Source organism: Pseudomonas putida (genome assembly GCF_028682395.1).
GTDB classification, from domain to species: Bacteria; Pseudomonadota; Gammaproteobacteria; order Pseudomonadales; family Pseudomonadaceae; genus Aquipseudomonas; species Aquipseudomonas putida_AB.
In genome coordinates this window covers 565,700-646,684 of record NZ_JANHLC010000002.1, presented here as the reverse complement: position 1 = coordinate 646,684, position 80,985 = coordinate 565,700, and the positions used below count along the sequence as shown (strand labels likewise).

General features: G+C 60.7%; 62 protein-coding genes, 1 tRNA gene and 3 pseudogenes. 19 read left to right on the top strand and 47 right to left on the bottom strand.

Going from position 1 to position 80,985, the window contains the following annotated elements:
* Positions 1–185: 185 nt before the first annotated feature.
* From NPS46_RS08285 to NPS46_RS08245, 9 genes are all read right to left on the bottom strand, one after another.
* On the bottom strand, positions 186–1,073 hold the full coding sequence (locus NPS46_RS08285) for a SphA family protein (RefSeq protein ID WP_274106007.1): 888 nt from the start codon (positions 1,071–1,073) through the stop codon (positions 186–188).
* 92 nt (positions 1,074–1,165) lie between these two features.
* The gene (locus NPS46_RS08280) at positions 1,166–2,290 is read right to left on the bottom strand and encodes a hypothetical protein (RefSeq protein ID WP_274106005.1); all 1,125 of its coding nucleotides are present in this window, start codon (positions 2,288–2,290) and stop codon (positions 1,166–1,168) included.
* Positions 2,291–2,311: 21 nt separating this feature from the next.
* A complete protein-coding gene (dmpG, locus tag NPS46_RS08275; RefSeq protein ID WP_274106003.1) occupies positions 2,312–3,325 on the bottom strand; it encodes a 4-hydroxy-2-oxovalerate aldolase in 1,014 nt (337 codons plus the stop codon).
* 31 nt (positions 3,326–3,356) lie between these two features.
* On the bottom strand, positions 3,357–4,280 hold the full coding sequence (locus NPS46_RS08270; protein WP_274106001.1) for a catechol 2,3-dioxygenase: 924 nt from the start codon (positions 4,278–4,280) through the stop codon (positions 3,357–3,359).
* 49 nt (positions 4,281–4,329) lie between these two features.
* A complete protein-coding gene (locus NPS46_RS08265) occupies positions 4,330–4,626 on the bottom strand; it encodes a 2Fe-2S iron-sulfur cluster-binding protein (RefSeq protein ID WP_274105999.1) in 297 nt (98 codons plus the stop codon).
* Positions 4,626–5,573: an acetaldehyde dehydrogenase (acetylating) gene (locus NPS46_RS08260; protein WP_274105997.1), complete on the bottom strand. Its 948-nt coding sequence runs from the start codon at positions 5,571–5,573 to the stop codon at positions 4,626–4,628. The genes NPS46_RS08265 and NPS46_RS08260 overlap by 1 nt, the downstream gene beginning before the upstream one ends.
* 45 nt (positions 5,574–5,618) lie before the next feature.
* Positions 5,619–5,810, bottom strand: coding sequence for a tautomerase family protein (locus NPS46_RS08255; protein ID WP_010562995.1), 192 nt, complete (start codon positions 5,808–5,810; stop codon positions 5,619–5,621).
* A gap of 18 nt (positions 5,811–5,828) precedes the next feature.
* Entirely contained in the window at positions 5,829–6,617 is a 789-nt protein-coding gene (gene dmpH / locus NPS46_RS08250; protein WP_274105992.1) for a 2-oxo-3-hexenedioate decarboxylase, read from the bottom strand.
* Between the two features lie 13 nt (positions 6,618–6,630).
* A complete protein-coding gene (locus NPS46_RS08245) occupies positions 6,631–7,416 on the bottom strand; it encodes a fumarylacetoacetate hydrolase family protein (RefSeq protein ID WP_274105991.1) in 786 nt (261 codons plus the stop codon).
* A 148-nt stretch (positions 7,417–7,564) separates the two neighbouring features.
* Here NPS46_RS08245 and NPS46_RS08240 point away from each other — a divergent pair, with 148 nt between their 5' ends.
* The gene (locus NPS46_RS08240) at positions 7,565–8,467 is read left to right on the top strand and encodes a LysR family transcriptional regulator (protein ID WP_274105990.1); all 903 of its coding nucleotides are present in this window, start codon (positions 7,565–7,567) and stop codon (positions 8,465–8,467) included.
* 143 nt (positions 8,468–8,610) lie between these two features.
* Here the strand turns inward: NPS46_RS08240 and NPS46_RS08235 are convergent.
* Positions 8,611–9,191 (bottom strand): annotated as a pseudogene (locus NPS46_RS08235) (SphA family protein).
* A gap of 263 nt (positions 9,192–9,454) precedes the next feature.
* Between NPS46_RS08235 and NPS46_RS08230 the strand changes: the two are divergent.
* Together NPS46_RS08230 and NPS46_RS08225 are read left to right on the top strand one after the other, a co-directional pair.
* Positions 9,455–9,979: a hypothetical protein gene (locus NPS46_RS08230; protein ID WP_274105989.1), complete on the top strand. Its 525-nt coding sequence runs from the start codon at positions 9,455–9,457 to the stop codon at positions 9,977–9,979.
* Between the two features lie 122 nt (positions 9,980–10,101).
* Positions 10,102–10,953 (top strand): hypothetical protein, encoded by an 852-nt coding sequence (locus tag NPS46_RS08225; RefSeq protein WP_274105987.1) that lies wholly within the window; start codon positions 10,102–10,104, stop codon positions 10,951–10,953.
* A 530-nt stretch (positions 10,954–11,483) separates the two neighbouring features.
* Here NPS46_RS08225 and NPS46_RS08220 read toward each other — a convergent pair.
* The 3 genes from NPS46_RS08220 to NPS46_RS08210 all read right to left on the bottom strand — a co-directional run bounded on the left by NPS46_RS08220 (position 11,484) and on the right by NPS46_RS08210 (position 14,790).
* Positions 11,484–11,702: a hypothetical protein gene (locus NPS46_RS08220; protein ID WP_274105985.1), complete on the bottom strand. Its 219-nt coding sequence runs from the start codon at positions 11,700–11,702 to the stop codon at positions 11,484–11,486.
* 351 nt (positions 11,703–12,053) lie between these two features.
* On the bottom strand, positions 12,054–13,244 hold the full coding sequence (locus NPS46_RS08215; RefSeq protein ID WP_274105983.1) for a hypothetical protein: 1,191 nt from the start codon (positions 13,242–13,244) through the stop codon (positions 12,054–12,056).
* A gap of 91 nt (positions 13,245–13,335) precedes the next feature.
* Positions 13,336–14,790 carry a tyrosine-type recombinase/integrase gene (locus NPS46_RS08210; RefSeq protein WP_274105981.1) on the bottom strand — a complete coding sequence of 485 codons (1,455 nt, stop codon included), beginning with the start codon at positions 14,788–14,790 and terminating at the stop codon, positions 13,336–13,338.
* A 78-nt stretch (positions 14,791–14,868) separates the two neighbouring features.
* On the opposite strand from NPS46_RS08210, the gene NPS46_RS08205 reads away from it, so the two are divergent.
* Positions 14,869–15,008 (top strand) — tRNA-Ser (locus NPS46_RS08205).
* 426 nt (positions 15,009–15,434) lie between these two features.
* On the opposite strand, the gene NPS46_RS08200 is transcribed toward NPS46_RS08205, so the two are convergent.
* The 12 genes from NPS46_RS08200 to NPS46_RS08145 all read right to left on the bottom strand — a co-directional run bounded on the left by NPS46_RS08200 (position 15,435) and on the right by NPS46_RS08145 (position 27,713).
* A complete protein-coding gene (locus tag NPS46_RS08200; protein WP_274105979.1) occupies positions 15,435–16,328 on the bottom strand; it encodes a LysR family transcriptional regulator in 894 nt (297 codons plus the stop codon).
* 82 nt (positions 16,329–16,410) lie between these two features.
* A complete protein-coding gene (locus tag NPS46_RS08195) occupies positions 16,411–17,466 on the bottom strand; it encodes an alpha/beta hydrolase (RefSeq protein WP_274105977.1) in 1,056 nt (351 codons plus the stop codon).
* Positions 17,467–17,500: 34 nt separating this feature from the next.
* A complete protein-coding gene (locus NPS46_RS08190) occupies positions 17,501–18,460 on the bottom strand; it encodes an alpha/beta hydrolase (protein ID WP_274106051.1) in 960 nt (319 codons plus the stop codon).
* Between the two features lie 127 nt (positions 18,461–18,587).
* Positions 18,588–19,361 (bottom strand): carboxymuconolactone decarboxylase family protein, encoded by a 774-nt coding sequence (locus tag NPS46_RS08185; RefSeq protein ID WP_274105975.1) that lies wholly within the window; start codon positions 19,359–19,361, stop codon positions 18,588–18,590.
* Between the two features lie 231 nt (positions 19,362–19,592).
* The gene (locus tag NPS46_RS08180) at positions 19,593–20,066 is read right to left on the bottom strand and encodes a (R)-mandelonitrile lyase (protein WP_274105974.1); all 474 of its coding nucleotides are present in this window, start codon (positions 20,064–20,066) and stop codon (positions 19,593–19,595) included.
* Between the two features lie 59 nt (positions 20,067–20,125).
* Positions 20,126–21,118 carry an aldo/keto reductase gene (locus NPS46_RS08175; protein ID WP_274105973.1) on the bottom strand — a complete coding sequence of 331 codons (993 nt, stop codon included), beginning with the start codon at positions 21,116–21,118 and terminating at the stop codon, positions 20,126–20,128.
* Between the two features lie 25 nt (positions 21,119–21,143).
* Positions 21,144–21,734 (bottom strand): flavodoxin, encoded by a 591-nt coding sequence (locus tag NPS46_RS08170; protein ID WP_274105971.1) that lies wholly within the window; start codon positions 21,732–21,734, stop codon positions 21,144–21,146.
* Positions 21,731–22,720 (bottom strand): aldo/keto reductase, encoded by a 990-nt coding sequence (locus tag NPS46_RS08165; RefSeq protein WP_274105969.1) that lies wholly within the window; start codon positions 22,718–22,720, stop codon positions 21,731–21,733. The genes NPS46_RS08170 and NPS46_RS08165 overlap by 4 nt, the downstream gene beginning before the upstream one ends.
* A gap of 518 nt (positions 22,721–23,238) precedes the next feature.
* Positions 23,239–23,721 (bottom strand): hypothetical protein, encoded by a 483-nt coding sequence (locus NPS46_RS08160; protein ID WP_274105967.1) that lies wholly within the window; start codon positions 23,719–23,721, stop codon positions 23,239–23,241.
* 448 nt (positions 23,722–24,169) lie between these two features.
* On the bottom strand, positions 24,170–24,982 hold the full coding sequence (locus tag NPS46_RS08155; RefSeq protein WP_274105965.1) for an outer membrane protein: 813 nt from the start codon (positions 24,980–24,982) through the stop codon (positions 24,170–24,172).
* Between the two features lie 274 nt (positions 24,983–25,256).
* The gene (locus NPS46_RS08150; RefSeq protein WP_274105963.1) at positions 25,257–26,042 is read right to left on the bottom strand and encodes a hypothetical protein; all 786 of its coding nucleotides are present in this window, start codon (positions 26,040–26,042) and stop codon (positions 25,257–25,259) included.
* A 291-nt stretch (positions 26,043–26,333) separates the two neighbouring features.
* Positions 26,334–27,713, bottom strand: a complete 1,380-nt coding sequence (locus NPS46_RS08145) for a serine hydrolase domain-containing protein (protein WP_274105961.1) — start codon at positions 27,711–27,713, stop codon at positions 26,334–26,336.
* A gap of 353 nt (positions 27,714–28,066) precedes the next feature.
* On the opposite strand from NPS46_RS08145, the gene NPS46_RS08140 reads away from it, so the two are divergent.
* The 7 genes and pseudogenes from NPS46_RS08140 (at position 28,067) to NPS46_RS25280 (ending at position 36,599) form a co-directional block, all read left to right on the top strand.
* On the top strand, positions 28,067–28,546 hold the full coding sequence (locus tag NPS46_RS08140) for a VOC family protein (protein WP_274105959.1): 480 nt from the start codon (positions 28,067–28,069) through the stop codon (positions 28,544–28,546).
* A gap of 168 nt (positions 28,547–28,714) precedes the next feature.
* The gene (locus NPS46_RS08135) at positions 28,715–30,376 is read left to right on the top strand and encodes a mechanosensitive ion channel family protein (RefSeq protein WP_274105957.1); all 1,662 of its coding nucleotides are present in this window, start codon (positions 28,715–28,717) and stop codon (positions 30,374–30,376) included.
* Positions 30,377–30,464: 88 nt separating this feature from the next.
* Positions 30,465–32,150, top strand: coding sequence for an aspartate-alanine antiporter (gene aspT, locus NPS46_RS08130; protein ID WP_274105955.1), 1,686 nt, complete (start codon positions 30,465–30,467; stop codon positions 32,148–32,150).
* 328 nt (positions 32,151–32,478) lie between these two features.
* A pseudogene (locus NPS46_RS25295) lies at positions 32,479–33,291 on the top strand (HAMP domain-containing protein); the annotation flags it as partial.
* Positions 33,274–34,146: a methyl-accepting chemotaxis protein gene (locus tag NPS46_RS25290; protein ID WP_425312713.1), complete on the top strand. Its 873-nt coding sequence runs from the start codon at positions 33,274–33,276 to the stop codon at positions 34,144–34,146. The pseudogene NPS46_RS25295 and the gene NPS46_RS25290, both read left to right, overlap by 18 nt.
* A 425-nt stretch (positions 34,147–34,571) precedes the next feature.
* Positions 34,572–35,726 (top strand): annotated as a pseudogene (locus tag NPS46_RS25285) (FIST signal transduction protein); the annotation flags it as partial.
* Positions 35,727–35,921: 195 nt separating this feature from the next.
* On the top strand, positions 35,922–36,599 hold the full coding sequence (locus NPS46_RS25280; protein WP_425312712.1) for a methyl-accepting chemotaxis protein: 678 nt from the start codon (positions 35,922–35,924) through the stop codon (positions 36,597–36,599).
* Positions 36,600–36,634: 35 nt separating this feature from the next.
* Here NPS46_RS25280 and NPS46_RS08115 read toward each other — a convergent pair whose 3' ends face one another.
* Entirely contained in the window at positions 36,635–37,549 is a 915-nt protein-coding gene (locus NPS46_RS08115) for a LysR family transcriptional regulator (protein ID WP_274105949.1), read from the bottom strand.
* A gap of 175 nt (positions 37,550–37,724) precedes the next feature.
* On the opposite strand from NPS46_RS08115, the gene NPS46_RS08110 reads away from it, so the two are divergent.
* Together NPS46_RS08110 and NPS46_RS08105 are read left to right on the top strand one after the other, a co-directional pair.
* The gene (locus tag NPS46_RS08110) at positions 37,725–38,930 is read left to right on the top strand and encodes an MFS transporter (protein WP_274105947.1); all 1,206 of its coding nucleotides are present in this window, start codon (positions 37,725–37,727) and stop codon (positions 38,928–38,930) included.
* Positions 38,931–39,095: 165 nt separating this feature from the next.
* On the top strand, positions 39,096–40,718 hold the full coding sequence (locus NPS46_RS08105; protein ID WP_274105945.1) for a methyl-accepting chemotaxis protein: 1,623 nt from the start codon (positions 39,096–39,098) through the stop codon (positions 40,716–40,718).
* Between the two features lie 208 nt (positions 40,719–40,926).
* Here the strand turns inward: NPS46_RS08105 and NPS46_RS08100 are convergent, their stop codons facing one another.
* The 3 genes from NPS46_RS08100 to NPS46_RS08090 form a co-directional block, all read right to left on the bottom strand.
* Positions 40,927–41,871, bottom strand: coding sequence for an ABC transporter substrate-binding protein (locus tag NPS46_RS08100; protein WP_274105944.1), 945 nt, complete (start codon positions 41,869–41,871; stop codon positions 40,927–40,929).
* The gene (locus tag NPS46_RS08095) at positions 41,868–42,947 is read right to left on the bottom strand and encodes an LLM class flavin-dependent oxidoreductase (protein ID WP_274106049.1); all 1,080 of its coding nucleotides are present in this window, start codon (positions 42,945–42,947) and stop codon (positions 41,868–41,870) included. Before NPS46_RS08095 ends, NPS46_RS08100 begins: the two co-directional genes overlap by 4 nt.
* A gap of 199 nt (positions 42,948–43,146) precedes the next feature.
* Positions 43,147–44,055, bottom strand: a complete 909-nt coding sequence (locus tag NPS46_RS08090) for a LysR family transcriptional regulator (RefSeq protein WP_274105943.1) — start codon at positions 44,053–44,055, stop codon at positions 43,147–43,149.
* Positions 44,056–44,344: 289 nt separating this feature from the next.
* On the opposite strand from NPS46_RS08090, the gene NPS46_RS08085 reads away from it, so the two are divergent.
* The 5 genes from NPS46_RS08085 to NPS46_RS08065 all read left to right on the top strand — a co-directional run bounded on the left by NPS46_RS08085 (position 44,345) and on the right by NPS46_RS08065 (position 49,655).
* Positions 44,345–45,424 (top strand): LLM class flavin-dependent oxidoreductase, encoded by a 1,080-nt coding sequence (locus NPS46_RS08085; RefSeq protein WP_274105942.1) that lies wholly within the window; start codon positions 44,345–44,347, stop codon positions 45,422–45,424.
* 39 nt (positions 45,425–45,463) lie between these two features.
* Entirely contained in the window at positions 45,464–46,009 is a 546-nt protein-coding gene (locus NPS46_RS08080) for a tripartite tricarboxylate transporter TctB family protein (protein ID WP_274105940.1), read from the top strand.
* Entirely contained in the window at positions 46,009–47,511 is a 1,503-nt protein-coding gene (locus NPS46_RS08075; protein WP_274105938.1) for a tripartite tricarboxylate transporter permease, read from the top strand. The genes NPS46_RS08080 and NPS46_RS08075 overlap by 1 nt, the downstream gene beginning before the upstream one ends.
* A gap of 114 nt (positions 47,512–47,625) precedes the next feature.
* Positions 47,626–48,633 (top strand): Bug family tripartite tricarboxylate transporter substrate binding protein, encoded by a 1,008-nt coding sequence (locus NPS46_RS08070; protein WP_274105936.1) that lies wholly within the window; start codon positions 47,626–47,628, stop codon positions 48,631–48,633.
* Positions 48,634–48,659: 26 nt separating this feature from the next.
* Positions 48,660–49,655 carry a Bug family tripartite tricarboxylate transporter substrate binding protein gene (locus NPS46_RS08065; RefSeq protein ID WP_274105934.1) on the top strand — a complete coding sequence of 332 codons (996 nt, stop codon included), beginning with the start codon at positions 48,660–48,662 and terminating at the stop codon, positions 49,653–49,655.
* A 120-nt stretch (positions 49,656–49,775) separates the two neighbouring features.
* On the opposite strand, the gene NPS46_RS08060 is transcribed toward NPS46_RS08065, so the two are convergent.
* From NPS46_RS08060 to NPS46_RS08050, 3 genes are all read right to left on the bottom strand, one after another.
* Positions 49,776–51,359 carry a rhodanese-related sulfurtransferase gene (locus NPS46_RS08060; protein WP_274105932.1) on the bottom strand — a complete coding sequence of 528 codons (1,584 nt, stop codon included), beginning with the start codon at positions 51,357–51,359 and terminating at the stop codon, positions 49,776–49,778.
* Positions 51,356–51,964 carry a cysteine dioxygenase gene (locus NPS46_RS08055; RefSeq protein WP_274105930.1) on the bottom strand — a complete coding sequence of 203 codons (609 nt, stop codon included), beginning with the start codon at positions 51,962–51,964 and terminating at the stop codon, positions 51,356–51,358. The genes NPS46_RS08060 and NPS46_RS08055 overlap by 4 nt, the downstream gene beginning before the upstream one ends.
* A 188-nt stretch (positions 51,965–52,152) precedes the next feature.
* A complete protein-coding gene (locus NPS46_RS08050; protein ID WP_274105928.1) occupies positions 52,153–52,500 on the bottom strand; it encodes a hypothetical protein in 348 nt (115 codons plus the stop codon).
* Between the two features lie 276 nt (positions 52,501–52,776).
* Here NPS46_RS08050 and NPS46_RS08045 point away from each other — a divergent pair, with 276 nt between their 5' ends.
* Positions 52,777–53,259 (top strand): hypothetical protein, encoded by a 483-nt coding sequence (locus NPS46_RS08045; RefSeq protein WP_274105927.1) that lies wholly within the window; start codon positions 52,777–52,779, stop codon positions 53,257–53,259.
* Positions 53,260–53,265: 6 nt separating this feature from the next.
* On the opposite strand, the gene NPS46_RS08040 is transcribed toward NPS46_RS08045, so the two are convergent.
* The 15 genes from NPS46_RS08040 to NPS46_RS07970 form a co-directional block, all read right to left on the bottom strand.
* On the bottom strand, positions 53,266–53,952 hold the full coding sequence (locus tag NPS46_RS08040; protein WP_274105925.1) for a 4'-phosphopantetheinyl transferase family protein: 687 nt from the start codon (positions 53,950–53,952) through the stop codon (positions 53,266–53,268).
* On the bottom strand, positions 53,949–54,710 hold the full coding sequence (locus NPS46_RS08035) for a thioesterase II family protein (RefSeq protein WP_274105923.1): 762 nt from the start codon (positions 54,708–54,710) through the stop codon (positions 53,949–53,951). The genes NPS46_RS08040 and NPS46_RS08035 overlap by 4 nt, the downstream gene beginning before the upstream one ends.
* On the bottom strand, positions 54,697–56,466 hold the full coding sequence (locus NPS46_RS08030) for a fatty acyl-AMP ligase (RefSeq protein WP_274105921.1): 1,770 nt from the start codon (positions 56,464–56,466) through the stop codon (positions 54,697–54,699). The genes NPS46_RS08035 and NPS46_RS08030 overlap by 14 nt, the downstream gene beginning before the upstream one ends.
* Entirely contained in the window at positions 56,459–56,722 is a 264-nt protein-coding gene (locus tag NPS46_RS08025) for an acyl carrier protein (RefSeq protein ID WP_274105919.1), read from the bottom strand. Before NPS46_RS08025 ends, NPS46_RS08030 begins: the two co-directional genes overlap by 8 nt.
* The gene (locus NPS46_RS08020; RefSeq protein ID WP_274105917.1) at positions 56,719–58,620 is read right to left on the bottom strand and encodes an acyltransferase domain-containing protein; all 1,902 of its coding nucleotides are present in this window, start codon (positions 58,618–58,620) and stop codon (positions 56,719–56,721) included. The genes NPS46_RS08025 and NPS46_RS08020 overlap by 4 nt, the downstream gene beginning before the upstream one ends.
* Positions 58,617–61,448, bottom strand: coding sequence for a beta-ketoacyl synthase N-terminal-like domain-containing protein (locus NPS46_RS08015; protein WP_274105915.1), 2,832 nt, complete (start codon positions 61,446–61,448; stop codon positions 58,617–58,619). Before NPS46_RS08015 ends, NPS46_RS08020 begins: the two co-directional genes overlap by 4 nt.
* A complete protein-coding gene (locus NPS46_RS08010) occupies positions 61,436–62,935 on the bottom strand; it encodes a flavin-containing monooxygenase (protein ID WP_274105913.1) in 1,500 nt (499 codons plus the stop codon). The genes NPS46_RS08015 and NPS46_RS08010 overlap by 13 nt, the downstream gene beginning before the upstream one ends.
* Positions 62,932–66,507 carry an alpha/beta fold hydrolase gene (locus tag NPS46_RS08005; protein WP_274105911.1) on the bottom strand — a complete coding sequence of 1,192 codons (3,576 nt, stop codon included), beginning with the start codon at positions 66,505–66,507 and terminating at the stop codon, positions 62,932–62,934. Before NPS46_RS08005 ends, NPS46_RS08010 begins: the two co-directional genes overlap by 4 nt.
* Positions 66,508–66,534: 27 nt before the next feature.
* On the bottom strand, positions 66,535–67,854 hold the full coding sequence (locus NPS46_RS08000) for a flavin-containing monooxygenase (RefSeq protein ID WP_274105909.1): 1,320 nt from the start codon (positions 67,852–67,854) through the stop codon (positions 66,535–66,537).
* Between the two features lie 42 nt (positions 67,855–67,896).
* The gene (locus NPS46_RS07995) at positions 67,897–74,556 is read right to left on the bottom strand and encodes an SDR family NAD(P)-dependent oxidoreductase (RefSeq protein WP_274105907.1); all 6,660 of its coding nucleotides are present in this window, start codon (positions 74,554–74,556) and stop codon (positions 67,897–67,899) included.
* Positions 74,557–74,712: 156 nt separating this feature from the next.
* Complete coding sequence (locus NPS46_RS07990; RefSeq protein ID WP_274105905.1) at positions 74,713–75,117, bottom strand: hypothetical protein; 405 nt, start codon at positions 75,115–75,117, stop codon at positions 74,713–74,715.
* Between the two features lie 270 nt (positions 75,118–75,387).
* Positions 75,388–76,314 (bottom strand): fimbrial protein, encoded by a 927-nt coding sequence (locus NPS46_RS07985; RefSeq protein WP_274105904.1) that lies wholly within the window; start codon positions 76,312–76,314, stop codon positions 75,388–75,390.
* 195 nt (positions 76,315–76,509) lie between these two features.
* Entirely contained in the window at positions 76,510–78,954 is a 2,445-nt protein-coding gene (locus NPS46_RS07980) for a fimbria/pilus outer membrane usher protein (RefSeq protein WP_274105903.1), read from the bottom strand.
* A gap of 188 nt (positions 78,955–79,142) precedes the next feature.
* Positions 79,143–79,877 (bottom strand): fimbrial biogenesis chaperone, encoded by a 735-nt coding sequence (locus NPS46_RS07975; RefSeq protein WP_274105902.1) that lies wholly within the window; start codon positions 79,875–79,877, stop codon positions 79,143–79,145.
* Positions 79,878–80,154: 277 nt separating this feature from the next.
* Positions 80,155–80,730, bottom strand: coding sequence for a fimbrial protein (locus tag NPS46_RS07970; RefSeq protein ID WP_274105900.1), 576 nt, complete (start codon positions 80,728–80,730; stop codon positions 80,155–80,157).
* Between the last annotated feature and the right edge of the window lie 255 nt (positions 80,731–80,985).

Below are 80,985 nucleotides of genomic sequence, written 5' to 3'. Positions count from 1 at the left end.
GTCGGCAAATTGATAACCTGCTTGTGAGGCATTGCGATTCAGAGAAATTTGGCATGATTGGATGCCGCAGTAGCCTGAAACCCTTCCTTGGGTTGCAAGTTCTTCGGTCTCCTCGCCACGATCAAGCTATCGTCTGTAAGTAGTCAAAGTTGATGATGGTGGACACCGGAACGTGATTTCCTAGGTCAAAGTGGATAAGTCAATTTCAACCAGTAGGCACTTCCCTCCGGTCTGTTACGCACATCGCTTTCCTGCTGCCACTTGGCGGTTACGAACCAGCCCGAGGCGCTGTTGTATTTAATCGAAGGGCCAATGGCAAAGGCACGTCCCTTGTTGTCGGTGACGCGATCACCGTCTTGCCGGTCGTCTGTGACCTGGTGATAGATATACCCTCCAATGCCCACAACCCAGCCATTGCCCATGCCCCAGCCCAAGTCGTAATCAGCATGGGCTTCCTGGCCTGAACGGTAATGGGTGGCGGGGTTTTTCGCGTTGAAGTCATACATCAATTTGATATCCATGTTCGGACCAACGGGGTCGATGTAAGAGAACGCTGCCACGGGCTCTGCGGCCCAGTAATTGCGTCCGATATTGGCCTGGTTATCTTTATCGTACCGACCGGTGGGCGCGATTATGTCCAGTGCGTAGACGGCATGAAACTTGTCGCTGTAGTGATAGCCCAGCGCAGGGCCGAAGATGATGTCGCCTAGACTGGTGCGATGATCGCGGTTGCCGTTGACGGTTACGGTGAGGTCGACCAGCGGGGCGATGGCTTGGAACGCCAAGTCGCCTCCCAGTACTGTCTGTTGCGTTACCCATACCACTCGCGGTGCGATGACATTGGCACGCAAGCGAAAGTCAATTGCCTGAGAGTGCCCGCCATTGTCCTTCAGATCGTTCGCGGCATAGTGCTCGCTGTAGACCTGTGCGTACCAGCCCGGTGGCGGCAAGGCGCCGGACAAGTAGTTCTCGGCACCCATGGGGTAGGAAGAGCCGCCCCCTTCAGAGGCCCATGCAGTGCCCAGCGTGCAACTCAACACGCCAATGAGGAAAAACCGTTTCTTGTTATTCATGTGGTTATCCAGGATTCGAGGCAATAGAGCGCCAAGCCGCCCGAGCGGTAAGGAGCAGCCGTGGTTAATGAAAGATGTTGAACGCGTTGAGATCAGGCTCTGCGCAATGGCCAGAAATCAAAGTACTGACTGGACACAACCAGCAGGGGGAAGGTCATGGCCAGTAACGCAGAGGCGAGCCAAAGTTCGTGGGTATAAGTGGGCGCGCCCTCGCTCATTGGCCCACTGAGGAGCGGCCCCAGGGCCCAGTAGATGCGTGGCAAAACGGCACCTGCCAGGCAGGCGATACCCAGTTGCAACAAACCCCTGACGGGTTGAGTTCGGTGTTCAAACAACTGGCCTTCAAACATCAGTAACGGTACCAGTGCGCCAAACAGTAGGGCGATGGCGCCATGCACCATGAACTTCACCGGTTCGATTCCCAGCACGCGAGTGCCCACCCAATAGAGCAGCGCAGTCACCGCCATCGTCTGAACGGTGATGGCAACCGCCAGCAACCGTGGTTTGCGTGCCAGGGTGGCAGTGTTCAGTGGCCAGAAGTCCAGCAGTACACCGGCAAACACGACACTCACACTGGTGACTGCAAAGGCCAGTATTTCAAACGCTGCAAACAGACCGTGGGGGTCAAGACTTGCGAGGTAGAACGGGGCCAGGGCCATCACGGAGAAATCGAACAGTACACAGAACAACAGATAGCCCAGGCCATAAGCTACCAGCAGTGTCCCGACGCCGAGGATCGCCGGATTCTCGGTAAATGACGAGAGCGGCCAGCAGCGCCAGACAATCACGAACCAGAACGTCAGTAGCACGCAGAAGATCACATACATCAGTGTGAAGGGCGTAGGTGGCCCGACTTGCTGGGCCTGGGTATAGAAGATCACCGCACTGACCGCACACGCCACGGCCAGCGTCAAAACCAGCATTATCAGCCCCTTGGCCGGCTGGGGTAATGCCGCGACCCAGCCAGGGTATTGGCTGCGCCAGAGCATGGACAGCACGATCTCCACGGGCACGCCGACGACAACCACAAAGGTCACCCAACTGGCGAAGAAATCACCTTTGAAGCAACCGATGATCAACAGTGACAGTGCCATGACCATCAGCAACATGAGGCTGCCAAGCATCGGTTGTCGCGCCAGCAGGGCTCGGCCAACCTGGCTCGGCTGGCGCAGTGGGTTGGGGTTGTCCTGAGTAACGCTATTGTTTTTATTATTCATGCTCAGTGTTCCTGGTAGGGGTCAGCCTGCTTTTTTCAGCAGGTCGAGGGCGACATCGACAATCATGTCTTCCTGGCCGCCGACCATTTTCCGACGGCCCAGTTCGACGAGAATGTCCAACGTCTTGAGTCCGTAATGCTCGGCAGCGACTTCGGCATGGCGCAAGAAGCTTGAGTACACACCGGCATAGCCCAGGGCCAGGGTTTCCCGATCGACCCGCACAGGGCGGGTTTGCAACGGGCGCACGATGTCATCGGCGGCATCCATCAGCGTGTACAGATCGGTACCATGGTTCCAGCCCAGGCGCTCGGCCGCCGCGATAAATACTTCCAGTGGTGCATTCCCCGCACCGGCACCCATGCCGGCCAAGCTGGCATCGATCCGGTCGCAACCTTCCTCCACGGCGACGATGGAATTGGCCACCCCCAGACTCAGGTTGTGGTGCGCGTGAATACCGGTTTGCGTGGTCGGTTCGAGCACGTCCTTGAGGGCTCGGAAGCGCTCACGAATATCCTGCATGTTCATCGCTCCGCCCGAATCGACGACGTAGATACAGGTCGCGCCATACCGCTCCATGTTCTTCGCCTGCTGGGCGAACGCGGCCGGTTCGATCATATGACTCATCATCAGAAAGCCCACCGTGTCCATGCCCAGGCCGCGGGCATGTTCGATGTGTTGTTGAGAGATATCGGCCTCTGTGCAATGGGTCGCTACGCGAACGATGCTGGCCCCTGCTTTGTGTGCGTTGTCGAGATCGTGGGTAGTGCCAATGCCGGGCAACAGCAACGTTGCGATCTTGGCGTGGCTGATGACATCCGCCACTGCCTCGATCCATTCGATATCGCTATGGGCGCCAAAGCCGTAGTTGAAACTGGAGCCCTGCAGACCGTCGCCGTGAGCGACTTCAATGCTGTCGACTCGGGCCTTGTCCAGTTCGCGAGCGATGTCCTGCACATTCTTTATCGAGTACTGATGGCGCACGGCGTGGCTGCCATCGCGCAAGGTCACATCGGAGATATAGAGTTTTTTGTTCATTGGGGGTCCCATTGAGCATCTGAATAAATGATCAGGTCATCACAGTCAGGAAGCGTTCGTTGAGCACGCGGCTGTGATAGAAAATCGCCTTGCCCAAGTGCTTTTCATCCCAGGTGATGGGCTTCTGATCCGGGTAGTGGAAGTCTCCGCCGGCAAATACTTCGTTGCGGTTGCCCGAGGGGTCGAAGAAGTAAATGGTCTGGCCATGAGTGATACCGTGGCGGGTTGGGCCAAAGTCCAGCGAGGTGTCGCTCATGGAGATCAAGTCACCCGCGCGCAGCAGGCCTTCCCAGGTGTCGATCAGGAACGAAGCATGGTGGAATCCGCCGATGTTCCCGTCCTCGATGAACGCCACGTCATGGGCTTTGGTCGACAGCGAGAGGAAGTTGGCCACGGCATGCCCCTCCTCGTTAACGACCTGTTCGGCAAGGTGAAAACCCAGGACGTCGATAAACAGTTCGCGGGTCAGGTGCAGGTCGCCGCCGTGCAGTTGGCAATGGTCGAAGCGCATGGCTCGCATGCCTTTGAGCCCGCGAGGCCAGGCTTCCGGATTCTTCTCGGCAATACCCCAGCGGCCTGTGTATTCCTTCTCGGCATACAGCTCGAACCAGTGCCCGGAAGGGCCGAAGAAACGCACACGACGTCCGCAAAAATCCAGCTCGCCGGCAGGGATATGTTCAACCTGGCAGCCGTAGGCCAGCAGGTCTTGGGTCAACTGCACCAGCGACTGATCGTCGATGACCTTGTAACCCATGAAATCCATGCCCGGTTTATCCGCTTCAACCAGCACCACTGAAAAGCGTTCCACCTCGGTCCAGCCCTTGAGGTAAATCCTGCCTTGGCTGTCACGGTGGGTCAGAATCAACCCCACCAGTTCAACGTAATGTTTGACTGAGGCTTCCATGTCCAGTACACGGATTTGCACGTGGCCAGGACGCAATATGCCTTTTTTCATGATTTCACCTGTTTGTTGTATTTGTTTTTTCGGCTGCCCGAAGGGGCGCCTATATAGGTTCTTTCAGCCGCTCGATTTCCAGATCGCTCAGGGGGATAACGCGGCACGCCAATACGAAGCCTTGCTCCTGTTCGCCGTCAGCAATATGTTGGCGGCTCATTCGCCCGCATTTGTAGTCCCCTGACAGGATTCGCACCTTGCAAACTCCGCAGCCGCCACCGCGACAGCCCACAGCAATGGCACGGCAACCTGCCAATTCCATGGCGCGCAACAGTGCGGCTCCATCCAGCACATGGAACACGTCGCCGCTTACGCGTTCGCGGATGCGGTGTGTTCGCACGCCCATCAGTCCAGGTTGCCAGGCAATGCCGTGGTTGCCGCCAACCGTTCGGCACAGGCCAATGCTGCCGAGGTCATGATGTCCAGATTGCCGGCGTAGGCGGGCAGGTAATGCGCTGCACCTTCCACTTCGAGAAACACCGAGACCTTCAAGCCGCGTGTCAGGCCCAAGCCAGGCACATTGACCGGCGTGTCGATCGGCTCGAACTGCACCGCCTGCTTGAGCCTATAACCTGGCACATACGCATGTACTCGGGCCACCATTGCTTCGACGCTGGCGATAATCGCTTCGCGGTCGGCGGGGTCACACAGTACGAACACGCTGTCGCGCATGATGGGTGGAGGCTCCGCCGGGTTGAGGATGATGATTGCCTTGCCACGTGTTGCACCGCCCAGCACTTCAATGGCTTTGGCGGTGGTTTCAGTGAACTCATCGATATTGGCCCGTGTGCCCGGGCCTGCCGAATGGCTGGAAATCGAAGCTACGATTTCGGCGTAATGCACCTGGGTCACCTGGGAGATGGCCTTGACTATCGGTATGGTCGCCTGGCCACCGCAGGTCACCATATTGATGTTGGCCGCCTCCAGTTCGTCATCCAGATTGATTGCCGGTATCACATAAGGGCCGATGGCCGCGGGCGTGAGGTCAATCACTCGAGTGCCGTGGGCCTGCAATACGGTGTTGTGGTGCGCATGGGCCTGTGCGGACGTAGCATCGAACACAATGCCAATCTCCTTGAATTCGGGTAGCTGGACCAGACCCTCGACGCCGTCCGCGGTAATGGCGACGCCCATGCGTTTGGCACGAGCCAGGCCATCCGAGGCGGGGTCGATACCGACCATCGCGCCCATGGCAATGTGTTCGCCGTGGCGCAATACCTTGATCATCAGATCGGTGCCGATGTTTCCCGAGCCGATGATTGCAACTTTGCAACGAGCTGTTGTCGTCTTCATGTGAACCCCAGACACCTATTGTTTTGGTCTTGCGTACAGCACTGGCTAGCGACCGCGCTGCTTGGCGGTCTGACCGGCAATACCGAAGTCGGTATTGGGCACTTCGTTGATGATCACGCGCACCGATTCGATCGGTGCGTCCAGGGCCTCAACTGCAGCGCGTGTCAGTGCTTCGATCAGACGCGCTTTTTGGGCTTCGCTGCGACCCTGGATCAGGTGGACTTGCATGATGGGCATAGCATTACTCCAGACGAGTTAGACGAAGCGCATCGAGACGGAGCCCAAATGCTGATAGCGCACGGTGATGTTGTCTCCGGCCTGGACTGCGATCGCTTCCGTGGCACCGCCGGTCAAAATCAGGGTGCCTGCGGGGATTTCTCGTCCTTGGGCGCCCAGCATGTTGGCGAGCATTGCGACGCTTTGCGCGGGGTTACCCAGCACGGCGGCGGCGGAGGCAAGGGCTACGACCTCGCCGTTTTTCTCCATCACCACGCCGAGATTTTTCAGGTCCAGGCCCTGCACGTTGCGATGGCGGCCTCCCAGTACGTAGCGTGCAGACGAAGTGTTGTCGGCGATTACACTTTTCAGATCGAAGCGGAAGTTCTCGTAGCGAGAGTCGATGACTTCGACGGCAGGCAGAATGAAATCGGTCGCCGCCAAGACGCTGCCGACGTTACACCCCGGGCCACGCAGGGGCTTGCGCGTGACAAAGGCAATTTCGGCTTCGACCTTGGGGTGAATCAGCCCGGCCGCTTCGATAACGCCGCCGTCGGCAACCGAGCCGTAATCAGTGATAAAGCCGTGGATCGGGTCGATAACGCCCATCTGGCGCATCTTGGCGTGGGAAGTCAGGCCCATCTTCAGGCCGGCAATCCGCACGCCACGGCCGATTTTAAGGGCACGAATCGCGTCCTGAATCGCATAGGCGTCTTCCCAATCCATCTCGGGGTAGTCGTCCGTGATTTTATGGACGGCTCGGTTTTGCATTTCCGCTGCATCCAGGTGCACCGCGAGTTGCTCGATAACGTCTTGTGTCAGGTTCATCAGGCATTTCCCTTCAAATAAAACGCACGCCGGCCGAGCCGATGCCGCCGATGCTCATACGCAGATTGTCGCCAGCTTTCACGGCAACCATGGCGCCCAGCGAGCCGGACAAAATCACTTCGCCGGGTTTAAGGGTCATGTCCAGCTTGCCCAGCGTATTGGCCAGCCAAGCCACAGCATTCGCAGGGTGGCCCAGTGCCGCAGCACCCGCGCCCGTCGAAACGATCTCGCCGTTGAGCTCAAGCGTCATGCCCACTAATGAAAGGTCGAGTTCACGCGGGTCGACGGCGCAATCGCCGAGGATAAACAGGCTTGAAGAGGCGTTATCCGCCACGGTGTCTTGAATCTGGATCTTCCAGTCACGGATGCGCGAGTCGACGATTTCGAAGCAAGGCATTACGTATTCAGTGGCCCGTAATACATCGGCAGCGGTAACCCCCGGGCCGGCCAATTCGTGTTTGAGGATGAACGCAATTTCGCCCTCTGCCTTAGGTGCGATCAAATCATTGGTCGCGATAGCGGCTCCGTCTTCGCGCAGCATTGCGCTGGTCAGGTGGCCGAAATCCGGCTGATCGACTTTTAGCAAGTCCATGACGACCTGGCTGGTCACGCCGATCTTTTTGCCAATTACGCGCTCGCCGTCGATTTCGACGCGATGCGCCAACACACGCATTTGAATGGCGTAAGCATCTTGCAAAGTCAGGCTAGGGAAGCGTTCGGTGAGCGGGGCGATGGGTTGGCTATCCTTGAGCGCGCGATAAAGCTCATCACTTAACGGCTCGATAAACATGGGCTGCATAAGAAGGCCTTTTATTGGTTTAGTCCTGGTCCTGATGCGCAAGACCTGTAGGCAGCTCATGGTGTAAAAGTTAGACGATGCCGTCCAATGCCATATAATTACTAGCCGATGCCGATCAGGCATCGTTGACGAGCCCTCAGGTACCCCCATGGAAATCAGGCAGCTGCGTTACTTCATTGCCGTTGCGGAAGAGTTGAACTTCAATCGCGCCGCTGAGCGATTGCACATCACTCAACCCGCTTTGAGCCGACAGATCCAACAGCTTGAAGAAGCTATCCCAGCAGTGCTGCTGGAAAGGAACTCTAAGCGGGTGACGCTCACCGACGCGGGCAAGTCGTTCTATGAGCATGGGCTCAGGATTCTGGAGCAGTTGCAGCATGCGGCGGATGAGTCGCGCATGTTGTCAGTGGGTCAGAGGGGGAGTCTAAGTGTGGGGATATTCGGTTCGGCGATCCTGGATTTGATCCCCCAAGTCCTGCACCGGTTTTCTAAGATTTATCCCAATGTGAATGTCTCGCTGCACCCTATGGACAAAGATGCCCAAATCCAGGCACTGCGTGAACGCCGCCTCACCATCGGTTTCAATCGATTGGTCCCGGCAGAGCCGGATATCGAACAGGAACTGGTACGAACGGAACCCCTGGTCATCGCCGTTCCGGCCACGCACTCGCTGGCAAAACGAAAGGAGGTTGAATTACGGGATGTGCTGGACGAGCCTTTGATCCTGTACCCGCGAGGTGTTCGGGGCAGCTTGATGGTTCAGGTACGCAAGTTGTATTCCGAGTATGGAGCAGTGCCCGTGGTTGCCCAGGAAGTCACAGACGTAACCACCAGTATCGCGTTGGTGGCCGCCGGGGGAGGGTTGAGCATTGTGCCTAATGCGGCGAAAAACTTGCGTTTGCCTGGCGTGCAGTATAAACCGCTGAAGTGTCGGGGAGACTCCTCAATCGAATTGATTTGCTTGTATCGCAAAGGTGATAAATCACCCGTTCTGCAGGCTTTTCTGCAGACGATACGGGCGTTTATTGGTGAGACAGATAGCCAGGTCTGATCTGCAATGAGGTTGTGCTGTTCAGAGATAACGTCCTTGAGCTACTGTCGCCGAAAGCCATGGATCGGGGCACCTGTCCCGATCCATGGCTTTTATTCAACGGTATCAAACGGTTCGTGAGACATTGTACTGGCAGCCCAACTTCAAAACGGCATTGTCAGTTTCAGCCAATATGCATCGCCTTCCGCACGATTTCGTACGTTGGACTCCTGTTGCCATTTCGCCGTTATAAACCAACCTTTGCGGTTGGTATATTTGATCGATGGACCAATGGCGAGCGCATGCCCCTTATTATTTTCGACACGCTCACCGTTCTGCCGATCATCCGTAGTTTGTTGATAGATGTAGCCGCCGACACCCACTACCCAATTATTGCCAAGCCCCCAGCCTATAGAATAGTCGACGTGAAGCTCCTGACCTGATGTGTAATCGGTAGCGTGGTTTTTCAGATTGAAGTCATACATGATTTTCGCATCGGCATTCAAACCTCGGGATCGATATACGACAACGCCAAGACGGGTTGGATGTCCCAGTAGTTGCGACCAATATTGGCGATGTCGTGGCGATCGTATTCACCAGTCGGCGCCATAACATCGAGGGCTACGATGGCGTGTAGCTTATCGCTCAGATGATAGCCAAGCGCCGACCCGAACGTCACGTCGCCCAACCCTTGCTTACTTTGCGACTGGCCATTGACCTCTACCTTGAGGTCAACCAATGGCATGATGGTATGAAATGCCAGGGAACCACCACATGCGTAACCTCTAGAGCCAATTAGAGCGCGACATGGGCAAAAAAGGAAGAAGCGACAAGACCTAGCCGGAGGTTACGAAGTCGCCGATTGCGTGTCTATGACTGATTATCGGCAGAGTGTATCCTTCTGGCAGGTTTTGCCTACCCTAACTCTAATTAGACGCTATTGCCGCTCGTAAGATCGTCCTCGAAAGGGTACTTTAAATAACGTGCGAATCTAAAGGATTAGTGACGATGAGGGCGAAGAGCATACCAGTCGGTCAATTAATAATTGATGGTCTTGGTGAGATAGAGAACGCCTATGACTATGTTCATGAACTGATGCCCCTGATCGGTGAAGTCGTGCTCTGGTTCAATACGCTTGAGACGGATATCGACGATATTCTATGCGGTTTCATCTCAGATCGAACGGATCAAAAAGGGCTGCTGGTTGTTGGTAGCATGATGTACGCAACCAAGCTAGACATGTTCGAGCGTTTCGCATCTGACTTCTTTCGTTCAGTAGGCGATCAACCCGCTTGCTTTACTCAGCTTTTATCAGACTTGCGTGAGTGCGGCAGCCTGCGAAACAAGGTTGTTCACGCCAATTGGATGTATACCAATGACGATGGGTATACCCAAGTAAAGATCAAGATCACTAAACGCGGCCTTGAGCACGAACTAGTGCAGTTCACCAAGGATTCGCTAGAACTCATCATTGGAAAAATTGAAGCCGCGAGAGATCAGTTGGATTACCTAAACATAGAATTTTTGCCTTGATCAAGTGCGAATTTAAAGATGGAGGCTAAAATATTATGGCGGATTTTTTTTGAAAACAGATCCGCCCTTTGAATTCAATATTATTTTAAACCATCAACAGAAAAACAATTAAAGCGATTATCATGACACAGAACAAAAGCTCCACTGCAAACAATGCCTCACAGCACAAGCCAGGAAAAATAACAAAGAAGAAACGTGTAAATTTTTCGCCTGGTATTATAAAACAGATAGCATTTGAAGCACATTTATTTTGCTCAAATCCTACATGTTGTAGGTTCACTTCCTACTCCACCTCTATCGGCAAAGTTAGAGCAATTGCTGAAGCAGCCCATATTAATGCAGCAAGCGTGGCGGGCCCACGGCCAAGCGCAATGTCAACGGACGAAGTTCTTAAGTCGGCAGCGAATGGTATTTGGCTTTGCAAAATCTGTCATGACAAAGTTGATGATGATCCCAGTTTTTACACAGAGACAAAGCTGCGTCAATGGAAGAAAAACCATTCAGAATTCGTACAGCATTTAGTTGGAAAGGATTTCGATTTGGTACATTTTGAATTGTATGCCCGTAGCCGCAATGTAGCCCAGAGCATTAGTTTTCTCGGCTTCCTCGAAGGAAAGCGAGTCTTTTTTGAAGCCTTGGATGTCGAACATCCAGATCAGGTGCTCGAGTCACTCGTTGAAATCCGCTCACGAATTACTACCGCGCTTGGACAAATGAGGCAGGGAGAGTCGGCTTCGGAAACCCTTCGTGAAATGAATAAAAGGATCCGGGCATTTCTGACAGCGCACCCCCGACTCAATGAACTGAAATGCGACGGCAGTGATACAAACTTTCATAATTTCTGCAATGAACTCCAAACCCTGCGCACTGACCTTCTACCGAAAGTAGTAAAAATGGCTGACGATCTGCAATACAACCTGAGCCCTGAGTTACTCAGGGAGCACAGGAGACTGCAAAGCTCTAATAAGCTTTGACGGCGTAGTTCGCTAACCCACTGTCCGCAACGAGTCGAGGCTGTGTAAAAACGTTTTTGAGCGCGATAGGTACTAAAAATCGGACTGGAAATCGCGTTTTTACGCGAAATCCACATCTACTGACGTGCCGATAAATTTCAGATTTAACGTAGATGCGCATACTTCAATTTTGGTGAAGCATTTTTACACACTCTGGGTCGAAAGCCGCCCACTGCGACAGACGGAAAACGGACATTAGAGGGCTCTATTCACTTGACTCTAGCAGGGTATGATTAGAATAATTTGCCTGATGCCTATGTCTAATCACGTTCGATTACTGCTGTTGGCCGTTCTCTATCGGTCGTCGCTGTGGCACCTGTTGGCCAAGTCGAATGCAAACTGGTCAGCAGGGGGGCAATTGGTTGGTCAGTGGCTATGTAAATGGGGGGGGCAAGTGGCTTGCCATTTCCAACTCTCCAAAGAATTCCATTTTCCCGCATTACATTGGGACGCACTCCGGAAGGAGGGGCAGTGGGGGCGTTAGATGATGCCTATAACTGCCGTAGTCGCATAATGACGTCTGTGATGCCTTGAGCATTCGTGTCCAGAGTTCCCATGGCCGCCATTGCGTTAGCGGCGACACTCCCCACTCCATTCTCAGAGAGCCACTTGGTCACCTCTTCCATGGCCGCACATATGGCGTGCTGATTGTGCAGCAGCAGTGTGAGAGCGTCCGCTGTGGCTATGTTGGCTTCAGAGTTATCTGGCATGGGTATCGTCCTTGAGTAACTGGTGCGGGAATACTAGCTGAACTCGCCGCCGACTGGAGCCACTGCTCCGGATCCGCGCAACTCGATCCAGAGTGTTAGTTCCATGACGGCAGCCTCAAGGGCGAGTTGGTTTTGATTGATCTTGAAAAGTAGGGAATGGAGCAGGTCTGAATTAGGCATTGGTTTTCCTCCGTGAGAGGACAGCGTAGCAGCAGGAAAATTTGTGGCGACCAATTGTCTATACGTTACGATCAGAGCCCATTCAAAGGCGCATTTCCTGAGTTTACATCGTTGGCTGTGAACGTCCGTTCAGCATCAACTAGGGATGACAATAGCGCCGCTTATCGTTGACTACTCAGACCACCAACCTTTTTCCACTTGACCGTAGTGGGAACCACTGAACCAGCTTTCTATCTGTACGTCCAAGTTGGTGATTAATGCCAGATTCTCCAGCAGAGGATCCAGGAGATCAGCCTGCTTGCGAGCCCAATCGATCCAGGGTTGCGCCAACTCTGGATCTACTAATGGGGCAATTTTCAGCTGATCTTCTACCGCTTTTATGAAGGTTCGTAAGCGCTCGGCGCGCTCCCATCGCTCTGTATGTTTAACGAGGCTTAGTCTGAGTCGACGTTGAGTTTCTGTATTACGGGCTCGTTCAAGACATCGTCTTTCATCTTCAGCCCATTCACGATCTCTTGCCTCCTCTTTCTCTCGGAGGACCTTGATAGAAACTGATGCGGAACTCAAGCCCGCCAGGATGCTAGAAAGTTTTTTCTCTAGCGGTGCGGTCTTGGTGTCCTTCCAGTTTTTCCTTTCTCCGTAACCCATCCGCGCTTCGATCTGAAACGTCAGTTCACCCGTTGAGGTCCATTCAAACTGCGGGCTTCGTAGGGGTATGAAATTAGGCTCCCATGGAGCACCAGGGCGGCGCTTTGGGGGAGGCGGTGGTGGTATCGGGTGTTTGTCTAATCGCTCCATGAGTCGCACGGTTATGGGCTCATCGTTGACCGTGACGACTGTTTTTCCTTCAGTGTTGATCTTCCATGAATAACCTTCTATCTCCCCCTCTTTGATCAGTGCATCAAAAAGGATTGCGCAGCGTTCGATCAATGTCGACGAGATCATCACATTCAAGACACACTTGCCTGCGTAATCGAGGTAGCCCTCCTTGAGCTTCGATGCTTCTGCAGTCTTTAGCCATTGGCTCACTAGAGCGTGGGGCTCAGTCAATTGAGAGGGGGCTTCAATCGTTCGCCGGACTATTGGTGAGTTCGAATCAGTGCCAGTCTTGCCGGGCAGAGTGTCATGGTCGAGAACCTGGAATCGGACCTTGCCTTCGACCTGAGGAGGCTTGGGTGTGCGTTGTCGCTGCTTTTCAGATTTGGCCCAGTGGCCACGGCCAGGGAGAGGGATGCCTGCTTTGCGGCAAGCTTTCGCGACGGCGACGTCGGAAACACCAATTTCGTGGGCCAATTTGACCATCGGTGTTTGCCATACTTTTTCGAACAGTTCCGCAACGGTGAAGCTCACGAATGTGTACATGCAGTCTGCCACCTTTGTTCATCGCGAATTTTAGATCACAACACGGGGTGTCGCAGATGTTAAATTCCAGAAAATGCTGGGTGCAACAGCCCTATGATTGAGACCGCGTCTCTGTAGCCGCGAACGCTGGAAAAGACAGCACCGACTCGGTCGGTGGGTGCTCGTAGGTTGAGGACAGTACGGTACTAAGCCGATCACCCAGCAGGTTCCAGGCGCGTTTCTTCTCTTCGGCATAGTCGTGATGCAGGTAGTGGCGCCTCACCCGGGAGCCAGCCAACACATGATTTTGGCAGCGATCAATGACGTCCAGGCTGACGCCTAAGGCTTGCATCATGGTCGCGCCTGTGCGGCGCAGGTCATGCGGCGTCCAGTCACCGTTCTGGCCGTTGGCAAGCACCAGCGTGTCGTCATTACGCCGTCTTGACAGGGCCTTGCGGTTTTTGAACCGGGCCTGGCGGTCACCGACTTGTTTGCTCACCACTTTCACATCCACATGCCCATCATCCTGCTTGTTCGGAAAGCACCATTGGGAATGTCCCGTCAGGGTCTTGAGTTCCTGAAAGAAATGCAGCGCGAAGGGGGAGAGGAAGACATGATGGTCCTGCTTCTTGCCGCGAGTGCCTTTGACGTTTTCGCTCGGGATAAACCAGGTGTGTTGGTCCAGATCGACATTCTTCCATTCGGTCTGCAGCAACTCGCCGATCCGGCACAAGGTGCCCAGGCTGATCCAGAGCGCAAGTTGGGTTTCCTTCTTTAATGGACGAACACCCTCGTACTTTTGGCCGGCGGGGAGGGCGTTGTAATCGGCGGTCATTTGCTGGAAGCGGTTATGTAGTTCCAACAACTCACCAGGCGAGAGAATACGGCTTCTTTCCTCTTCGTAGTCAGATGGGATCAGCTTATTAATCTCAATCAGGTTGGTCGGGTTGCCATCAACCAGCAGAGCCCGCCAAGGCTGGCGCTTTTCTGCCCATGCAAACATCTGAGTGATATCGGCAAACAAACCAATAGCCTGTCGATTGGCCCCGCGACCGACGACGGTTCGCACCACGCTCCGTAAGTCGTGTTCATTTACGGAAGACAATGTCTTGTTTTTCAGTGTGGGGTACAGGTCCTTGGTGAAGCGTCGGCGCAGTTCAGCGTTACCATCTTTCCTCGCTACGCCATTCAGCAGCCATTTTTCTGCCATATCTCCTAAGGTCAGTCCCTTTGCCTTGAGCGTTTCGGCGGCGACAAGTTGAGCGTTGATCTCTGCTCGGACTCGGGCTTTTTCGGCTCGTTTATGATCGTTGGGGTTCACTCCGGTCGCCACAAGGTCGCGGGCGATGTTCCGTATTTTGCGTATTTCCGGTAGTGATGTGCCTGGCCATGTCCCGCACGAAATATCGGTGAATCTCCCTTCCCATCGGAACTGGTAATAGAACGCGACGGTAATACCTTTTTTCTTGAGTTGAACCTTGCCAGAGAGACCACCGTCTTCCCTGAGCACTCGACCTGCATCGTTCGCGTCTAATGACTCCAGTTCTTTGGCGGTGAGTTTGGTCATGACTTTTCCCTCCAAAAAAATACCCCCACATTTACCCCCACAGAAACGTCAGCTACCGATGGATTTCGTTGGATGGTGCTGGACGTGGTGGAGTACTGGAGCCCTTGTAGATACTAGCTCGGTGGATTCTTTTTGGGTATTTAGCGATCCGCTGAAATTCGCCAATAACTAGCATGGGGTGCTAGGGGTCGAGTGTTCGAATCACTCCGTCCCGACCATATTTTTCAATGACTTAGGCCAATGCTCACAGCTTTGGCCTTTTTCATGCGCGTGACATTTGCGTGACTTCTCCATTTCTCACGCCTGCTTCTACTTCAAGATTGTCAGAACCGGCTGTGAGTTCACGCCGCTTTTGGCCCTTTTTCGCGTTGCTTTTGGCACCAATCCTGTTTGATGTTTATCTTCTCTCTCAGCTTTTTCGCATGTCAGATAGCCTTGCCTAATGCCCTGTTTTCGGGCGATTAGGGCGTTTTTCCTCAGGGCTCCGCGGCGCTAAACCCTGGAGGCTCAGTTCCGATTCTTCGTTCTTAAAGGTCACCATCCAACATCCGCGAAACAGGCTGTACGTGAAGCGGGCGGTGCCTTTGAAGACAAACGGAAGCAGCGAAAGCCGGGGCGATTCAGACGGCTTAATGGTCGATGACTCAGCGCTTGTAGAGCAACGCTTCAACTACAACGCCAAACGCTGATGAATGTTCACGGCGGTTTGGGTAATAGAGATGGTAACCGGCAAAGGGTTGGCACCAATCTTCCAACACTCGCACCAAACTGCCGTCAGCCAGCTCTTTGGCGACCATGTCTTCTGGCAGGAACCCCAAGCCGCACCCCGCCACGGCCGCACGCAGGATCGGCACGCTGCTGTTGAACGTCCATTGCCCCTCGACGCGCGCCTTGAGTTCGTGGCCATCCTTTTCAAAATCCCACTGCATCAGGCTCCCATGGGTGGGCAGACGCAGATTGATGCAATTGTGTGCGGCCAGATCACCCGGCTCCCGGGGAAACGACCGCCCCTTGAAGTATTCAGGTGATCCCACAACCGCGATGCGCAACGGCGGTCCGATGGGCACGGCGATCATGTCCTTGGCTACCTGATCTCCCAGCCTCACGCCGGCGTCATAGCGCTGCGCGACGATGTCGGAGAGGGCGTAGTCGACGGTGATCTCGACCTTGATGTCCGGGTAGTCGGGAAGGACCTTCAACAACTTCGGCCAAAGAATATTGTTCGCAGCATGTTCGGAGGCGGAGATCCGCACATTACCTGCCGGGGTATCGCGAAACTCGCTGACCGCGGCCAGTTCAAGCTCGATCTCGTCAAAGCGCGGTGCCATGGTTTGATACAAGCGTTGACCGGCTTCGGTAGGGGAGACGCTGCGTGTGGTTCGCGTCAGCAGACGAACCCCAAGCCGGGTTTCGAGCGCACGCATGGTGTGGCTCAGTGCGGACTGCGAGACGCCGAGCTGCGCCGCCGCGCGGGTGAAGCTGCCTTCGCGGGCAATGACCACGAAGGCTTGCAGATCGTTGAGATTGGCGCGGGACATTGATGAGAGCCTCTCATGGGGCAGCGCGTGATTATGCCATCTAAGCAGGTTCCGGTTGGATGCGCGAGCCCCGAAGAGCCCGTCAGAGAGTTCGTGCGTAAAACGCTGTCAGCTTGCCAATGGCCGCGTCGACATAACGTGGGACCCAGTAGGTTTCGATGTGGGTGGCGCCGTCGATGATGAACAATTCCTTGTCCTGGGTGCCGGTGGCCTTGGGAAATGCATCCTGGCTCATGTACAGGCTGTCAGCCTTGCTGCCGGCGATCATCAGCAATGGCTGATTGATCAGCTCGATCTGATTGGTCGCGTCAAAACGCATCAGGTCCAGCAGGCTGCTCGTGGTGTATTTGAAGGTCGAATTCGGATGCGCATGGGTCTTCCAGTAGTACTCGTAGCCTTGGCGATACAGTTCGAAGGGCAGCTTGGCGATCTGCTCATCGGTGAGGTTGGCATCACCCGAATACAGCACCGCGCCACCGGCGGCTTCCTGCGCGCGGGCGGCCGACGCTTGTAGCAGGCGTTGCTGGATGCTGTCCAGTTGCGAGTCGTTATAGCCGTTGCGACGCACGCGTCCCGAGTTGAACATGCTCACCGTCGCCAGCGATTTGAAGCGCTTGTCGGTTTGCGCCGCGGCCAGCGAGTAACCGCCGCCGCCACAGATGCCAAGCAAGCCCAGGCGCGTGCTATCGACGCCCGCATATTGGCTGATGAAGTCTGCCATGCCGTGGATGTCTTCGATGCGATACGCCGGCTTGTCTATACTGCGAGGCTGTCCGCCACTTGCGCCCTGGTAGGCCGCATCGGCGGTGATCGTGATGTAGCCCTGTTCGGCCAGGCGCTGGGCGTACAGACCGGCGACCTGCTCTTTGACGCCGCCGTTCGGATGCGCGACCACAACGGTCGGGTAGACCTTCTTCGCATCGTAGTTGGCCGGGGTGTAAACGTTGGCAGCGATGTCCAGGCCATTGAGCTTGTAGCTGACCGGGTGGATGTTGACCTTGCCCGGTTCGTTGCGGGTCAGGGCGCCGTCGTACGCCAGGGTGAACGGGTTCTTTTTGTAGTCCGCAGCGCCAGCTTCGCCCGCACAGAGACCGACCAGCGCCGACATGAGCGTGGCTTTGAGAAGGGTGTTTTTCACGTGTAGCTCCTGAGTCATCTAAAGGGCGGCAGTGCTATAGGGAGAGGGGGCAATCCAGTCGTTTTTCTTCGAGGAATTTCGACACCAGGTCGGCAATCTGTGCGTTGTTCAAATCCGACATGGGGAAATGGGTATTGCCGTTGATGCCAATCTCCGGCAAGTGGATCAGTCGCACGTCGCCCCCATGCCGATTGACCGCATCACGCCATAGCCGGGCCATCTTCAGGCGGGCGCGCCAACTGTCCTGGGCGGGCAGGTCGACGGCCTGTTCCGGGATGTTGTCCCCGTAGAGGATCAGGATCGGAATGCGCGTCAGTGTCATGAATTGTTCCATTGGCACCGCCGCGCCTTGCACCGTGTCGAACGCACTGGGAATCGGCGCCGGCAGTTCACCCTGCGGGAAGACGAAGCTGCTACCCGGCTCGAACGCCACAATGGCCTTGACCTTGTCGTTCTTGATTGCCGTCAGCCAGCCCGGCCCGCCACCTTGAGAGTGCGTAAACAGAATGCCCGGGCCGATCTTGTCGAAGACCGCCGACACACCATCGGAAACCACGCCCATGTCGAATGGCCCGGTATTCGGTGTCATCGCACGGAAAAACTGATCACGGGTCTGCGCGTCCTGAGCCACTTGCACGCCGTTGAAGTAGTTGGGCCAGAGGCCGATGCGGAACTGGTTGAACCACAGTTGTTCGTCCGGCGTCGGTTTGACAGTCGCCTCGACCATGCTGCGCCCGGCATCGCCACGCCGAGGCTGATCGATCAGATAGACGCCGTAGTGACGGCGCAGAAAGATGTTCTGGAAACCTTCGCGGCCATCGGCGGTGGTTTCCCAGGTCTTGGAAAACTGCCCCGCGCCGTGCCACATGACGATGGGCAGTTTTCGCGCATCGACCGGGATTTGGTAGAACGCGTAGGCGTGGTCACCGTGGTAGGTCTGGCCGTCGGGTGTCATCGGTTTGCGCGGATTGAATGTGCCCGGCGCGGTGGTCATCGTTCCCCCGGCGGCGAAGCTGCCTTGCGCCTGAATCAGCAATGGGCCTGAGCCATCGGGCTGGTTCGCACAGGCTGCCAACAGGCTCAGCAGAGTGATGCCCAACAGGTTTTTTGCAGATTTCATGTCATTTCCCCGAGGCGGCGAGTGCCTGGTTCAGCGCTGTGTTTGCACGTTCGGCGGTGTGTGCATCTCCGTGCTTTTTCAACTGCTCGGTGACTTGACGCAATTGCGTTGCGCTGAGCCCGACGCGCAGGCTCGCCAGCATGTGCGAACGCAATTGCGATTCCACCCCCGGCGTCGCCGCCAGCGCTCCGACAGTCGCCAGTTCGCGGCTTTGCCAGTCGAGGTTGTCGCGTTCGAAGATGTCGCCAAACAGGTGGGTTTGCAGAAACCGGTTGATCACCGGGGCGAACTCGAACACCGGCCCTTGGACCGGGCCACCGGAAATCTTCGTTTGATTGGCCGTGCCGGCCGCCAACAGCTCATCTCCGGTTGGAATGCCCCGGCCCGGCTCACGCCCCGGCGTATCCTCGATGCCGCGTTGTTTGCGCGCTTGCACCACCGTCATCAGCTCGTTCAAGGCATTGAGGCTGCGCGGGAAGCCTACATAGGCGTATAGCTGCACCAGAACTTCCCGGGTTTCGCTGACAGTCAGGCCGGCATCGAGCCCCTGGTTGAGCGCCGTGTTGAGATTGGGCATGTCGCTGGTCGCCATGAATGCTGCGATCAGAGGAATGGCCTGTTGCTTGCTCGACAGTGTTTCTGCGGTGGCTTGCGTACTGGTCATGGCTGAGGTGGCCTCGGCTGTTTGTGTGGTAACGCTGAACATCGCCCCAAGGCTCAGGCAGAGCGCCATCAATACGGGGAGGGGAGTGGTCTTGTGAGCATCAGTGGTCATCGTGAAAGACTCCGTCCATTCCGGTCACTGCGGTGTCGCTGGATCGTACGGAGGACGGTTGTGGCGATTAACCCCGATATTGCGCAAGGACTCCTGAGCAGAAGTCATGAGTCGATTGTTCAATGAGCGTTGGAAACCGGACACAGCCCCGCAAACACTGAGCTTGAGGTGTTGTGGGGGTATTGCGGGAAAAGTGTCGAGGCCAGGCCCTGACACATTCCGTAACTTTATTTACTGCGCTTGCGCTGCGTATTGCGCGTCCGAGACTTGTTCCTCCCAAGTCATAGTCTTACCGTCCTCGGCTTCAGCGATCGCGATATGAGTCATGCCGTTGCTGGCCGTAGCGCCATGCCAGTGACGGATGTGCGGCGGAATCCAGACAATGTCGCCCGGATGGATGTCCTGGCGCGGGCCACCCTCTTGCTGCACATAGCCGACCCCGGCGGTGACGATCAATGTTTGGCCCAGCGGATGGCTATGCCACGCGGTGCGCGCGCCAGGTTCGAAGGTCACCGTGCCGCCGCCGATGCGAGCCGGCAGGTCCCCCTTGAACAGACCATCAACGCGCACGGTACCGGTGAAGTTTTCCGCCGCGCCCTTGATCGAGGGCTGAGCGCCATTCGGGGTGATGCGAATTTCATTGGCCGCTTGGGCTTCAGCGGTCAAGAGCGATAGGGCCACGAGTGGTGCGATCAATGGGTTCATCGGATGAACTCCTGTCAGACAGTGAAGCTGCAACGCAAATGGAGCAGCGCAAGGCAGGTTCAGAGCCCGGTCATCTTCAGCGCCGATTCCGGCAAGCGTTCACCGTGCACCTGGATCTGCGCCATCTGTTGGTTAATCACGCTCAAATCGTCGTCAGTCAGTTGCAAATCGACCGCGCCGAGGTTCTCTTCCAACCTATGTTGTTTGGTCGTACCCGGGATCGGCACGATCCACGGCTTCTGCGCCAGCAACCAGGCCAGCGCTACTTGCGCAGGTGTCGCGTGTTTACGCTCAGCAACGGCCTTCACCACGCCGACCAACGCCAGGTTGGCCTTGCGTGCTTCAGGTGAAAAACGCGGAACGAAATTGCGGAAATCGCTGGCGTCGAATTGAGTGTTTTCATCGATCTGGCCCGTAAGGAAGCCGGCGCCCAGAGGGCTGAACGGCACGAAACCGATGCCCAGCTCTTCCAGCACAGCAAGCAGTTCATGCTCCGGTCCACGCCAGAACAGCGAGTATTCGCTCTGTACCGCTGTGACCGGTAGCACGGCGTGCGCGCGGCGAATGGTTTGCACACCGGCCTCGGACAGGCCGAAATGCTTGACCTTGCCCTCGGCGATCAGCTCCTTGACGGTGCCGGCAACGTCTTCGATCGGCACTTGCGGATCAACGCGATGCTGATAAAACAGGTCGATGCAATCGGTGCGCAAACGCTTCAATGACGCCTCTGCCACGGCGCGGATATGCTCGGGTCGGCTATTGGTGCCGCCGCCTCGTGCACCGGTTACCAGATCAATATCGAAACCGAATTTGCTGGCGATGACCACCTGTTCGCGGATGGGTTGCAAGGCCTCGCCCAACAACTCTTCATTGGCGAATGGGCCATACGCCTCGGCGGTGTCGAACATGGTGATGCCTTGCTCATGGGCCGAGCGAATCAGACTTATCATGCTCGGTTTGTCGGCGGCCGGGCCGTAGGCGGAGGTCATGCTCATGCAGCCGAGGCCCAGTGCGGAAACTTCCAGGCCGTTGCCCAGCTTGCGGGTTTTCATGGTGCTTCTCCAATCCAGAAATAGATCAGCGCGTGTGAGGGTGATCGTTCAGCCAGCCATTCACGCGCTCCATGGTCTTGCGCTCTTGCTCACCCTCCATCACAAAGCCTTCCATCACCTTAGCCTTGGGTGCGTGCTTTTCGAGGATGCTGCGGCTATTGCCCAAGCCGTAACCACCGTGGGTGTTGAAGGGGATGAGGGTTTTGCCAGTCAGGTCGTGGGCACTCAGAAAAGCACGCACGATTGGCGGGGTGGTCTCACCCCAGATCGGAAAGCCGAGATAAATCGTGTCGTAGTCGCTCAGAGCGTGAACCTTGCTTCCCAGCTCGGGCTCGAAGCCGCTGTCGCGCTCATGACGCGCCTGCTCCACGGTTTGCAGGTAGTCCTCGGGATAGGCTTTGGCCGGACGGATCTCGAACAGGTCGGCACCCAATCCGCGCTGGATGAGTCCGGCGACCACGCGGGTATTGCCGGAGCGGGAAAAGTACGCCACCAGAATTCGCGAACCTGATCGTGGTATTTCAGTTGCGTTTTGCGTATCGGCGAGTGACAGCAGCGGGGCGCTTGCCAGTGCGGCGATGACCGTGCGCCGTAGAGGATCGTGATCGTTGTTCATCGGCCGACGCGCGCCTTGAGGGCCTCGGGATAACGCTCGCCTTCGATGCGGATCTGCGCCAGTGCGGTGTCAATGGCTTGGAGTTCGGCCGCGTCGAGGGTGATGTCCGCGCCGCCAAGGTTTTCTTCCAGTCGATGCAACTTGGTCGTCCCGGGAATCGGCACAATCCAGGGTGCCTGCGCGAGCAACCAGGCCAGCGCGATCTGCGCCGGTGTCGCTTTTTTTTGCGCGGCTATCTGGCGGATCAACACCACCAGCCCTTGATTGGCTTGTAGTGCCGACTGGCTGAAGCGCGGCACGATGCTGCGAAAATCGTCGCTACCGTATGTGGCGTCGGCCGCTACTGTGCCGGTGAGAAAACCCTTGCCCAGTGGACTGAATGGCACGAAGCCGATCCCCAGTTCCTTGAGCGTCGGCAGGATTTCCTGCTCGGGCTCGCGCCACCACAACGAGTATTCGCTTTGCAGCGCCGTGACTGGCTGCACTGCATGAGCACGTCGAATGGTTTGCGCACCGGCCTCCGACAGACCGAAGTGCTTGACCTTGCCTTCGTCAATCAACGCCTTTACTGCACCGGCGACTTCCTCGATAGGCACGTCCGGATCAACCCGATGCTGGTACAGCAAATCGATGTAATCGGTCTTCAGTCGGCGCAATGAGCCTTCGACGGCGACCCTGATGTGCTCGGGGCGGCTGTTGAGAATCTGCTGTTTGTTGTCGGCACCGAAGGTGAAGCCGAACTTGGTGGCGATGACCACTTGATCGCGAACCGGTGCCAGTGCATCGCCGACCACTTGCTCATTCAGGTAAGGACCGTAAACCTCGGCGGTATCGAAGAAGGTGACACCTCGGTCGACTGCCGAGCGGATCAATGCGATGGCTTGTTGCGTGTCCGTCGCCGGGCCGTAGCCATGGCTCAAGCCCATGCAGCCCAAGCCCAAGGCTGACACTTCAAGTGAACCGTTTCCGAGTGTGCGCTTGTGCATTTCGATCTCCCGACGTTAGCGTTGGGGGAACAGTAAGCCAGCTAACGAGTAGAGACTAGATGGGTAGATCGGCAAGGGTTCATGAGGTTTGTTCATCAGTCCCAGAAAAGTGGGAGGTGGCGATTATTTCTTCACGGACGGCTAAGCGCTCATAGCAAGACCAGCCTCAATTCCCCATCCGGAATTCTTCCTGACACAGAAAAAGGCTTAACATTCACGTTCGTCAGCTTGGGCGAGGTTGAAGCCTACCCGATGCAATGGCGCATTGGGTATCCACACCAGGATTTCCGGTGCCCAAGCCTACTGCGACTAGCGCCACTCCTAATGCTCGAGCATGATGCGTTCTCCCTAACCGAAACATCCATTTAGGGCATAGAAGTGGTTCAGTGCTATCAGTTCAAACACCGCCACGAAAACGCAGGTCGCAACGAATCCGGGGCTGGAAGCCCCGCGCCTTCGGCAAGCCCCATCCTGGATGGTTGCTGATGGCTCCGACAGAGGATATCAATGCGACCTTGTCATTTGACGGACAGGGTACTGAGCCGCTTCATTGACCATCTAATTACGCCCTCTGAAAATGAGGGGCGAGGAGGCCAGGTGGTTATCCTTTCGAAATCTATTTCCCAAGCTCCGTCGATAAAGTGCCCATTGAAGGTACGAATGTCGGTGTAGAGCGTCTCGCCGGTTTTACTCTTAAATGGAGTTTGCGAGACGGCGCTGATGCGGTTGCCTGTTCGCGTAAATAGGACCGGGTTACCGACTTCCTGCCCGGGGCCTGTCGTGTAGTAATCAATATTTTTTAGGACTAGATCTGGATTTTTAACGGTACGCCAGTAGATGAAATGGCTGTCGTCCGTGAACATCAAATAGACGTGCCAAGGGGCGGTGGCAGGGCTCTCTGCTTCCGCATACCAGATTTTATCCCGTTCGCTGGAACTGGGCCCTGTTGCGCAACCCGCTAGCGTGATCAGGAGAAACGCGGCCACCCATATTTGTTTCATGCTTCCACTCCTGGCTTATCCGCGTCACGGTTTACTTGGCCCGCTTTGACCTCTGCTGCGTACTCCCTCAAGCGCGTCCTCATCTCCTGAAGCGCTAGCTCAATCTGCATTAGTTCGTTCGCCCCTTGCTCTTCACCGATGACGAGAAGGCGCTTGAAGACCACGAATAGATCCACGCCCGCACATCGCATTCAGGTGATCAACGAAGTTGGTTGTGTTCAGTCTGAGCATGATTACGTCTCACCTATCGACCAGGCAGCAATCCGCGATGGGGTCAGTGCAAGCTGATTGCTTAAGTGCGTTTCGTACGTGTGCGCGCTGGGGGCGAGTTTAATGTAGCAACGGCTGAATGAGCAGCGCTGTTTCCCTCGCATGCCCCACGCTCTGGTCAGTCGAGCGTCGTTCTCAATCGGGGCAGCGGGAAGATCTGCCCCCGATAGCTGACTCATTAGAAACGATAAGCAAGGCCCACGGTCACGGTTTGGCTGCTGAGGTCGACTTTGTTGTGCACGCCGAACTGTTGTCCAACTTCAGCGTCGGTAGCCCAGAACGAGGCTTGCTTGTAATCGGTGTACTGGTACTCCGCGCGCGCGACCAGGCTATCGGTCAGCGTGGTTTCTACACCGAATCCAGCCGTCCAGCCCAGCAGCGTTTCACTCTCGCTTTGCTTGCGATTTGGCCCGTTTGGTGCGCAGACAATGCCATCAGATGGGCATAGGGTGCTGGCTTTCATGCGGGTGGCAGCAAGACCGCCAGTACCGTACAGCAGGGTCCCAGGCGTCACGAGGAAGCCCAGGCGCCCGCGCAATTTTGCATCCCAGTCGGAGCGGACGTTCACGTAGGTGTTTGTCTTGGTGGTGCCGAAGAAGTTGGCAAAGTCGATATAGTTTTTCTCGGACTGGTTATTGGCATAACCACCCGACAGCTCCAGACCGGCGATCACACGCTCACCAATCAGCCAGTTGTAGCCACCGTAGAGGCCAACATAAGCGTCGCTGTTTTTCGATTCATTCTTTACCTGAGGCCCGTTATTAAAAGAGGCGAGGGAGAAGGTATCGGTATATTTTCCATCTTGGTGCCATTGGCTTTTTTGCTCCCGGCTCCCGGCAGAGACGCCGGCATAAAACCCCTGCCAACCATTAGTGTCAGCCTGGGCTGAGGAAGTAGCGAGCAAGAGAGCGGAAAATGAAACGAAACTTAGAAGAGGGCGCACGCGCATTTTTTCCTTAGAGACACGCCAATAAAAAATCGCTACTGCCATTGGCGTGTTTAGGGCTATCCATAGCGTTCTTACATCGAGCAAGAGATGGCCATTTAATGCTAAATCCTGTGCTTTAGCTAGCCGCTATTGCCGTCACGCCAAGGGCGTTACTCGTTTTCCAGCGGGATGCTACACGCGTGAAACGTTTTAGCAAAAAAACTGTATCAATATATTTTTTGGTGCCCGGCGCATGCTTAACGATTTACCAGAATCACCGAGGGATAGGGAATCGGAACGAATTATTTGCCTGCGCGCCAGGCGTATGTGAGGGGTGTCAGCGGGCAGATAACACCCAGCGCCCATTAACCATCACGAAGTTGTCCTCTTGTTTCATTTCGCCCTGAGGGTCGAGAGCAAGATTCGCGCTCACTCGGACTCGCCCATCGGCGAGTGCTTGAGTTCCGACGACGTCGACATGGGCTACTCGTTTATGCATCTCGATAAACGTTCGGCATAGTTGGTCGTCGTTAGTTTGGAGTTTTTCAACTAACTGCGGCCATTGACTCAGTTCTTGTAGTTGTTCGCAGTCGGTTGAAGTCCAGAACTGAGTGAAGGCTTTTGCAGCGGTTTCATTGAGCGGGTTGGCTGAGCTGCTGTTATTAATTGCGGAGCTGTTGTTAGTTGTGCCGGGGGCGTTAATAGCCATGAGAACGAAGCGGTGAACCCTGGCATTTTGTTCGTTCAAATATGACCCCAAGTCTCCTAGCGCTGCGCTGACGTTGAAGAACTTGAGCAGCTCCTCTGCGCTTGCACCTACCATCTCATCTTTGAATCGATTAGTTCGCGGCGCCTGGTTCGCGGCGCTGGTGATAGCGTCGACCTGCATTGAGGCAAGGTTCAAGGCAACACAGTGCTCCACGTCTTCCTCGGAGGAGGCGCGACTTAACAGTCCATCACATTCATCAACGGCCTGCCCCATGCCTGCAACGCCAGAGTCTCTATAGGTGGCAACGGCTTTCTGTGCCGCAGCCATCAATAGCAGGTCTTGCTCAGAGGGCTCTTGAGCATTCGCGACAGTGCTTAATAGGGGGATTAGAAGTCCAGACACCCAGCGCTTCACATGAAATCTCCTGATATCCATAGGAATAGAGGCCTAATGCTATCAGCTTGGGCGATCAAGGTGATTTGAGGCGCCCGACAATCTTTCGTTCGGGCGACCAGGCAGCCTGTGCTGTCCGGCTGCATTGAGTGTCGTGGTCAGTATTCAGGAGTGGAGGGTCGATGGTGATACCTTGTGAACCGGCCTGAAAGAAACCCCGTCCAGCGGATGCTGGCGGGGCTTCTTATGGATAGCGGGCTATGGAACAGCGCGGTGTTTTAGCCCGGCGGGCGGGTCAGATCGGGCATCCCTTCAGCGCTTTAACTGCGCGGTGGCGGCGTCGAGGAAGCTGTAGGTCTCGTGCTCTTTTGGATCGATCCAGGGTGTTGGCCACGCGCTCAGGACGACGGCGACCAAGCCTTCCCTCTGGTTGACGTGGATAAACTGACCGAAGACGCCGTCAGCGGTGAAGGTCCCGGACAGATTCGCAAAGGTCTGCACGGGCGTGCCTGTGTAGGCATCATCGCCCCAGATTGTTCTGTCAGTCAGACCATCCCAGACCGGCCATTCGGCTGCAGGGTAGGACCACCAGTTATAGCCGTAGCCCATCGGGTAGGAATGCGGTTGCGGGTGGGCATTGGCGACCGAGTACAGCACCCCCGACTGGTTCTGCGGCGCATCCGGTGTTGGTCGGCTGGCCTCGGCCACCCAGCCTTCAGGCAGCACGGCGGTACCATTGATGACGCCATCGTTGAGGATGAACGCGCCGAACCGGCCATAGTCGCGCAAGGTCATGCTCAGGGAGCCGCCGGCAAATTCCTTGCCGTCCTTCGATTCCAGCAGCCAGTAGCCATCGGACTCCATGCCCATCGGCGCCCAGATCTTGCGCGACAGGTAACTCGACAGCGATTCGCCGCCCAGCGCAGCGGTCAGCACCTCGCCTTCCATATGGGTTTCGCCGGTCTTGTAGTTGAACTGGGTGCCGGGTCTGGCCGCGCGTGTGAGCTTGGACATGACCCCGAGGATGCAATTGTGTTTGCCGTCCACCATGCACTGGAACATCGCCGCGAAGTCTGACGCCGGGTCCAGGTAGTTCTCGTTCCATTTCACGCCCGAGGTCATCTGCATCAGTTGGCGGACTGTGACGCCGTCATAGGCGGTGCCCTTCATCTGAGGCAGGTAGTCTGTCACCGGGTCATTGATGCTCTTGATCTTGCCATCCTTGATGGCCGCGCCGACCAGGGTCGAGACGATCGATTTGCCGGTCGAGAACGAGGTCCACTTCGAGGCCGCGGTGTTGCCTTGGCCATAGCGCTCGAGCACGATTTTGCCGTCCTTGATCAGGAGCAGCCCTGCGACGTGGTTGCGTTGCAAAAAGTCATCGATGTCGTAGCTCTGCCGACCATCGGGTGAGTATTTCACGGAGGTCAGCGGCTGCGCGGCCATTGGCAGCGGGTAGACGTGTTCGCCGCGGGCGATTGCACGGGTGTTGAAGATTTTGTCGACGTTGCGGTAGGTGCCAGGCTGAAGTTCGGGCGACAGCGTGAGGAAACCCTGGGCGGTGCCGATCTTGTCCGGCGATGGCGCCGCGGCCGCCGTATCGTTGCCGGCCGAGGCCGCGAAGGGGATGCAGAGAGAGATCACACTTGCGATCACGCGCAGTTTGTTTTTATTGAGGTGTGAAGGGTACATGGCATTTCCATTTAGACAATAGCAAGCAAGGTTTGAGAGGCCGTTTTCCAGGGTGGCGCAGGCTTGAGTCAGCTCTAACCTGAGGCCGTGGACGGCGCTTGATTCAAGGGGAAGGGCTTGGCCGACCGGTTAAGGACCGGGGCAAGCAGGGCGAAGGCGCAAGGCGCTGGTGTGTGTTGTGGTTTTAGTCACATAAGGGCTCCGGATAATTACAGTAAATACTGTAGTTATCCGTTCTACCAGCGTTGTCCGGGGGCGTCAATTGGCGAGGGTTCGCCGCTTATGCAGACAAAGCGAGTTGCGCCTGGGGGTCTAGAATGAATCTGCCCATTCCTGTTTTCTGGAGCGCCGACATGCTCAGCAAGAACACGATTTGCCTCTGGTTCGACGGTGGTGCGCTGGACGCTGCGACGTTCTACGCCCAGACCTTCGTGGACAGTGCGGTGGGCGCGGTGTTTCGTGCGCCGGCCGACTATCCGGCAGGTAAGGCAGGGGATGTCCTCACGGTCCAGTTCACGGTGCTGGGGATCCCTTGCCTGGGTTTGAACGGCGGGCCGGCGTTCAAGCACTCCGAGGCGTTTTCGTTCCAGGTGGCCACCGATGACCAGGCTGAAACCGATCGCTTGTGGCATGCGATTGTCGGAAACGGCGGCGAGGCCAGCGATTGCGGTTGGTGCAAGGACCGCTGGGGGCTGTCCTGGCAGATCACGCCGCGTGTCCTGATGGAGGCGCTCGCCCATCCTGATCGTGCCGCGGCCAAGCGCGCATTCGAGGCGATGATGCAGATGGGCAAGATCGATATCGCGGTGATTCAGGCGGCGCTGCAAGGCTAGGAGTGTCGGCTACTGGCGCGTCCGACCGCGCGCCCAGGCACTTGCGCTCAGCCCGGCGATAGTGGCGGCAGGAGAGGGAGGCCTGCTGCTTGAGCAATCTGCGGCGCCCGCGCCACAAAGCTGTTCTACGCTCCCATGTATAAGCCAGCGTTCTAGGTGACGAGCCCCATGGGACATGTTCGAAAGATCGGTGCGACAAGCGCCCTGTACCGTTGGCGGCAAGGGTGCTGGCTGCTCTGCCTGAGCCTGCTGCTGCCGGTGCTGGTGGTGGCTGCCGACCTTCCCCTTGAGGGCGATTCGCCCAAGGCGACGCCCACTGCCGAACTCAAGGTGAGCAACCGCAGCATCATGGTCTTTCGCGCCACGGTATTGGGCGAATCGCCGGAGTTGCGGGTCAAGCGGGCCAAGGCAGTAATCGGTGAAGCCCTGGAGGGTAACGAGCAGCTGGCGGTACGGATCGATCCGATCAGGGAAAGCTACCTGGTGCTGCTGGGGGAGAGGCGGGCCTTTATCGTGGCGCCCAAGGATGTCGACCCCGTGGCGTTCAGCTCGACCTTCGAGGCAGCACAAAGCGCCGCCGACAATCTGCGCCAGGTCGTGAGCGAGACGCAGGAGGCGCGCAGCCTGCGTTTTATCCTAGAGGCGATCGGTTTTTCCGTGCTGGCCACGGTGTTGTTTATCGCCGCGCTCAAGAGCATTCATTTTATTCGGCGCAAGCTGCTGGAACGCCTGACCGCGTTGATGGAGCGCCACTCCCAGGCCATCAAGGTCGGGCAGACGCCCATACTGGATATCAACTACCTGTCTCCCTTGATTAGCCGGCTGTTCTGGCTGCTGCGCTGGGCGTTGATCCTGCTGCTCGCCTATGAGTGGCTGAGCTTTGTCCTGTCGCGGTTCCCGTACACCCGGCCGTGGGGCGAGAGCCTCAATGTCTACCTGCTGGATGTATCCAGTTACCTGTTGGACGCCATCATCGGTTCGATTCCCGGGCTGGTGCTGGCCATCGTGATTTTCTTCATTGCCCGTGGTGCCAGTGAACTCAGTCGACGGGTGCTCCGGCGCATGGCCGTCCCTGGGATTTTCACCTGGCTGAATGATGAAACCCTGCCCACCACGACCAAGCTGACCTCCCTGGCCATCTGGCTGTTTGCCCTGGCCATGGCCTATCCCTATTTGCCGGGTTCGGGCACCGAAGCGTTCAAGGGGCTCTCGGTGCTGGTGGGCCTGATGATTTCCCTCGGGGCTTCCAGTGTGGTGGGGCAGGCGGCGGCCGGTTTGATCCTGACCTATACCCGCACCCTGCGCGTCGGCGAATTCGTGCGTATTGGTGAACACGAGGGCACGGTCAGCGAGCTGGGGATGTTTACCACCCGGATCCGCACCGGCCTGGGCGAGGTGCTGACCATTCCCAATTCGATGATCACCGGCACGGTGACCAAGAACTACTCGCGCACGGTGCATGGCGCCGGCTATGTGGTCGACACCACGGTGACCATCGGCTACGACACGCCCTGGCGACAGGTCGAGGCCATGTTGCTGGAAGCGGCGGCGCGCACCGAGGGGATCCTCAGGCAGCCGCCGCCCCAGGTGTTCCAGACCGCGCTGTCTGATTTCTACCCGGAGTATCGCCTGGTGGCCCAGGCCATCCCCAGCGAACCCCGGCCCCGGGCCGAGTTGTTGAGCATGTTGCACGCCAATATCCAGGATGTGTTCAACGAGTACGGCGTGCAGATCATGTCGCCACACTATCTGGCGGACCCTCTGGAGGCGAAGTCCGTCCCCAGGGAGAAATGGTTTATGGCGCCCGCCCAGGAACCGCCGAAAAAATAGCGGTTGCGCGGCTTGGTGTCGCCAGTGGGTGGCGGATATTTGCTAGCTACACTCAGGCTTTCAAGGCCCGTGCCTGGGAGCTGCCTCAATGATCGACTTCATTGTTCATGCCTTGCGTTCCTCGCCCGAAATAGCCGTATTCCTGGCGATTTCCCTCGGTGTGCTGATTGGCCGGATTCACCTGGGCAGCTTCCATCTGGGCTCGGTGGCGGGGGCCTTGCTGATGGGGCTGTTGATTGGCCAGATCGGGCTGGAGGTGCCCCATGTCTTGAAGTCGGTGTTCTTTGTGTTGTTCATCTACGCCGTGGGCTTCAAGAGCGGGCCGGAGTTTTTCGGCAGCCTCAATCGCGGGACCCTCAAGCTGGTGCTGTTTTCCGTGGTGCTCTGTGCCACGGCACTGGGCACGATCCTGCTGATGAATGTTGTCTTTGAATTCGACGCCGGCTTTACCGCAGGCCTGGGCGCAGGCGCATTGACCGACACGGCCATTATGGGAACGGCCAGCAGTGCCATCAGTCAATTGCCGCTGGATGAGGTGGCCAAGGCCCAGCTCAACAGTCATATGGCGATTGCCTACGCCATTACCTATCTGTTCGGCACCATCGGCCTGATTGTCTTTGTCGGCACCGTGGCCCCCAGGCTGCTGGGCGTGGACCTGCGCACCTCGGCCCGCGAGCTGGAACTGGAGCTGGGCATTGCCAGCAACGAGGATGCTGTCAGCATCCCCTACACCCGTATCGTGGTGCGTGCCCACCGGGTGCTTGAGCAGGCGGCGCAAGGCAAGAGCATCGCCGATATCGAGCAATTGCACCCGGCCATGAGCGTCGAGCGGGTGGTGCGGGGCGGGGTGATTGTCGAGCGTGATCCCGGGTTTGTCCTGGCGGCTGGCGATATCGTCGGGGTCTATGCCCTGCGTGAAGCGGTCGGGGCGCTGCCAGAATGGGTCGGGCCGGAGGTCGATCACCCCGAATCGCTATCGTTTCCCACGCGCGAGGTCGACATCGTGCTGACCTCGCCCGAACTCGCCGGCAAGACCCTTCACGAAATCAAGACACGCCTGGTGCAATCGGAGCGCCCGGGCTGTTTTCTCAAGGGGATCAGTCGCCAGGGCCTGGACCTGCCCCTGCTGCCCAATACGGTGCTGCGGCGCGGCGATGTCATTTCGTTGATCGGCCGGGCCTCCAGTGTCGAGGCGCTGGCGGCGCAGCTCGGGCGGATCCGTGAAAGCCATTACAAGACCGATATCGCCGTGCATGCCCTGGGCATGGTGCTGGGCTCGCTGCTCGGCTTGATGTCGACCCATATCGGCATGGTGCCGGTCGAGTTGGGCGTGGGGGGCGGTGTGCTGGTAACCGCGCTGGTGATCGGCTGGTGGAATTCCCGGCATCCCGAGATCGGCGCGCTGCCGCCGGCGGCGCAATGGGCCTTCTCCGAGTTTGGCCTGACCGCCTTCGGGGCCGTGGTGGGCTTGCTGGCCGGGCCGGCGGCGGTGTCGGCGATGCAGGAGCATGGCCTCTCGTTGGTGCTGGCCGGGGTGGTCGTGACCTTGCTGCCGCCCATTGTGGCCTTGTATTTCGGGCGTTATGTCTTGCGCTTGCACCCGATGATCCTGCTCGGTGCCCTGGCCGGGGCGCAGACCGAGGCGGCCTCGATGAATAAAATTATCGAGCAGTCCGGCAGCAGTACCCCGGTGATCGGTTTTACCGTTTGCTACGCCATTTCCAATGTACTGCTGGCGGTGTGCGGCCCGATCATTGTCTTTATGGCGGCTTAGATCGGGTGATCATCAGGACGCGCACCGCTCTAGTCCGGGACATACCGGCCCAACCGCGCAAAGGGTGCGTTCACCCTGGGAAAACCTCGCCTTGAGCGAGGTTTTTTTATGCCGCTGCAAAAAGCCTCGGCACGCGTGCGGCGGTGGCGAGCGACGGGGCTGCTTTTGCCTGATCCGCAAGGCGGGAGTATTGCGGCAAGTCAATGATGGCTAATTGAAGGCACGTTAAAGTTCGTCCTGGTAATACAAGGACCTTTGCCGTCGATCCCGGGTTGGTGGTTGGCGCCAGGGGTCTGGCTCGGCGTTTGCTGAACGCCTTGTGCCTCGAATGGATCAGGGGCCCTGGCGTGTGCGTTTTTCCATCGGTTGGCCGCAGGATCGCCGCGTGATACGGCGCTCCACTCACCCTCAAGGAGCGTTTATGTTGCGCATGCTGTCTCTGGAAAATCTGACCGTTACCCGCAAGCTGGGCCTGGGTTTCGGACTGATGCTGGCATTGGCCGTATGGCTGGCGGTCACAGGCCTGGAGGGCCTGCGCAATGACCAGTCTTCGTTTGTGCGGATCAATCGACTTGGCGCGCTCTTCGATGAGACGGTCTATGCCCGTGAAGCGAATTTCACCTACGCCCTGACAGCCGATCGCGCACAGCTGGCAACCCATGATGCCCACCAGCAGACGCTGAAGACCGAGCTGTCCAATGTGCTCAAGGATATCGAGAATGGCCAGTGGCCCGCTGAGGACCTGCAAACCATACAACGCCTGAACGAAGGGCTGGACGCCTACGTCAAGGCGCACCAGGAGGCGCTGGCGGCCAATGGGCAGAATGCGGCCGGGATCGTCAAGGTCAATGACCGATTGTCCGCCCTGCAGGACACCATCAACGAAGTCTACAAAAAGGAAGAGGAGCGGGCGGCGGCCGGGGTCGACTCGGTGGTGGCGATTCTGTGGGGTGTCACGGCGGCGGCGTTGATTTTCGGCGCATTGATTGCCTGGATCATTGGCCGGCAGATCGTCCTGCCGCTGCGCGAAACCCTGATCGCGGCCGAGCGTATCGCCCATGGCGACCTGACCGTGGAACTGCATAGCGAGCGTCACGACGAACTGGGCCAACTGCTGCGTGCCATGGGCGATATGAGCCAGCGTCTGCGCGAGGTCATTACCCGGATCGGCTGCGGTTCGGCGCAACTGGCCGCTTCGGCCGGGCAGTTGGCGACCATCACCACCCAGACCCAGGCCGGGACCGCCAGCCAGCGTTCGGAAACCGATATGGTCGCCCACGCGATTGATGAAATGACCGCCATGGTGCGCAAGGTCGCGCGCAATTCGGAAGACGCCGCCAGTGCCGCGCGCCAGGCCGACAGCGAAGCCAGTGGCGCCTCGGATATTTCGCGCAATGCCATTGCCCAGATCGAGAGCCTGGCGGGGGAGGTGGGGATCTCCGCCGAGTCCATGAGCCGCCTGCACCAGGAAATCGAACGGATCGGCAGTGTGCTGGGTGTGATCAAGGCGGTGGCCGGGCAGACCAACCTGCTGGCGCTCAACGCGGCCATCGAGGCGGCCCGTGCCGGCGAGGCCGGGCGTGGTTTTGCCGTGGTTGCGGATGAGGTGCGCAGCCTGGCGCAACGCACCCAGCAATCGTCGGAAGAGATCGAGCAGTTGATCACCGGTCTGCAGCAGATCGCCAACGAAAGTACGCGGATCATGCAGTCCAGCGTCGAGCAGACCCAATCCACGGTGATGGGCGTGCGCAATACCGGCGATGCCCTGGCGGCCATTACCCGCCAGGTCTCGGAGATCCAGCAGATGAGCCTGTTGATCGCCAGTGCGGCCGAGGAGCAGACCACCGTGGTCGGCGAGATTAATCGCAGTGTGCTGCATGTGCGCGAGACGGCCGACGAGTCGGCCCAGGCCGGTAGCGAGATCGCTTCGGCCAGTGTCGAGCTGGCGCGCCTGGGGCAGGAACTGCAAGGCCTGGTCGTGCACTTTCGTACGTGAGGTGGTTGATTGGCGGCGCCCTGGAGGCACTGCCAATTGCTACTAAAGCATGAAGTGCAGTGCCCGCGCGCCGGTCTGCCAATCGCCTGTGGCCCCTTGTGGTCAGCTGCGCCCGAGGTTTTACGGGGTATGCGCGGCCCGGGCTCAGGTAGCCTTCGATAGGTACTGAAGTCTATCTATGCCGGGCCCGGGTCCACTTGTATGCTGATTTTTCGACGGTCGCTAGTGCAATGGAATATGCCAAAAGTTGAAGTCCCGTCCATGAATAACCGTCCGGTGATCTGTGCGCTGCCAGGACACTGTCGGCGAGTGCCTGCGCCTCGCCGTGACAGGGTCGTAAGCCTCGACCCACCGCTTGCCTTCAAGGACACGCCCGCGTCCGTCGTGCGAAGTCCTGCCTTAACCGCCACTCTTCGAGCCTTCCTATGAATCCACTCAATTTCTTCAACAAGGCCAGTGCATCGAGCCAGGGGGCTGTAAGCCTTGTCTGCACCAGCGGCGAGCTGGAAGGCAAGCTGGCAGGGGTGCGTCAGACGCCCGTATTGATCACCGGGTTTGTCTCGCCCTATATCGACATCGACCAGGTCGCCCGGCGGATCCGCCAGCGCTTCCCCGCCAGCGCCGTGAGCCTGTGTACCACCTCTGGCGAGCTGAGCAACAGCGCCAGCCAGCTCTACTGCGCCACCGGCGAGGGCTGGGACCGAATTGCCCTGCAACTGTTCGACAGCAGCATCATTGCCTCGGCCGAAGTGATCATGGTGCCGTTGGAGTGCGCCGATATCCGCGGTGGCGATAAACGCCTGGCGATGCGCGAGCGTATCGCGCGCCTGGTCGCCAATATCAAGCGCATGGCGGTGCAGACGCCCATCGATTACCGCGACACTCTGGGCTACATCGTCTTCGACGGGCTGTCGGCGTCCGAATCGTTCTTCATGGAAGCGCTCTACGAATCCGGCCGATTCCCGTGTCTGTTCGTCGGCGGCTCGGCCGGCGGCAAGCTCGATTTCAAGCGCACGCAGATCCACGACGGCCAGCGCGCCTATGAAAACCACGCGCAGATCGTCTTTATCAAGACCCCCGCCGATGTGCGTTTCGGCGTGTTCAAGAGCCAGAATTTCCAGCCATCGGGCCTGAGCTTCAATGTGCTGACGGCCTCGGTGGAAGATCGCACCATCAACCTGGTGATCGATGCCAAGGGTGATATCAAGACCATGGTCCAGGCGCTGTGCGACGCCTTCAAATGCAGCGGCGAGGCGTTGGAAAAGCAGCTGACCGACTATTCGTTCGCGATTCGTGTGGGCGAGGAGTTGTTTGTGCGCTCCATTGCTCGTATCGACCATGCCCAGGAAGTGATCCAGCTGTTCTGCGACGTGGCGCCAGGCGAAGAACTGGTGATGGTCAAGCGCACACCGATCCAGGAAACCACCCGCACCGACTACCAGCGTTTCCTGCAGGGCAAGGGTGGCAAACCGGTGGCGGCGATTCTCAATGATTGCATCCTGCGCCGGCTCTACAACACCCGCGACCTGGCCGGTATGACCGGGATTTTCGGCGATGTACCCCTGGCGGGCTTCTCGACCTTTGGCGAAATCCTTGGCCTGAACCTGAACCAGACACTGACGGCGATTTTCTTTTTTCGCGTGCCCAAGGGCGGTCATTTCAGCGACGAGTACGTTGATAATTTCATCGCCCACTATGGCGAGTTCAAGGCGTTTTTCCTGCGGCGCCAGATCAAGAAGCAGGCCGGGCTCAACCATGTCGTGGTCAAACAGATCATGGCGTTCAAGGGCAATGACTTCACCAGCGTCCTGGATACCCGCTCGCTGGACGAACATATTCTGCCGGTGTTCAACGGGCTGTCCGACCTGGGTCAGGTGCTGGCCCAGGCCAGTCAGCAGCAGCAGGAAATCGCCGAGCAGCTCAAGCATTATTCGGGCGAGTTGCACCTGTCCATGGATGATCTGGCCAGTACCATTGACCGGCAGCACAGCGTGGCCGCCGATGCTGGCGCCACCGTGGAAAGCCTGTCGACCCAGGCCGGGGATGCGGTGGGCGGGGCCCGTGAGTTGGCGCAGTCGAGCCTGCGTATTCAGTCGATTGTCCAGGTGATCCAGCAGATTGCCGGGCAGACCAACCTGCTGGCGCTGAACGCGGCCATCGAGGCGGCGCGGGCCGGTGAAATGGGCCGCGGATTCGCCGTAGTAGCCGACGAGGTGCGCAAGCTGGCCGAGATCACGCGCAAAAATGCTGGTGAGATCGGTGTCGATATCGACCTGTTGTCGGGCGAGATCCAGCGGGTTGCCCAACAGATCGAGGACCAGTCCACGGCGGTCGGCGCGCTGCGTGAAATGCTCAATGCCCTCGAGGATTCCAGCCGCATGACCGAAGGCACGGCGCAACGCACGAAAACCATTGCCGATACCCTGACCGGCCTGACCCAGCGCACGGGTTAGTTATCGCGCACGCTCAACACCCTTTAGGCGCAAGTCTAAAGGGTGGGGTCTGGCGTGGTTTGTCGGAGCTCTTCGAGCACGCTCAGAAACCTCTCCACCAGCGGGCCGCGTCCGTGTTGGCGGGTGAGTACCAGCAGCGGTGCGTTGGCCTCGGTCGCGAGCAATGGACGGTAGGTCACGCCGGTCCGGGCCAGGGTCTGGGTGCACCGGGGCACCAGGGCGACGCCTTGGCCGGCGGCCACCAAGGCAATGATCGAGGTGATCTGCCGTCCGCTTGGCCCCCGACACAGGGGCAATTCATGCCGGCGGTACAGCTGTTCAATGATCTCGTTGAGACCCGAGCCGTAGCCCTGTGGAAACATAATCAGCGCACGCTCGCTGAGTTGCTCCAGGGCTACTTGCGCCTGGCAGGCCAACGGGTCAGCGCTGTGCAGGGCCACTACCAGGGGTTCTTCTGCGAGGGACAGGACCTTCAGGTCGTCCTGGCCATCGGGGGGCTGCATTCGGCTGAGGCCAATATCGATCCGGCCTTCGACAATCTGCGCCCATTGGCTGCTGGAGGCGCCTTCCACCAGGCTCAACCGGACCTCGGGATAACGCTGGGCAAAGGCTTGGAGACTTTGGCTGAAGAGATCGCTGAGCGCAATCGAACTGGCGTAGCCCAGGGTCAATTGGCCGGCCATACCGGTGGCCAACTGGTCGGCGAACAGGCGGGCCCGTTCGACCTGCTCCAGCACCGCTTGGGCGTAGGGCACAAAGGCCTGGCCCTGGGCTGTCAGCGCTACCGTACGACTATTGCGCTCAAACAACCGAAAGCCGAGCTCGTGCTCCAGCGTGGATATCTGCCGGGTCAGCGGCGGCTGAGCCAGGTGCAGGCGCTGGGCCGCGCGGCCGAAATGCAGCTCTTCGGCGACGCTCAGAAAGTAACGCAATCTACGCAGGTCGAGCATCCTGGCTCCGGGTATCGATCGGTCTGAATTCGGTATTGGTCTTGGCGGGCTCCGGCATTTTATAAAGGCTCATTGCCATAAACGAGCAGTTTTATGGCCTCCCGTGCGCCCCACTCGGTTTTTGGTGGCGGCGTGGCCATCTTGCTGTGTCGTCCCCTGATCAATGCCGGACCCCATGAACCGACTTCAAGACCCCAGTGTTACCGGCGAGTTGTCCCCAGGTGAGACCTCGGTACGTCGTCGCACCCTGGCGGCGGCCGGTAGCGCCCATGCCGTGCATGACGGCCTGACGGATGTGATCTATGTCCTGCTGCCGCTCTGGCAGGCGCAGTTTGGCTTGAGTTATGCGCAGGTTGGGCTGTTGCGCGGTGCCTACGCCGCCATGATGGCCGGCTTCCAGTTGCTGGCCAGCCGCGCGGCCCGGTACGGGGGGCGTGAGCGCCTGCTGGTGGGTGGAACCCTGTTGGCCGGCCTGGCGTATCTGCTGATGGCTCAGGCTGGCGGGCTGGCGTTGTTGTTGGTCGCGTTGCTGTTGGGTGGGCTGGGCGCGAGCACCCAGCATCCACTGGCGTCTGCGCTGGTGGTCGAGGCCCACGAGGCGGGGGGCGGGGTGAAGGCGGCGCTGGCGCAGTACAACTTCGCCGGCGATATCGGCAAGGCGTTGATTCCCGGGCTGGTGGGGGTGTTGCTGATTGTGGTCGACTGGCGCACCAGTGCGCTCCTGCTCGGCGGGTTGGGCCTGGCGGCGGCCGCGCTGCTGCAGTGGCTGCTGCCACCGCCCGGGGCGCTATGCGCCAGTGCCCCGGGCCGCGCTGCCAGCGTGGGGACGGGCTCGGTCAGCGGCCTGCGCGCCTTGCTGGGCATCGGCATTCTGGACAGCGCTGTTCGGATGGGCTTCCTGACCTTTCTGCCCTTTGTGTTGCAAGGCAAGGGCGCCGGCACCGCGGGCATTGGCCTGGCGCTGGCGTTGCTGTTCGTCGGCGGGGCATTTGGCAAGCTGCTGTGCGGTTATCTGGGCGCGCGAATCGGCATGCTGAAAACGGTATGGCTGACCGAGTCTGCGACGGCGTTGTTGATCGTGCTGGCGCTGTTTTTACCGTTATCGGCGACCCTGGTGATGTTGCCGCTGCTGGGGTTGGTTCTCAATGGCACCTCGTCGGTGCTGTATGGCGCGGTGCCAGACCTGGCCGGTGCCGGCAAGCGCGAGCAGGCGTTTGCGCTGTTCTATACCGGGACGATTGGTGGCGGTGCGCTGGCGCCGGTGGTGTTCGGACGCCTGGGGGATGGGCTGGGTGTTCCTGTGGCCGTGATGCTGCTGGCAGCGCTCCTGTTATCGGTGCTGCCTTTGGCGTGGCAGGTCGATAAGGGCCTGGCGCGTTGAGGCCAGCGGCGCGGCAGATTTGGGATTTATCCTGAAATGCTTCCTGGCTCAAGGGGAATGCTGGGATGTCGATAGTAGCCAGTAGCCTTTATTGATTGGCTGCTCCTCTGGCTACCTTCGACCCTCGAAGGGTTGTTAGCGCCTCCCCATCGTCTGGAAGTGGTTATGAACATGTTTTTGGGAACTGTAAAAGGCGCGCTGCTGCTGTTCGCCACCGTCTGCGCACTCGGGCTGATCGGTGTGATCGCCGGCGGTACGGTGGCGCTGTCGAAAGTCGAGCAGGCGGCCGGGCAACTGAGCGAGAGCAAGGATGTGGTGGCCGACATCCTGCCGCCGCCGTTGTATATCATCGAGGCTCATTTACTGGCGTACCAAATGCTGCACCGCGACCTGGGCACTGCCCAGGGATTGGCGAAGATACAGACGCTGATAAGCGCCTATGAAGAACGCAACCGTTACTGGGCGGCATCGCCGCTCGATGGCCGGCTGAGCAGTGCCTTGCTGGGCAAGCAGAGAACTCATGCTGATCGCTACTTCAACATCCTGACCACTCAGTTGGTTCCGGCCCTGGAGCAAGATCGGCCCGCCGTTGCCGAGGCGGCTTTCAATGAGCTCAGTGGCGCGTATGCCAGCCATCGCCAGGAGGTGGACAGCACAGTGGAACTCGCCAGCGCCAATGCCCAGCGGTATCTGGACACGATGGGGAATACTACTTCCAGCGCCTATTTCATGCTGGGCCTGGTGGGGGGGATCAGCCTGCTGCTGGCGCTGGCAATCTATGGGGTGATCGCGCGCCGCATTCATTCGTTGTTGGGTGCTGAGCCCGCTTTTCTGCGCCAGGCCATGGCGCTTTTCGCCCAGGGCAATCTGCACGCTTCGACCGACACGCCCGCCCGCGGCAGTGTCTATGCCGGGTTGCTCGAGGCCCGTGAGCGCATCCGTGAACTGGTGATCGGCATGGCGAGCGGCGCACAGTCGGTCGATACCCAGGTGGCCTGCGTCGGCGCCGAGATCCAGCGTCTGCGCGAGCATTCGGCAAGCCTGGTCGAGTCCGCGCTGTATACCGGTACGGCCATGAGCCAGATGACGCAAAGCATCGCCCTTATTTCCAGCCAGGCGCTCAGTGCCCAGGTCTCGGTGGAAGAAGCTGCGAACCAGGCTCACCGCGGCAACCAGGCGCGTCTGGAGAGCCTCAGCAGTGTGCAGCACCTCGCGGCGGCCAGCCGCAGTACGCAAACGTCGGTGGCTAACCTCGACCAGGGCTCGAGCAAGGTCAGCCTGATCGCGGAAACCATCCAGGACATTGCCTCGCAAACCAATCTACTGGCCCTCAATGCGGCGATCGAAGCGGCCCGCGCCGGTGACCAGGGGCGCGGCTTTGCGGTGGTGGCCGATGAGGTGCGGCAACTGGCAGGGCGTACCAGTACTGCCACCGAGGAGATTAAGGGGCTGATCGGGGTGATCCGTGAGGGGGTCGAGGTGACGGTGCAGAGCATGCAGACCAGCACCCAGGATGTCGATCGGGGGTTGGCCACCGTGACGGAGGCGGGAGAATCGCTGCTGGCGATCCAGGAGCGGGTGGCTGCGGCCACCGCGGCGATGATGGAAATCGTAGCAGCCAACCAGCGGGTCGGTACGGCCTGTGATGATGTGTACCAGCAGATGAATGAGCTCAATCAACTGGCCAGTGCGGGCAATGTTTCCGCCGAGGCGACCGCAAAGGCGGGCGATGCCCTGCAAAAAGTTTCCTGCGACCTACGGATGTCCCTTGGGGTGTTCAAGTACTGAGCCCGTTAAATAAAAAAGGCCCGTGTGCGGACGGGCCAAGAGGGATACATGAAAGGAGAGGACTTCAGGTTAGGTGGCCGCAGGTGAAAACGTTGTGAAAGCCATGTCACGATTTCACCGGCCATGGCCTCTACCCTTTTTTTGGCGGAGCGAGCGCTAGCTGAATCAACAGCTCGCGAGCACGCTCGTGCCCCACCCGTCGTTGGGCTTACTTGAAGGCCTGGGTAAACGAGGTATCGATCAGCGGCTGCACATCCAGCGCTTTAGGCAATGCACCGGTTTCCACCAAGAAGTCAGCCGTGCCCTGGTAGTCCTTGATTGCGCCGGCATCCACCGGCCCCACGCTCATATCAGCCTGGTTGATCCAGTGCTGGGAAACGGCCGGGTCGAGGTTGGCCTTCTGTGCCCAGATCGCGGCGTATTCGGATTTGTGCGCCTGCACCCATTCCCGGGCTTTTTGGACGCGGCCGAGGAAGTCGGCAATTTCGGCCCGCTTGGGCTCGATGGACGGGCCATAGGCGCCAATGCTGCTCAGGCCCGGCATCAGGTCACGAGCGCTCAGGATCGGCCGGGCACCGGAGAAGACGATCTGCTGGGAGATATAGGGTTCCCAGACCGGAAAGGCGTCGATGCTGCCCTGAGGCAACGCGGCGGCGGCATCGATCGGCATCAGCTTGACGAACTCCACATAGTCCTTGGGCAGGCCGGCCTTTTCCAGGGCGCGCAGGGTCAGTTGCTGGCTCCAGGCGCCAGGCCAGTAGGCGACTTTCTTGCCCTTGAGGTCGGCGATGGTCTTGGCTGGCGAGTCCTTGGGCACCAGCAGCGCGATGGTGTCGGGGTTCTGCCGGGAGACGCCGATCAGCTTGACCGGGGCGCCCTTGGCCGCGAGGAACAGAAACCCCGAGTCGCCCAGGAAGCCCAGGTCCAGGGCCCCGGCATCCAGGCCTTCGGCCACAGGGGCGGCCGACTGGAAGTGCTTCCAGTCCACGGTGTAGGGCGCATCCTTGAGCACGCCGGAGGCTTCGACCGAGGCGCGGACGTTGTAGTAGTTCTGGTCGCCCACGCGCAGGGTGACTTTATCGGCGGCCTGGGCTAGGGTCGTGCTCAGGGCCAGGGCTGTGAGGGTCAGGCGAAACAGGTGGGTCAGTTTCATCGCGATTGTTCCTTGGATGCAGGCTGGGCGGCCAACTGCAGGATATGTTCGCGCAGGGCCGGGATCAGGGTTTTGCCATAGAGCACAGCGTCGCCCAGGGGGTCGAAGCCACGGATCAGAAAGGTCGAGACGCCCAACTGGTAGTACTTGCCCATGGCCCTGGCCACCTGTTCGGGCGTGCCGACCAGGGCCGTGGAATTCCAGCGGGCGCCGGTCAGTTGAGCGACGCCCATCCACAGGCGCTCATCGAGTACATCGCCCTGGCGGGCGGCGGCGAGCAGGCGCTGGGAACCTTTGTTTTCCGGGCTGTGATCGTGCAGGGGCAGGCCCAGTTGCAAGCGGGTTTCACGCACCTGTTCGAGAATCTCGGCCGCGCGTTTCCAGGCCGCTTCCTCGGTGTCGGCGACAATCGGGCGGAACGACACCGAGAAGCGTGGCGCCCGACCCTGAGCCGCTGCAGCCTGGCGTACCTGGCCGATATGTTCGGCCACGGCGGCCAGGGGTTCGCCCCAGAGCATATAGGTATCGGCATGCCGGGCAGCGACCTCGATGGCTGCGCCCGAGGAGCCGCTGAAGTAGATCGGAATATGCGGTCGCTGCACCGTGCGTACCGCCGGTGAGGCGCCCTGGAAGCGGTAGAAATCGCCGCTGAAGTCCACCGGCCCGTCGGCGGTCCAGATGGCTTTCAGGGCATCGAGGTATTCACCGGTGCGGGCATAGCGCTGATCATGGTCGAGGTAGTCGCCGTCGCGTTGCAGGTCCTGGTCGTTGCCGCCACTGACCACATTCAGGGCCAGGCGCCCACGGCTGAATTGATCGAGCGTGGCCAGTTGCCGAGCGGCGAGGGGTGGGGCAATCACGCCAGGTCGGTAGGCCAGCAGAATCCCCAGGCGCTGGGTGGCTGCCGCGACAAAGGCGCTGACGACGGCGCCTTCCGGGCCGTTGGAAAAGTAGCCGACCAGGGCGCGGTCGAAACCGGCGTCCTCGTGAGCCTGGGCAAAGCGACGGACAAAGTCCGGGTCGACGGCGTCGCCAAACGGCTGGTCGACTTCGGAGCCGGCCGAGGCGGTGATCATGCCGAGAATTTCAAGAGTCATGGGAGCGGATCCTTTGAGAGGTCTACGCTGCCACAGGCCGTTTCTTATAAGGAAATGGAACTTGGCAGAGCCTTCTTAGAATCTACCGTTGGTTTTTAGATGTTGGAAATTCAATTTAGTCATATCCTAATATGCAAATTGAGAATGCTTGCGAGCGCCTTGCACGCTCGCACTGGATTCAGGGGGTCTCATTGGGTTGCAGCGCCAGGCCGGCAGCGACCACTTCGCCAAACAGCGTCAGGGGCGCCTGTAGATTGCCAATATGCTGGGGGTGCACCAGCCAGAGGTCGATCATCGGGTGAAAGTCCGCCAGGTTGAGCACTTCAAGCTCGTCCCGGTGCGCGCTTTTATGCAGCAACGGCAGCGGTACCAGGCCCAGCCCCAGGCCGTTGGCCACCAGGCCGAGCTGCAGTTCGGTGCCAAAGGTTTCCAGATTGACCGTCAATTTCAGCCCCTGCTCGATCAGGGCGCGTTGGAGCCCGGCGCGAAAACCGCAACCGTCGGGGTTGAGTACCCAGCCCCGGGCCTGGATATCGGCAAGCTTGCCCTGGCGCCGGCCGACCGAGCCCTTGGCGCCGACCACCGCCAGCGGCATGCGTGCCAGGGAATGGCCAACGATGCCATCGGGGAAAATCTTGCCCGCCGGAAACAGCGCGGCGGCGGCATCCAGTTCGCCGTTTTCGAGCTTGGCGATCAGACTGCTGCCCCAGCCATTACTGACCTGGGTCGCCAGCTCGGGGAAGTCGCTCTTGAGTTGTTGCAGCGCATCGAGCAGGACCATGTCGCTGATGGTTTGCGGCACGCCCAGGCGCAACAGGCCGCTGGGCGAGGTGTCATGGGCGACGATTTCACGCAGTGCATCCATGGCGCGCATCACCTGGCGGCACTGTTCGTAGACGCGCAGGCCCAGGGCATTGGGTTTCAGGGGCTTGGTATGGCGGTCGAGCAATTCGGCGCCCAGGGCTTCCTCGAACCGTTGCACGCGCCGAGTAATGGCCGATTGCGTCAGTTGCAGCGAGTCCGCCGCCTGGCTCAGGGATTGGCAGCGAATCACTGCAACGAAGGCGTCGATGTCATCTATCTTCATGCTGATTTCGCATAGTGGGAGGAGGAGGAAGTGAATTTTCCGATCCTAAAGGGATTGGCGCGCCATGACCACCGCATTTGAAATCAGCCTTGCCTGGCCAGCCTGTGTCATTGCCAGGTAACTGGTGAGTGACGGCTTATTTGATTCTCAATTTGCATATTAGGATATGACTAAATTGAATTTCCATCATTTACTGCTGCGTTGTAGTTTATAAGAAATCGGCCTTATAGCTGTTTGTGGTTATAAGCGTCGGCCTCTTTCTGACGACTCTGCACAGGGAAATGATTCCATGGCTGTTGAATTCATTGGCATGATCGGCCACCGCCTCTCCTCGGAAACCATCGCGCCCCAGGGGCCGGTGTTTGATAAGGACTACATCGTCAACAGCGCCCGGGCCCACGAAGACGCCGGTTTCGACCGCATTTTGGTGGGTTACTGGTCGGATCAGCCGGACGGTTTCCTGGTCACCGCCCTGGCGGGGGTGTCGACCTCGCGCATCGGTTTCCTGCTGGCCCATCGCCCGGGATTTGTCGCGCCAACACTGGCCGCCCGCAAGCTGGCGTCCCTTGACCATCTGCTCGATGGCCGCCTGGCCGTCCACATCATCAGCGGCGGCAGCGATGCCGAGCAGCGCAAGGATGGCGATTACCTGGACCACGATCAGCGCTATGCCCGCACCGAGGAGTTTCTGGAGGTGGTCAAGGGGGTCTGGAGTGGCGAGGTGCCGTTCGATCATGCGGGCACCCATTACCGCGCCGAGCAGGCGTTCTCGGCGCTCAAGCCCGTGCAAAAACCGCATTTGCCGGTGTATTTCGGCGGCTCGTCGGCCGTGGCCCACCAGGTGGCGGGCCGCCATGCCGACGTCTATGCGCTGTGGGGTGAGTCCCTGGAGCAGACCCGCGAGACCATCCAGGCGGTCCGCCAGGAGGCTGCACGCCACGGTCGTGAGGTGCGTTTCAGCGTGTCGTTCCGCCCGATCATTGCCGCCACCGAAGCGGCGGCCTGGGCCCGGGCCGATGAGATCCTCGAACAGGCCCGCGCGCGCCTGGAGCAGGCGGGCACGGCGCTGCCAACCAAGCCCCAGAGTGTCGGCGCCCAGCGCCTGCTGCAAACCGTGGCCCAGGGGGATCGGGTCGACAGTCGCCTCTGGACCGGGCTGGCTCGGCTGGTCGGCGGTACCCATAACACCACGGCGTTGGTCGGTACGCCGGAGCAGGTGGCTGATGCGTTCCTGGCGTACTACGAGCTGGGTGTCACCACCTTTCTGATTCGTGGGTTCGATCCGCTCAACGATGCCATCGCCTTCGGCGAGACGCTGCTGCCGTTGACGCGCGCGCGTATTGCCGGCCGTGAAACCAGCGCTGCCTAAGCCTCCCCGGATTGTTGCCGCCCCCAGAAGGAGCGCGTTATGCCGTTAGTTAAAAACCCTGTTCAACCCCTGGAGGTTGCCGCGAGCCTGGCGGCTCCGGCGCGTCTGCGGATTGTCGATGGCCGCAGTTTTTTCTCCGGGCTGTTGTTCATCCTCGCTGGGCTGGCGGGGGCGGGGATTGGCCTGGGCTATTCCATTGGCAGCGCGATGCGCATGGGGGCCGGCTACTTCCCGTTACTGGTGGGCCTGGGCCTGGCATCGATCGGCGTGCTGGTGGCGTTGCGTAGCGTGGCGATCGAGCGGGGCCCTCGTGTCCAGGCAGCGCCTGAACAGGATGAGGTGGCGCTGCGGGCCGCGTTGTCCATCGGCGGCGGGGTGCTGGCCTTTGCCTGGCTGGTGCCGACCTTTGGCTTGTTGCTGGCGACTGTCGGCATGACCCTGATCAGCGGCCTGGCCCGCCGTCAGGCACGCCTGCTCGAACTGCTGGCGCTCAGCCTGGTGCTGGCGGCCTTTGCCGGCCTGGTCTTTGCCTGGGGCCTGGGCCTGAACCTGCCGGTGCTGCCGGTTGCGAAGGGGTGGCATTGATGGACTTGCTGGCACATCTGGCAATTGGTTTCGACGCGGTACTGGATTGGAACAACCTGCTTTACTGCCTGATCGGCGTGACGCTCGGCACGCTGGTCGGCGTGCTGCCGGGGCTGGGGCCGGTGGCGACCATCGCCATGCTGCTGCCGATCACCTATGGGCTGACCCCGGCGGCGTCGCTGATCATGTTGTCAGGCATCTATTACGGCGCCCAGTACGGCGGTTCGACCACGGCGATTCTGGTCAACCTGCCGGGTGAATCCTCATCCGTGGTGACCTGTCTGGACGGCCATGCCATGGCCCGCCAGGGCCGTGCCGGTGCGGCGCTGAGCATCGCGGCGCTGGGTTCGTTCTTTGCCGGGAGCGTGTCGATCCTGCTGGTCGCGGCGGCGGCATCGCCGCTGGCGGAGTTCGCCTTGCGCTTTGGTCCGGCCGAGTATTTTTCGCTGATGCTGCTCGGGCTGATCGCCGCCGTGGTCCTGGCCCAGGGCGATCTGTTCAAGGCGCTGGCCATGGTCATGCTCGGGCTGCTGCTCGGTCTGGTCGGGGTCGACGTCAATACCGGGGTCGAGCGCTTTACCTTTGGCTTGCCGGAACTGAGCGACGGAATCAATTTCGTGGTGATCTCCATGGGCATCTTCGGCATCGGCGAGATTATCGCCAACCTGGAGCGCAGCCAGGATCGCCCGGGTGGCGTGGCACGAGTGGGACGGCTGATGCCCAGTCGCGATGACTATCGCCGCTCCTGGAAACCGATCCTGCGTGGCACCGGCCTGGGTTCCCTGTTGGGCGTACTGCCGGGGGGCGGGGCGATGCTCGCTTCGTTTTCCTCGTACATGATCGAAAAACGCCTGGCCAAGGACCCGTCGCGCTTTGGCCAGGGTGCCATCGAAGGCGTGGCCGGGCCTGAGTCGGCCAATAATGCCGGGGCGCAGACTTCGTTTATCCCGCTGCTGGTGCTGGGCCTGCCCTCCAATGCCGTCATGGCGCTGATGGTCGGGGCGATGATGATCCATGGCATCGTCCCCGGCCCGCAGGTGATCAGCGAGCGCCCGGAGCTGTTCTGGGGCGTGATCGTCAGCATGTGGATCGGCAATGTCTTGTTGCTGCTGCTCAACCTGCCGCTGGTGGGGATCTGGGTCAAGCTGCTGTCGGTGCCGTACCGCCTGCTGTACCCGGCGATCTTGCTGTTCTGCTGCATCGGTGTGTACAGCGTGAACAACAGCCTGTTCGATGTCGGCCTGACCGTGGCGTTCGGCTTGCTGGGGTATCTGTTTATCAAGCTGCGCTGCGAGCCCGCGCCCTTGCTGCTGGGCTTTATCCTTGGGCCGATGCTCGAGGAAAACCTGCGCCGGGCGATGCTGTTGTCGCGGGGTGATCCGACGGTATTCGTCACCCGCCCCCTGAGCCTGAGCCTGCTTTTGCTGGCCGCCGGGCTGATCCTGATCATGCTGTTGCCACGTTTTCGCCGTACCCGACACGTCGCCTTCAGCGAAGACTGACGCGACACTTTCTTTGTTCCCTGCCCAACACGACCGGGTGGATCCACGGTGCGGCCATCGGCGCTGACGATCCACAGCGGGAGCGACGGCGTGTTCTTTCCTGAGGATAAATCCATGTTTGCGATTCGCATGCCCTTCGGCCGTCGGCCGAGTCCGCGCCACCTGGTCACGGCGCTGGTGGCGGCACTGGTTGTACCGCTCGCCCCGGCCATGGCCGCCGATACCTGGCCGGCCCGGCCACTGACCCTCGTGGTGCCGTATCCGCCGGGTGGCGCCGCCGATACGGTGGCGCGGATCTACGCCGATGCCTTGAGTGCGGCGCTGGCCCAGAACGTGATTGTCGACAACAAGCCGGGGGCCGGGACCGCCATTGCCGCCGAGGCTGTGGCCAGTGCCCCGGCCGATGGCTACACCCTGTCGCTGGTGCCGACTGGCCAGGTCACCGTGTTGCCGCATATCGTCAAGAACCTGCGCTTCGACCCGGTCAAGAGCTTCACCCCAGTGTCCCTGCTGGCGTACACCAGCCTGGTGGTTGCCAGTAACGAGCGCGTCCCGGCGACCACGCTGGGTGAGTTGGTCAAGCTGGCGAAGGAGCGGCCGGGCGGCCTGTCCTATTCCTCGAGCGGCAGCGGGACCATTGTCCATCTGGCGGGCGAGTACTTGCGCCAGGTCACGGGTACCGACCTGCTGCATGTGCCGTTCAAGGGCAGTGCGCCTGCGGTGACGGCGGTGTTGGGCGGTAATGTCGACCTGGCAGTGGACACCCTGACGATCCTGGCGCCACAGATCCAGGGCGGGAAACTGCGTGGCCTGGCGATCACCTCCCGCGAGCGTTCACCGTTGCTGCCCAATGTGCCGACGGTGGCCGAGGCCGGTTATCCGGGCTTTGAAGTGACGTCCTGGTTTGGCCTGTCGGTAGCGGCCGGGACTCCAGCGGCGATTGTCCAGCGCCTCAATGGCGAGATCGCCAAGGCGGCGGCCGATCCGGCCGTGCGCGCCAAGCTCGCGGCCCAGGGCCTGGAAGCCTGGGCTTCGACATCGGCGGCCTATGCCGAACAGATCCGCAGCGATTCGGCCAAGTACGGCCGGGTTGTCGAGCAATCCCATATCACGTTTGATTGATTGGCCTGGTGCCGCTGGAGTTCGTTATGCGTAAACCGATACATCTGTCCCTGGGCGCCATTGCCCGGGGTGTGATGCTCTGCCTGCTCGGCGCCCTGGGCCCCCTGGCGCAGGCGGCGGACAGCTGGCCGAGCCGGCCGCTGACCCTGATCGTTGCCTTTCCGCCGGGAGGCGGGGCCGACACTGTCGGGCGTTATTACGCCGAGCGGTTGTCGGCGGTACTGGGCCAGCCGGTGGTGGTCGACAACAAGCCGGGCGCCGGCACGGCATTGGCGGCCGAAGCAGCGGCGCGGGCACCGGCCGATGGCTACACGTTGTCGCTGGCGACGTCGGGGCAATTGACGGTGCTGCCCAATCTGGACCCGAAATTGCGATTCGATCCGCTCAAGGACTTTGCCCCGGTGGCGGTGGTGGCCTCGATTCCCAATGTGATTGCGGTCAACGACAACCTCAAGGTCGATAGCCTGCCGGCGCTGATCGCGGCGGCCAAGGCCCGGCCGGGAGCGATCAGTTATTCGTCCTGCGGCAATGGCACCCTGTGCCATCTGACGGGCGAGCTGTTCAAAAACCAGAGTGGTACCGACCTGCTGCATGTGCCATACAAAGGCAGTGCCCCGGCGATTACCGCCTTGCTTGGAGGTGAGGTGGATGTGGCGGTGGACACACTGACGATCCTGGCGCCGCAGATCAACGCCGGCAAGGTCAAGGGGCTGGCGATCAGCAGTGCCACGCGCTCACCGTTGCTACCGAATGTGCCGACGGGCGCGGAAGTTGGGTTGCCGGGCTTTGTCGCTTCGGGCTGGTTTGGCATTGTGGTGCCGGCGGCGACGCCACCGGCGGTGATCGAGCGTTTGAGCCAGGCCATCGAAGGTATTGCCGCTGCCCCGCAGACGGCTCAGCGATTTGCTCAGAACGGCATCAGCGTGGAGCGTTCGACGCCCGAAGGTTTCGCTCAGTTGATCCGCGATGACCGGGCGCGTTGGAAGCAGGTCATCGACGCCGCGGCGATCAAGATCGAGTAGCGTCGCCGCGACCGCTGTGGGCGTGATAGCCGGCTGCTGTCGCTGCGTGACACATGACCTGCCATAAAAAAACGGGGCTTATCGTCAGATAAGCCCCGTTGCCATTTGTCGCGCTGGGCGTCAGATCACATAGAAGCCGTGAGTGCCATCGCGTCCTAACTGCTCGACCAGGCCGAACTCCCAGTCCAGGTAGGCCTGCATGGCTTCGCGCGGGTTATCGGTGCCTTCATACGGACGACGATAGCGGTCGATACGTGGCGAGGCCAGTTGCCCGTCGCCACTTTCGCCCGGCAGTTGCGCGGCATTCCAGGCGGCATTACCCCCATCCAGCACAAACACCGACTTGCCGGTCAGCGCCTCGACTTGCGCCACCGCATAGCGGGCCAGCAGGCTGCTGCCACAGGTCAGTACATAGCGCTCGGCCGCTGGGATCACTTTCAACGCATTGGCCAGGTCGCTGCGCAAGGTCCACCAGGCGCCCGGTACATGCTGTTTGACATGGTTGGCGCTGGTGGTGAAGTCGAGCACGGCGGTATCGCCCTGGCGCTGCCATTCGGCCAGGGTCTGCGGGCTGATCGGCTCGGCCTGGGGACGTGCCGGCAGCGGCGCGGCCCAGGGCCCGGTTGCGCTGAAGTGCGAGGCCTGCAGATCATCGAGCACATAAACCTGCCAGCCCAGTTGCGCCAGCCAGGAGGCGCTCATATTGGCGCGCACGCCGTCGTCGTCCACCAGCACCAGCCGCGCGCCGCGCACACTGGCGAAGTGGTCGGTCTCCTGGACCAACTGGCCGCCCGGCGTCGAACGGGCATCGGGCAAGTGGCCGGCCTCGAATTCTTCCGGGGTCCGCACATCGAACAGGTAAGTCGTGCGGCTGGCGTCCTGCTGCCAAGCCTGCAGATCCGTCAGGCTGGCGCGCTGGACACGAGCCTGGTCGGCCACGCGGCGCGCCGCTGCGGCGGCGAGATCACGGGTGTCCGGCGTGCCGCTGGCAAAACGCCGCGACTGGCCGTGCTCCAGGTTCTGCCCGGCGAGGGTCCAGCCGATGGTGCCGTTGCGCAGGGCCGCAATCGGGTTGGGCAGACCGGCGTTGAGCAGCGACTGGGTCCCAATGATGCTGCGGGTGCGCCCGGCGCAGTTGACGATAATGCGTGTGGCTGGATCAGGCGCCAGTTCCCGGGCGCGCAGGACCAGTTCGGCGCCCGGTACGCTGATGCCGCCCGGGATGCTCATGGTCTGGTATTCATCGAAGCGACGGGCATCGAGGACCACCACGTCGGCCTCGCTGTCGAGCAAGGCCTGAACCTCTTCGGCGGCCAGGGACGGCGTATGGCGCTGGCTTTCGACCAGCTCGCCAAAGGCCTTGCTGGGCACATTGACGTCGATGAACAGCTCGCCACCGGCGGCGCGCCAGCCCTCCAGGCCGCCATCGAGCAGGGCCAGGTTGCTGTAGCCCAGGCTTGCCAGGCGCTCCAGCGCTTGATTGGCCAGGCCTTCACCGTTGTCATAGACCGTGACGGCGGTGTCGCGCCGGGGAATGCGCGAGTAGACCTCAAGTTCCAGCCGGGACAGGGGAATATTGGCCGCAAACAGCGGATGGGCTTCGGCGAAAGGCGCTTCTTCGCGTACATCGATCAGCGCGACTTCGGCCTTGTCCAACAGAGCCTCGCGGATCTGGGCAAAGGTGCGGACGTTAGGGGTGCTCATAGGGCGTGGCTCTCTTTGGACAGGTCCCAGATATTGGGTAGATGGGTATTGGAATAACCGGAGATAAAGGTTTTCTCGCTGCCGTCAGCCAGGTACACGGCCCGGTGGACCGCGCCGATGTTGGCGCCATAGACATGGATACTGATGGACACCTGGTCGTCGAACGCATTGCTGACCTGGTGGATATCGCCGACGCTGGGCGATACGCATTCGACCTGCCCGGGCGCCAGGCGCACCGCCGGGCCTTCGGCCTGCAGGCGGCCCTGGGCATTACGGAAGTAAGGCTGGGAAAACTCGGCGCCGCGCAACATGCCGATCAAGCCCCAGACGCGATGGTCGTGGACCGGGGTGGTCTGGCCTGGGCCCCAGACGAAACTCACCACGCTAAAGCGCTGGCGCGAGTCCACATGCAGCAGGTACTGCTGGTAGCGCAGGGGATCGGGTTGGGCATATTCCTCAGGTAGCCAGTCGTCATGACGGACCAGTTCGGCGAGTAGCGCACTGCCGTGCTGCAGGGCTTGCGCCTCGTCGGGGTCGCGATCAAGTTGCTCGGCCAGGGCCTGGATAAAGTCGCGCAGGCGCTGGGGATGGGGGACAAGGCTCATTGCAGCTCCATGGACGGTGAAGGGTATAAGCAGATTTAAGCATATTGTTTTTAGTTAATATGCAGTTAAATCATGATTAGCTTATGCCTTTCCGGTCTTTTGAAGCGTCTGGTGGGGTTGGCAGGAACGAGTCAGGTGGTGGCGCAAACGCCAAGACTCGCTCCTGTCGCAGGAGGGGGATTCGGGGGTTATTGCGGGTGGATTCGCGAACCCTGGCGACGCACGTGCTGGCCTGGGGAAAACGTTTCGTTGGGCGAGCGCACGACATGGCGTTCGCCCTGGGCATCTTCGATTTCGTAGGCGCGGCCACTAAGGCCCATCTGCTGCTGCAGCGAGCCCCCCAGCCAGAAGCCCGCGCCCGCGCCGGCCAATGCTCCAATGGGGCCGCCTGCGGCGGCACCGAGCATGATCCCGCTCAGTGCGCCATAGCCACGGCCGGCGGTGTTTTCGGGAACTTCGCGGATGACCTGGTCGGCCTGGGCGAAGGGGGTGGCGAGAAGTGTAAGGGTCAGCGCAAGGATGGGGGATGCTTTCATGGAGGACTCCAATCGTTATCAGGGGAAGACGCGTTGTTTCGCCTCTTCGTCTCTTCACCTGTTCAGATTCAGAATCCATGCCAGCCTTAATAGTCATAAAAATCAATGGCTTGAATTTCTATGTGGTCATATGGACCGAGTACTATCGCAGTCTGAATGACCCCTTTGGGTCCGAATGACAGCGCCATATCGACGCAGCGTAAGCGGTTTGATCTCGCCCCGCGCAGTGGCAATATGCGCCGCCATCCCTGGGTACTTCGCAAAGGCAGGAGCGTTATGAACATCGGAAAATGGTTGAGCCCGCTGGCCCTGGCCCTGCTGTTGGGCGCCTGCGCAACCAACAGTCATCATGACAAGGCGGTCGCGGTGATCGAGACGGCCGGGTATGACGACAACTATGAAACCCTGCTTGGCCAGACGATGGACGAGTTGCCGAACGAGTACCGGTATTCCAGCCTGACCCAGACCCAGCTCAAGAACGTGATCCGCAAGCACCTGCCTCTGACCAAGGTCAAGCAGATCGCCGCCGACTACTATTCGGACAACCTCAGCGAGCAGGAGATGGATCTGCTGGTCAGTATCAATGCGAGCCAGGATCCGCTGAAGATGGCGGCGATGTTTATGAGCAGCGCCGAAGGCCGCGCCCTGGCGGCAAAGATGAATGACCTGCAACACGGCCAAGGCAGGGATGCGAAGGAACGCATGGCCGGTGTCATGACGGCCATCGAGCGTGAACTGGACACCCTGACCGACGGCTGACCGGACTTAGCGAATGCGCAACGGCCACAGTTGGTATACCGATTGTGGCGGGTCGATCACGGGCATCCAGCCCGGTTCGCCACGGGCGCACAAGGCCAGGGCATAGTCGCGATGGGCATGGTGTACCCGTGTTTCGGTACAGCCATCGGCCGCTGGGGCCGGGTTCAGGCTGCACAGGGCTGATAGGTCCGCGACGAGGCCGGTGCCACGGGCCTTGAGCAGGGCTTCCTTGCTCACCCAGCAATCGAGGAAGGCGCGTTGCGGATCGGCTGCGCGGGCAATCAATGCCTGTTCCGCCGGGCTCATGGTGCTGTGGATCAGCGCCTGGGTGATGAGTGTTGTGCCCGGGCTTTCGATATCGATCCCGCAATGCCTGTCGGCGCTGACTGCCAGCGCCACCCAACCCTGGCTGTGACTGAGATTGAAGTGCGGCCCGATGCCGGCCAGGCCGGGCTTGCCGTGCGCATCGTGGGTGAATCGCAGGTCTTGCGGGCGGCGGTGGCACAGCGCCGCCAGCACCTGGCGCTTGAGCCCATGGGCCAGAACGTAGTCGCGGGCCCGTGAAGGGTCGCGAAACGCCCGGTAGACCTGCTGTTCTTCGGCGTCAAGCAGGCCCAGCAAGGGCTGTGGATCAAGATCGGCACTGCGCAGCACAAAGCTGTGCAGCCGATTGCTGCGCAGGGCCAGGTTCACGCCGCAAGGCCGCTGGCGATGGTTCGAACCCGGTCCATGACCCACTGCGGTTGCTGCATCACCGCAAAATGCCCACCCTCGATAATCCGTAGGCTAAAGGCTTGTCCGGTCACTCGCTCCCAAGCGCGTAGCGCTTCGAAGCCCACCTGATCGTCGTCTAGCGCACCGAAGGCGTCCACCGGGATTGGCAGGGCGCCGGGATACTCATGCCGATAATCGAGGATCAGTTCCAGATCGGCCTTCAGGATCGGCACCGCCAAGTCCATCATCGGTTTGTTCTGCAAGACCTCGGGGGGCGTGCCGGCCAGGTTCGCCAGGTAATCGCGCAGGGCCTGGTCATTGAGCGGCGGCAGCCCGGCGCAGGCAGGCTGCCAGTCCGGGCTCTGGCGCGAAGAAACGAGCAGGTGGATCGGCCGCCGCTCGCTGTCGGCCAGCAGTACCCGCGCGGTCTCGTAGGCGAGCAGGGCGCCCAGGCTATGACCGAACAGCACCAGGGGTTTGTCCGGCAGGGCCCGGCACTGCTCGGCAAACGCGCTGGCCAGTTGCGCCACCGAAGTGGCGAACGGTTCGCGCAGGCGACGGCTGCGTCCGGGCAGTTCCACGGCATAGAGGTCGCACACATCGCGGGCCGCCTGCTTCCAGGGAAAGTAGCTCTGCGCGCTCCCGCCGGCACAATGAAAGCAGACCAGGCTGACCGGCGCTTCGGCGTCGGTCAGCCACGGCACCAGGGCCGTGTTCGGCAGTTCAGCGGGCTTCATTGAGCAGGTCCAATTGCGCTGCCAGGTACAACTGGCGCATCTTCGCGCGCTGGATCTTGCCACTGGTGGTCTTGTGCATGCTGGTTGGCTGGACGAAGACGATGCGGTTGAGGTTGATCCCATGGTGATCGACGACCGCGCTGCGTACTGCCGCCTTGAGCTGGACCGGGTTGTCGTTGAGCCAACGCTTGATCTCGCGGTTCAGTTCGATGGCCGCCACGATGCTCTGGCGTTGCTGGTCGTTGTCATGGCTGAACACCGCGCAGCTGGGCGGGCGCGCCTCGCCCAGTGCCTCGATAACCGTGTACTCAATGTCTTCGGGGTGCACATTGCGGCCCTCGCAGATGATCAGATCCTTGAGCCGACCACAGACATAAAGTTGCCGGTTGTTTGGGTCGATGAAACCCAAGTCGCCCGTGCGCAGGTAGGTCTGTTCATTCTCGTCGCGGATCCGCGCCTCAAAGGCCGACTGGGTTGCCGTCGGATTTTGCCAGTAACCCTGGGCGATGCCTGGCCCGCGCAGCCAGATTTCGCCGATCCGCCCCTGCTCGCAGCGCTGCTGGGTATCGGGGTCGACAATCGCCACCTGAACTTCCCACGAAGGCTCGCCGCAGCCGACCAGTTCCTGGTACGCGACACCCTCCTCGGGGGCGACCACCCGCCGCTCCAGCGCCAGGGCCAGCGGGTCGGCGATGACCGAGCGTACCGGCCGGCCGGTCGGGCCGGCGGTTACAAACAGCGTGGCTTCGGCCAGGCCGTAGCTGGGCATAAAGGCATTGGCCTGGAAGCCATGGCTGGCGTAGCGCTCGGTGAAGCGGGCGAGGCTGGCCGGGCGAACCACGTCCGCACCGTTGATGGCATGGGTCCAGTGCGACAGATCGAGGCCTTCGAGACGCTTGGCGTCATAGCGCTCCACAGCCAGGTTGTAGGCGAAGTTCGGTCCGCCGGCCAGCCGTGCCTTGTAGCGTGAAATAGCCTGCAGCCAGATCAGCGGTTGCCGGACAAAGGTCGCCGGCGCCATGAGCACGGTGTGATTGCCCAGCACAATGGGCAGCAATTGACCGAGGATCAGCCCCAGGTCGTGGTGATGGGGTTGCCAAGTCACGAAGTCGCTGGTGTGATCCAGCGACACTGAATCGCGAATCATGCGCAGGTTGGCGGTGATATTGGCGTGGCTGACCATCACGCCCTTGGGCGCCGAAGTCGAGCCGGAGGTGTACTGCAAGAAGGCGATGCGCTGCGGATCTTTCTCCAGGGGGCGGATGAATTGTGCGGGCGGGGTGCACTCGGGGGTCGGGCTGGCCATAGGCAACGCCGCTGCCGCACTGCCGGCAAAGGCCTGCTGGAGCATTTCCCGCTCGCTCTGGGCCACCAGTAGCAGGCGGCTGCCGCTGTCCTGCACGATACTCAGGCAGCGCTCGACCCGACGCCGGTTCGGCAGATTGACCGGTACGGCAATCCGATCGCACATCAGGCACGCGAGGAAGCTGGCGATAAATTCCAGACCCTGGGGAAAGAACAGCGCAACCCGTTCGCCCGGTTCTGTCAGGCCCTGCAACTGCTCGGCAATGGCGCAGGCCCGCCCCAGCAGCTGTAGGTAGCTCATCTGCCCCTCTGGCTCGCCCTGGTCGTCCAGCAGGGTGTACAGCACCTTGTCCGGGTGAACCCAGGCGCGCAAGGCCAGACTGTCGTGGATGGCCAGGGAGCCGGTAGCGCTGTTCAGTTCCTGGGCGCTCATGCAGGTCTTGTCAAACATGGGAGACCTCATTCTGGACGGCAATCTTGGCAATGGCGGTGGCCAGTTCGGCAATGGTCGGGTGTTCGAAGATCAGCGTTTGCCACAGGCGCAGTTGGAACTGCTCCTCAAGGCTGCCGATCAGCTTGGTACCTGCCAGAGAGCCCACGCCGAAAGCGCCAAGGGGGGCATGCACATCGATGTCTTCGGCCGGCAGGTCCATTTCACAGCAGATAAATTCGCTGATGCAGGTTTGTAGCGTCTCGACCAGGTTCATGGCGTTTTCCTTGAGGGGGCGTTAGCAGAAGTGGCGGCGGGGCAGAGCAGATCGAGCAACTGCGCCGTGGGTAGTGGTATCGGCAGATCGGGTTGGCTGTGCCGGCGCCAGCGATTGAACAGCCAAAGCGAGGCATCCCCCGGCAGTTGCCATTGCTCCAGCCTCTGCAGTACGCGGGCCTGGAGTTCGTGGCGAACGGGGCGGGGCTCGGCCGGTGGCTGAGTGTCAATCAGCGGCTCGCTGAAGCGGGCGAGGCAGGTTTGTAAGGCATTCCAGTCGCAGCCTGCAGAGCTGAGGTAGAAGGCTTGCAGGGCTTCGAGCTGTTCGCCGCGCGGGCGGTCGAGCACATAGCCCGGCGTGCGGCTGGCGAATTCGGGGAAACGCCAGTCGAGCAATGGGTGATGATCGACCTGTTCCAATCGGGCCAACCGTTGCTGGTGCTCGACGGGCAGACCGGCCTCGCTGCACAGCAGAAACACACTGGTAGGGATCACGAAATCCACGCCCAGATCAAACAGGGCCTGGGCGCTGGCGGGGCTGCCGATCAGGCTGCTGGCACCGATCAGGGGCCCCGATGGCACCTGACATGCGAGCGCCGCGAGCAATAGGGGCAAATGCGTATCGGCAGCGATCACCAGGCCGTCGGCGTTGGCCAGGCTAGTCTTCAGCGCGTCGGCTGATTCCACGCGTGCCAGCCAGCGAATCTGGGGGCACCCTTCGCGCAGATGCTGCCATTGGCTCGGAGCAAGCCGCTCGGCAGGGATTTCTACGCAGGCAAGCGGCTGTTTCGCGAGCCAGGCGAGCAGGGCTGAATGCGGAACGCCGTCCAGGCGCAGACCAAAACGACCCCGCAACGGCGGCTCGGCATTCAGGCCTAGGACACTGGCTTTAAGGTCGGGCTCGGCCAACCCCGCACATTCGAGTAAGCCCATGGCGCCCTGGCGTGCCAGTTCGGTCAACAGCGCCGGGGAACCCGTGGTCCCGACAAGTAACGGTCGCGGGCAGCCCAGGCGCTGGTGCAAGGCCGAGGGTGCGGCAACGGGCGGGGCAGTCGGCTGCTCGCGAATATCCTTGAGCATGCCGGCTAGAATCGCCGGTTGGCCGATCTCGATAAAATCCTTGATCCCTTCGGCCAGCAAGTGCTCGATCACCTGCTGCCATTGCACCGGATGGGTCAGGTGCTTGGAGAGCGCCTCGACCATCCCGACGCGGGTATGGGGGCGGGCCTGCAGATTGGCGATCACCGGGAAGGCCGGTTCGCGAAACTGTGCGCTCAGCGCTTGGAGAAAATCGCGAAAAGGCGCTTCTACCGCCTGCATATGTACGGTGTGAAATGGCCCGCTGACCTTTAGCGCAATGGCTCGGATAGTGTGTTCTGCGCAGTGTTCGAGCAGGCGTTCGAGGGCCGCGTGGGTGCCGCCGACAATGATCTGTCGAGGGCTGTTAAGATTGGCGATGGCCAGGCCGATGTCGGGTAGCTCGTCCAGCAGTTGCTGGACCCGTTCTCGGGGGTGGCCCAGTACCGCGACCAGCCCACCGCCCTCGACCTGGGCCATCAGCCGGGCCCGCTCGATCACGATGCGCAGGCCCAGCTTGAAGTCCAGCGCCCCGGCGGCGGTCAGCGCAGCATATTCGCCGACGCTGTGTCCGGCCGCGTAGCGAGCCACGGAGCCGTCTTCCCGGGCGGCCAGGTAGCCGAGCCAGGACACCACATAGATGGCCGGCTGGGTGTAGGTGGTCAGGTTCAACTGCTGCTCGGGGTCTTCCAGGCACAGGCGCTCTATCGAGTAACCAAGGAGGGCGTCGGCTTCGGCCACCTGTTCGGGGAAGCGCGCGAAGAGTGTCGCGCCCATGCCCTTGCGCTGGCTGCCCTGGCCTTGAAACAGCCAGGCTTTCATGCGCTCACCCGTGTCAGCGTTGCGGTTACGCCACGCAGTTGCAGGCCGTCGAGACGCAGCGCACAGCGGCCGTCGGCCGTGCACAAGGCAATATCGAAGGCCGCGCCCTGACGCTCGACGCTCAGTTGTCGCGCCTCGTGCAATGCCAGGGGATCGAGCGTTAGATGGCGAATCCGATAGGGCAGGCCCGGTTCGGTCGCGGGATCGAGAAAGCCGAGGGCTGCGCTCAAATTGCTCAATAGTCCGGCCCAGAAGATGAAATCGTCGACGCCGTGGCAGGGCTCGTGCAGGGTGGCTTGCAAGCCGTTTGCCGTGCTGCGCAGGGCCTGTATCACTTGCCCGCCAACGCTGTAGGCCAGGCCCTGTTTGGCCTGTGCGGCATAGAAGGTTGGGGCGCCCAGCTCGACTTCGGCGGGGCGGGCGGGCCATGGGGGTGCCAGCGCAATCGCTGTCGGCGTTTCAACCTGCAACAGCACCTGCGTATCGAGACTGACCTGCCAATGGTCGCGGGCGCGGGTGTACTGTAGCGCCTCGGTCGATGGCAGGGGCACGGGCGGACCAAAGCGCAGGTCACGCCAATGCAGCGTGCTGTGCGGCGTCAGCCTGCTGGCATGGCCGATCAGCCCGGCCAGGGCCATGACCGAACCGGGCAGTGCGGCGCCGGGTTCCCAGCAGTCGAGCCAGGCCTGGGCCGCCGTGGGCGCCAGACGCGGTGCGGGTGCGGGCGTTGCCTGTGCCGGGGTGTACCAGACCCGCTCCAGGCGCCAGGGATAAGCTGGCAGGGGGAATTTATTCGGGCGCGGCTCGTCGGCGTACAGGGTCGACCAGGGTGGGCTGGGCGCTTTGCCGGCTGCCCAGTGGGCTGCCCACTGTTCGAGTAAGGCTCGATTGGCCCGGCCGTCGGTCACGTCCGGTGCCGGGGTGGCAGGCAAGCCGGCATCGCTGCGCCACAGGGTATTGGACGGGGCAGGGGACGCATCGAGGTAATCGCGTAGAGCGTCGAAAAGCTGGGCGCGGCTTTGGACTACAAACGCCAGGCGCCAGGCCATGGCATCGCGCCCTTCCAGCAGGCTGCGGGCAATGGCCGCGAGGCTGGCGCTGGCAGGCAGCTCGGCGGGTAAGGCGTTGAAGCTGTCCAGGCGCGGCTCTTCGACCACGTGCAGCGTCGCTTCGCTCACCAGTCGCTCAACCACTTCTTCCAGGCTGATCGCGCCGCGCCAGGCATCGATGGGCGTGTCGAGTTGCTGGGCTTCCAAGGCCTGTTCCAGGCAACCGACAAAATAGCCGGCATCGACCTTCAGCGTCGCCAGTGGCGTGGCGGTGCCGTTGTCGGGCATTAGACCCAGCAGGTCGCGCAGACGCTCAACCAGCGCCTGGCGCAGGGCGGCGCTGGCGTCGGGCAGGGGTTCGCCAAAGGCGGCGAGCAGTTGCCGGGCGCGGGCCCGCAGGCCGTCTTTATCCTTGGCCGAGAGCAGCAGCAGATACGGTCGGTTGTCGTCCGCCGCGGGGCTATCGACAGCGGGCTCGGCGGCCTTGAGCACCACGTGGGCGTTGACGCCGCCAAAGCCGAAGGCACTGACGCCGGCCAGCAGCGGTGCATGCGCGTCGACCACCAGAGGGGCGGTAGCGTCGGGCAGATAGAACGGGCTGTCCGCCAGACTGATCTGTGGGTTGAGCGCGCTGTGGTGCAGGTTGCCGACCACCTGACGATGTTGCAGGCACAGCAGGCCCTTGATCAGCGAAGCGATGCCAGCTGCGGCTTCCAGGTGGCCGATCTGAGTCTTCAGTGCGCCCAGGGCGATAGGGGCGCCGGTGCCGGCGACGGGCAAGGCTTTTTTCAGGGCATTGATTTCAATCGGATCGCCCAGAGGCGTGCCAGTACCATGGGTCTCGATCAGGCTGGCCTGGCGTGGCGAGTAGCCGGCACGCTGCCAGGCACGCTCGATCACATCGGTCTGCGCCTTGGGATTGGGCGCGGTAAAACTGTGGGCGCGGCCGCCGTGGTTCTGCGCGCTGGCGCAGATTTCCCCATAGATAAAGTCGCCATTTTCCCTGGCAGCGGCCTGGGGCGCGAGGACCAGGGCTGCGATGCCTTCGCCGCGCACATAGCCATCGGCGCTGGCGGCGAAGGTCTGGCAGTGTCCGGCATGGCTAAGCATGCCGGCCTTGGAGAAGGCGACAAACAGTTCAGGGCTGAGTAGCAGGTTGACCCCGCCGACAATGGCCAGATCGCATTCGCCGGCCTGGAGTGCCTGGCAGGCGCGATGCACGGCGACCAGTGAACCGGAGCATGCCGTATCAATGGATTCGCTGGGGCCTTGCAGGTCGAGACAGAACGAGACCCGATTGGCGATGGCGGTCAGGGCGCTGCCCGTGCCGCGCCAGGCATCGGTTGGCACGCCGTCACGGCGCAGCAGCCCCGCGTAATCGCTATGACCGACACCGACAAATACCCCGACCCGTCGCCGGGCCAACTGCGCAGGTGCGTAGCCGGCATCTTCGAGGGCGGCCCAGGCGGCTTGCAGAAACAGTCGCTGTTGCGGGTCCATGCTCTGGACTTCGCGCGGCAGGATGGCGAAGAAGCGCCCATCGAAGCAGTCGACGTGTGGGGTGAAGCCTGCTCGCTGGCAGTAGCTGGTCTCGTCACCGGTCTGCAACTGACTGTCGTAGTCGCGCCAGTTCCAGCGCCCGGCCGGCACTTCGCCGACGGCGTCGGTGCCTTGTGTCAGTAACTGCCAAAAGGCCCGCAGATCGACGGCCCCGGGGAAGCGGCCGTGCATGCCGACCACGGTGATCGGCGCGGCGGTGGGAGGCGTCACGACTGGCATGGGACAGGCTCCAGGGCATCGGCGGTCTTGGTTGGGTGTAGGGCGGTGTGAGTGTCGTAGCCGTGGGCGCGGCTGTGCAGCGGTCCTTGGTGTTCACCGGCTTGGGCACGCTGGCGACCCAGACGCAGTTCCCTGGCCAGTGCGTGCATATAGGTTGGGCCATGCATTTCGTAGTGGTTGCGTGGGGTGGCGAGAAACTCGCGGTCGATGACCTTGCGCTCGGCGGCAATCTGCTGGCGTTCGATCTCGGCGGATGGGCGCTGATACTCGCCGGCAAAATAGTCAGCAGCCAGTTCGGCCTGGCGTTCCATCATGTCGAGAAAGCCCCAGGTCACGGCCTGGAACACGCCGATAAATGCCATGTTTTCGACGTCGGGCAGGAAGATCCGCTGGAACAGCGGGATGCGGTTTTCCTTGATCTGCAACAGGCTTTGCGCCAGGAACGGGAAGTCCGTGTGGTAGCCGGTGGCATAGATCACCGAATCGACATCCAGGCAGGTGCCATCGACAAAATGCACGGTTTTGCCGTCGATCCGCTGCACCTGCGGTACGATTTTCAACTTGCCGTCGCCTACCCGGTTGGCGAAGTTTTCGGAGAGAGTTGGCAGGCTCGACATCATCAAGTGGTCGGGCTTAGGCATGCCCATTTGCTTGCGCTTGGCAATCAACAGGTTGTATAGCCCGGTGAACATCAGGCCGTGAAGCGGGAAGGGCAGGAGCTTTTTCACCCACCAGTCGTTCAGGCGCCCCAGCACCTTGTCGATGCGGGCGCCGAACAGGTAGTGCGGCAGCACATAGACGCCACGGCGTAGCGACAGGTAGGTCATGCGCGCGTCGTGGCTGACATCCACGGCGATCTGCGCGCCGCTGTTGCCGACACCGACGACCATCACCGCCTTGTCCTGATAGGGATGGCGATAGCGGTACTGCTGGGAATGGATGCTGTCGATCTCGGACTGGGCCGCGTAGTCTGGCAGGTTTGGCGTGTTGTGATGGCCGTTGGCGACAACCAGGGCGTCGTAGTGCCGCACTTCGCCGGAGCCCAGGGTGACCTGCCAGACGCCATCCGGCAGACGTTCGGTGTGTTCCACCGGGCAGTCGAGGTGGATGGCGTCGCGCAATTCGAAATGCTCGACAAAGCTGTCGAGGTACGCGTGGACCTGGCGGTGTGAGGGAAAGTCTGGGTAGTGCTGCGGCATGGGGAAATCGCTGAACTGGTACAGGCCCTTGGGCGTGTTCATGTTCATGCTGTGCCACACCGAGGTGTGCTGGCCCGTATGGTCGAAAGCCCAGATGCCGCCAATGCGCTCACGCTTGTCGAAGCAGTCGAACGCCATGCCCTTGCGCTTGAGGGCGCGGGCCATGCACAGCCCGCCGACCCCGGCACCGATGATGCAGACCCGCGGGCCAGAGCCCGTTAGCGGACGAATAGCGGCCACCGTCGAAGAGGCGTGGCTTGGCGAGTTGACGCGAGTGTGCTCAGTCACAGGTTCAGTCCTTTTTTTTTGATCAGGCTCGACAGAAATCCGGCGGTGCGGGTATCTCCCAGACGCAGGTTGTGTTCGGCACAGTCCTGCAGCACGCCATCGATGCCCAGGGCCAGGGCACGGCGCAGGTTCGCGATGATGAGGTCAATGGCTTCGCGGTCGATGTTCAACGGCGGCAGGTAACGCAGGCAGTTGTTGTAGATCGGGCAGACGGCAGCGGCCACGCCGCCTGCCGGATCACGCAGCATGCTGCCCCAGAGCAGGTAGCCGAAGCTGCGCTCGATAAAGGCCGGGGTTCCACCCAGTTCGAGTTCGATGGTGAGCATCAAACCTTCGGCGCGGACCTCGCGAATCTGCGGGAAGTCGCGTTGCACCTCCAGCAGGCGCTGTTGGAAGTAGTCGCCTTGAACCCGCGTCTGCTCCAGCGCTCCGTCACGCTCCAGGGCTTGCAGGCAATTGAGTGCCAGGTGTGCGCTCAGTTGGGAAATGCCGCGCGCTTGCAGATCGGCCAGGCGCTGCGGATGGCGCTGCGCGGCCCGTTGCGCCAGGGTTTCGTGGTAGAGCACCACGCCCATGGGGAGCAGGCTGTCGCACAGGGCGCTGCCCAGGACGACAATATCCGGACGAGGGACCTGGGCCTGGCTGTGCAGGAAGCGCCCGGTCACCAGGCTGGTCTGGGTTTCGTCGATGCCAACCAGGTAGCCGCCGGTCTCGCGATGGCGCTCGATCAGGCTGATCAGCGGCGCGGGGATCGGGCGTGAAGCGTTGGCATCGACCTGGATGGTTTCGAACCAGACCATCGCGATTTCGCCGCTCTGCAGATGACCGAGCAACTGTGCCTCGGCATCGCTGGCCAGTGGGTCGATAAAGACCGTATGGGCGTGAAGCGGCTCGAAGGGCGTACGGAAGGCATCGAAGTCCAGGCTGTGCGAAGACGCTGCACTGACCATGGAAAACCCCAGGCCGCCGCTGAAGCACAACAGCTTGCGTCGCGCCCCCGGTGCCGCCAGCAGGCCGAGCGTCAGGGCCGCCTCCACCCCCGTGACGTTGCTTGAGGCGGGCAGCGCCAGAGGCAGGCCGGTTCTGGCCTGCAGCAGGCTCTGCAGTTCGCCCCAGTAATCGCGTCGGTTATCGTGCTGGCGCGCCACCTGGTCAATGACATCCAGGGGGTTCAGACCGCGCGGGCAGGTCCCGACATTGACGAAGCAGTCGATGATTTCCCGGGATGGCCGGCCGTCCTCAATCAGGCGTGAACGCACGCCCCGGGCTTCGTAGAAGCGCCCATCGAAACCGTGCATGCGGGCGATTTTCGCGTAACCGCTGTTGCCGTAGCGCAGGTGCGCCTGATAAGTCGCCTCGCTGCTGCTGGCAATCTGGCGCAGTTGTCGTTGTTCGGCGGCATCCAGCCCGGGAGCGAACTGCGTCATCAGGTGCTCGAACGCCAGTTTGAACGGCAGGCCGAAGTTGCTCATGACATGGCGTACATAGCTTTCATTCGGCGTCATCAGCCAGGGGTTCTTTACACGCTCGTGCACCAGGCAGGCGCCCAGCGGCGTCTGGAAGCCACTCAAACCTTCACCGAAGACCACCAGGTCAGGGCTTTCGCGCAGGGCCAGCAGTGGCCAGTTATCGGCCTGTCGGCAATGCTCGACAACCACGCTGAGAATACCGCTGCCCGCCAGCCCCGCGATCCAGGCATCGCAGGCGGCCGGGCTGGCGTCGGCAGCCTGGATGCAGGCCACTGCCGCCAGTTGCTGCGGGCCGCTCTGGCGCTGGTAGGCGCAAGCCTCGCCGAGGCTGGCAACGACCCGGACACCCGGCACCAGGGCGCTGGCATCGGCTCGCTGCAGCGGGTCGAAATAGCGGGCCCAGTAGCCGCTGTCATCAATCAGCAGCAACTCGCCCTGGCCGTCGGGAGTGCGGTTGCGCGCATGGTGGCGGGCCAGGCGCAGGGCGGCGTCCAGGGACTCCTCCAGGGACGTCATGAAATAGCTGCGGTAATCGGCGGGCTCCCGTTTGCCGCGTTTGCTCAGGTGGTTGAGCAGCAGCGCGGTTTGCGCCGCCGGCGCCGACAGGATCGCGCAATGGCCCTGTTCGCCATGACGCAAGTAGGCTTCCAGATTTTCCAGGGTGTGCGCGGTGGCAGGCAGGAACACGGGTGGGCGCGCAGTGGCCTGCGGCCGTTCGGCGGTCGACAGGCTTTGCACAAACTCCAGCAGCAACTGGTTGTAGCGCTGGTGATGGGTAAACCCGAGCAAGTGCCCGGCGCCCTCGATCTCGATCAGCTCGGCATGAGGCACGGCCTTGGCAATCAAAGCCGAGTAGGCCGGCGGTTGATAGGCATCCTCGCTGCCGCAAATAATCCGGCAGGGCAGTTGCAGGCTCGCCAGGCGCGAGCGCAGGTCCAGATCGCCGATGACCTGCTGGTAAGCCGGCAGCGCGGGCATGTTCCAGTTGCGATTGAGGGTCATGAAGCGGGGGCTTTTCTGCAGTTCGGCCATCAGCGCCGGGAAGTTCGATGCACCTTCGCCGAAGGGCGAGCTGACGGTGATGCACAAGCCCGCGCAGCGTTGTGGATAGGCCAGGGCAAAGGCCTGGGCGAGCACGCCGCCAAAGGAGTAGCCGATCACCGGGATGGGCTGGTTGATGCCCAATTGATCGAGCACCACCGCGAGGTCGTCCACCAGATTGCCGATGGCCAGGGATTCGGGCAGTTCAGCGTCGCCGCAGCCTGGCATGTGAAACATGATCAGCCGGTGGTTGTCGCCCAGGGCCTGCATTTGCAGGCGCCACATCACGTCGTACTGCATCACCAGACCGCCCAGCAGCAACAGCGGTGTGCCACTGCCGTAGGTGGCGCATTCCAGGCGTGCGCCCTGGGGCCGACGAATGTGCACCAGGCAGGCCTGACGGGAGATCTGCAGCTGTTCGTCGAGCAATTGCTGGCTCGGTTCGCCGCTTGGGCTATCGAGTGCGGTGGGGCGAGCGGGCGCCACGCTCTGATGGTGTTGCCACAGCGCTTCAATGCTCAGGGCAGTGGCACCGGGAAGCGCCGAGGCGGGGGCGTTGACGGGTGCTGGCATCACGGCAACCGCAGGTACGGGGCTTGCTGCCACTGGGGCCACTGGGGCAGAGGGGGCCGGTTGCACGGCGACTGGCGCCGTAGCCGTAACCTCGACCGTGGCCGGCCGGGCGACTGGAGCCTGGCCGTAATGCTCAAGCAATTGCGCGTGATGGTTGGCCAGCAGATAACCGCAGAAGTTGTGCAGGTTCTGGAATTCGAAGAACACCGTCGGCGGTACGTTGATGCCAAAGCGCTCGGTAAACACCGTGCCGATTTCCGTCGAGGCGATGGAGTCCAGGCCGTAGTCCATCAAGGCGCGGGTTGCAGAGAAGTCTTCGGGATCGATCTTCAGAATGTCCGTCAGCAGTTGGCGCAGATCGTCCAGCAGGCGTTGCTCCAGCGCGGGAGGTGCCGTGTCGAGGCTATCGAGCATTTGCAGGGCCTGGCTGGCACTGAGCGCGCGGGTGCCCGGTTCACGGGCGAGGGGCAATTGGGTGGATGAGTTCATGGTGGGCTCTCGGCGTGAGGTCGCGGATCAGGCGCTCTGGGAAAAGGTCTGCGCAGGCTTGAGCTGCGCGGTCAGGTAGTTGATCGCCTTGACGAATTTCCACAGGTCGACCTCATGGGCATGCCGTTGGGTCTGCATAAAACGCTGCTGGCCGAGGTCGAGCATCTTTGGTTGCAGCTTGATCTGCTGCACGGTGTGCCAGGCCGGGCTGCGCAGGGCGCGAGCCTGGATATAGGCGGCCACGAAGCGACCGGTCATATTGGCCAGGTTGCCAATGCCCGAAGGGGTATTGAGATAGCCGACGAACAGCAGGTCATCATGGCTGGCCGGCAGCATGCGCAGGAACAGCGAATCGAAGTCGCGTTTCCAGTCGTAGGTGTCCAGCGGCAGGAAGGACAGGTCGATGTCATAGCCGGTGGCCCAGACGATCAGGTCGAGGGTTTCCACACTACCATCGGTAAAGTGCACCTGCTGGCCGTCGAAGTGGCTGATATCGGGTTTGGCCTGCACATCGCCATGGCCGATGTAGTAGAGAATCTGCGAGTTGAGGATCGGGTGGCATTCGCGGATGTCGTGGTCCGGCGCCGGCAGGCCGTAGTCACAGCCGTCATAGCCGGCGAACTTGAAGCTGCGCTCGACATGGGCCCAGTACTGGTCTTCGTCGGCGAACTTGGGCGCTTGGTCCATCAGCCATTCCTGGGTCGGCTGGCCATCAATGAATTTGGGCATGTAGTGATAGCCCCGCCGGGTTGAGTGCAGTGCGCGGCGGGCGGTCTGCGCGGCGTCGACAGCGATGTCGCAGCCGGAGTTGCCACCGCCGACCACCAGCACCCGCTTGCCGCGAAACTCCTCTGAGCAACGGTACTGGCTGGCATGCAGGGTGGCGCCGCTGAAGGTGCCCGGGTACTGGGGGATTTTTGGTTTACCCAGCAGGCCATTGCACACCACGACCACTTCATAGCGTGCCTGGCTGCCATCGTCCAAGTGCAGCAGCCAGCCTTCTGGCGTCTTGTCCATCCGGGTGACGCGGGTGTTGAAACGGGTATGCCGATCCAGTTGCAAGTGCAGGGCCAGTTGGGCCAGGTAGTCGAAGACCTGGTTGTGCCGTGGGTAGTCGGGATACTCCTGGGGCATCGGGAAGTCGGGCAACTGGGTGTTGCGTTTGGTGCTGATCAGGTGCACAGCTTCATACATTTTTGAAGCCGGACCGTCGGGCTGCCAGTTCCCGCCGAAACGCGCGGTGGCTTCGATCATTTCAAAGGCCACGCCAATCTCGCTAAGGGCCTTGGCGACACCGATGCCGCTGGCCCCTGCGCCGATAATGGCGATCGTTGGCTGCTGCTTCATTGCATGACTCCCTGTAAAAGTTGAAGGTGGCGGGTACCGGATTCAGAGCATCGAACGGAGTAGGTCGCGCGCCTGCTCCTGGCTGATTTCGCGCCGCGCCAGGCGGTCGAGAATGTCCTGGGGCGTTGCCGTGGGCACTGCCGATGACGTGGTCAATGGCGCGGCTGACGGGGGCGCAGGGGGCGGTGCGCCGGTCATGCTCGGTGACGAGCTGATCCAGTACCGTCGACGCAGAAACTCGTAGCCGGGCAGAGGTACTTTGCGCCAGGCCAGGCTGGCGCTCGGCAGGCTTTGTGGCGCGCCGTACGCCAGCCAGGCCTGGGCCAGCGTCTGGTCTTTGGCCGCCGGCTTGGGCCCGCTGAGCAGCACCCGGGTGTCGGTAGTCGACGGGCTCATCAGCCACTGGCCCACCTGTTGGCGCAGGTCGTCGAAATCTGTGGCGATCACTGCCAGGCGGGCTTCATCAAAACACTGGCGGCCGTCCAGCAGGGTGCGGGCGACATCCAGGGTGGTGTAGCGGCGCAGGCCCAGGTACTGGGCCGGGTGCTCGGGGGCCAGGGCGCGTTCATGCTCCAGGCAGTCGACAAAGCGCTGCAGATAACCGCGCAGTTGCCCGGTGCTGCGAGCGCTGAATACAAACGCCTGGGCGCCGGTGGCTGGGGTTGTCGGTTGTGGCCGGGCATCTTCGAGCAGCAGGTGGGCATTGGCGCCGCCGGCACCAAAGGAGCTGATCGCCGCGACCCGCGGCAAGCCGTCCGCCGGTTCCGGCCAGGCAGCCAGACGCTGTTGGACGACAAAGGGCGTCTTGCTGAAATCGATATTCGGGTTCAGCGGCTGGGCGTGGATCGACGGGGCCAATTGCCGATGCTTGAATTGCAGCAGCACCTTGGTCAGTGCGGCCATGCCGGCGGCCGATTCGAGATGGCCGATATTGGCCTTGATCGAGCCGATCGGGCACTGCCAATCGGCCGGTACCTGGGCGGCCAGAGCTTTGCCCAGGCCGCGAATCTCGATGGGGTCGCCCAGGCTGGTGCCGGTGCCGTGGGCTTCGATGTAACCCAGCCGGGTGGCAGGCAGGCCCGAGCGCCGCAGGGCCCGTCCGATCACCTGGGCCTGGGCGTCGGCATTCGGCACCGTATAGCCGGAGGTGCGGCCACCATGGTTGAGTTCGCTGCCACGGATCACCCCGTGGATATGGTCGCCATCGCGCAGGGCCTGGCTCAGTGGTTTGAGCAGCACCACGCCGACCCCCTCACCGGGCACATAACCATCGCCATCGGCGCCAAAGCTGCGGCACTGGCCTTGCGTCGAGGCAAAGTTCAGCTCGCACAGCATCCGGTACTTATAGGGGTGCAGGGACAGGTTGACGCCTCCGGCCAGGGCCAGTTCGCAACTGCCGCTGCGGATCAGGTCGCAGGCCAGGTGCAGGCTGGTCAGGGACGAGGAGCACATGCTGTCGATGGCGAACGAGGGCCCTTCCAGGTCCAGGCAGAACGACACCCGATTGGCAATCGAGGCATAGGACGAGTTGCTCAGGGTCGCGGGTCGCTGCGGCCAACTGGAGGCGCCGTAGAACTGGTATTCGCCGTACATCACCCCGGCGACCACGGCGACGCGGCGTCGATCCACCCCTGGCTGGCGCGGGCCGGACAGGGTCTGCGGGGTGTAGCCGGCATCTTCGACGGCATGCCAGGCGGTCTGCAGAAACAGCCGCTCCTGCGGGTCCATCCGCTCGGCATCGCGCGGTGAAATGCCGAAGAACAGTGGGTCGAAACAATCGAAATCGTCGACCAGGCCACCCCAGCGGGCGTAGAGCCGATCATTCCCGTCCGGTTGCTCCCAGCGGGAGGTCACTTCGCTGATCAGATCGTCGCCGGCTGCCAGATGCTGCCACAGAGCCTGGGCATCGCGAGCCCCGGGGTAGCGCCCGGCCAGACCGATAATTGCAATGTCCTGACGTTGCCCGTCGGCGTCGGGGTGGAGTATTGGCGAGGTTGTGTGGAGTTCCAGGCCGGGTGATGGTGCTTCGGGCTGCGGCTCAGCAACGGTTGACGGCACCAGTCTGGCGACGTCGTCGGGATGCTCGGTGCTGAGCAGGGCGGCCAGCTCGCGCAGGCTGCGGACTTCGAACAGCACGGTTTTTGATAGGCTGGGGAAGTGCTGCTCCAGGCGGCCGTTGAGTTCCATCACCAGGATTGAGTCGAGACCGAAGACTTCCAGTGAGGTGTCCGGGTCGACCTTGTCCAGGGCCGTGGCCGTGACTTCGGCCAGTTGTCGGGTCAGGTAGTCGAGCAGCGAAGGCGAGTCGGTCGCGCCCTGGGGCGGCACTTGCGGGGTCTCGACGGTCGTGGGGCTGACGGCCTCGATGCCGAACAGTCGGGCCACGGCGTCGCGTTTGCCGCAGACCGGAATCAACACCACCTGGGGCAGTGTCAGGCAGTGCAGGAACGTGGCCACGGCCTGATTGCTCGGCAGCAGTGCCAGGCCATGTCGTGTCAGCCATTGGCGCACCGGTTCCGGGGCCTGCATGCCGTGTTCGGTTTGCCATAGCGGCCAGGCAATCGACAGCGAGCGGCCATGGCGCTGGCCGTCGGTACAGCGTTGCTGGCGTGCCTGCATAAAGCGGTCGAGCCAGGCATTGGCCAGGGCGTAGGTACTTTGCCCGACATTGCCGTAGACCCCGGCCAGGGACGAACAAACCATAAACAGCTTCAGCGGGTCGCTGGCGGTGGCCTGGTCCAGATGGAGGGCCGCCAGGGTTTTGCCCCGCAGTACTGATTCGCGTTCGGCGGCCGGCTGGCGCAGGAAGAAACCGTCCTGCAGGACTCCGGCGCAATGGATCACCCCATGACAGCCGCCCAAACGCTGGCGAATATCGACCAGGGCCGTGTGCACGGCGTTGGCGTCGGCACAGTCGGCCTGCCAGTAGCCGGCGTCGGCGGCGCCCCAGTGTTTGAGCTGCGCCAGCCATTGGGCAGCGTCCTCTTCGGCGGTGCGCCGCCCCAAGAGCGCCAGGCGCAGACCGCCGATTTTTGCCAGGGCTTCGCCCAGAGCACGACCCACTGCACCCAGGCCGCCGCTAATGACCAAGACGTCGCCCGAGGCCCATTGCGCGGGTGTGACGGTGGGCTGCGGCGTGACAAAGCGCAGGCTTGCCACGTGCCGTTCACCCCGGGCCAGTGACACACGGCTGACGCCCGGCTGGACGATGGCCAGCAGCTCGCGTGCCAGCGCCTCGCGTTCAGCGGCATCGGGATGGGCGCTGGTTTCGATCAGGCTGGCACTCAGGCTCGGGATCTCCTGGACCACCGAGCGCAGTAGCCCTTCAAGGGCGCTGACGGGGCCTGGATGCAGCAGGACCTGGATATGCAGATGGGGCGTTTTTTGGCCCTGGCAGAGCTGACGCAGCAACTCTGCACTTGTCAGAGCTGCCTCCAGGCCTTCGCCCAGCGCGCCGTCCTCGGCGTCGATTTCGCGCAGATCGAGCAGCAGGCGTTCGGGCGTCAGTTGTTCGGTTGTCAGCAGCCGCAGCAGCAATTCGATGTGGCGCGGATCGCCCAAGTCGGCCTCGACGGTGCGCGGCGACTGGTAGCGGAACTGAGGGGCCGCGAGTAGCTGCCAGGCGCTGTCACGCAGCGGCGCGGGCAGTTGGGCAAAGGCTTGCGGATCGCTGCACAGCACCAGGGTGGTCGGGGTCGACGCCGCGTGGACGGGCGCTGCGGGTTGGGGCTGCCAGTAGGGTTCGAGCAGATGGACGGCCGTCTCGGGTTCGACCCGGTATTCACGAAAGGCAAAGGCCTCGATGGCCATCAACAATTGGCCGCTTGCGGCGAAGACCTGGAAATCGTACAGGTGCATTCGACTGGCCTGGGAGGGGCGCGCACGTACATGCACAAAGCAGTGCTCGGTCAACGGCCCGTAGCAGCGCAGGGACTGGCAGGTGTAGGGGACGAAGGTTGCGTCGACCTGGCTGTTGCCGCGCACAGCGGTGACAAAGGCGCTTTGCAACACCGCGTCGAGCAGCGCCGGATCGAGCGCGCTCAAGGGCTCACCCAAACGCTGCTCGGCGCGCCAGCGCACTTCGGTCAGGGCTTGCGCCTCGCCCAGCCAGGCGCCGGCCAGGCAGCGGAAGGTCGGGCCATAGGCAATGCCCAGGCGCTCAAGGGTGGGGTACAGCGTGTCGAGGGCCAAGGCATCGGGGCATTCACTGTGCACGCGGGCCAGGCTTGGCAGGTTCGTTGCCGGTGCCGGTGCCGCACGGCAGTCGCCACGGAAACTGGGGCTGGCTTCGCTGGCTGGCAATGGCTGGAATTCCAGGCGCAATCCCTGTTCCAGGCGTTCGCTGCGGCATTCGACGGTGCGTACTTGGCCGGGTTCGAAGCGGATCGGGCTGGCCCAGGTCAGTTTATGCAGTTCCAGCGGCAGCTCCAGGCCCTGGCGCCGGGCTTCGTTGTAGCAGAAGTCGAGGTAGGCCGCCGCGGGCAGCACCGGTTGCCCCTGGACCTGATGATCGCGCAGGAAAAACTGCCGGGCGTCGAGTTGTAATCGGGTGCTGGAGCCTGTGGTGACGGGGTCGATCCGGGGCAGCGCGTGCCGGTCCGCAACAAAGGGGTACAGAGGTGCGGCCAGCGGGCTCGGCGGCTGCGGCCAGAAGCGGCTCCAGGTGCCGAGCCGGCCTTCGACCCAGGCCACGGCCAGTTGTTCGGGATCGGTGCTGTCCAGCTCGCTCGATACGGCGCCAGACGTCAGCAGTCGGCCTTGATAGCCGATCGGTGTGCTTGACGGCGCCGGTTGCAGAAAGCCTTTGAGGCCTGCCTGTAATTGGCTCAGGTCGCCAGCGGCCAGGGCGAAGCGATATTCGAACGCCGGGCGGCAGCATTGCAGGGTGTAGGCCAGTTGGCGGGCGGATTCGCCAGGGTGACGTTGCAGCCATTGGAGCAGTGCGCGGGCCTGCTCGCGCAATTGGGTTTCGGTACGTGCCGACAGCGGATACACCGCTACACCGGCGCTGCCGGCCTGTGGCGCACGGTCGGGGGCCTGCTCGACGATCACGTGGGCATTGGCGCCCCCGGCGCCGAATGAGCTGATCCCGGCGCGGCGCACGCCCGCTTCGGCGGTCCAGTCCCGAGCGGCACGGACCACCTGCAGATGGCTATGCTCCAGGCCAGCGTCGGGGTTCAGGGTCTGGGCATGGAGTGAGGGCGCCAGGCGCCGATGCTGCAGTTGCAGGACCACCTTGCTCAGGCTGGCCATGCCTGCAGCTGCTTCCAGATGGCCGAAATTGGCCTTGATCGAGCCGATATGGCAGGCCGTTGTGGCGTCGGCGCCACCCAGCGCCTGCTTGAGACCTTGCAGCTCGATGGGATCGCCCAGTCGGGTGCCGGTGCCGTGGGCTTCGATATAGCTGATGCTGGCTGCCGGCACCCGGGCGTCGGCCAGGGCCTGTTCGATCAGCGCCGCCTGGGAACTGGCGCTGGGCACGGTATAGCCGTTGGTGCGTCCACCATGGTTGACCGCGCTGCCCTTTAGCACTGCCAGGATCCGGTCGCCATCGCGCTGGGCTCTGGCCAGCGGCTTGAGCACCAAGGCGGCGACCCCTTCACCGGGGACAAAACCATCGGCGGCGCTGCCGAAGGTATGGCAACGCCCGCTGGGCGAAAGCATGTGTTGTTGGCACAGCTGTACGTATTTGGCCGGGTGGGTATAGAGATTGACCGCGCCGACCAGCGCCGCCCGGCATTCGCCCTTGCGCAGGCTGTCGATGGCCAGGTGCAGAGCGGTTAGAGACGAGGAGCAGGCGGTATCGACGGCCAAGCTTGGCCCGCACAGATCGAGGGCGAACGACACCCGGTTGGCCACCGACCAGGGCAGTCCGTTGGGGATTGCGGTCTGCCCTGCCTGCCAGAGTGCCGGCCCGAGCAGTGGGTAGGTGTTACTGGTAATGCCGACGAATACGCCGATATCCAGCGCACCGTTGGCATGACGCAGCAATTGGCTGCGCTCGCCCAGGTGGCCGCTATCTTCCAGGGCATGCCAGGCGCATTCGAGAAACAGCCGCTCCTGTGGGTCCAGGCAGGCGGCTTCCCGGGGCGGAATGGCAAAGAACTGGGCGTCGAACTGATCGATGTTCTGCAGGAAACCGCCCCACTTGGCGTAGCTCAAGCCGCTGTTGCGTGAATCAGTACCGGCTTCGAAGAAGCCCTCCAGGGGCCAGCGCTCGACGGGGATTTCGCCAACCGAGTCAACGCTCGCCAGCAGGTTTTGCCAGAGCTCGTCGAGTGTGTTCGCGCCAGGGAAGCGGCCGTGCAGGCCGACGATCGCGATATCCGTGGGCGTGTGGTTGTCGTCGTGCGGCGCCAGGGCGGTAATGAGTGGCCAGGTATCGGCGGCTGCTGGAGTCGTTGGCTCAGTGGGGGCGCGGTCCTGCAGATAGTGAGCGCTGGCCTTGGGGTGTTCGCGCAGTAGGTGCGTGGCGACGTCGCGAATACAGCGGCAATCGAACAGCAAGGTTTTGTTTAGGTTGGCAAAGATGGGCTGGATCAGTTCGTTGAAATTGAGAATCGCCAGGGAAGTCAACCCAATCTCCTGGAAGGTCGCTTCGTTCTGCAGAACATGCAACTCGACACCTGTCGCTTGATGAAGCAATTGGCGGACCAGGTCCATCAGGGCAGCGCGCGAAAGTTCATCCTCAGTGTCGAGCATTTTCATTCCTTGAATAGAGACAGTACTTATCGAGCAGGTACGAAAACGCGCATGGCAATAGCCATGTTGGCGTTCAGGAGTTCTGGATATTTAGATGGGAGTTTGCGCAACTGGCTGGCAGAAAACCTGCCGCCAGTTGCTCTGCGGTGAGCGCAGTTACAGCGTAATGCTGGTGGCGGGGTAGAACAGAGTGTTGAGGATCAGGAGAATGACCCAGAAGCCGATTTCCAATGTTTCGGTAATCGGTTGAATACGTTTGATAGCGCCATATACATGGACAAAGAACATGGAACCAAAAACAAGGAACAGTAGATCGAAGGGATAGCTGAAAGAGGTTCCGGTAGTTGCAGAACGCAACGAGGCAGCTTCGATAACCAGAATAAAGGCCCCCAGGCAGCGACCGAAGTAGATGGCCAGGTGATCATGCTCCGGGATGGTCCAGCGCATAAGGCGGGCCCAGGCCAGTGGTGCGATGAAAAGGGGAAGGGCAAAGAACAGCGTGGTCAGGATCATCAGGGTGGTGATGTATTCCTTGCTGTATTGCGCGTAGTAGCCAAGCATCGACGAACTCCTTGTTCCATTGGCGCGGTGTAGCGCCATTCAATTGTTATTGTTGTTATGTGTTGCCGGTTTTCCTGGCGGCAAGAATCGCGAGGGCGTACCGGGTTGTCAAGCGCGCCAAGGGCGCGTCAATACCAAAGAGGGGAGGTAAGGGTCATAAGGGTTAATACTTAGGATGCGGAGGGATTAAAGGAGTAAAAAACCGCCATCAAGGATATTGGTAGACGGCTTTTTGTTGCGTAGAGCAGGCGAAGTGAGACAGTGGGGAAACTATCTGGAAGTAAATACAAGCGTCAGTAAACCTCTGATTTCTCCGCCAGTGGGTGTGCCGGTGGGAATCAGTCGAGCTTTGAAACGCTGTTCGATGGTGTCGCCAGTGATACTGAAACTACCCTCGCTCATTTTGTACCGGCGAGTGAGGTCCACACGGGTGCCATCTTCCTTCATGACTTCAATGGCAATGCCTTTGGCGCAGGTGGTGCAGGCGTCGTTGGCGAGGGTCCCATCATAGTTCAACTTGCCGGAATGGAAGGCCATCGACATGGCTCCGTTGAAGAGGTTTGCAGCAGCGGCACTGCCGCAGTTCTTCAGTTGGACACTGAACGAACGCTCGCTGGTGTGCAGTTGGTCAAGGGCCAGTTGGTCAAACCGGACGGGGGTACTGATCTGGGCCAGTGCACAGTTCGAAACCAGGGTTCCACTGGTGGCACTCAGATGGGGTCGCCCCCAGTCGTTCTGGACCCGGCCCTGGCTGTTGATGGCCACAAAGCTGTTGGTCAGGGGAAACTCGAGCACATTCAGGCCAGGAGGCAGGTTGGTGGTAGGGCCGGTTTTTATGTACTCCAATGCCACGGGGATCTTGAACCCGGTAACGCTGGAGGTGGGCGATCCGGCAACCATCTCGAACACCAGGTTTTCCGGTTTCGGCGATGGTTCGTTGCACTGCAGGGCGCTACCGCGAGAGCTGCGCAGGCGTACACCGATCCCCTGTACGGGGTGGCCGTTGGGCTGTTTAAGCTGACAGGTTTGATTGTCCATGCCGGCCTGCATCTGCGTGGTGCGATAGACCCTGAATGTATCGCCCGGTTGGCCGCCGCCGCACAGGATAGGCATATCGATGGTCATGTTGCCCAGGATGTTGCGCAGGGGGATGTCATTGAAGGGGTGCATGTAGTTGATAACGTGAGGCACCGGCATGCTTGGCTCTGGCTGATGGGAGCCGGCTGCGCACCAATATTCCGAGGCCGCGGCCAGGCTGGGAAACAGCGCCAGAACCAGCAGGCCGCACCTGGCCGATCGGCTGAGGTGCGGTCTAGCTGACGTGGTGGTGATCATCAGTTTCGACATAGTCCGTGTCTCTCTGCTGCGCAAGCGGGGTGGGTGGTGGGGGCGTTAGGGCGTGGGTTGGACGACAAGTCGCATCAACTCATAGCCTGGCTTGGGGGCGAAGTCTTCGAGGTGGTAGGCCCCGTAGTAGGTCTGGCCCGAGGATTTGACCAGCAGGGTGCCCTGTTGCTCTTCAAGCAGTACCAGCGCTCGCCCATTCGGGTCGGCGATTGCCAGTAGTCGCCCTTCGGGGGTCTCTACGCTGGTGCCGAAAGGAAACCGGCTGCCGTCCGCATGCAGCAGTTCGAACTGCACGCGTCGTCCGAGCTTGGTGGCGAAGCGGGCCAGTGTGATCGAGCCGCGACGGGGGATCAGTTGTTGGGTCGGGGTGTCGATCTCCATATCGGATCCCAGATCGCGGGTATCCAGATTGACCCAGTTGGTTCGATACGGGTTGGTATTGGGCAGTACCGCATAGCCATTGAAACCAGTACTGGAACCGTTGAAGTTGCTGAGTCGGGTGCCCTGCGGGCCTGGAACTTCGACCAGGGCGAAACTCTCGCCCAGAGGCTGGCCCAGATTGACGCCGCCGGCATGAGCGACGATTGAGCCGTTGGCGCCGAAGGTGCTGCCCCGGTAATCGCGGCCCTGGCTGTATCCGGCGTCCAGGCGGGCGACCGAGGTCATGGTGCTGAGGCTGGCTGAGGTGGTGGCCCCGTCGCGTCGATCATGCCCGGCCTGAAGCGAGTAGTAAGTGTCGTCGAACCCGGCCAGGCCTCCATTGAGGCCCATCTGCAGATTGCGTTGGCCATCGCTTTGGGAGCTGTAGTTGCTCAGCAAGCGGGGAGCCCGGGTGCCGCCTCCGAGAGGGAAGGACAGGCTTAGATTCAGCCGTGTGAGGTTTTCCACATTGTAGTTGCCGGGGTTGCGTGTATAGGTGCCGGCAATGTTGTAGTTCATCGAGCGCCAGGTATTGCTGTAGCCCAATTGGTACTGCTGCGAGCGCCCAGGCTGGTTCCAGAAGCGTTGCTCGCTGCCGGAGAAGTACAACGAGCCATTGCTACGTTGTCCCAGTGTCTGGTTGATGGTCAGGTCCAGGCGCGACTTTGCGCGGCCTTGCATGCTTGCTCCACGTTGCAGGCCAGATTCGGCGATGTGTTCGGCGAGCGTGCGATAGCCGGCGGTGGAGTACCGATAGCTGGCCAGGGTTAATGTGGTGTCGGTACTGCTGAGTGTTTTGGAATACAACAGGCGCAGGCTGTGGCCACTGTTTTTATTCTCGCGGGCCTGGCTATCGGACTGGGTGATGTCGGCCGAGACAGCACCCAGAAAGGTGTTCCGGGTCAGGCCTAGGTTGGTGGCCCGAAAGTTGGGTGCCCATTGCAACCCGCCCGTCAGGGTCGTGTTGTCGGTGAGGCCGAATGCCAGGCCAGAGCTGAGTAGCTTGGGCGACTCGTCCCTCTCGTCGTTGCTGTCGTACTTGCCGAGTGCCAGGTCGTAGCGCAGCCGTCCTCGGCGAACCATCTGTGGCAAGGCGGCATAGGGTTGGACGATATCGCGTCGTCGCCCGTCCGATTCGATCACGGTAATCAGCAGATCGCCATTGGAGCCGTTGGGGTAAACATCATCGATCACGAACGGGCCGGGCGTTACATTGACGCTGCGCAGCAGGTATCCGTTCTGGCGAATCTCCACGGTAGCGTTGGTCTCGGCATCCCCACGAATGGTAGGCGCGTAGCCGCGCTCGCTATCCGGCAGCATCGCGTCATCGGAGGCCAGCACGACGCCCTTGATCCTCACGCTGTCGAAGGTTTGCGAGGGGGTGTAGGTGGAGCCCAGCGTTAGCTGGCTTTTCAATGCGGTGATATCGCGCTGAGCAAAGGTCCGGTTGCTTTTGAACTGGCTGGTTTGGCCTGTGCCGGAAGACAGCGTCGATTCGTTGCGCAAACGCCAGGCGCCAAGGTTGATGCCATTGCGCATGCCCAGATAGTAACTTTCACTGGTACTGCCGTGATTGTTGTTACGCCGCCCGTTGAAGTTGTAGTTGATAAACGCGGCATTAACGCCCTCATCCCACAAGGCTGGATCGACATAGCCGCGAGCGCTGCGCGACATGGAGGCCTGGGGCACGCTGATGTTCAGGTGCAAGCGCTCGGCATCGTATTCGACACTGCTGTGTTCGACCTGTGCCGGCAGGTCATAACAACGTTGGCGCAAGGATTCGTCGACCTTGCCGGCTTCGCGTAGAGCCTTGATATCCAGGCCAAGAGCTTCGAGCATGTCGAGATTTAGACAGGCTTCGACCTGGCCAGTACGTGTGTTTTTGTCGAACACAATGTCCTGACGTCCACTCAGGTTGCGGTTGATGTAGATATCTACCCGGTAGGAGCCTGGCAGGATGTTGCTGCCGCGCAGAAAGTCATCGAGATCAATGGTGCTTCCGCCGTTCTTGAGAAACTGGGTGCTGAATTGAGGTGCTGACGACTCGGCTGCACCGTTACCTTGCGCCAAACCATACTCGGGTATTACCAGCGTGGCTGCGATGCAAAGCAGGCTGGACAGGTGTGTAGGTTTGGCGCAGAGGCAATGGAGTGAAGGCGCCAGACCTGAGCGGCGCGAGTGAGCGTCTGTCATGGATACTACACCTGGGTAGGCTGCGAAGTCGGAGGGGTGAAGGGGCGAGGGAATGGCAAGCGCCATTACTCGCGTTGTGCCTGCGCGACTTGGTTGGCGGTCAGGGTGGCCCTGTAGCGATTGGTACCGCCGTAGTCATTGATGGCGGTGAACTTCAATGTCATGGATGACGCCGCCGAGTAGGGCGAAAGCGCAATACGGGTGCTTTGCCCCGGTGCGACCATTGGGGCGTCCTGGGCCCTGGCTTCCTGGCCATTGGCATGGACGGTGACTTCAGCGAGCGAGACGTGGAAGTGGCTGGGGTTGTCGACCTGCACAAACAGCGCGTTGCCCTCGCGAACCAGCTTCCAGTTCAGGGCTAGCGGAGCCATTATTGCTTCGCCAGTGAGACCCGCGGGGCGATAGAAGAGCTTGATACGCTGGCGCACTGCCAGTTGCAGGGTATTCATGCCCGGGGCAGCCTGGGGGATTTCCTGAGCATTGATCCAGAATACCGACTCCTTGTCGGTGGGTACGCCAGTTCCCTGGAACAGCACGCGAAGCTGTTGCCGGGCATTACCTGCCATGCGTGCCAGTGGCGGTGTAATTGCAAACGGTACGGTATCGTCGCTATTTTCGGTTTCCAGCCAGGATTGTAGGAGTATCTGTTGCGCTCCTTGATTGGTGACCGACAGGCTAGCCTCTTTATCCTTTTCATTAAATATAACGCGTGTTGCATTAAGCGAAATGCCAGCCAGGGCTTGGTTGAAAAATAGAGTGCTGATCAAAAAAGTGCCGAAAAGTATACCGCGCCGAAACATGCCGATCCTCTCCCTGTTTAATGCGTGGGGTGCTGTCGTGGGTGATGTGTTGGGTTGTATGGGGTTTTGATAATCGTTACGGTGTTGGCGTTATTGGTCGTTACAGGCCATCGATATGGCGTATTTGAAATATAAACACTGGAAGTGCTATTTGTGATGGCTAACCAATTGGTGTAAGGTCCGGCCGCTTGATGGAGCAGCGGTCTTTTGCTTTTGTTTTGATATTGGAAGAGGGTACGGGATTACCCGTACCCCTAGGGGAAAGCCTTAGAGGGCCTTACTTGTAGCTCATGGTAAATGCCATGGTGCCATTGGCCTCTCCCGGTGTCGGGGCGGCTGCAGTGGTTTTGAAGTAGGCTGCACGCACCAGGATTTTTGCTGTTGCGTCGCCCGTAGTGCCAACCGTTGCCAGTGCAGTATCGAGCGTTCCGCCACTGCCCAATTTAATCAAGCTATTGTTTTCGTCGAGCAGGCCGATACCTACGTTTGTGGCACCACTACCCGTGGCTGCTGGGCTAAGGGCCAGCAGGTCGAGGTTGCCGGATGCGAAGCCCGACCCGGCAGCCGGGTCGAATTTCATGGCGACGGTATTAAAGCCAGTGGTGCCTTTGCATTCGACATCAATAGTGGTTGTGCCGGTGGCGGAAAGGCTGGTGGCACCAACCTCTTTCACATCACCGACGCTGATGCTGCCGAGGGGAATATTAATAATGGGAGACCCACCCCCACTTTTAATCTCGCAAGTGGCAGCGGTGAGCTGACCGGTAAAATTGATAGTGCCAGTAGTGGCTTGAGCAAATGGGGTGATTGCAGTGATGGAAAGGAAAGTGGTGATTAACGCAAGTTTCTTCATGGGTTTGGCTTCACTGTTTTAGGTTATGGAGAGTTAAGTTTTTTTTGTCTATGGAGCGTAATGCCTGCTTGGCACTTTTGGAATGCGTAGTTGCAGGCACGATCAAATTTAAAGTGGTGCTTGTGGTGGTGGCTTTAAGAAATATCTTGAATGCTGTGGTGTTTATTGATTTGTATTTTAAGTCGTCAGTTTTTATGTAGGTGAGGCTAGTTTATTCTGTGTGTTTTGGAGCGCTGTTCTGTAATTTTGAAAGAA

Excerpts from the sequence above, each read along its gene's own strand:
- NPS46_RS08285 (WP_274106007.1), bottom strand. The coding sequence starts at position 1,073 with ATGAATAACAAGAAACGGTTTTTCCTCATTGGCGTGTTGAGTTGCACG.
- NPS46_RS08280 (WP_274106005.1), bottom strand. The coding sequence starts at position 2,290 with ATGAATAATAAAAACAATAGCGTTACTCAGGACAACCCCAACCCACTG.
- dmpG (WP_274106003.1), bottom strand. The coding sequence starts at position 3,325 with ATGAACAAAAAACTCTATATCTCCGATGTGACCTTGCGCGATGGCAGC.
- NPS46_RS08270 (WP_274106001.1), bottom strand. The coding sequence starts at position 4,280 with ATGAAAAAAGGCATATTGCGTCCTGGCCACGTGCAAATCCGTGTACTG.
- NPS46_RS08265 (WP_274105999.1), bottom strand. The coding sequence starts at position 4,626 with ATGGGCGTGCGAACACACCGCATCCGCGAACGCGTAAGCGGCGACGTG.
- NPS46_RS08260 (WP_274105997.1), bottom strand. The coding sequence starts at position 5,573 with ATGAAGACGACAACAGCTCGTTGCAAAGTTGCAATCATCGGCTCGGGA.
- NPS46_RS08255 (WP_010562995.1), bottom strand. The coding sequence starts at position 5,810 with ATGCCCATCATGCAAGTCCACCTGATCCAGGGTCGCAGCGAAGCCCAA.
- dmpH (WP_274105992.1), bottom strand. The coding sequence starts at position 6,617 with ATGAACCTGACACAAGACGTTATCGAGCAACTCGCGGTGCACCTGGAT.
- NPS46_RS08245 (WP_274105991.1), bottom strand. The coding sequence starts at position 7,416 with ATGCAGCCCATGTTTATCGAGCCGTTAAGTGATGAGCTTTATCGCGCG.
- NPS46_RS08240 (WP_274105990.1), top strand. The coding sequence starts at position 7,565 with ATGGAAATCAGGCAGCTGCGTTACTTCATTGCCGTTGCGGAAGAGTTG.
- NPS46_RS08230 (WP_274105989.1), top strand. The coding sequence starts at position 9,455 with ATGAGGGCGAAGAGCATACCAGTCGGTCAATTAATAATTGATGGTCTT.
- NPS46_RS08225 (WP_274105987.1), top strand. The coding sequence starts at position 10,102 with ATGACACAGAACAAAAGCTCCACTGCAAACAATGCCTCACAGCACAAG.
- NPS46_RS08220 (WP_274105985.1), bottom strand. The coding sequence starts at position 11,702 with ATGCCAGATAACTCTGAAGCCAACATAGCCACAGCGGACGCTCTCACA.
- NPS46_RS08215 (WP_274105983.1), bottom strand. The coding sequence starts at position 13,244 with ATGTACACATTCGTGAGCTTCACCGTTGCGGAACTGTTCGAAAAAGTA.
- NPS46_RS08210 (WP_274105981.1), bottom strand. The coding sequence starts at position 14,790 with ATGACCAAACTCACCGCCAAAGAACTGGAGTCATTAGACGCGAACGAT.
- NPS46_RS08200 (WP_274105979.1), bottom strand. The coding sequence starts at position 16,328 with ATGTCCCGCGCCAATCTCAACGATCTGCAAGCCTTCGTGGTCATTGCC.
- NPS46_RS08190 (WP_274106051.1), bottom strand. The coding sequence starts at position 18,460 with ATGACCACCGCGCCGGGCACATTCAATCCGCGCAAACCGATGACACCC.
- NPS46_RS08185 (WP_274105975.1), bottom strand. The coding sequence starts at position 19,361 with ATGACCACTGATGCTCACAAGACCACTCCCCTCCCCGTATTGATGGCG.
- NPS46_RS08180 (WP_274105974.1), bottom strand. The coding sequence starts at position 20,066 with ATGAACCCATTGATCGCACCACTCGTGGCCCTATCGCTCTTGACCGCT.
- NPS46_RS08175 (WP_274105973.1), bottom strand. The coding sequence starts at position 21,118 with ATGAAAACCCGCAAGCTGGGCAACGGCCTGGAAGTTTCCGCACTGGGC.
- NPS46_RS08170 (WP_274105971.1), bottom strand. The coding sequence starts at position 21,734 with ATGAACAACGATCACGATCCTCTACGGCGCACGGTCATCGCCGCACTG.
- NPS46_RS08165 (WP_274105969.1), bottom strand. The coding sequence starts at position 22,720 with ATGCACAAGCGCACACTCGGAAACGGTTCACTTGAAGTGTCAGCCTTG.
- NPS46_RS08160 (WP_274105967.1), bottom strand. The coding sequence starts at position 23,721 with ATGAAACAAATATGGGTGGCCGCGTTTCTCCTGATCACGCTAGCGGGT.
- NPS46_RS08155 (WP_274105965.1), bottom strand. The coding sequence starts at position 24,982 with ATGGCAGTAGCGATTTTTTATTGGCGTGTCTCTAAGGAAAAAATGCGC.
- NPS46_RS08145 (WP_274105961.1), bottom strand. The coding sequence starts at position 27,713 with ATGTACCCTTCACACCTCAATAAAAACAAACTGCGCGTGATCGCAAGT.
- NPS46_RS08140 (WP_274105959.1), top strand. The coding sequence starts at position 28,067 with ATGCTCAGCAAGAACACGATTTGCCTCTGGTTCGACGGTGGTGCGCTG.
- NPS46_RS08135 (WP_274105957.1), top strand. The coding sequence starts at position 28,715 with ATGGGACATGTTCGAAAGATCGGTGCGACAAGCGCCCTGTACCGTTGG.
- aspT (WP_274105955.1), top strand. The coding sequence starts at position 30,465 with ATGATCGACTTCATTGTTCATGCCTTGCGTTCCTCGCCCGAAATAGCC.
- NPS46_RS25290 (WP_425312713.1), top strand. The coding sequence starts at position 33,274 with ATGGGCGATATGAGCCAGCGTCTGCGCGAGGTCATTACCCGGATCGGC.
- NPS46_RS25280 (WP_425312712.1), top strand. The coding sequence starts at position 35,922 with ATGGCGTTCAAGGGCAATGACTTCACCAGCGTCCTGGATACCCGCTCG.
- NPS46_RS08115 (WP_274105949.1), bottom strand. The coding sequence starts at position 37,549 with ATGCTCGACCTGCGTAGATTGCGTTACTTTCTGAGCGTCGCCGAAGAG.
- NPS46_RS08110 (WP_274105947.1), top strand. The coding sequence starts at position 37,725 with ATGAACCGACTTCAAGACCCCAGTGTTACCGGCGAGTTGTCCCCAGGT.
- NPS46_RS08105 (WP_274105945.1), top strand. The coding sequence starts at position 39,096 with ATGAACATGTTTTTGGGAACTGTAAAAGGCGCGCTGCTGCTGTTCGCC.
- NPS46_RS08100 (WP_274105944.1), bottom strand. The coding sequence starts at position 41,871 with ATGAAACTGACCCACCTGTTTCGCCTGACCCTCACAGCCCTGGCCCTG.
- NPS46_RS08095 (WP_274106049.1), bottom strand. The coding sequence starts at position 42,947 with ATGATCACCGCCTCGGCCGGCTCCGAAGTCGACCAGCCGTTTGGCGAC.
- NPS46_RS08090 (WP_274105943.1), bottom strand. The coding sequence starts at position 44,055 with ATGAAGATAGATGACATCGACGCCTTCGTTGCAGTGATTCGCTGCCAA.
- NPS46_RS08085 (WP_274105942.1), top strand. The coding sequence starts at position 44,345 with ATGGCTGTTGAATTCATTGGCATGATCGGCCACCGCCTCTCCTCGGAA.
- NPS46_RS08080 (WP_274105940.1), top strand. The coding sequence starts at position 45,464 with ATGCCGTTAGTTAAAAACCCTGTTCAACCCCTGGAGGTTGCCGCGAGC.
- NPS46_RS08075 (WP_274105938.1), top strand. The coding sequence starts at position 46,009 with ATGGACTTGCTGGCACATCTGGCAATTGGTTTCGACGCGGTACTGGAT.
- NPS46_RS08070 (WP_274105936.1), top strand. The coding sequence starts at position 47,626 with ATGTTTGCGATTCGCATGCCCTTCGGCCGTCGGCCGAGTCCGCGCCAC.
- NPS46_RS08065 (WP_274105934.1), top strand. The coding sequence starts at position 48,660 with ATGCGTAAACCGATACATCTGTCCCTGGGCGCCATTGCCCGGGGTGTG.
- NPS46_RS08060 (WP_274105932.1), bottom strand. The coding sequence starts at position 51,359 with ATGAGCACCCCTAACGTCCGCACCTTTGCCCAGATCCGCGAGGCTCTG.
- NPS46_RS08055 (WP_274105930.1), bottom strand. The coding sequence starts at position 51,964 with ATGAGCCTTGTCCCCCATCCCCAGCGCCTGCGCGACTTTATCCAGGCC.
- NPS46_RS08050 (WP_274105928.1), bottom strand. The coding sequence starts at position 52,500 with ATGAAAGCATCCCCCATCCTTGCGCTGACCCTTACACTTCTCGCCACC.
- NPS46_RS08045 (WP_274105927.1), top strand. The coding sequence starts at position 52,777 with ATGAACATCGGAAAATGGTTGAGCCCGCTGGCCCTGGCCCTGCTGTTG.
- NPS46_RS08035 (WP_274105923.1), bottom strand. The coding sequence starts at position 54,710 with ATGAAGCCCGCTGAACTGCCGAACACGGCCCTGGTGCCGTGGCTGACC.
- NPS46_RS08030 (WP_274105921.1), bottom strand. The coding sequence starts at position 56,466 with ATGTTTGACAAGACCTGCATGAGCGCCCAGGAACTGAACAGCGCTACC.
- NPS46_RS08025 (WP_274105919.1), bottom strand. The coding sequence starts at position 56,722 with ATGAACCTGGTCGAGACGCTACAAACCTGCATCAGCGAATTTATCTGC.
- NPS46_RS08020 (WP_274105917.1), bottom strand. The coding sequence starts at position 58,620 with ATGAAAGCCTGGCTGTTTCAAGGCCAGGGCAGCCAGCGCAAGGGCATG.
- NPS46_RS08015 (WP_274105915.1), bottom strand. The coding sequence starts at position 61,448 with ATGCCAGTCGTGACGCCTCCCACCGCCGCGCCGATCACCGTGGTCGGC.
- NPS46_RS08005 (WP_274105911.1), bottom strand. The coding sequence starts at position 66,507 with ATGAACTCATCCACCCAATTGCCCCTCGCCCGTGAACCGGGCACCCGC.
- NPS46_RS08000 (WP_274105909.1), bottom strand. The coding sequence starts at position 67,854 with ATGAAGCAGCAGCCAACGATCGCCATTATCGGCGCAGGGGCCAGCGGC.
- NPS46_RS07995 (WP_274105907.1), bottom strand. The coding sequence starts at position 74,556 with ATGCTCGACACTGAGGATGAACTTTCGCGCGCTGCCCTGATGGACCTG.
- NPS46_RS07990 (WP_274105905.1), bottom strand. The coding sequence starts at position 75,117 with ATGCTTGGCTACTACGCGCAATACAGCAAGGAATACATCACCACCCTG.
- NPS46_RS07985 (WP_274105904.1), bottom strand. The coding sequence starts at position 76,314 with ATGCCGGTGCCTCACGTTATCAACTACATGCACCCCTTCAATGACATC.
- NPS46_RS07975 (WP_274105902.1), bottom strand. The coding sequence starts at position 79,877 with ATGTTTCGGCGCGGTATACTTTTCGGCACTTTTTTGATCAGCACTCTA.
- NPS46_RS07970 (WP_274105900.1), bottom strand. The coding sequence starts at position 80,730 with ATGAAGAAACTTGCGTTAATCACCACTTTCCTTTCCATCACTGCAATC.